Annotated in this window: 115 protein-coding genes and 2 tRNA genes (1 of these 117 running past the window's edge); 75 read left to right on the top strand and 42 right to left on the bottom strand. The window is 61.2% G+C overall.

The window, feature by feature from the left end; all coding sequences use genetic code 11:
* Positions 1–292: 292 nt before the first annotated feature.
* The 10 genes from AC1D17_RS13775 to rsmI form a co-directional block, all read right to left on the bottom strand.
* Complete coding sequence (locus AC1D17_RS13775) at positions 293–913, bottom strand: YdeI/OmpD-associated family protein (RefSeq protein WP_477566079.1); 621 nt, start codon at positions 911–913, stop codon at positions 293–295.
* A gap of 62 nt (positions 914–975) precedes the next feature.
* On the bottom strand, positions 976–1,188 hold the full coding sequence (locus tag AC1D17_RS13780) for a hypothetical protein (RefSeq protein WP_477565964.1): 213 nt from the start codon (positions 1,186–1,188) through the stop codon (positions 976–978).
* 43 nt (positions 1,189–1,231) lie between these two features.
* On the bottom strand, positions 1,232–1,663 hold the full coding sequence (locus tag AC1D17_RS13785; RefSeq protein ID WP_477565965.1) for an SRPBCC family protein: 432 nt from the start codon (positions 1,661–1,663) through the stop codon (positions 1,232–1,234).
* Positions 1,660–1,980 carry an ArsR/SmtB family transcription factor gene (locus AC1D17_RS13790; RefSeq protein WP_477565966.1) on the bottom strand — a complete coding sequence of 107 codons (321 nt, stop codon included), beginning with the start codon at positions 1,978–1,980 and terminating at the stop codon, positions 1,660–1,662. Before AC1D17_RS13790 ends, AC1D17_RS13785 begins: the two co-directional genes overlap by 4 nt.
* Before the next feature lie 102 nt (positions 1,981–2,082).
* Positions 2,083–3,198: a sn-glycerol-3-phosphate import ATP-binding protein UgpC gene (locus tag AC1D17_RS13795; protein ID WP_477565967.1), complete on the bottom strand. Its 1,116-nt coding sequence runs from the start codon at positions 3,196–3,198 to the stop codon at positions 2,083–2,085.
* Between the two features lie 13 nt (positions 3,199–3,211).
* Positions 3,212–4,054: a sn-glycerol-3-phosphate ABC transporter permease UgpE gene (gene ugpE, locus AC1D17_RS13800; RefSeq protein ID WP_477565968.1), complete on the bottom strand. Its 843-nt coding sequence runs from the start codon at positions 4,052–4,054 to the stop codon at positions 3,212–3,214.
* A 14-nt stretch (positions 4,055–4,068) separates the two neighbouring features.
* The gene (locus AC1D17_RS13805; protein WP_477565969.1) at positions 4,069–5,070 is read right to left on the bottom strand and encodes an ABC transporter permease subunit; all 1,002 of its coding nucleotides are present in this window, start codon (positions 5,068–5,070) and stop codon (positions 4,069–4,071) included.
* Positions 5,071–5,270: 200 nt separating this feature from the next.
* Positions 5,271–6,569: an extracellular solute-binding protein gene (locus AC1D17_RS13810; protein WP_477565970.1), complete on the bottom strand. Its 1,299-nt coding sequence runs from the start codon at positions 6,567–6,569 to the stop codon at positions 5,271–5,273.
* Positions 6,570–6,673: 104 nt separating this feature from the next.
* The gene (locus AC1D17_RS13815) at positions 6,674–7,042 is read right to left on the bottom strand and encodes a YraN family protein (protein ID WP_477565971.1); all 369 of its coding nucleotides are present in this window, start codon (positions 7,040–7,042) and stop codon (positions 6,674–6,676) included.
* Positions 7,032–7,961, bottom strand: coding sequence for a 16S rRNA (cytidine(1402)-2'-O)-methyltransferase (rsmI, locus tag AC1D17_RS13820; protein ID WP_477565972.1), 930 nt, complete (start codon positions 7,959–7,961; stop codon positions 7,032–7,034). The genes AC1D17_RS13815 and rsmI overlap by 11 nt, the downstream gene beginning before the upstream one ends.
* Positions 7,962–8,341: 380 nt before the next feature.
* Between rsmI and AC1D17_RS13825 the strand changes: the two genes are divergently transcribed.
* From AC1D17_RS13825 to pyrF, 6 genes are all read left to right on the top strand, one after another.
* On the top strand, positions 8,342–9,007 hold the full coding sequence (locus tag AC1D17_RS13825) for a hypothetical protein (protein ID WP_477565973.1): 666 nt from the start codon (positions 8,342–8,344) through the stop codon (positions 9,005–9,007).
* Positions 9,008–9,614: 607 nt separating this feature from the next.
* Positions 9,615–10,733, top strand: a complete 1,119-nt coding sequence (dnaN, locus tag AC1D17_RS13830; protein ID WP_477565974.1) for a DNA polymerase III subunit beta — start codon at positions 9,615–9,617, stop codon at positions 10,731–10,733.
* Between the two features lie 62 nt (positions 10,734–10,795).
* Positions 10,796–10,927, top strand: a complete 132-nt coding sequence (locus tag AC1D17_RS13835) for a hypothetical protein (RefSeq protein WP_477565975.1) — start codon at positions 10,796–10,798, stop codon at positions 10,925–10,927.
* A 177-nt stretch (positions 10,928–11,104) separates the two neighbouring features.
* The gene (pmtA, locus tag AC1D17_RS13840) at positions 11,105–11,701 is read left to right on the top strand and encodes a phospholipid N-methyltransferase PmtA (RefSeq protein ID WP_477565976.1); all 597 of its coding nucleotides are present in this window, start codon (positions 11,105–11,107) and stop codon (positions 11,699–11,701) included.
* Between the two features lie 9 nt (positions 11,702–11,710).
* Positions 11,711–12,301, top strand: a complete 591-nt coding sequence (locus AC1D17_RS13845; RefSeq protein ID WP_477565977.1) for a histidine phosphatase family protein — start codon at positions 11,711–11,713, stop codon at positions 12,299–12,301.
* A complete protein-coding gene (gene pyrF / locus AC1D17_RS13850; RefSeq protein ID WP_477565978.1) occupies positions 12,298–12,996 on the top strand; it encodes an orotidine-5'-phosphate decarboxylase in 699 nt (232 codons plus the stop codon). The genes AC1D17_RS13845 and pyrF overlap by 4 nt, the downstream gene beginning before the upstream one ends.
* Here pyrF and AC1D17_RS13855 read toward each other — a convergent pair whose 3' ends face one another.
* A complete protein-coding gene (locus AC1D17_RS13855; RefSeq protein WP_477565979.1) occupies positions 12,997–14,022 on the bottom strand; it encodes a right-handed parallel beta-helix repeat-containing protein in 1,026 nt (341 codons plus the stop codon). It abuts the gene before it with no gap.
* A 177-nt stretch (positions 14,023–14,199) separates the two neighbouring features.
* Here AC1D17_RS13855 and AC1D17_RS13860 point away from each other — a divergent pair, with 177 nt between their 5' ends.
* From AC1D17_RS13860 to AC1D17_RS13870, 3 genes are all read left to right on the top strand, one after another.
* On the top strand, positions 14,200–14,487 hold the full coding sequence (locus AC1D17_RS13860) for a DUF1330 domain-containing protein (RefSeq protein ID WP_477565980.1): 288 nt from the start codon (positions 14,200–14,202) through the stop codon (positions 14,485–14,487).
* Between the two features lie 121 nt (positions 14,488–14,608).
* Positions 14,609–15,589, top strand: coding sequence for a complex I NDUFA9 subunit family protein (locus AC1D17_RS13865; protein ID WP_477565981.1), 981 nt, complete (start codon positions 14,609–14,611; stop codon positions 15,587–15,589).
* Between the two features lie 250 nt (positions 15,590–15,839).
* The gene (locus AC1D17_RS13870; protein ID WP_264220845.1) at positions 15,840–16,004 is read left to right on the top strand and encodes a hypothetical protein; all 165 of its coding nucleotides are present in this window, start codon (positions 15,840–15,842) and stop codon (positions 16,002–16,004) included.
* Between the two features lie 120 nt (positions 16,005–16,124).
* Here the strand turns inward: AC1D17_RS13870 and AC1D17_RS13875 are convergent, their stop codons facing one another.
* On the bottom strand, positions 16,125–16,931 hold the full coding sequence (locus tag AC1D17_RS13875; RefSeq protein ID WP_477565982.1) for an undecaprenyl-diphosphate phosphatase: 807 nt from the start codon (positions 16,929–16,931) through the stop codon (positions 16,125–16,127).
* A gap of 179 nt (positions 16,932–17,110) precedes the next feature.
* On the opposite strand from AC1D17_RS13875, the gene AC1D17_RS13880 reads away from it, so the two are divergent.
* The 10 genes from AC1D17_RS13880 (at position 17,111) to AC1D17_RS13925 (ending at position 28,961) form a co-directional block, all read left to right on the top strand.
* Positions 17,111–17,803: a glutathione S-transferase family protein gene (locus AC1D17_RS13880; RefSeq protein WP_477565983.1), complete on the top strand. Its 693-nt coding sequence runs from the start codon at positions 17,111–17,113 to the stop codon at positions 17,801–17,803.
* A gap of 10 nt (positions 17,804–17,813) precedes the next feature.
* Positions 17,814–18,974, top strand: coding sequence for a tRNA epoxyqueuosine(34) reductase QueG (queG, locus tag AC1D17_RS13885; RefSeq protein ID WP_477565984.1), 1,161 nt, complete (start codon positions 17,814–17,816; stop codon positions 18,972–18,974).
* The gene (locus tag AC1D17_RS13890) at positions 18,974–19,846 is read left to right on the top strand and encodes an SDR family oxidoreductase (protein WP_477565985.1); all 873 of its coding nucleotides are present in this window, start codon (positions 18,974–18,976) and stop codon (positions 19,844–19,846) included. The genes queG and AC1D17_RS13890 overlap by 1 nt, the downstream gene beginning before the upstream one ends.
* A gap of 527 nt (positions 19,847–20,373) precedes the next feature.
* Positions 20,374–20,706 carry a septal ring lytic transglycosylase RlpA family protein gene (locus AC1D17_RS13895; protein WP_477565986.1) on the top strand — a complete coding sequence of 111 codons (333 nt, stop codon included), beginning with the start codon at positions 20,374–20,376 and terminating at the stop codon, positions 20,704–20,706.
* Between the two features lie 148 nt (positions 20,707–20,854).
* The gene (locus tag AC1D17_RS13900) at positions 20,855–22,144 is read left to right on the top strand and encodes an RsmB/NOP family class I SAM-dependent RNA methyltransferase (RefSeq protein ID WP_477565987.1); all 1,290 of its coding nucleotides are present in this window, start codon (positions 20,855–20,857) and stop codon (positions 22,142–22,144) included.
* A gap of 228 nt (positions 22,145–22,372) precedes the next feature.
* Positions 22,373–23,653: an imelysin family protein gene (locus AC1D17_RS13905; protein WP_477565988.1), complete on the top strand. Its 1,281-nt coding sequence runs from the start codon at positions 22,373–22,375 to the stop codon at positions 23,651–23,653.
* A 50-nt stretch (positions 23,654–23,703) separates the two neighbouring features.
* A complete protein-coding gene (locus AC1D17_RS13910; RefSeq protein ID WP_477565989.1) occupies positions 23,704–25,293 on the top strand; it encodes a di-heme oxidoreductase family protein in 1,590 nt (529 codons plus the stop codon).
* On the top strand, positions 25,293–26,420 hold the full coding sequence (locus AC1D17_RS13915; protein WP_477565990.1) for an imelysin family protein: 1,128 nt from the start codon (positions 25,293–25,295) through the stop codon (positions 26,418–26,420). Before AC1D17_RS13910 ends, AC1D17_RS13915 begins: the two co-directional genes overlap by 1 nt.
* 217 nt (positions 26,421–26,637) lie before the next feature.
* Positions 26,638–27,627, top strand: coding sequence for a magnesium transporter CorA family protein (locus tag AC1D17_RS13920; RefSeq protein ID WP_477565991.1), 990 nt, complete (start codon positions 26,638–26,640; stop codon positions 27,625–27,627).
* A gap of 227 nt (positions 27,628–27,854) precedes the next feature.
* Positions 27,855–28,961 carry a DUF1513 domain-containing protein gene (locus AC1D17_RS13925; RefSeq protein ID WP_477565992.1) on the top strand — a complete coding sequence of 369 codons (1,107 nt, stop codon included), beginning with the start codon at positions 27,855–27,857 and terminating at the stop codon, positions 28,959–28,961.
* An 18-nt stretch (positions 28,962–28,979) separates the two neighbouring features.
* Here AC1D17_RS13925 and AC1D17_RS13930 read toward each other — a convergent pair whose 3' ends face one another.
* Positions 28,980–29,546, bottom strand: a complete 567-nt coding sequence (locus AC1D17_RS13930) for an N-acetyltransferase family protein (protein WP_477565993.1) — start codon at positions 29,544–29,546, stop codon at positions 28,980–28,982.
* A 178-nt stretch (positions 29,547–29,724) separates the two neighbouring features.
* Between AC1D17_RS13930 and AC1D17_RS13935 the strand changes: the two genes are divergently transcribed.
* The 3 genes from AC1D17_RS13935 (at position 29,725) to guaA (ending at position 32,682) form a co-directional block, all read left to right on the top strand.
* A complete protein-coding gene (locus tag AC1D17_RS13935) occupies positions 29,725–30,111 on the top strand; it encodes a PaaI family thioesterase (RefSeq protein ID WP_234937238.1) in 387 nt (128 codons plus the stop codon).
* Complete coding sequence (locus AC1D17_RS13940; RefSeq protein WP_477565994.1) at positions 30,108–30,746, top strand: 5'-methylthioadenosine/S-adenosylhomocysteine nucleosidase; 639 nt, start codon at positions 30,108–30,110, stop codon at positions 30,744–30,746. Before AC1D17_RS13935 ends, AC1D17_RS13940 begins: the two co-directional genes overlap by 4 nt.
* Positions 30,747–31,119: 373 nt before the next feature.
* Complete coding sequence (gene guaA / locus AC1D17_RS13945) at positions 31,120–32,682, top strand: glutamine-hydrolyzing GMP synthase (RefSeq protein WP_477565995.1); 1,563 nt, start codon at positions 31,120–31,122, stop codon at positions 32,680–32,682.
* A 178-nt stretch (positions 32,683–32,860) separates the two neighbouring features.
* Here guaA and AC1D17_RS13950 read toward each other — a convergent pair whose 3' ends face one another.
* The 7 genes from AC1D17_RS13950 to AC1D17_RS13980 form a co-directional block, all read right to left on the bottom strand.
* On the bottom strand, positions 32,861–33,379 hold the full coding sequence (locus AC1D17_RS13950) for an SRPBCC family protein (RefSeq protein WP_477565996.1): 519 nt from the start codon (positions 33,377–33,379) through the stop codon (positions 32,861–32,863).
* Positions 33,360–33,722, bottom strand: coding sequence for an ArsR/SmtB family transcription factor (locus tag AC1D17_RS13955; RefSeq protein ID WP_477566080.1), 363 nt, complete (start codon positions 33,720–33,722; stop codon positions 33,360–33,362). Before AC1D17_RS13955 ends, AC1D17_RS13950 begins: the two co-directional genes overlap by 20 nt.
* A gap of 160 nt (positions 33,723–33,882) precedes the next feature.
* On the bottom strand, positions 33,883–34,530 hold the full coding sequence (locus AC1D17_RS13960; protein ID WP_477565997.1) for a glutathione S-transferase family protein: 648 nt from the start codon (positions 34,528–34,530) through the stop codon (positions 33,883–33,885).
* Entirely contained in the window at positions 34,527–34,967 is a 441-nt protein-coding gene (locus AC1D17_RS13965) for an SRPBCC family protein (RefSeq protein WP_477565998.1), read from the bottom strand. The genes AC1D17_RS13960 and AC1D17_RS13965 overlap by 4 nt, the downstream gene beginning before the upstream one ends.
* Positions 34,964–35,278, bottom strand: coding sequence for a metalloregulator ArsR/SmtB family transcription factor (locus AC1D17_RS13970; protein WP_477565999.1), 315 nt, complete (start codon positions 35,276–35,278; stop codon positions 34,964–34,966). The genes AC1D17_RS13965 and AC1D17_RS13970 overlap by 4 nt, the downstream gene beginning before the upstream one ends.
* A 120-nt stretch (positions 35,279–35,398) precedes the next feature.
* The gene (locus tag AC1D17_RS13975; protein ID WP_477566000.1) at positions 35,399–35,962 is read right to left on the bottom strand and encodes a methylated-DNA--[protein]-cysteine S-methyltransferase; all 564 of its coding nucleotides are present in this window, start codon (positions 35,960–35,962) and stop codon (positions 35,399–35,401) included.
* A gap of 61 nt (positions 35,963–36,023) precedes the next feature.
* Entirely contained in the window at positions 36,024–36,524 is a 501-nt protein-coding gene (locus AC1D17_RS13980) for a methylated-DNA--[protein]-cysteine S-methyltransferase (protein ID WP_477566001.1), read from the bottom strand.
* 226 nt (positions 36,525–36,750) lie between these two features.
* Between AC1D17_RS13980 and AC1D17_RS13985 the strand changes: the two genes are divergently transcribed.
* The 7 genes from AC1D17_RS13985 to ybaK all read left to right on the top strand — a co-directional run bounded on the left by AC1D17_RS13985 (position 36,751) and on the right by ybaK (position 41,322).
* The gene (locus AC1D17_RS13985; RefSeq protein WP_477566002.1) at positions 36,751–37,392 is read left to right on the top strand and encodes a 2'-5' RNA ligase family protein; all 642 of its coding nucleotides are present in this window, start codon (positions 36,751–36,753) and stop codon (positions 37,390–37,392) included.
* 174 nt (positions 37,393–37,566) lie between these two features.
* Positions 37,567–38,481 carry an alpha/beta fold hydrolase gene (locus AC1D17_RS13990; RefSeq protein WP_477566003.1) on the top strand — a complete coding sequence of 305 codons (915 nt, stop codon included), beginning with the start codon at positions 37,567–37,569 and terminating at the stop codon, positions 38,479–38,481.
* Positions 38,482–38,662: 181 nt separating this feature from the next.
* Positions 38,663–39,721 (top strand): M14 family metallopeptidase, encoded by a 1,059-nt coding sequence (locus AC1D17_RS13995; protein WP_477566004.1) that lies wholly within the window; start codon positions 38,663–38,665, stop codon positions 39,719–39,721.
* A 182-nt stretch (positions 39,722–39,903) separates the two neighbouring features.
* A complete protein-coding gene (locus tag AC1D17_RS14000; protein ID WP_477566005.1) occupies positions 39,904–40,248 on the top strand; it encodes an ArsC family reductase in 345 nt (114 codons plus the stop codon).
* A 41-nt stretch (positions 40,249–40,289) separates the two neighbouring features.
* Entirely contained in the window at positions 40,290–40,595 is a 306-nt protein-coding gene (locus tag AC1D17_RS14005) for a PIN domain-containing protein (RefSeq protein WP_477566081.1), read from the top strand.
* 1 nt (position 40,596) lies between these two features.
* On the top strand, positions 40,597–40,818 hold the full coding sequence (locus AC1D17_RS14010) for a toxin-antitoxin system HicB family antitoxin (RefSeq protein WP_264220819.1): 222 nt from the start codon (positions 40,597–40,599) through the stop codon (positions 40,816–40,818).
* A 30-nt stretch (positions 40,819–40,848) separates the two neighbouring features.
* On the top strand, positions 40,849–41,322 hold the full coding sequence (gene ybaK, locus AC1D17_RS14015) for a Cys-tRNA(Pro) deacylase (protein WP_477566006.1): 474 nt from the start codon (positions 40,849–40,851) through the stop codon (positions 41,320–41,322).
* A 2-nt stretch (positions 41,323–41,324) separates the two neighbouring features.
* On the opposite strand, the gene AC1D17_RS14020 is transcribed toward ybaK, so the two are convergent.
* Complete coding sequence (locus AC1D17_RS14020; RefSeq protein ID WP_477566007.1) at positions 41,325–41,780, bottom strand: MarR family winged helix-turn-helix transcriptional regulator; 456 nt, start codon at positions 41,778–41,780, stop codon at positions 41,325–41,327.
* A 78-nt stretch (positions 41,781–41,858) separates the two neighbouring features.
* On the opposite strand from AC1D17_RS14020, the gene AC1D17_RS14025 reads away from it, so the two are divergent.
* The 3 genes from AC1D17_RS14025 (at position 41,859) to AC1D17_RS14035 (ending at position 44,665) form a co-directional block, all read left to right on the top strand.
* Positions 41,859–42,548, top strand: a complete 690-nt coding sequence (locus AC1D17_RS14025) for a glutathione S-transferase family protein (RefSeq protein WP_477566008.1) — start codon at positions 41,859–41,861, stop codon at positions 42,546–42,548.
* 84 nt (positions 42,549–42,632) lie between these two features.
* Complete coding sequence (locus tag AC1D17_RS14030) at positions 42,633–43,886, top strand: aminopeptidase (protein ID WP_477566009.1); 1,254 nt, start codon at positions 42,633–42,635, stop codon at positions 43,884–43,886.
* Positions 43,883–44,665 (top strand): pyrroline-5-carboxylate reductase family protein, encoded by a 783-nt coding sequence (locus AC1D17_RS14035; protein WP_477566010.1) that lies wholly within the window; start codon positions 43,883–43,885, stop codon positions 44,663–44,665. Before AC1D17_RS14030 ends, AC1D17_RS14035 begins: the two co-directional genes overlap by 4 nt.
* Here the strand turns inward: AC1D17_RS14035 and AC1D17_RS14040 are convergent.
* Positions 44,655–45,554, bottom strand: a complete 900-nt coding sequence (locus tag AC1D17_RS14040) for an EamA family transporter (protein ID WP_477566011.1) — start codon at positions 45,552–45,554, stop codon at positions 44,655–44,657. The two genes, AC1D17_RS14035 and AC1D17_RS14040, sit on opposite strands and share 11 nt — an antisense overlap.
* Before the next feature lie 81 nt (positions 45,555–45,635).
* Between AC1D17_RS14040 and AC1D17_RS14045 the strand changes: the two genes are divergently transcribed.
* Positions 45,636–46,124, top strand: coding sequence for a MarR family winged helix-turn-helix transcriptional regulator (locus tag AC1D17_RS14045; RefSeq protein WP_477566012.1), 489 nt, complete (start codon positions 45,636–45,638; stop codon positions 46,122–46,124).
* Between the two features lie 108 nt (positions 46,125–46,232).
* On the opposite strand, the gene AC1D17_RS14050 is transcribed toward AC1D17_RS14045, so the two are convergent.
* The 3 genes from AC1D17_RS14050 to AC1D17_RS14060 all read right to left on the bottom strand — a co-directional run bounded on the left by AC1D17_RS14050 (position 46,233) and on the right by AC1D17_RS14060 (position 48,752).
* Complete coding sequence (locus AC1D17_RS14050; RefSeq protein WP_477566013.1) at positions 46,233–46,667, bottom strand: SRPBCC family protein; 435 nt, start codon at positions 46,665–46,667, stop codon at positions 46,233–46,235.
* Positions 46,654–46,995 (bottom strand): ArsR/SmtB family transcription factor, encoded by a 342-nt coding sequence (locus AC1D17_RS14055; protein ID WP_477566014.1) that lies wholly within the window; start codon positions 46,993–46,995, stop codon positions 46,654–46,656. Before AC1D17_RS14055 ends, AC1D17_RS14050 begins: the two co-directional genes overlap by 14 nt.
* Before the next feature lie 128 nt (positions 46,996–47,123).
* Positions 47,124–48,752 (bottom strand): MFS transporter, encoded by a 1,629-nt coding sequence (locus AC1D17_RS14060; protein WP_477566015.1) that lies wholly within the window; start codon positions 48,750–48,752, stop codon positions 47,124–47,126.
* 267 nt (positions 48,753–49,019) lie between these two features.
* On the opposite strand from AC1D17_RS14060, the gene rimP reads away from it, so the two are divergent.
* The 5 genes from rimP (at position 49,020) to AC1D17_RS14085 (ending at position 55,453) form a co-directional block, all read left to right on the top strand.
* Positions 49,020–49,637: a ribosome maturation factor RimP gene (gene rimP / locus AC1D17_RS14065; RefSeq protein ID WP_477566016.1), complete on the top strand. Its 618-nt coding sequence runs from the start codon at positions 49,020–49,022 to the stop codon at positions 49,635–49,637.
* Positions 49,638–49,695: 58 nt separating this feature from the next.
* Positions 49,696–51,303 (top strand): transcription termination factor NusA, encoded by a 1,608-nt coding sequence (nusA, locus tag AC1D17_RS14070; protein ID WP_264220935.1) that lies wholly within the window; start codon positions 49,696–49,698, stop codon positions 51,301–51,303.
* A gap of 32 nt (positions 51,304–51,335) precedes the next feature.
* Positions 51,336–52,022, top strand: a complete 687-nt coding sequence (locus AC1D17_RS14075) for an RNA-binding protein (RefSeq protein ID WP_477566017.1) — start codon at positions 51,336–51,338, stop codon at positions 52,020–52,022.
* Between the two features lie 104 nt (positions 52,023–52,126).
* Positions 52,127–54,829: a translation initiation factor IF-2 gene (gene infB / locus AC1D17_RS14080; RefSeq protein WP_477566018.1), complete on the top strand. Its 2,703-nt coding sequence runs from the start codon at positions 52,127–52,129 to the stop codon at positions 54,827–54,829.
* Positions 54,830–54,850: 21 nt separating this feature from the next.
* Positions 54,851–55,453 (top strand): YcxB family protein, encoded by a 603-nt coding sequence (locus tag AC1D17_RS14085; protein WP_477566019.1) that lies wholly within the window; start codon positions 54,851–54,853, stop codon positions 55,451–55,453.
* A gap of 36 nt (positions 55,454–55,489) precedes the next feature.
* Here AC1D17_RS14085 and AC1D17_RS14090 read toward each other — a convergent pair whose 3' ends face one another.
* Entirely contained in the window at positions 55,490–55,939 is a 450-nt protein-coding gene (locus tag AC1D17_RS14090; protein WP_477566020.1) for a DoxX family protein, read from the bottom strand.
* Between the two features lie 189 nt (positions 55,940–56,128).
* On the opposite strand from AC1D17_RS14090, the gene AC1D17_RS14095 reads away from it, so the two are divergent.
* Both AC1D17_RS14095 and AC1D17_RS14100 read left to right on the top strand, forming a co-directional pair.
* Positions 56,129–56,410, top strand: coding sequence for an Rdx family protein (locus AC1D17_RS14095; protein WP_477566021.1), 282 nt, complete (start codon positions 56,129–56,131; stop codon positions 56,408–56,410).
* Positions 56,411–56,413: 3 nt separating this feature from the next.
* Complete coding sequence (locus AC1D17_RS14100; protein WP_477566022.1) at positions 56,414–56,851, top strand: YqaA family protein; 438 nt, start codon at positions 56,414–56,416, stop codon at positions 56,849–56,851.
* A 57-nt stretch (positions 56,852–56,908) separates the two neighbouring features.
* Here AC1D17_RS14100 and AC1D17_RS14105 read toward each other — a convergent pair whose 3' ends face one another.
* Positions 56,909–57,316 carry a BA14K family protein gene (locus AC1D17_RS14105; protein WP_477566023.1) on the bottom strand — a complete coding sequence of 136 codons (408 nt, stop codon included), beginning with the start codon at positions 57,314–57,316 and terminating at the stop codon, positions 56,909–56,911.
* A 272-nt stretch (positions 57,317–57,588) separates the two neighbouring features.
* On the opposite strand from AC1D17_RS14105, the gene AC1D17_RS14110 reads away from it, so the two are divergent.
* The 3 genes from AC1D17_RS14110 to AC1D17_RS14120 all read left to right on the top strand — a co-directional run bounded on the left by AC1D17_RS14110 (position 57,589) and on the right by AC1D17_RS14120 (position 60,113).
* Positions 57,589–59,028, top strand: a complete 1,440-nt coding sequence (locus tag AC1D17_RS14110) for a phosphohexomutase domain-containing protein (protein WP_477566024.1) — start codon at positions 57,589–57,591, stop codon at positions 59,026–59,028.
* 116 nt (positions 59,029–59,144) lie between these two features.
* Positions 59,145–59,231 (top strand) — tRNA-Leu (locus tag AC1D17_RS14115).
* A 246-nt stretch (positions 59,232–59,477) separates the two neighbouring features.
* Entirely contained in the window at positions 59,478–60,113 is a 636-nt protein-coding gene (locus AC1D17_RS14120) for an RrF2 family transcriptional regulator (protein WP_477566025.1), read from the top strand.
* A 137-nt stretch (positions 60,114–60,250) separates the two neighbouring features.
* Here the strand turns inward: AC1D17_RS14120 and AC1D17_RS14125 are convergent, their stop codons facing one another.
* Positions 60,251–61,276: a porin gene (locus tag AC1D17_RS14125; protein ID WP_477566026.1), complete on the bottom strand. Its 1,026-nt coding sequence runs from the start codon at positions 61,274–61,276 to the stop codon at positions 60,251–60,253.
* A 665-nt stretch (positions 61,277–61,941) separates the two neighbouring features.
* On the opposite strand from AC1D17_RS14125, the gene AC1D17_RS14130 reads away from it, so the two are divergent.
* The 14 genes from AC1D17_RS14130 to AC1D17_RS14195 all read left to right on the top strand — a co-directional run bounded on the left by AC1D17_RS14130 (position 61,942) and on the right by AC1D17_RS14195 (position 78,412).
* Positions 61,942–63,111 (top strand): transporter substrate-binding protein, encoded by a 1,170-nt coding sequence (locus AC1D17_RS14130; protein WP_477566027.1) that lies wholly within the window; start codon positions 61,942–61,944, stop codon positions 63,109–63,111.
* Complete coding sequence (locus AC1D17_RS14135; protein WP_477566028.1) at positions 63,108–63,689, top strand: ANTAR domain-containing response regulator; 582 nt, start codon at positions 63,108–63,110, stop codon at positions 63,687–63,689. The genes AC1D17_RS14130 and AC1D17_RS14135 overlap by 4 nt, the downstream gene beginning before the upstream one ends.
* On the top strand, positions 63,689–64,537 hold the full coding sequence (locus tag AC1D17_RS14140; protein WP_477566029.1) for an ABC transporter permease: 849 nt from the start codon (positions 63,689–63,691) through the stop codon (positions 64,535–64,537). The genes AC1D17_RS14135 and AC1D17_RS14140 overlap by 1 nt, the downstream gene beginning before the upstream one ends.
* Before the next feature lies 1 nt (position 64,538).
* The gene (locus AC1D17_RS14145; protein ID WP_477566030.1) at positions 64,539–65,459 is read left to right on the top strand and encodes an ABC transporter permease; all 921 of its coding nucleotides are present in this window, start codon (positions 64,539–64,541) and stop codon (positions 65,457–65,459) included.
* A gap of 32 nt (positions 65,460–65,491) precedes the next feature.
* Positions 65,492–67,114, top strand: a complete 1,623-nt coding sequence (locus AC1D17_RS14150) for an ABC transporter substrate-binding protein (protein ID WP_477566031.1) — start codon at positions 65,492–65,494, stop codon at positions 67,112–67,114.
* A gap of 168 nt (positions 67,115–67,282) precedes the next feature.
* Positions 67,283–68,227: an acetamidase/formamidase family protein gene (locus tag AC1D17_RS14155; protein WP_477566032.1), complete on the top strand. Its 945-nt coding sequence runs from the start codon at positions 67,283–67,285 to the stop codon at positions 68,225–68,227.
* Entirely contained in the window at positions 68,224–69,906 is a 1,683-nt protein-coding gene (locus AC1D17_RS14160; protein ID WP_477566033.1) for an ABC transporter ATP-binding protein, read from the top strand. Before AC1D17_RS14155 ends, AC1D17_RS14160 begins: the two co-directional genes overlap by 4 nt.
* Before the next feature lie 186 nt (positions 69,907–70,092).
* Positions 70,093–71,625, top strand: a complete 1,533-nt coding sequence (locus AC1D17_RS14165) for an acyl-CoA carboxylase subunit beta (RefSeq protein WP_477566034.1) — start codon at positions 70,093–70,095, stop codon at positions 71,623–71,625.
* 236 nt (positions 71,626–71,861) lie between these two features.
* The gene (gene yghU, locus AC1D17_RS14170) at positions 71,862–72,779 is read left to right on the top strand and encodes a glutathione-dependent disulfide-bond oxidoreductase (protein ID WP_477566035.1); all 918 of its coding nucleotides are present in this window, start codon (positions 71,862–71,864) and stop codon (positions 72,777–72,779) included.
* Positions 72,780–72,789: 10 nt separating this feature from the next.
* A complete protein-coding gene (locus tag AC1D17_RS14175) occupies positions 72,790–73,167 on the top strand; it encodes a hypothetical protein (protein ID WP_477566036.1) in 378 nt (125 codons plus the stop codon).
* 199 nt (positions 73,168–73,366) lie between these two features.
* Entirely contained in the window at positions 73,367–75,388 is a 2,022-nt protein-coding gene (locus tag AC1D17_RS14180; protein ID WP_477566037.1) for an acetyl-CoA carboxylase biotin carboxylase subunit, read from the top strand.
* A gap of 205 nt (positions 75,389–75,593) precedes the next feature.
* Positions 75,594–77,735 (top strand): methylmalonyl-CoA mutase, encoded by a 2,142-nt coding sequence (gene scpA, locus AC1D17_RS14185; protein ID WP_477566038.1) that lies wholly within the window; start codon positions 75,594–75,596, stop codon positions 77,733–77,735.
* A gap of 166 nt (positions 77,736–77,901) precedes the next feature.
* Positions 77,902–78,090, top strand: a complete 189-nt coding sequence (locus tag AC1D17_RS14190) for a hypothetical protein (RefSeq protein WP_113246239.1) — start codon at positions 77,902–77,904, stop codon at positions 78,088–78,090.
* A gap of 115 nt (positions 78,091–78,205) precedes the next feature.
* Positions 78,206–78,412 (top strand): hypothetical protein, encoded by a 207-nt coding sequence (locus tag AC1D17_RS14195; protein ID WP_477566039.1) that lies wholly within the window; start codon positions 78,206–78,208, stop codon positions 78,410–78,412.
* A gap of 294 nt (positions 78,413–78,706) precedes the next feature.
* On the opposite strand, the gene AC1D17_RS14200 is transcribed toward AC1D17_RS14195, so the two are convergent.
* Both AC1D17_RS14200 and AC1D17_RS14205 read right to left on the bottom strand, forming a co-directional pair.
* Positions 78,707–79,738, bottom strand: coding sequence for a hydroxyacid dehydrogenase (locus AC1D17_RS14200; RefSeq protein WP_477566040.1), 1,032 nt, complete (start codon positions 79,736–79,738; stop codon positions 78,707–78,709).
* 99 nt (positions 79,739–79,837) lie between these two features.
* A complete protein-coding gene (locus AC1D17_RS14205) occupies positions 79,838–80,152 on the bottom strand; it encodes a hypothetical protein (protein ID WP_477566041.1) in 315 nt (104 codons plus the stop codon).
* A gap of 149 nt (positions 80,153–80,301) precedes the next feature.
* Between AC1D17_RS14205 and AC1D17_RS14210 the strand changes: the two genes are divergently transcribed.
* Together AC1D17_RS14210 and AC1D17_RS14215 are read left to right on the top strand one after the other, a co-directional pair.
* Positions 80,302–80,928 carry a ribonuclease D gene (locus AC1D17_RS14210; RefSeq protein WP_477566042.1) on the top strand — a complete coding sequence of 209 codons (627 nt, stop codon included), beginning with the start codon at positions 80,302–80,304 and terminating at the stop codon, positions 80,926–80,928.
* Between the two features lie 117 nt (positions 80,929–81,045).
* A complete protein-coding gene (locus AC1D17_RS14215) occupies positions 81,046–82,404 on the top strand; it encodes a hypothetical protein (RefSeq protein ID WP_477566043.1) in 1,359 nt (452 codons plus the stop codon).
* Between the two features lie 11 nt (positions 82,405–82,415).
* Here AC1D17_RS14215 and AC1D17_RS14220 read toward each other — a convergent pair whose 3' ends face one another.
* On the bottom strand, positions 82,416–82,751 hold the full coding sequence (locus AC1D17_RS14220; protein WP_477566044.1) for a DUF6665 family protein: 336 nt from the start codon (positions 82,749–82,751) through the stop codon (positions 82,416–82,418).
* Between the two features lie 113 nt (positions 82,752–82,864).
* Positions 82,865–84,247 (bottom strand): nicotinate phosphoribosyltransferase, encoded by a 1,383-nt coding sequence (locus AC1D17_RS14225; RefSeq protein ID WP_477566045.1) that lies wholly within the window; start codon positions 84,245–84,247, stop codon positions 82,865–82,867.
* Positions 84,248–84,616: 369 nt separating this feature from the next.
* On the opposite strand from AC1D17_RS14225, the gene AC1D17_RS14230 reads away from it, so the two are divergent.
* On the top strand, positions 84,617–86,464 hold the full coding sequence (locus tag AC1D17_RS14230) for a hypothetical protein (RefSeq protein WP_477566046.1): 1,848 nt from the start codon (positions 84,617–84,619) through the stop codon (positions 86,462–86,464).
* Positions 86,465–86,557: 93 nt separating this feature from the next.
* Here the strand turns inward: AC1D17_RS14230 and rpsA are convergent, their stop codons facing one another.
* Positions 86,558–88,261, bottom strand: a complete 1,704-nt coding sequence (rpsA, locus tag AC1D17_RS14235; RefSeq protein ID WP_037104019.1) for a 30S ribosomal protein S1 — start codon at positions 88,259–88,261, stop codon at positions 86,558–86,560.
* 118 nt (positions 88,262–88,379) lie between these two features.
* On the bottom strand, positions 88,380–89,012 hold the full coding sequence (gene cmk / locus AC1D17_RS14240) for a (d)CMP kinase (RefSeq protein WP_477566047.1): 633 nt from the start codon (positions 89,010–89,012) through the stop codon (positions 88,380–88,382).
* A gap of 308 nt (positions 89,013–89,320) precedes the next feature.
* Here cmk and AC1D17_RS14245 point away from each other — a divergent pair, with 308 nt between their 5' ends.
* The 4 genes from AC1D17_RS14245 to AC1D17_RS14260 all read left to right on the top strand — a co-directional run bounded on the left by AC1D17_RS14245 (position 89,321) and on the right by AC1D17_RS14260 (position 91,369).
* Complete coding sequence (locus AC1D17_RS14245) at positions 89,321–89,710, top strand: TIGR02300 family protein (RefSeq protein WP_477566048.1); 390 nt, start codon at positions 89,321–89,323, stop codon at positions 89,708–89,710.
* Between the two features lie 203 nt (positions 89,711–89,913).
* Positions 89,914–89,989 (top strand) — tRNA-Ala (locus tag AC1D17_RS14250).
* Positions 89,990–90,180: 191 nt separating this feature from the next.
* Positions 90,181–90,435, top strand: a complete 255-nt coding sequence (locus AC1D17_RS14255; protein ID WP_477566049.1) for a hypothetical protein — start codon at positions 90,181–90,183, stop codon at positions 90,433–90,435.
* Positions 90,436–90,589: 154 nt separating this feature from the next.
* Positions 90,590–91,369, top strand: a complete 780-nt coding sequence (locus AC1D17_RS14260; RefSeq protein WP_477566050.1) for an SDR family oxidoreductase — start codon at positions 90,590–90,592, stop codon at positions 91,367–91,369.
* 15 nt (positions 91,370–91,384) lie between these two features.
* Here AC1D17_RS14260 and AC1D17_RS14265 read toward each other — a convergent pair whose 3' ends face one another.
* From AC1D17_RS14265 to tauA, 3 genes are read right to left on the bottom strand one after another with little or no spacing between them, the layout of a single operon-like run.
* Positions 91,385–92,233: an ABC transporter permease subunit gene (locus AC1D17_RS14265; RefSeq protein WP_477566051.1), complete on the bottom strand. Its 849-nt coding sequence runs from the start codon at positions 92,231–92,233 to the stop codon at positions 91,385–91,387.
* The gene (locus AC1D17_RS14270) at positions 92,230–93,027 is read right to left on the bottom strand and encodes a taurine ABC transporter ATP-binding protein (protein ID WP_477566052.1); all 798 of its coding nucleotides are present in this window, start codon (positions 93,025–93,027) and stop codon (positions 92,230–92,232) included. Before AC1D17_RS14270 ends, AC1D17_RS14265 begins: the two co-directional genes overlap by 4 nt.
* Positions 93,028–93,085: 58 nt before the next feature.
* The gene (gene tauA / locus AC1D17_RS14275; protein WP_477566053.1) at positions 93,086–94,096 is read right to left on the bottom strand and encodes a taurine ABC transporter substrate-binding protein; all 1,011 of its coding nucleotides are present in this window, start codon (positions 94,094–94,096) and stop codon (positions 93,086–93,088) included.
* A gap of 219 nt (positions 94,097–94,315) precedes the next feature.
* Between tauA and AC1D17_RS14280 the strand changes: the two genes are divergently transcribed.
* Positions 94,316–95,683: an LLM class flavin-dependent oxidoreductase gene (locus AC1D17_RS14280; RefSeq protein WP_477566054.1), complete on the top strand. Its 1,368-nt coding sequence runs from the start codon at positions 94,316–94,318 to the stop codon at positions 95,681–95,683.
* A 4-nt stretch (positions 95,684–95,687) separates the two neighbouring features.
* On the opposite strand, the gene AC1D17_RS14285 is transcribed toward AC1D17_RS14280, so the two are convergent.
* The 3 genes from AC1D17_RS14285 to AC1D17_RS14295 all read right to left on the bottom strand — a co-directional run bounded on the left by AC1D17_RS14285 (position 95,688) and on the right by AC1D17_RS14295 (position 98,615).
* The gene (locus tag AC1D17_RS14285; RefSeq protein WP_477566055.1) at positions 95,688–96,341 is read right to left on the bottom strand and encodes a methionine ABC transporter permease; all 654 of its coding nucleotides are present in this window, start codon (positions 96,339–96,341) and stop codon (positions 95,688–95,690) included.
* Entirely contained in the window at positions 96,322–97,401 is a 1,080-nt protein-coding gene (locus AC1D17_RS14290) for a methionine ABC transporter ATP-binding protein (RefSeq protein WP_477566056.1), read from the bottom strand. Before AC1D17_RS14290 ends, AC1D17_RS14285 begins: the two co-directional genes overlap by 20 nt.
* Positions 97,402–97,781: 380 nt before the next feature.
* Positions 97,782–98,615, bottom strand: coding sequence for a MetQ/NlpA family lipoprotein (locus AC1D17_RS14295; RefSeq protein ID WP_477566057.1), 834 nt, complete (start codon positions 98,613–98,615; stop codon positions 97,782–97,784).
* Positions 98,616–98,885: 270 nt separating this feature from the next.
* Here AC1D17_RS14295 and AC1D17_RS14300 point away from each other — a divergent pair, with 270 nt between their 5' ends.
* The 4 genes from AC1D17_RS14300 (at position 98,886) to AC1D17_RS14315 (ending at position 102,607) form a co-directional block, all read left to right on the top strand.
* Positions 98,886–99,314: an OsmC family protein gene (locus tag AC1D17_RS14300; RefSeq protein WP_477566058.1), complete on the top strand. Its 429-nt coding sequence runs from the start codon at positions 98,886–98,888 to the stop codon at positions 99,312–99,314.
* A gap of 153 nt (positions 99,315–99,467) precedes the next feature.
* Complete coding sequence (locus AC1D17_RS14305) at positions 99,468–100,775, top strand: UDP-glucose dehydrogenase family protein (RefSeq protein ID WP_477566059.1); 1,308 nt, start codon at positions 99,468–99,470, stop codon at positions 100,773–100,775.
* Positions 100,776–100,818: 43 nt separating this feature from the next.
* Positions 100,819–101,850, top strand: coding sequence for an NAD-dependent epimerase (locus AC1D17_RS14310; RefSeq protein ID WP_477566060.1), 1,032 nt, complete (start codon positions 100,819–100,821; stop codon positions 101,848–101,850).
* Positions 101,831–102,607 (top strand): metallophosphoesterase, encoded by a 777-nt coding sequence (locus AC1D17_RS14315; protein ID WP_477566061.1) that lies wholly within the window; start codon positions 101,831–101,833, stop codon positions 102,605–102,607. The genes AC1D17_RS14310 and AC1D17_RS14315 overlap by 20 nt, the downstream gene beginning before the upstream one ends.
* 21 nt (positions 102,608–102,628) lie before the next feature.
* Here AC1D17_RS14315 and AC1D17_RS14320 read toward each other — a convergent pair whose 3' ends face one another.
* Positions 102,629–103,798 (bottom strand): fumarylacetoacetate hydrolase family protein, encoded by a 1,170-nt coding sequence (locus tag AC1D17_RS14320; RefSeq protein WP_477566062.1) that lies wholly within the window; start codon positions 103,796–103,798, stop codon positions 102,629–102,631.
* A gap of 255 nt (positions 103,799–104,053) precedes the next feature.
* On the opposite strand from AC1D17_RS14320, the gene AC1D17_RS14325 reads away from it, so the two are divergent.
* The 3 genes from AC1D17_RS14325 (at position 104,054) to AC1D17_RS14335 (ending at position 106,900) form a co-directional block, all read left to right on the top strand.
* Positions 104,054–105,238 (top strand): TMEM43 family protein, encoded by a 1,185-nt coding sequence (locus tag AC1D17_RS14325; protein WP_477566063.1) that lies wholly within the window; start codon positions 104,054–104,056, stop codon positions 105,236–105,238.
* A 142-nt stretch (positions 105,239–105,380) separates the two neighbouring features.
* Positions 105,381–106,169 carry a YdcF family protein gene (locus AC1D17_RS14330; protein ID WP_477566064.1) on the top strand — a complete coding sequence of 263 codons (789 nt, stop codon included), beginning with the start codon at positions 105,381–105,383 and terminating at the stop codon, positions 106,167–106,169.
* A 95-nt stretch (positions 106,170–106,264) separates the two neighbouring features.
* On the top strand, positions 106,265–106,900 hold the full coding sequence (locus tag AC1D17_RS14335) for a trimeric intracellular cation channel family protein (RefSeq protein ID WP_477566065.1): 636 nt from the start codon (positions 106,265–106,267) through the stop codon (positions 106,898–106,900).
* Positions 106,901–106,910: 10 nt separating this feature from the next.
* Here the strand turns inward: AC1D17_RS14335 and irrA are convergent, their stop codons facing one another.
* Positions 106,911–107,330, bottom strand: coding sequence for an iron response transcriptional regulator IrrA (gene irrA, locus AC1D17_RS14340; RefSeq protein WP_477566066.1), 420 nt, complete (start codon positions 107,328–107,330; stop codon positions 106,911–106,913).
* 320 nt (positions 107,331–107,650) lie between these two features.
* On the opposite strand from irrA, the gene fabA reads away from it, so the two are divergent.
* The 3 genes in view from fabA to fabI are tightly spaced (at most 47 nt apart) and all read left to right on the top strand, a layout consistent with a single transcriptional unit that may run on beyond the window.
* Positions 107,651–108,166, top strand: a complete 516-nt coding sequence (fabA, locus tag AC1D17_RS14345) for a 3-hydroxyacyl-[acyl-carrier-protein] dehydratase FabA (protein ID WP_477566067.1) — start codon at positions 107,651–107,653, stop codon at positions 108,164–108,166.
* Between the two features lie 47 nt (positions 108,167–108,213).
* Positions 108,214–109,437: a beta-ketoacyl-ACP synthase I gene (gene fabB, locus AC1D17_RS14350; protein WP_477566068.1), complete on the top strand. Its 1,224-nt coding sequence runs from the start codon at positions 108,214–108,216 to the stop codon at positions 109,435–109,437.
* Positions 109,438–109,441: 4 nt separating this feature from the next.
* Positions 109,442–110,051 carry the 5' portion of an enoyl-ACP reductase FabI gene (fabI, locus tag AC1D17_RS14355; protein WP_477566069.1) on the top strand. The gene runs 197 nt beyond the window's last position, so the window shows 610 of its 807 coding nt (coding positions 1–610); its start codon is at positions 109,442–109,444; its stop codon lies off the right edge, out of view.

Below are 110,051 nucleotides of genomic sequence, written 5' to 3' on the forward strand. Positions count from 1 at the left end.
GCCATTTTGCAGACGAGAGGGAAACCATTTTCTGCAGGCCCCAACGGCCGCGCCTGCGTTTCAAACACAGACCGAAGGCACCGGCCCCGCCTCGCCGGCAACGCTTTCCGGTGTGTCCGATGGCAGGACGGGATGAGTGTGGCACGGTTTTGAGGGGCGGGGATTTGCGGGGATGATTTTTTTGCGGCAGACGGTTCAAAGCCGACGGCTTAGAGCCTCATTTACCGTGCGAGGCTCCTGCGCCACGAGCGGGCGAGACCAGATCGGCCATGTTGAACGCTCAAAACAGCGATCATCGCTCCATGGCGCCTTTTCCGAGGATGATCTTCGGTCGAAATTTCTCAATGCGTGACGTTCGCGTTTCGGGCTTCTTGGTCGAGCTAAGATTGATCACATAGCTTTTCTGCCGCCCCGGCGTCAGGCTCCAAAAGGCCTCTGCAAGTTCGGGATCGGAGTCCAGGGCGTCAACGAGCTCGTCAGGCAGCTCGACTTCGCTCGCCTCTCTTGGCGGCTTGACGCCAGCCTCCGCATATTCCATCGCCTCCGCCAGGTAAGACCGGATAACGCCCTCCATCTTAGCCACTTCAGCACTGTCTACGAAACGGATCATGTCGGGATGTTGTGTGTTCGGACCTTGTTTGGCGAGGACGCCGCAGGGGTCTTTCATCAGTGCAGCGTTGAAAAAGGTTAAGCGGAAATCGCCGCGAAAGGCACCGAGGATGACGATGTTGCGTCCTTTATGCATGTAACAGGGGTGCCCCCATTTTACCGTCTCGACCAGTCCCGCATCGGCGCAGATTTGGCGCAGGTCGTTCAGGCCTTGCATCCATTGCCGCGTCGAACAGTCCGGTCCGGCAAAACGTTCGCAGCGCCCGCACCCCTTTGTAAAATAGTCCTCAATTGCCGTGATCATCATGGGTAGGAATTCTCTCGATTGATTACGTCAGGGGAAAGAAAGGAGCAGTTTGCGCCCGACTACGCTTTTGATCCACGCCACCTGGCCGCATAAGGCAAGACGAACATGTACAGACCGGTGAACATCAGCAGAAAGAGCGGTGGTAACGGCGCGTATACAACCCACGGCGGAGGCTCCCCCAGCGCCATGGCCACAAAGTTGGCAATGACGGGCACAACGAACAGGATCGACAGCCATCGGTGCGCCTGGCGAATCCACGCGTTCGAACTCATTGAAAACTCCTGTCGTTGTTGGTGTTAAAAGCTTCCTAGACTTTCAATCCGTTCCGGATAAAACCTGCTCCAGCTTTGCGAGAAACTGGGGCCAGCCTGCTTTGGCGCCACCATAGGCCTGCCGCTGATCTGGCCGAAATCCAGACTGCTCCATGCGCAGATGGGTTCCTGTCGCGATGGGGGTGAGTGTAAACGTCACGACGCTGTCCAGATCGAAGGCTGGATCATCGTGTTTGAAACTCCAAGTATAGGACAGCGTACTTTGCGGCTCGACGACGAGCACCTCGCAGTCCAAAACGCCACCCCACTCACCGCGAAGATTAAACCGGTGGCCGACGACAGGACTGAAGTCATTCTTCATCAGCCACTCCGAGATCAGATGCGGCTGGGTGAGGGCGCGCCAAAGCTTTTCCGGCGGATGCGCAATTTCGCGTTCCACGATGACGGTACGTGTTGCAACCGATGCTTCGCTCATTGATCCATCCTGTTCAGCAAATCTTCGAGCGCGTTGAACCGACCCTGCCAGAAGCCTGTCATCTGGTCAGTCCATTCGGTCAAGGGAGCAAGGGCATCGAGTTGCGCGCTGTAGTGGGTTTGGCGGCCTTCGTGGCGGTCGCTGACCAATCCGGCCCCTTTGAGGACGGCCAGATGCTTCGACACGCCTGGCTGCGAAATGCCAGCCTGAACCGTCAGGGCTGCGACAGTTTGATCACCGTCGCGGCACAACCCTTCGAAAATGGCGCGCCGCGTTGGGTCGGCAAGCGCTTTAAAAAGCGTGGTTTGATCTGGCATAATAATTCATAACTCGTTGGCTATTAATTGGATTAATAGCTCACGAGTTATGAATACGTCAAGTGTCTTTGGACGAAAAGTTGAGGTGACCGATTTCACCGCTCACCCGGCAGCCATCTCCAGCGTTTCCGCAGTTTCGCGTCGGCTGGCGGAAATGTCGAAAGGTTGCGCCAGGCGTTTGCCCGTATCGGCGTCGAAGAAATGCAGCCGCTCGGGCGCGATCGTCAGCGCCATCGTTTCACCGATGTCGATGTCCGGCGAAAGCGAGGCCGTCAGCTTCTTGCCGTCGACGGTGCCGTGAACGAGGCGCTGTGCGCCGAGTTCTTCGATATAGTCGACCTTCAGCGACAGCGCCTGTTCTTCCGCTGAAGCGATCCGCAGATCTTCTGCCCGGATGCCGACAGTGATCGGTCCGGGAAACGCAGGAGGACGGCCAAGGTCGAGCATCTGCGAACCGAAATGCAGCTGTGTGCCCTCGCGGGTGCCGCGCAGAAGGTTCATCGCCGGAGAGCCGATGAAGCTGGCGACAAAGGTGGAGGCGGGCGTGTGATAGACATCGAGCGGTCGGCCGATCTGCTCGATCTGGCCGCCGTTGAGCACCACCAGCCGGTCGGCCAGCGTCATGGCTTCCAGCTGGTCGTGGGTGACGTAAAGCGAGGTCGTGCCGAGACGCTTCTGTAGCTGCTTGATCTCGCCGCGCATGGAGACGCGGAGTTTCGCATCGAGGTTGGACAGCGGCTCGTCGAACAGGAAGGCGGCCGGCTTGCGCACGATGGCGCGGCCCATGGCGACGCGCTGGCGCTGGCCGCCGGAAAGCGCACGCGGCTTGCGGGTGAGGTACTGTTCGATCTCCAGCATGCGGGCGGCTTCCGCCACGCGCGCATCGATCTCGGCCTTCGGTGTGCCACGGTTCTTCAGGCCGTAGGCAAGGTTGTTGTAGACGGTCATGTGCGGATAGAGCGCGTAGTTCTGGAAAACCATGGCGATATCGCGCTCGGCAGGTTCGATATCGTTGATCACCCGGTCGCCAATTTCGACGGTGCCCTTGGAGATTGCCTCAAGGCCGGCGACCATGCGCAAAAGCGTGGACTTGCCGCAGCCGGAGGGACCGACGAGAACGATGAACTCGCCATCGGCGATGTCGATCGAGACGGATTTCACCGCCTCGACGCCGCCTGCGTAGATCTTCGAAACATTGGTGATGTTGATCGCCGCCATGGCTGCGTTTCCTCTACTTGTCGCTTTCGGTGAGGCCCTTGATGAACCAGCGCTGGAAGATCATGACGATCATCACCGGCGGCACCATGGCGAGGATCGCCAGGGCAAAGGCCTCGTTGTAATCGGGAATGTTGGAGCCGACCCAGACGAGCAGGATCTGCTTGATGCCGCGCACCAGCGTGAAGAAGCTCTCGTCGGTCGTCATCAGCGTCGGCCAGAGATACTGGTTCCAGCCATAGACGAACATGATGATGAAGATCGCCGCGATCATCGTCTTGGAGAGCGGCACGATAACGTCGATGAAGAACTTGAACGGCCCGGCACCGTCGATGCGGGCGGCTTCCAGGAGTTCGTCGGGGATCGATTTGAAGAACTGGCGGAAATAGAAGGTACCGGTGGCCGACGCCAGAAGCGGCACGATCAGGCCGGTATAGGTGTTGGTCAGCTTCAGCGTGTTCATCACCTCGTAGGACGGCAGAATGCGCACTTCGAGCGGCAGGAGCAGGGTGGTGAAGATCATCCAGAAGGTGATGGTGGCAAAGCGGAAGCGGAAATAGACCAGCGCATAGGCCGCCAGCATCGACAGGATGATCTTGCCGGCGGCAAAGCCGATGCCGAGGATCAGCGAATTCATCATCATCCGCAGGCCGGTAATCTTGCCGGTAAAGCCGCCTTCTCTGGTCAGCACGGTCGTGTAGGTGTCGATGAAATGGCCGCCGGGCAGGATCTGCAGGCCGTTGCGATGGATATCGGCGGCCTCGTGGCTCGAGGTCATCAGGGCAACGAGCAGCGGCCCGACCATGATGAAAACGCCGAAGAGCAGGATGAAATGGTCGAAGATTTTCGTGCGATGCATGGTCTCGCCCCCGCTCAATTGTAGTGGACGCGCCGCTCGATGAAGCGGAACTGGAAGATGGTGAGCACGAAGACGATGATCATCAGGATGACCGACTGGGCCGAGGAACCGCCGAGGTCATTGCCGCGGAAACCGTCCATATAGACCTTGTAGACCAGTGTGATCGGATTGTTGGCCGCCTTGTCCTTGACCATCACGTCGATGACGCCGAACGTGTCGAACAGCGCATAGGTCGTATTGATGATGAGCAGGAAGAACGCGGTTGGGGCGAGCAGCGGCAGAATGACGGTCCAGAAGCGGCGGAAACCAGACCGGCAATCCATCAGCGCCGCCTCGCGCACCGGGACCGGAATGCCCTGCAGGCCCGAGAGGAAGAAGATGAAATTGTAGGGGATCTGCTTCCAGACCGAGACGACGATCATCGCGAAAGCCGTATCGTTGTAATTCAGGCCCACCTGCATATTCCAGCCGAAGAAGGCAGCGACCTTTACCAGCGGGCCGATATGCTGATCAAACATCATCATGCCCATCAGGCCGGCGACCGGCGGGGCGATGGCGTAAACCCAGATCAGCAGCGTCTTGTAGGTGGCATTGCCGCGAATGACGCCATCGGCCTTGACGGCGAGCAGAAGGCCGATTGCCAGCGAAAAGAAGGTGACCAGCGCCGTGAAGATGGCGGTGAAACGGGCGATGCTCAGATATTCGCCGGATTTCAGGACGTCCGTATAATTGGCCATGCCGACGAAGGTCGAACCGAAACCGAAGGGGTCCTCAAGGTAGAAGGACGACTGGATCGCCTGAACCGAGGGCCAGTAGAAGAAGATGAAGATGATCGCCATCTGCGGCGCCAGGAAAAGATAGGGCAAAAGCGGCGAATTGAATTGCACGCGCTTGGCGGCCGTGTCTTCCGGTGGCTGGGCCGCCAGCTTGCGCAGGCCGAAGAGGTTCCGCAGCCCACTGTTGGCAGGGGCAGCGAGTGTTCCGGGCATTGCCGAGGGCAGTGGCGTGCTCTTCATGAACCGTCTTTCAAAAATTGATCTCTTTCGAGTGGAGAGCCTTGCTCCTCACCCTGGCCCTCTCCCCGCAGGCGGGGAGAGGGGATGACRGAGGSKGSCGCTGGTTCCTTCTCCCCGTTTCACGGGGAGAAGGTGACCGCCCTTCTTGTCAAACAGATAGGGCCGGATGAGGGGCTGTTGCCGCTCAGGTCGATTCGAGATCAACCAGCCGTCTTGGCAAAACGGGCGAGAAGTTCGTTGCCTTCCTTCTCGATCGTGTCGAAGGCGTCCTTGACCGAGACTTCGCCGGAGAAGATACGGCCGTATTCGCGTTCCATGATTTCGCGGATCTGCGGGTAGAAGCCGAGGCGGTAGCCCTTCGACCATTCACCGGCCGGCAGCATCAGCTGCTTGATGCCGACTTCGGCGGCCGGCTTTTCGTTGTAGTAGCCTTCCTTCTTGGCAAGCTCGTAGGCTGCCTTGGTGACGGCGACGTAACCGGTGGCCTGGTGGTAGAATTTCTGCACGTCCGGCGAGGTCAGGAACTGGAAGAAGTCGGCGACGCACTTGTTCTCTTCGTCCGACTTGCCGGACATGGCGAACAGGGCAGCGCCGCCGATGAACGACGAGGTGCCAGCGCCCTTGATCGAGCCCCAATAGGGCAGGAAGGTTGCCGAGAACGGCATCTGTGCCGTCTTCTGCAGGCCGCCGAACGAGCCCGAGGAGCCGATCCACAGCGCAGCCTTGTTTTCTTCGAACATCTTCTGGTTATCGTTCCAGCCGGCGCCGTAGAAGCCGAAGTAACCTTCGTCCTTCCAGGCCTTCAGCTTGTCGAACATCATGATGAGGTTCGGGTCGGTGACCTTCAGCTGGGTATCGGCAACGCTGTCGTAGCCGTTGTTGTTGGTGGCGAACTGGATGTTGTTGCGCGAGAAGAAGTTCTCGGTGAACTGCCAGGTCAGCTGCGACTGGACGAGCGGGATGTAACCGGCGGCCTTGAGCTTCGGAGCGGCTGCCTCGAATTCTTCCCAAGTCTTCGGGGCTTCGACGCCGGCCTTCTTCAGGGCTTCGTCGTTGATGTACATGATCGGTGCCGACGAGTTGAACGGCATGCCGACGAACTTGCCGTCGCTATCGGCGTAGAAGTAACGAACGCCGTCGATGAAGGCTTCGCGGTCGAACTTGTAGCCGGCATTGTTGATCAGGTCTTCAGCCGGGATGACGGCGCCCTTGGCGTTGATGATCGTTGCTGCACCGGCGTCGAAAACCTGCAGGATATTCGGCTGCTCGCCCGAGCGGAAAGCGGCGATACCGGAGGCGAGCGCTTCCTCATAGGTGCCCTTGGAAACCGGGGTCAGCGCGCAAGCGGTCTGCGATGCGTTGAACTTGGTGGCGACTTCGTTGATGACTTCGCCGTTGCGGCCAGCCATGCCGTGCCACCAGGTGATGTTGGTCGCGGCAAAGGAGGAGGTGGCGGAGAAGGCCAGCGCGAGGCCGGTCATCGTGAATTTCCTGATCATGGCAGTTCCTTTCACCAGGTTTAGGGTGAGGAACCGGCTAAAGCTCTTTCATGACGCCCGGATAACGCTTTTGTGTCGGAACGATTACAACTGTGCACAGCTGTTCAAAAGGCGCCGGGAAGATGGACAGGCCAGCGCCATGGCGTCACGGAGATTATGTCGTAGCGGATTGAAAGCGCCGCGGAATCCCTTTGTTTAGAGAGCCAGAGATCGCTTGCTGCACGGATACGGCGCTGTGCAAAATCGGAAACGGCAAAAACAGAATCATCAAGCGACCGGCGGGCTTTCACCTCGACGCAGGCGACCAGATTGCCCTTGCGTGCAATAATGTCGATTTCGCCCAACTTCGTCCGGTAGCGGAATGCAACGATGCGGTAGCCCTTGAGGAGGAGGGAAAGGGCCGCGCGATACTCCGCAAGCGAGCCGCGCCGGAGCGCCTTCAGTCTCTTCCGGTTCGCGGGCTCAGGTTTCATCCCGGTCTTTGAGCTCCAGCAGCCGGTCGTAGAGATCCTTGCGGTTGAGGCCGGTCTGTTTTGCGGCCTCGGTCGCCGCCTTGCCGGTCGGCATGTCCTTGACGAGCTTCAGCAGGATGGCATCGACATCGTCAGCCTCCGGTGCTGCCGGTGCATCGGGCGGACCGATAACCAGAACGATCTCGCCCTTGACGGTGGCCCCCTCGTCATAAAATGCCTTGAGCTCTGCCAGCGTGCCGCGGCGGAACTCCTCGAAGGTCTTGGTCAACTCGCGGCAGACCGATGCTCTGCGCTCGCCGCCCAGCACATCATGAGCCGCAACGATGGCGGCCGCGATCCTGTGCGGCGATTCRAAGAACATCAGCGTTGCGGGAACCTTGGCAAGCTCTGCAAACCTGTCGCGGCGGGCCTTGTCCTTGGAGGGCAGGAAGCCGGCAAACAGGAATGCATCGTTCGGAAGGCCCGAGCCGACGAGAGCCGCTAAGGGYGCAGAAGCCCCGGGAATGGGCACGACCCGATGGCCGGCCTCGATGGCGATCTGGCCGAGCCGGTAGCCTGGATCGGAGACCAGCGGCGTGCCGGCGTCGGAGACAAGGGCGACGGATTTGCCTTCGTCGAGTGCTGCCAGGAGCTTCGGGCCGACCTCGTTGGCATTGTATTCATGATAGGCATAGGGCCGGTTGACGATGCCGTAGCGGTCGAGCAGCACGCGGGTGACGCGCGTGTCCTCGCAGGCCAGCACATCGGCACCAGCCAGTGTTTCCAGGGCACGCAGGGTAATATCGGAGAGATTGCCGATCGGGGTGGCGACCAGATAGAGTGCCGGTTCCAGCGGCCGGGCGGGCACCGCGACATTGTGCAGGCGGTAGCTTTTCTGCCGCTCGCCCGCTCCGTTGCCGCCTTCTGCCCGATGTTCCACGATGTGTTCTTTCTGTTTGTTCTGACGCTTCTTATGGGCGAGCCGTGCGCAGGCGGCAAGTCCGGACTCTCCATCGTCCTTACTCCCCGCCTGCGGGGAGTGGGGTAGGGTGAGGGGCAAAGCCTCAAAACTCACAGATATCGCCGCACGTGGCCCCTCATCCGGCCTGTCGGCCCCCTTCTCCCCGCAAGCGGGGAGAAGGGGGATGCCGCGCTAACTGTCACTCCATTCTGTCAGCCGACCCGCTCGCCGGTGGCGTCGAGTACGAGCCCTTGAACAGGGGTGATGTTGTTGCGCATCGCCTGGTGCAATTTTAACGCTAGTGGCGACAAAAGAAATCGGGTAGCGCTGACAAGCGACCAAGTTCATGGGGGAAAGCAATGCGACGCGGCTTGTGTACTTTTGTCATGTGTATTTCAGCATTCTTTGCGGCCGGGAAGCAAACCATCGCTGCGGAAAATAAATTGGACGGCTACTCATACATGAGCCTTGAGGGAGAAAATGAATTTTATACCAGGGCGCCGGACGCGATAAAATTAGGAATGATCGGAGGCAATGACGCAAACCGCAACCACGCATTCTCAGCTCTGAACATCCTGGCGAGTTTTGCCGATACTCCCGTACATCCGTCACATGGGAGTACGGTCGATTTMGTTGGACTGTTTTTTGGCGACAACATAATTACAGGCAAAGATATAGATTTCTCTCAAATCCCGACCATTAGCCAAGATATTGAAACCGTTGAGCTTCTAAAAAAATCTTATCAGCCCGGCGTTGGGTGCGTCAGCTCTGCTTTGTATGACAAAGATGGAGCGTTTTTGCGGTCTGCAATAGTTGCGAATATGAACGTTGAGCAAAAAAAGCTGCTCGGCTGTGTATTGGATGTTGCGGCGCATATCTTTGGCATTTCCACCAGTCAGTCTGATCCCGGCCTTGCCATCGAAGATAAATTCGCAACGATCGGCAGAATGATCGGAGCACGGAATGAGTGCCTTCGGGCAGGAGACAATACCTTATCTTGTGCATACTCGAAGCTAGAGAAATGAGCTGCACCTTGGCTTGTCTGTAGGTGATCAAGCGAATGGCGGGCAAATTTCCAGCAGGGCTTGGGTTGTAAAAGTCAGTCCAAAAAGAACTGTCGCCCCCAGGACGATCAGGATTATTCCGGCGATTATGCGCTTCTTAAGCTCCATGGATCACCCCCTATTCATGTCGTAAGAGGGGCTAACAGGCCGCCACTTGAACTGAATGTTTGGAATGAGTTGCCGCCATCCGCTTGATGTTCCAGCATGGTTTCTTCCCCGTATCTTTATGGGCGAGAGCCGGGCGGGGGCAAAGGCCTTGCGCTCAGTCCTTACTTCTCTCGGTCGCGGGGAGAGGGTCAGGGGCAGCGGAACCTGCACCTCCCATCCGGCCTTTCGGCCACCTTCTCCCGGCAAGCGAGGAGAAGGGAGATGCGGCGTCCTTGGCGGTATATTGGGGACGACTGCGCGATCCCGTTGACAATCGTTCGGTCGTCCTAGCGATAGCGCTTGATTTCCGCGACCTCTTTCTGCCATTTTGCCCGTCCACATCTTTGCTGCCCCTGGGGCAGTCGAATACGTCAAGGCCGGGAAGCACGTTTCTGGCGATGGTTGAAAGCGGTAGCATCTCATGCGTATTACTCTCGAGCGGTCCAATCTCCTGAAGTCGCTGAACCACGTTCACCGCGTGGTCGAGCGCCGCAATACCATTCCGATCCTCTCGAACGTGCTTCTGCGCTCCGACGGTGCCAGCCTTGAAATGAAGGCAACCGACCTCGACCTCGAAATCACCGAAGCAACCCCGGCGCAGGTCGAGACGCCCGGTGCAACGACGGTGCCGGCGCATCTGCTCTACGATATCGTCCGCAAGCTGCCTGATGGTTCGGAAGTGGCGCTCGCCACCAATGCCGAAGGTACGGCAATGACCGTCCAGTCGGGCCGCTCGAAATTTTCGCTGCAATGCCTGCCGCAGTCGGACTTCCCGGACCTGACGGCCGGTGCCTTCACCCACACCTTCCGCATCAAGGCGACGGACCTGAAGATGTTGATCGATCGCACCCAGTTTGCGATCTCGACGGAAGAGACGCGCTATTACCTGAACGGCATCTATATCCACACGATCGAAAGCAAGGGCGAGCTGAAGCTGCGCGCCGTCGCCACCGATGGCCATCGTCTCGCCCGCGCCGATCTCGAAGCGCCGTCGGGCTCCGAAGGCATGCCGGGCATCATCATCCCGCGCAAGACCGTCAGCGAATTGCAGAAGCTGGTCGACAACCCGGATGTTGTCGTCACGGTTGAGGTTTCAGACGCGAAGATCCGCCTGACGATCGGCTCGATCATTATGACCTCGAAGCTGATCGACGGTACGTTTCCGGATTACCAGCGCGTCATTCCGGCCAACAACGACAAGGAACTGAAGATCGATTGCCAGTCCTTCGCCCAGGCCGTCGACCGCGTTTCGACCATTTCGTCCGAACGCGGCCGTGCCGTGAAGCTGGCGTTGTCGGACGGACAGCTGACGCTGACTGTCAACAACCCGGATTCGGGCAGCGCGACGGAAGAACTCGCTGTCGGCTATGACAGTGATCCGCTGGAAATCGGCTTCAATGCCAAATACCTGCTCGATATCACCGCCCAGCTGTCCGGCACCGATGCCGTCTTCATGCTCGCCGATGCCGGTTCGCCAACGCTGGTGCGCGACATGGCGGGCGACGACGCGCTCTACGTCTTGATGCCGATGCGGGTTTAGGCCCGTGTCGCGATAAGGTTCTCTGGGCACAAAATCGCCATCGGCTTGGATAAGATCAAGCCATGGGATTGTGGATTGCTGCGGGTCTAAGCCTTGGTGTCGTGCTCGGAACGCCAGTGTTTGGCGATGTTGCCATTGGTATGGGCTTTCGTGTTTCGAGCGGAATTGCCATGGCGATTTTGTTGCGGAAATGAAGGGCGGGCCGCGCCTTTCGGTTTGGTCGCAGTGCTTTTGCAATGATCTGTTAGCCTTTGCGATTTTTGGCGCTGAAAGGCTTGTATATGTCGCAAGTAGCGACACATACTTATTCGAGCGTAAGGCGGCCGGTGGGGCACAACCCGGGCGCAGACGACGTATTGGTGGAGATACGCATGAATTTTCGTCTGAAAGAACGGCTTGGCAAGAAATTCGATGAGGAAATCCGTTTCTTCAAAGGGTGGCGAAGCAATATGAGAGCCGTCGGTTCGATCGTGCCGACATCCGGAATAACCGCGCGGCGGATGGCAAGCGTCGTCAATCCGCACTCAGGTCTTCCCGTTCTCGAGCTTGGACCCGGCACCGGTGTCATCACCAAGGCGATCCTGCAGAAGGGCGTTCAGCCGGAAAACCTGGTGTCAGTCGAATTTTCCACCGATTTCTTCCAGCATCTGGTCAAGACCTACCCCGATGTCGATTTCATCAATGGCGACGCCTTCGATCTCGACAAGACGCTCGGCACACGCCGCGACCAGCAGTTTGACAGCGTCGTTTCCGCCGTGCCGCTTTTGAATTTTCCGATGCATATGCGCGTCTCGCTGATCGACGACCTCCTGTCGCGCATCCCCGTCGGCCGCCCGGTCATCCAGATTTCCTACGGTCCGCTGTCGCCTGTCGTCGCCATGCCGGATCGCTACCAGATCTCCCATTATGATTTCGTCGTTCGTAACATCCCGCCAGCGCAGCTCTGGGTCTATCGCAAGTCGCACTAAGGCCTGTTGATGTTCGCAGTTTACCTTTCGCATCCGCAAATCCGTCTCGACCCGGATGTGCCGGTACCGCGTTGGGGGTTATCCGAGATCGGCGCTGCGCGTGCTGAAAAGGCGGCGCAGTGCGGCTGGGCAAGGCAGCTTTGCCGCATCCTGTCCAGCGACGAGACCAAGGCGCTGGAAACCGCGGCGATCCTGGCGCAGGCGAGCGGTGTCGACGTCGAAGTTCTTGAGCATTCCGGTGAAAATGACCGCTCTGCCACCGGCTTTCTGGTGCCGGAGGAGTTCGAGACGGCAGCCAACTGGTTCTTCGCCAATCCGCAGCAGAGTTTCAACGGCTGGGAGCGGGCGGTCGATGCCCAGAAGCGCATTGTCGCGGCAGTCACTTCGGTGCTTGATCGGCATGATCCGGCAAAACCGATAGCCTTTGTCGGGCACGGCGGCGTCGGAACGCTGCTGAAATGTCATCTGGCCGGCCTACCCATTGCACGCAGCCACGACCAGATGGCGGGCGGTGGCTGCCTCTACGCATTTTCCCTTGCGGACCGTTCCCTTGCATGCGACTGGACCGCCATGGAACTCTGGCAAGGATGGCAACAATGACTGCGACCGCGCGCGACCGGCTGATCGTCGGCCTTGATATCCCAACCATCGGCGAGGCTGAAGCGATCGTCAAAGCGCTGGGCAACGACGTGCTTTTCTACAAGATCGGCTATCAACTGGCCTTTGCCGGCGGGCTGGAATTTGCCCGCGATCTGGCTGCAGACGGCAAGAAGATCTTCCTCGACATGAAACTGCTGGACATCGACAACACCGTTGCCAAGGGTGTCGAGAACATCGCCAAGATGGGCATGTCGATGCTGACGCTGCATGCTTATCCGAAGGCGATGCGGGCGGCTGTGGAAGCGGCAAGAGGCTCTGATCTCTGCCTGCTGGGCGTCACCGTGCTCACCTCGATGGACGAGCAGGACGTCATCGACGCCGGCTATGAATACGATCCGCATACGCTGGTGTTGCGCCGCGCCGAACAGGCCCGCGCCGCCGGCATGGGCGGCATCGTCTGCTCGGCCGAGGAATCCGCCGCTGTCCGCAAGATCGTCGGCCCCGGCATGGCAATCGTCACCCCGGGCATTCGTCCGGCCGGCAGCGACAAGGGCGACCAGAAGCGCGTGATGACACCGGCAGATGCCTTGCGCGCCGGCTCGAGCCATCTCGTCGTCGCCCGCCCGATCGTCAAGGCCGCCGATCCGCAGGCCGCGGCACTGGCTATTCTCGAAGAAATGAGCGGCGCGCTCTGATCAATTGCCGTTATCTTCGATCCTGTTGCTCGGATCGGAATTGCGAATGAGAAAGGCGCCGCCGCCGATCAGGCGGTTGCCCGTGACGGTGTTGAACTGCGCGAAATCCTTTGAGCTGAGGCTGCTGCCGAAGGGATGGGCGGGGTCGCGGAAGCAATAGCGCTGAGCGCCGTTGCGTGAGTTCAGCCAGACGGCCGGTTTGGCCATGAACGCCATCTGGTACTTGAACGTATTGCCGGAAATCGTGTTGTGCTGCGGTTTCTGATGGCGGATCGTCCCGCCTTCACCGCAGTTGCGATAGAGGAAGATGCCGCCGCCTGCGGGGTCATCGAAGACGTTTCCGCCGATCGTGTTTTTCGCCGAACCGTCGATGGCAATCTGCTCGCGACGGCTGGCCACGCTAAAGCGGTTTTCGAGGATTGCATTGCCTGCAGATTCGGCATCGAGATAGAGCGCCGGGCCATTGCTCCTTCCGGTCAGCGTGGATCTTTCCAGCCGGACCCCGGTGACACCTGGTCCGATATAGAGGGGCACTCTGCCATCCGCGACGAGGGTCAGCGCGGAAAGGAGGATTTGCGTGGGAGCCGATGCTTGAGCAAAGGCCGTATGGTCCGGGGTCAGCGAAGACAATTGAACGGCTTTTGCCTGGCCGTTGGTGCCCAGGCCCTGAAGGCGAAGCGCGCCCTTGATCAGGCAGTTGCGCACGGTGATACCAGACGGCGCGCTCCAGCCGCCGGTCTTGCCTTTGGTGGAGCGGATGAGCACCGTCGGCTTGCCGACGTTGATCGACCCGCGCGTGCCGTCGAGTGTTGCACCCTTGCAGTCAAGTGTCGTTCCGGATGCCCCGGCCCCGGAGAAGATCAGGCGTTTGGTGACGATATCGCCGGGTGACAAGGTCAGGTCGCAGCGGAGCTCGACGCTTGCATCCTGGTTTGTCGCCGTGGCCTTTACCGCGGCATAGACGTCAGCACCGCATTGCATGGGCTTGGCGAAGGACGTGCCCGGATGGAGGAAGAGTGCAAGCATTGCGCCGGATATCGTCGCAGTTTTATTGCAGGCTAACATGCTCGGCCTTCCAGATTCCGTTGGTTTTGAAGCTGTCGCACTCTCGTGAGAAGTCTCCCCTATCTTGACCGGCCAAATGATTTGACGGAAGAAGCTGAAGCGATATTTCCGGCTTGCGACGAATTGAGGGAGATTGCCATGGCCAAGGGTTACTGGATTGCGCGGGTCGATGTCCGCGATGCCGAGCATTACAAGGATTACGTGACGGCCGCAAAGCCGGCGTTCGAGAAATTCGGCGCCAATTTCCTGGCGCGTGGCGGCGCTTTCCAGCGTCTGGAGGGCGATGTTCGCGCCCGCAACGTGGTGATCGAGTTCCCGTCGCTGCAGGCGGCGATCGATTGCTACAATTCCCCGGAATATCAGATCGCCGCTGCAATCCGCCAGCAGGTCGCCGATGCTGAAATGGTCGTCGTCGAAGGCGTCTGACGCACCACAGCAACTGCGGCGGAAAGCGGCAGAAAAGCCTTGGTGATAAGCCTTCCCGTCGCCCGATGATTGGGCTATGTAGCTCATCTACGCCATACTGCAGATCAGGAGTGCCTGTGCCATGACCTTGTCCAATCTCCCGCCGCTCGTCACTGTTTTCGGCGGGTCCGGATTTGTCGGCCGTCATGTCGTGCGGGCCCTGGCCAAACGCGGCTTTCGCATTCGCGTCGCGGTTCGCCGCCCCGATCTCGCAGGTTTCCTGCAGCCCTTGGGCAATGTCGGGCAGATTTCCTTCGTTCAGGCCAACCTGCGCTACCGCAAATCGGTGGATGCTGCGGTTCATGGCTCCGATCACGTCGTCAACTGCGTCGGCATTCTGTTTGAGGCCGGGCGCAACACGTTCGATTCGGTCCAGGATTTTGGCGCCCGCGCGGTCGCCGAGGCCGCGCGCGGTGCCGGCGCGACATTGACGCATGTGTCGGCCATCGGCGCCGATGCCAATGCCGAATCGCTCTATGCCCGCAGCAAGGGCCGCGCGGAAAAGGCGATCCTGGAGACCGTTCCGGAAGCGGTGATCCTGCGGCCGTCGATCATCTTCGGACCGGAGGACGGTTTCTTCAACAAGTTTGCCGAAATGTCGCGCTTCTCGCCTGTCCTGCCGCTGGTCGGCGGCGGCAACACCGCATTCCAGCCGGTCTATGTCACAGACGTTGCCGAAGCGGTGGCCAAATCTGTCGAAGGCAAAGTGGCCAAGGGCCGGATCTATGAAATCGGCGGCCCGGACGTCCTGACTTTCAAGCACTGTCTCGAAATCCTCATGAAGACCATCGATCGCAAGCGCACCTTGTTGCCGATCCCCTTCGGCATAGCGTCCATGATCGGCTCCGTTGCGTCGATGGTGCCGTTCATCGCGCCGCCACTCACCGTCGATCAAGTCACCCTGCTGAAGCGCGATAATATTGTGTCGGCGAATGCGCAGACCGAAGGCCGCACGCTTGAGGCGTTTGGCATCGCGCCGACCTCGGTCGAAGCCGTGCTGCCGTCTTATGTGGTGCGCTACCGTCCGCAGGGCCAATATAGCCGGTCCGGCGGCGCCGCTTGACCGCACCCCGCGCGGGCTGAAAATGGATTGCAAGACAAACCGCCGGTACCTACCGGCGGTTTCTTTTTGATCGCCGCAGAATAAACCGTTGCAGTTCTGCCGCACTGAAAAAAGCGATTGATCTTTACCGTCGATTCAACATGTATCGATATTGATAACGACGGTTCCAGCACATACACAGCAGCCGCGCCTCATCGTTCGTTTCAGGAACAACCGGCGCCGTCACATCACCTTGAGAGGCACATTTTTTATGGGCAAGTCGATCGCGATTTTCTTTGCGTGCGCGGCACTTATCATCCTGGCTGGATCCTTCGCTGCGCCGAAGACGGTCGCCAGCAATCATAGCGGTTGCGCACCGGCTTATGGCGTCGATCCCTGCACGACCGCGTCGATCGGCACGCTGGCCGGCGAATAAGACTTTCCGCCTTCTGACAAGGCGGCACAGACTATGGCGGGGGCCAGGAGCCGCATGCAACCTCTTCAAGGAGGTGCATGCGGTTTTTTATTGGCTTAGAGCATGTGAGGATGAAGCGCTCTAGCCGAACAGCCAGAGGCCGATGAGGCCAGCGGTGCCGACGACGATGCGCCAGATGGCGAACGGCGCAAAGCCACGATTCGAGACGAAGTTCAAAAGCGACCGCACGACCAGCAGCGCGGATACGAAGGCGGCGATGAAGCCGACGGCAATCAGCGAGGCGTCATCGAAATTGAGCGCATCCCGGTTCTTGTAGAGATCCAGCGTGAAGGCACCGAGCATGGTCGGCATCGCCAGGAAGAACGAGAATTCCGCTGCGGAGCGCTTGTCGGTCCCCATCAGCAGCGCACCGGCGATCGTCGCGCCGGAGCGCGATGTGCCCGGGATCATCGCCAGGCACTGGAACAGGCCGATTTTGAAGGCCAGCGAGGGCGGATAATCCATGACATCCCGATAGACCGGTTTCAGAGGCATGCGATCGATCGCATAGAGAATGACGCCGCCGATAATCAACACGATGCAGATCAGCATCGGCGTTTCGAACAAAACGGTCTTGATGAAATCATGCGCGATGGCGCCGATCACAGCCGCCGGCAGGAAGGCGAGAAGGATCGACAGCACGAATTTCCTGGCCTTCGCGCTGGAGGGCAAGGCAAGGGCGATGGACAGAAGGCGCTGGAAATAGACCAGCAGAATGGCAAGGATCGCACCGAGCTGGATGAGCACTGCAAAGGTATTGCCGGGCGATTTGAAGCCGAGAAAATGCCCGGCGAGCAGGACGTGGGCGGTTGACGATACCGGAATGAATTCGGTCAGGCCTTCGATAAGGCCAAGGAAAAGCGCACTGATGATCGATTGATCGGCCATAGAATTAAGCATCCCTGAAGCATTGGAGGTTAGGGTCTGGGACCAACGACGGGCATTGGCTGATTCGCTTGTGTTTGCGCCAGCAAGTTCCTATAGCTTTTTCTAACGCTGCGTGGCCAGACGAAACCGCCGCGACAAAACCATCCCCTCCCAATCGAACTGACGAAACCCGATAGCTTATGCCGACACTTTATCACCACCCGATGTCCACATCCTCCCGGTTCGTCCGCCTGATCCTTTCGGAATACGGCTACCAGACGGAATTGGCGGAGGAGCAGCCCTGGGAGAAGCGGCGGGATTTCCTGACGCTCAATCCGGCCGGCACACTGCCGGTCTATGTCGACGACAGCATGCGCGCGCTCTGTGGGGCGACGGTGATTTCCGAATATCTCGATGAGACCAACGGCGTCCTGAAGCGGGATCGCCGCCTCCTGGCCGAGGACCCCTTCCAGCGCGCAGAGATCCGCAGGCTGGTCGAATGGTTCTTGCAGAAAATGGAAGCCGACGTGACGCGGCCGCTGGTGCGCGAGCGCATCTTCAAGCTGCAGATGACGCCTGATCAGGGCGGCGGCGCGCCGGACTCGAAAATCCTGCGCACATCGCGCTCGAATATCCGCCAGCATCTGAAATATCTGGGATGGCTTGCGGGCTCGCGCACCTACCTGGCCGGCGACCGCTTGTCCTATGCCGATCTGGCCGCCGCCGCTGCCGTCTCGGTGCTGGATTATCTCGGCGAAATCGACTGGTTGGAGGCACCCGCCGTGAAGGACTGGTACCAGCGCCTGAAATCACGGCCGTCCTTCCGTCCGATGCTTGCCGAGCGCGTCCGCGGGGTTACGCCCGTTTCTCACTACGCTGATCTGGACTTTTAAGGAGACGGCTGTGCCCGGCAATGCGCTCCTTGAGGAGAAGCATGACAAGAGGCGCCGGACGCTGACCAGCTTCCTGAAGGACGAGGCCCGCGACAAGGGGTTTGATGTCTGCCGGGTGACGCTTCCCGATTCCATTCCGCAAGCGCCGGAGCGACTCGCCGATTTCCTCGCGGAAGGATATCACGGCACGATGGACTGGATGGCCGAAACCGCCGTCCGCCGGGCCGATCCACGCGTGCTCTGGAGCGATGTGCGCTCTGTTGTGCTGTTCGGCATGAATTATGGGCCGGACGAGGACCCGCGCTCTATTCTCGACAAGCCTGCCCTCGGCGCCATCTCCGTCTATGCCCGCAACCGCGATTATCACGATGTCATCAAGGGCAAGCTGAAAGAGGTCGCGACCCGCTTTGCGGCAAGGGCGGGCGAGGACGTCAAGGTCTTCGTCGATACCGCGCCGGTGATGGAAAAGCCGCTCGCCGAGCAGGCGGGGCTCGGCTGGCAGGGCAAGCACACCAATCTCGTCAGCCGCGAATTCGGGTCCTGGCTTTTTCTCGGCAGCCTGTTCACCACGGCCGACCTTCTGGTCGACGCGCCGGAACAGGATCACTGCGGCTCCTGCCGCGCCTGTCTCGACGCCTGTCCGACCGATGCTTTCCCCGCACCTTACCGGATCGACGCACGCCGCTGCATTTCCTACCTGACGATCGAGCACAAGGGGCCGATCGATCCGTCCATTCGTCCCAAGATCGGCAACCGTATCTATGGCTGCGACGACTGTCTTGCGGCCTGCCCCTGGAACAAGTTTGCAGCCGCCGCCTCCGAGATGAAGCTGAAGGCGCGCGAGGATATGAAAGAGCCGCCGCTGTCGTTTCTGCTGACGCTCGACGATAGCGCGTTCCGCACGTTCTTTTCCGGCTCGCCGGTCAAGCGCATCGGCAGGGACCGGTTCGTGCGCAACTGTCTGATTGCCGCCGGCAATTCCGGTGAGGACGGTCTCGTCGATCTTTGTCTTTCCCTGTCGGCCGATCCCTCGGCGACCGTGCGGGGGATGGCGGTCTGGGCGCTTTCGCGGCTTATGACCGCTGGCGACTTCGCGAAATTTGCGGCAAGACAGGCCGGGGAGACCGATCCCGAGGTTCTCGCCGAATGGAAATTGGCAGGAGTGGTGTGATGCATGTTCTGGTTTTGGGCGCCGGGTTCTCCGGCTCGGCAATCGCCAAGGCTTTTTTACCCCTGGCGGTATCTGTGACGGGAACGACGCGATCGCAAGACAAGCTCGCCGGCCTGCACGCACTGGGCATCGATGCCCTCGTCTATGACGGCACGACGATTTCGCCGGAACTTGCCGCCGTCATGAAACGCGCGACGCATCTGGTCCAGTCGATTGCGCCGGGTCGCGATGGCGATCCCATGATGCGTCCCGGAGCGCCGTCACTGGCCGGGTTGATGCCGAACCTGAAATGGGCGGGCTATCTCTCGACGGTTGGCGTCTATGGCGACCATGGCGGCGCCTGGGTGGCGGAGGACGCGTCTCTGGAGCCGGTCTCCGCCCGTTCCGTCGAGCGCGTCGCCGCTGAACAGGCGTGGCTGGCCTTCGGCCAGGCCAGCAACATTCCCGTCGCGGTGCTGCGTCTCTCCGGCATCTATGGTCCGGGCCGCAATGCATTCTGCAATCTTGCCGCCGGAACCGCGCGCCGACTGATCAAGCCCAATCAGGTGTTCAACCGTATCCGTGTCGAGGATATTGCCGGCGCTACCGTCTTTCTCTCCGGGCGGTCGATTGGCGGCATCTACAATGTCACCGATCATGAACCGGCGCCGCCGCAGGATATCGTGGCAGAAGCTGCACGCCTGATGGGCGTCGACCCGCCTCCCGAAATGCCTTTCGAGACCGCCGAGCTCTCGCCGATGGCCCGCTCCTTTTATGGAGAGAACAAGCGCGTTTCCAATGCACGCCTGCGTGATCTCGGATTTGTCTTCCGCTTCCCCGACTATCGGATTTCGCTAGCGGAATTATGGGATGGCGGCCATTGGCGCGGATAATCTTCCAAGTAACGGATGTTCAGGGTAGTCTATGCTGTGTTTCTTATAGATGTGGTGAATTGTGGCCAAATATCGGCTCGGCAATGGCCATTTGGTCTATAAAAATGGCAAGAATATCTCCGTAGTGCTGCCAAAATCGTACACGCATAGAGGGAGTCTTGGATTCTCTAGCTTCGAAATTGGCTGGAATCGGCCAATTTCAAAAAATTGAATCCTTTTTATCAACCCCATAGATGTTCATGCCGATGTGAGTGGCCTCTGTCAGACTAACGCCTGAATACAAAGCATTTCTGCAGCTATGTGACAGAATTTCAAAATTTCGTAATTTTAATTTTTCGTAGATCGTCAATACTTCCTAATGCAAGGTTAAAGGTTGAAGCACTTTTTCGCCATTTTTCCCCCCGACAACCCAAGCCTTCGTAAGGTTTATCTAAATTTCAAGCGAAGGGGTCATCTTTTTGATCAGGATGAAATTAACATCTGCTGCTTTAGCGGCAGCTTTTGCCTTGGGGGCAACTCTTACATCGATGGCGCCAAGCCAAGCGGCAACAAGCCAGGTCAAAGCAGGCCAGGCCAAGGGCGGCAACTGCGGTGGTGCATCCTGGTACGCGCTTTCGTCGCGCACCGCATCCGGCGAGCGGATGAATGCCAAATATCTCACGGCCGCTCACCGCAATCTCAAGTTCGGCACCAAGGTCGCCGTCACCAACAAGCGCAACGGCAAGACTGTCGTCGTTCGCATCAACGATCGTGGCCCCTTCATTCGCGGCCGCGTGCTCGATCTCTCGAAGGCCGCCGCTTCCCATATCGGCATGATCAGCTCAGGCACTGCCAGCATCTGTTATCGCGTCGTCAGCTGACGAAAACACCCCTGTCCGGGATGTGTTCCGGCCGGGTTTGATTGAGACCACAGCCTCCCATCTGGTCAGCAATCGTCACGCGCAAGCGCCTCCCGGCTTGCTCTTGACGGCCATCACCGCTACCACGGCGGAAAATGGAGTTTGAACGATGCGACTGGGTGGCAGGCTCGCCGGAGCCATAGAGGTTCTTGCCGATATAGAAACGCGCAAGCGTCCCGTAGCCGACGCCCTCAAGGATTGGGGGCTGGCACACCGTTTCGCCGGGTCCGGCGATCGTGCCGCGATCGGCAACATCGTCTATGACGCGCTGCGCATGAAACTCTCGCATGCCTATCTGATGGATAGCGACAGCGCCACGGCGCTCGGGCATGCCGTCATGTTCCGCCAGTGGGGCGTTTCGCCCGATGAGCTGGCCGGCGAACTGGAGGGCGACAAGTTCGCCCCCGAGCCTCTGACGGCCGGGATGGTTGCCGCCTTTGCCAGCCGTAAGCTCGAAGATGCGCCACTCCATGTGCAGGGCGATATCCCGGAATGGGTTCAGCCGTCCTTTGAAGAAAATTTCGATGAAGACTGGCTTGAAGAAGCGCAGGCGCTAGCCGGCCGTCCGGCGCTCGATCTGCGTGTCAACACGTTGAAGGCAACGCGCGACAAGGTGTTGAAGGCACTCGATCGCAGCGGCGTCGAGCCGGCGGCGATTGCCCGGAATGGTATCCGGGTGAAGGCAGGCGAAGGCGCCTCGCGCCTCCCCAATGTTACGGCCGAAATCTCCTTCGAGAAGGGCTGGTTCGAGGTTCAGGACGAAGGCTCGCAGATTGTTGCCGACCTGGTCATGCCGAAGGAAGGCGATCAGATCCTGGACTATTGCGCCGGCGGCGGCGGCAAGACCTTGGCGATGGCGGCGGCCATGAACAACAAGGGCCAAATCCATGCCTACGATACCGACCGCAAGCGCCTCGCGCCGATCATCGAGCGCCTCAAGCGCGCGGGCACCCGCAATGTGCAGGTCCATGACCGGCTGGAAGGTTTGAAGCCGTTTGCCGGCAAGTTCGATCGCGTCCTGGTCGATGCGCCCTGCACCGGCACCGGTACCTGGCGCCGCCGCCCGGATACCAAATGGCGGCTGACGCAGAAGAACCTGGAGGAGCGGCTGGGCCAGCAGCAGGAAGCGCTTGCCGGTGCCTCATCCTTCGTGCGCCCCGGCGGTCACCTGATCTACGTCACCTGTTCGGTTCTGCCGGAGGAAAACGAGGCGCAGGTTTACGCGTTCTGCGAGGACAATCCGGAATTCGAAATCCTGTCCGCCGCTGACGCCTGGGCCGATCTGTTCGGCACCGACAAGAAGCAGCCCTGGTCAGCGGACATGAAGACGGTAACGCTGACGCCGGCCTCCACCGACACCGACGGGTTCTTTTTCTGCCTGATGGGCCGCAAGGGCTGAGTGCAGTGAAGAGGCTTCAGCCGGGTTCGCCGCTGCTCTTGCGGTGGCCTTTCTGTTGCCTCGCACATTGAAGGCATTCTAAACTATACACTTTGACACAAGTTTCGTTTTGGTTCATGAAAACCCGGCTGAACAGCCACGTCCATCCACTGGGCCGCGCGGCTTGCGCGACCGGTGCACCGGGTGAGGGGAACGCCGGATTCATCCGGAAAACTACCAGGAGAGGTCATGACCAAATCATTCCTTCGCAGCGCCGCACTGGCGCTCGCCACCGCAACCTCGGTGTTTGCGCTGCAGCCGGCGCAGGCTGCAACCGATGCCGCTGCCGTCGTCAAACATTATGCCGACGTGGCCCATGCCAAATTTTCGGATGCGCTCTCGACGGCCGAGGCGCTCGACAAGGCCGTTGATGCGCTGATCGCCACGCCGAGCGAAGCGACGCTGAAGGCGGCGCGCGAAGCCTGGCTTGCTGCCCGCAATCCCTACCAGGAAACCGAAGTCTATCGTTTCGGCAATCCGATCGTTGACGAGTGGGAAGGCAAGGTCAACGCCTGGCCGCTGGATGAAGGCCTGATCGACTATGTCGATCCAAGCTACGGTACGGAAAGCGACGAGAATTCGCTGTTCACCGCCAACGTCATCGCCAACAAGACGATCAAGATCGACGGCAAGGACGTGGACGCGACCAGCATCACCCCGGAATTCCTGTCAGGCACGCTGCAGGAAGCAGGCGGCGTCGAGGCGAATGTCGCCACCGGCTATCATGCCATCGAATTCCTGCTCTGGGGCCAGGATCTGAACGGCACCGGCCCGGGCGCCGGCAACCGCCCCTATACGGACTATGACGCCAAGGCCTGCACCAACGGCAATTGCGACCGCCGCGCCGCCTACCTGAAGGCTGCCAGCGACCTGCTCGTGTCCGATCTCAAGGAGATGGCCGCCAACTGGGCGCCGGACGGCGCTGCCACCAAAAATGTCGAAGCCGATGCCAAGGCCGGCATTGGCGCGATCCTGACCGGCATGGGTTCGCTCTCCTACGGCGAACTCGCCGGCGAGCGGATGAAGCTCGGCCTTTTGCTGCATGATCCGGAAGAGGAACACGATTGCTTCTCCGACAACACCTACAACTCGCATCTGCATGATGCGATCGGCATCCAGGCCGCCTATACCGGCGAGTACACCAGGGTCGACGGCACCAAGCTGACCGGTCCGTCGCTGTCCGAACTCGTTGCCGCCAAGGATCCGGCGCTCGACAAGGAAATGAAGGAAAAGCTGGCCACGACCGTCACGGCGATGCAGACTATGRCCAAGCGCGGCGACACGGTGGAAAAATACGACCAGATGATCGGCGAAGGCAACGCCGAGGGCAATGCCGCCGTTCAGGCCGCCATCGATGGCCTGGTTGCGCAGGCAAAGACGGTCGAGCGCGTCATTGCGTCGCTGGATCTCGGCGCAATCGAGCTTGAAGGTTCAGACAGCCTGGATAATCCTAACGCCGTCTTCCAATGAGAAAGCAAAGGCGGGCCGCCGCTTCCGGTGTGCGGCCCGGTTTCTTCTGAATGCGTGCTTGGCTCGTCCGACGCCTGATTTTGCCGTCTGCCGTTCTGTTGTTGACAGCGGCGGGCGGTTTTTCCGTTTTTGGCGGCAGTATCTTAGCCGGGGAGCCGGCATCAAAAACGGAAAGCCTTGCAGGAAAAATCCTGCTCTCCACCATCCGCGATGACCTGACCGACGCTGACCGGACGCGTGTCCAAACGGTCACCCGCCCCGCTACCGATTTTTCCAGGGCCGAAAAGTTCGAAGCCATGTCCGGCGGCGCAGGCACGTCCATCGCGTCCGTCAATCAGGATAGCCTTTCGCAGTTCTCGTCCAATATTACCTTTCAAGAAGAAGGAAGCTTCAAGCTCGGTAATGCGCTGTTTCGCAAACTCTGGGTCTCATCGCCCTCCTCGACGCAGGCATCGGACGGTCTTGGGCCACTCTACAATGCCCGCGCCTGCCAGACCTGCCATCTGAAGGACGGCCGCGGCCATCCACCAGAGGGATCAGCGGACGCGACGTCGATGTTCCTGCGGCTTGCCCGTGCGCCAAAAACCGATGCCGAGCGCGCGGCGATCGCTACGCATGAGGTGCTGAATTTCCCCGATCCCGTCTATGGCCAGCAATTGCAGGATAGCGCGGTGCCGGGCCTTGCCGCCGAAGGCCATATGCGGATCAGCTATACCGAAATCCCGGTGAAGCTTGCCGGCGGAGATATCGTCTCGTTGCGCAAGCCGCACTATTGGGTCGACAAGCCCGGTTATGGCGCGCTCGATCCGGCGACCAGCCTGTCGCCACGGGTGACGCAGGTGATGTCCGGGCTTGGTCTTGTCGAGGCTATCCATCCTGCCGATATCATCGCCAATGCCGATCCGGACGACGGAGATGGCGATGGCATCAGCGGCAAGATGGCCGTGGTTCGCGATCCGCAATCGCGCGATCTGGCGCTCGGCCGTTTCGGCTGGAAGGCGCAGAACGCAACGGTGCGTCAGCAGGCAGCCGATGCCCTGGCTGGCGACATCGGCATCTCGTCGCCTGATGCCCGGCGCAGCCATGGCGATTGCACGCCCGCCCAGACCGCCTGCCTGGCGATGGCAGACGGCGTGCAGGCGCGCCTTGGTGACACGGAAGCGCCGGATCCCGTCCTCGATCTCATCACCTTCTATTCCGAGAACCTGGCCGTGCCGGCGCGGCGCAAGGCGAGCTTTGCCGAAACGCTTGCCGGCAAGAAGGTGTTTTATCAAAGCGGCTGCGTTTCTTGCCATGTGCCGAAATTCGTCACGCGCCGCGATGCCGCCAACAAGGCGCACGCGTTCCAGCTGATCTGGCCCTATTCCGATTTTCTGCTGCATGACATGGGCGAAGGCCTTGCCGATGGTCAGCCGGTGGGCGTGGCGTCGGGCAGCGAATGGCGTACACCGCCGCTCTGGGGCATCGGCCTGACCAAGGTGGTGAGCGGGCACACGTTCTTTCTGCACGATGGCCGCGCCCGCAATCTGACGGAAGCGATCCTCTGGCATGGCGGTGAGGCAACAAAAGCCCGCGACCGGTTTGCCGCGCTGGAAAAAGCCGATAGACAAGCCCTGATTACTTTTCTGGAGTCCCTTTGATGCGTCACCGGCATATCCTGCTTCTCGGTCTTTGCCTTGCCTTCCTTTCGCTGCCGGCCATGGCGGAAGATGAAGAGGCGGCCGCGCCGCGCGCCGGATTGAACCTGGATGCCGTTCCCAGCGTCATGCAGAAGGCTGTCGATGATTTCATCCGTCCCGGCTACCGCGATCTGCTGGAGGGAACGGAAACGCTCGCTGAAGCCGCACACACGCTCTGCGAAAAGCCGTCGGCCGAGACACTGGGCGATGTGCAGATGAGCTTTGACGAGGTCGTCCAGCAATGGTCGGCAATCGAGATCGTTCGGGTGGGGCCGGTCATCGAAGCCAACCGTTTCGAGCGCTTCCTGTTTTTCCCGGATCGCAAGAGCACCGGCCTGAAACAGGTCCAGCGCATACTGGCAACGAATGACGAGACGGCCACCGCGGCGGAAACGCTGAAGGGCAAGAGCGTTGCGGCGCAGGGGCTCGGCGCGCTGGAATATGTGCTTTACGGCACCGGGGCCGACGTCCTGCCGGCGGAAAAGAACGGTTTCCGCTGCCGTTACGGCGCAGCCATCGCCGACAACCTGAAAGCCGTCGCCGGCGACCTTCATGCCGAGTGGGAAAAGCCCGATGGGATCCAGGCCGCCTGGAAAAATCCCGGTCCGGATAATCCTGTTTACCGCGACGGCAAGGAAGCAGCGACCGAACTGCTCGGCGTCCTCGTCCACGGTGTGGAAAGCATCCGGGACCAGCGGCTGCGGCCATTCTATGCGGGCATCATCAAGGGCGAGCCCGACAAGGGGCACCCGAAAATGGCGATCTACTGGCGCTCCGGCAATACGATGCCGGCGCTCTCGGCGAATTTTACCGCTCTGCAGACCCTGTTTGACGCTGCCGATATGCAGGCGCTCTTGCCGGACGGAAACGATGATGTGGTCAGCGCCGTGAACTATCTGCTGCAGGCCATCGTCGATGACCTCGACGAGATCGATTTGCCGATCGACGAGGCGATTGCCGATAGCGAACAGCGCGGCAGGCTGAACCGCATCTTGCAGAACACCAATGATGTCCTGCAGCGGCTCAATCTCGATTTCGGTGCAGCCATCGGACTCGGCGCTGGCTTCTCGTTTGCCGATGGGGATTGAGCCAAACCGACATATTTCCGCTGATAGCAAGCGGTTGACAACAAACGAACATTGGCGCAATGGATCGGCCGTGTTCCGCACGCGAACACGGCCAAACAAGGATCAACGGATCATGAACCCCGACAGTCGAAGTAGCGCTTCGATTCTCCCGATCGTCAGGCCCTGATAGCAAGGGGTTTCCGCTGGCGGTCGAAGACTTGCCAGATTGGAACCCTATATGCTGCGCATCTACACAAGCCAGAACAATCACCTTGCCCTGATCGAAGCCTCAACCGAACTGGGTGAAGCTACTCCGATCGTATGGTTCGATCTGTTCAATCCCGCCCAGGACGAAACCCGCATCGTCGAGCAGCATCTTGGCATCGAAATCCCGACGCGCGACGAAATGCAGGAAATCGAACTGTCCGATCGCCTGTATCAGGAGGACGGCGCCGAGTTCATGACCATGACGGCTGCAACCGAGCTTGACGGCGACAATCCGGTCAAGGTGCCCGTCACCTTCATCCTGAAGGGCAACACGCTGGTAACGGTCCGTCATGCCGACCCGAAGCCGTTTCATCTCTATGCAGCACGTATGCAGCGCCTGAACGGTGTTTCCTGCGAAAGCGGCGAGCTGGTCATGCTCGGGCTTCTGGAAGCGATGATCGACCGCACGGCTGACGCTTTGGAGCGAACCGGCAACGAAATCGACGGCATCTCGCGGGAGGTGTTTCGCAAGACCAATTCCAGCGCCACGAAAAAGACCCGCGACCTGCAGTCGCTGATCGAGCAGATCGGTCAGAAGGGGGATTTTCTCAGCGTCATCCGCGAAAGTCTCGTCAGTGTCGGGCGTCTGGTTGCCTATCATACGGCGCTGGATGGTATCGGCACGCGCAAGGCGATCAAGGAAAGCCGCCAGCGGATCAAGCTGATCCAGCGCGATGCCGCTTCGCTCGGTGACCACGCGCTGTTCCTGTCGAACAAGATCAATTTCCTGCTCGATGCGACGCTGGGGCTGATCAACCTGGAGCAGAACCAGATCATCAAGATTTTTTCGGTGGCCGCCGTCGTCTTCCTGCCGCCGACGCTGGTCGCCTCGATCTATGGCATGAACTTCGATGTCATGCCGGAGCTGAAATTCCAGTTCGGCTATCCGATGGCGCTGTTCATGATGGTGCTGTCGGCCTTCCTGCCGTTCCTCTATTTCAAGCGGCGGGGCTGGCTTTAATCGGGCAATTGCAGAATGTTGAGTTCGGTAAAAACCTCGCTCTCCGTCATGTCAGGCGTTGTGGCGGGATCCAGCACGCTCAGGTCAGTCCGCGAAAGATACTTTCACGCGACGGGCGTCGCATGGCTGGATTCCTGCGACATCCCTCGGGTCAAGCCCGAGGACAGGAATAGCGGAGGATGAGAAGCCAAACCGGTCAACGGCAACTCTATGCTGACGGAAATCTTATGGCGTATCGAAACAGCTCCAGGGAAGCGATCCTCACCGGCCGCCGCACCTTCCTTAAAATGGCCGGTGCTGCATGGGCGGCAACACTGGCGCCGCAAGCCGCCTTCGCCCTGTCGCTTACCGATGCCGTCTACGCCTCCGCCTTCAGGGCGCCCGATGGGTCCTATGGTGTGGCGACACTGACGGAGGAGGGGGCGATCATCGAGCGGGTGCCGCTGCCCGCCCGTGCGCATGGCATGACCTATTCGCCGGTTACCAACCGCGCCGTCGCCTTTGCCCGACGGCCGGGCACCTATGCGATGATTTTCGCACCGGATGGCAACATGGAGCCGGTCGTTATCACCTCCGTCGAAGGCCGGCACTTTTATGGCCACGGTTGCTTTTCAGCGGATGGACGTCTGCTTTATGCCACGGAGAACGATTTTGCAGGCAATCGCGGCATGATTGGCGTTTATGACGGCACCGGCAGCTTTTCCCGCGTCGGCGAGTTTCCCTCCTATGGCATCGGTCCGCACGACATGACCCTGTCGGGTGATGGCCACATGCTCGCCGTGGCCAATGGCGGTATCGAAACCCATCCGGATTTCGGCCGCACCAAGCTCAATCTCGACCATATGGAGCCATCGCTGGCGCTGATCGACACCGCCACCGGTGCGCTGATCGAGCGCCATGCCATGCCTGACAATCTGCGGCAGCTCTCGACCCGCCATGTCGATATCGATGCGGATGGCAAGGTCTGGTTCGCCTGCCAGTACGAGGGCGCCCGCAACGACCTGCCGCCGCTGGCCGGCTCGTTTGCGCGCGGTGAGGACATCCGCTTTCTTGAACTGCCGGAAGACGCGACGCTCGCGCTCGCCAATTATGTCGGCGCCATCGCGGTCAACCGGCGCGATGGGTTGATCGGGCTGGCGTCACCAAAGGGCGGAACGGCGGTCACGGTCGATGCGAAAACGGGAGCGGTGCTCAAGCAGGAGCGCCTTGCCGATGCAGCCGGGATTGCGCCAGCAGCGCACGGTTTCGTCGCATCGTCCTATTCGGGGCAGTTCGGCGGCACGCAGAGCAAAGTCGCCTGGGACCAGCATATCGTCAGGCTTGGAACGCTCTGATATCCGGCTGTCTGCGGCTCACGAGGGGCCGCCGGTGGTTCGGGCCAGCGCGGCGATATCGTCCCAGAGATAGGCGACTTGCTCGTAGCTCTGGTCGCCGAGCCCGATCCTGCCGGTTTCGACCGCCTTTGCGCCCAGCCGCTCGTAGAAGCCTCGATTGGGATTGCCGGCCAGCACCCAGGCGAAGAGCGATGTGGCACCTTGCCCGGCACAATGGACCGCCATCGAACGGACAAGCGCGCTGCCGATGCCCGCGCCCTGATATTCCGCCCGGACATAAAGCGCATAGAGTTCATGGATATGGGCGGGCAGGCGGCCGCGCGCCGGCCCGAAATTGGCAAAGCCGATGACGTCTCCTGCCGATGGCTCGGTGGCGACGAGATAGGAGACGCCCGGCTCGCCCATGCGCCGGGCGTGGCGCACGGCCTGCTCCTCGCGCGACAGCCCGTCGAGAAAGCCGTCCGCCAGCAATCCGCGAAAGGCCGAGCGCCAGGTATCGACCAGCACGCCGGCGATCATGAACAGGTCGTCGCCGGTACCGGGTCTGATTTCGAAGGGCTGATCCATGTGATCGATATGGGCCATGCGACCGATATGGGGATTGCGTGATGCGATTGTAAAGCGGGTTGTGGCTCCGCAGCGCCAATGAGGCTTGCCCTTGTTTTTCCGCCATGCGACTGTCCGTGCAACCGAACACAGACTATGAGAGTACACGGTGGAATTTCGCGAACGTATCCGCAACAGTTTCGGCAGGCAGGCCGCGATGGCGACCATCGGCGCGGAGTTGACGCGGGTGGAGCAGGGTTCGGTGGAGATCGAACTTCCGTTCGATGAGAAGCTGACGCAGCAGCATGGTTTCCTGCATGCGGGCATCATTTCGGCAGCGCTCGATGCGGCGGGCACCTATGCCGCCTATTCGGTGATCGATCCCGACGCCTCCATCCTCACCATCGAATTCAAGGTCAACCTGATGTCGCCGGGCCGCGGCGAACGCTTCCTGTTTCGCGGCGAAGTCACGAAACCCGGCACGACGATCATCGTTTCCGATGGCCGCGGCTACGCGATTTCGCAGGATGGTCCGGCCAAGCTGATCGCCTCGATGACCGGCACGATGATGGTGATCCGCGGACGCGAGGGAATTGAAGGATGAGTTTCGAACTGCAACAGGTGGCGGGCAAGACGCTGCTCTATGTCATGGCCGTCGATGCTGAATACGGCGTGCACCTGCGCGAGCGTATCTCTCCGCTGATGACGGGCGTCGGTCCGGTCGAGGCAGCCGTGACGCTGACACGCACGCTGGCCGAGCTGGCCGGTCGCGACAGCCTGCCCGATCTTGTCGTCTCGCTCGGCTCGGCCGGCTCGGCACGGCTGGAACAGGCCGAAGTTTATCAGGCGACCTCCGTCGCCTATCGTGACATGGATGCCTCGCCGCTCGGCTTTGAAAAGGGCGCGACGCCGTTTCTCGATCTGCCTGTCACCGTCGATCTGCCGTTGCGCATTCCTGGTGTCAAAACGGCAAGTCTCTCGACGGGCGCCAATATCGTCTCCGGCGCGACTTACGAAACCATAGCGGCCGACGTGGTCGAAATGGAAACCTTCGCGGTCCTTCGGGCCTGCCAATCGTTCGGTATTTCCCTGATTGGCCTGCGCGGCATTTCCGACGGCAAGGCTGAACTCAAGCACATTGGCGACTGGACCGAATATCTGCACGTGATCGATGAGAAGCTGGCGGCTGCGGTCGATGCACTGGAAAATGCCGTTAAAACCGGCGAAATCGCCCTCTGAGGCCGCAAAATTGTCCGGGTGCAATGTAATCGTTGCGCTTGGCGCCGCCTTTATTTAAAGGCTCGCCTTATACCAAGGATCGGTGATAGGAACCCATAGGATGGCACATACCGGCCTTTCGGCGAGGCGCGTTGCGAAGAGCGATGCATACGCATCGGTCGAGGGACGCAACGACGCCGAAAGGCCGGTATGTGCCACCTTCGGTCGGCTTCTCTTCGCTTCCGGYGGCGTCGAGGCTCTTGCACGATGCGAAAGCATCGTGCAAGAGCCTCTCCTTGCCCGAAACGAAGATCGAGCCGATCCTATGGGCTCCTATCATCGATCCTTGGTATTAGTTCCCCATTAGATAGTTCCAAGCCAGCGGAAGCGCGTCATGACAGCGACAGTCCATCCCGATACCGTTCTCATTGTCGATTTCGGCAGCCAGGTCACGCAGCTGATCGCTCGGCGCGTCCGCGAGACCGGCGTCTATTGCGAGATCGTGCCCTTCCAGTCGGCCGAGGAAGGCTTCAAACGGCTGAACCCGAAGGCGATCATCCTGTCCGGCAGCCCGGCCTCGACGCTCGACATCGGCTCGCCGCGGGCCCCGCAGATGGTGTTCGACAGCGGCCTGCCGGTTCTCGGCATCTGCTATGGCCAGCAGACCATGTGCGAACAGCTCGGCGGCAAGGTCGAGGCCGGTCATCACCGCGAATTCGGCCGCGCCTTCATCGAGATCGACAAGGAATGCGCGCTTTACGATGGCATCTGGACCGTCGGTTCCCGCCACCAGGTCTGGATGAGCCATGGCGACCGCGTCACCGCGATCCCGGCCGGCTTCGAAGTCGTTGCCACTTCGCCGAATGCGCCGTTTGCCTTCATCGCCAACGAGGCGAAGAAATTCTACGCCGTGCAGTTCCATCCGGAAGTCGTCCACACGCCCGACGGTGCCAAGCTTCTGGCCAATTTCGTCCACAAGATCGCCGGCCTCAAGGGTGACTGGTCGATGGCCGCCTACCGCGAAAAGGCCGTTGCCGAAATCCGCAAGCAGGTCGGCGACAAGCGCGTCATCTGCGGCCTGTCCGGCGGCGTGGACTCCTCCGTTGCGGCCCTGCTCATCCATGAAGCGGTCGGCGACCAGCTGACCTGCATCCTCGTCGACCACGGCCTGATGCGCAAGAACGAGGCGGCCGATGTCGTTGCCATGTTCAAGGAGCACTACAATCTGCATCTGGTGCATGTCGATGCGTCCGATATGTTCATCAATGCGCTGGAAGGCGAAAGCGACCCGGAAACCAAGCGCAAGACTATCGGCCGCCTATTCATCGACGTCTTCGAAGCGGAAGCCAAGAAGCTCGGCGGCGCCGAATTCCTCGCCCAGGGCACGCTCTATCCGGATGTGATCGAAAGCGTCTCGTTCACCGGCGGCCCGTCGGTCACCATCAAGTCGCACCACAATGTCGGCGGCCTGCCGGCCCGGATGAACATGTCCTTGGTCGAGCCGCTGCGCGAACTGTTCAAGGACGAAGTCCGCGTTCTTGGCAAGGAGCTCGGCCTGCCCGATAGCTTCATCGGCCGCCATCCCTTCCCGGGTCCGGGCCTTGCCATCCGCTGCCCGGGCGGCATCACCCGTGAAAAGCTCGAAATCCTGCGCGAGGCAGACGCCGTCTATCTCGACGAAATCCGCAAGGCCGGTCTCTACGACGCCATCTGGCAGGCCTTTGCCGTGCTGCTTCCCGTGCAGACCGTCGGCGTCATGGGCGACGGCCGCACCTACGAATTCGTCTGCGCCCTTCGCGCCGTCACATCCGTCGACGGCATGACCGCGGATTTCTATCACTACGACATGGATTTCCTCGGCCGCGCCGCCACCCGGATCATCAACGAAGTTCGCGGCATCAACCGCGTCGTCTATGATGTGACGAGCAAGCCGCCCGGCACGATCGAGTGGGAATAGCGCCGGACGGGGCAGTGGCGGAGTTCAGCGGCAATGTCCGCCGCCGTTCGACCGTCGTTTCAGTCCGTCTCTCGATTTCTGACGCTCTTCATTTCTGACCGTCAGGTAAGATCTGCGCCGCTTTGCAGAAATGCGGAGTAGTGAAGCGCCGGACCCCGCCCGCGAGAGGTCGACGACGTCATGACCCTCCCATGCTTGCGCACAGGGTGAGAAGAAGCTCGTCCAGCTGCTCAAACTGCTCGGGCATCCCACCTTCCATCCCGATGATGGCCTCGTCGAGCGCTTCCTTCGAGGGATAGAGTTCGTGCAGGACCAGCAGTGTCTTGTCGCCTTTTTCCTCGAAGGTCACCGTGGTCACGGCACCGTCATCGCTTTCCTCATTCGTCCAGACGAGGCGCGCGTTCGGTATCACTTCGATGTACTTGCCCAAAAATGCCATTGGCTCTGAGGGATCGTGGCCAAACTCGACGCGGTAGCTGCCTCCGGTACGAACATCCATCTCGCAGGAAAGCATGGGCACGCCTGTCGACTTCGGAGCCCACCACCGCATGAACAGCTCGGGTTTGGTCCAGGCCTCGAACACGATGCGCACCGGGCCGTCGAAGGTTCGCGTAACGACGAGCTCGCGCTCGGACTTCCGTTCGACCGTCGTGCGGTTATCCACGGGAGTGGATTCACTATCTCTTCGTTGGTCCATCGATTTTCTCCTTCCGTTTCAATTCCTCGACAACCTTGTCCAATTCATCGAAGCGTGCGCCCCAGAGCTGGCGGTAGCTCTCGATCCATGCCGCCTCTTCCTCCAGTCTGCGTCGGCCGAGCTTKCAGGTCCGCACGCGCCCGACCTTCTCCGTCGTGACGAGCCCCGCCTGCTCCAGGACACCGACGTGCTTCTTCATGCCCGTGAGGGTCATGTGGAACTTCTCGGCAAGCTCCGTGATCGAAGCGTCTGATCGTCCGAGCTGCTCCAGAACGCCGCGTCGGGTGGCGTCCGAGAGCGCGGCAAACGATGCGTCGAGACGGGGGCTGAAATACTGAACCATATGGTTCAGTATATAGCGCATGGATTGGCTGCATGCAAGGGGAGGCGCGGTCAGCCAGCCGCAGTCCTTACGGGACGCGTCCTGCGTTGATGAACATGGGGCCTGGCACGCGGCTAAAGAATGATCGCGCGCTGCCGGAACTGGGCTGCCTCAGAATATCTCAAGCTGCATCTGCCGCAGCAAAATGCGCCATCTGGTCGGCATGTGCCTTCACAAAGGACGGGCGGGCCGTTGCGCGGGCGACATAGTCGCGACAAGCGGGATGTGTCGCTAGTCCGTCAAACCGATCGACCAGCCGCAGCACGTCCGCCATCAGGATGTCGGCCACGGAAAAACGTCCGGCCAGCCATTCCCGTTCCGCCAGCACCGGCTCCAGGTGCTTGAGCCGGTGCTGGTGGAGGAAGCCATCAAAGAGCTTCCATACGGGCGTGTCGCCGGTGTTTCCGGAAAAGATGAACAGCGACCATGGCAGGCTGGCTGCCTCGACAGAGTTGAGCGCCGCGAACAGCCATTTCTTAACATCACTGCGACCATGCGGATCGGCAGGCATCAGCGCGTCACTGCGCTCGCCGAGATGAAGCAGGATCGCGCCGCTTTCGAAGATCGAGATGTCTCCATCGGTCAACCACGGCACCTGGCCGAAGGGCTGGTGGGCGAAATGCTCGGCATTCCGGTCGCCAAAGGGTACTCTCTCGACCCGGTAGGGCAGGCTTGCCTCCTCCAGGGCCCAGCGCACTCGGATGTCGCGCACATAGCCGCGCGGCATTTCGGGAACCCAATCGAAGGTCGTGAGAATGAGGTCGGTCATTCAGCAACTCCAAGAAAAACGGGTAGTTTGTCGAGGAGGCCGCTCCAGCCTTCCTCATGACTTTTACGCGCCTCTTCGTCGGGCAGACGTTCGTGGATCAAGGTCAGTTCGGTGCCGCCCTCAAACGGCAGCAACCGAAACGTGACCAGCGATTCCCGTTCCGGCATTCCCGGCCATTCCCAGGTGAAAACCAGCTTCTTCTCAGGAGCGAMTTCCCGATAAACTCCGGTGGGGTTGTGCACCTCGCCATTCAGCAGCTGGAACGCAACGCTGAAGCGGCCTCCGGGCCGGACGTCAGCCTCGGCGCGAAGCGTCGGCCCCGCATCCGGCCCCCACCACTGGATCATGAGTTCGGGCTGTGTGATCGCCGCCCAAACCTTGGCGGGCGATGCCTTTATTCTGCGCATGATGGTCACGCTCGGCAATATATCGGTCATCGCTTGTCATCCTCTTCCACGAGCGCAACAAGGCGATCGAGACTGGCCGTCCAGAGGCGTTCATAGCGTTTGAGCCACTCCATCGCCTCCTGCATCGGCCCGACCGAAAGGTTGACCGACACGGTGCGACCGGATTTTGTCCGCGTGATCAATCCTGCATCGGACAGGACATCCAGATGTTTCATCATTCCAGGAAGCTTCAGCGAAAACGGCCGGGCAAGCTCGCTCACAGAAAGTCCGGGCTCTTCCTTCAACCGCAGCAGAACGTGCCGCCGCGTGGGATCGGCGAGCGCGGCGAATGTGCGGTCCATAGCTGATGCTTGATACTTCACCATGTAGTGAAGTATTGCGCTTTTGGCTGGTGGAGTCAAACGCTGGGCGTTTTGCTGCGATATCTAAGAGCGATTATCCAGCCATCGCCTTGTTCTCATTCACAAAAGCAGCGATTGCTGCGCCGGCTCCGAGGCTGCGAGGCGAACGCCTTCCAGTTCCAGCATGTGCACCTTGGCCGTTGCGCCGCCGGGGGCGGAAAAGCCGCCGACCTTGCCGCCGGCGGCAAGCACCCGGTGGCACGGGATGATCAACGGTACCGGATTCCGGGCCATCGCCTGGCCGACATCGCGGGCGGCCTGCGGCCCGGCGCCAAGCGCCTTTGCCAGGCTGCCATAGGTGGTCGTGCTGCCCCAGCCGACGCGGCGAAGCGCCTGGTAGATCTGCCGGAAAAATTCGTCCTGGCCGTCGAGATCGAGCGTGACGCCGGAAAAATCGATGCTCTCGCCGTCGAAATAACGCCGGACCGCGACGATGATTTCGCTGATCGCCGGTGTCGGGGCACCGGGCTCCGCCCCGGGCACGCGGCGCCGCAGATTGCGTTCGGTCGCCTCGGCACTTCGTGTCGGCAACTGGAACCGCGTGACGCCGATATCGTTCCAGGCAATGCCGCAATAGCCGCCGGCCGTTGCGAAAACGTGATAGGTCTGTGCTCTCGTTGCCATTGTTCCGTTCCTTTCATTCCCCCCGCAAGAAAAGGGGGGGCAAAAAATGATCCGTCGTCGATCAAGCCGCCGCGTTGAGACGGCTGCTCTCAAGCGCCAGCAGGTATCGTTTGGCATCCAACCCGCCGGCAAAGCCGTGCAACTGGCCATCCGACCCGATGGCGCGGTGACAGGGCACGATAATCGACACCGGATTCCTGCCATTGGCTGCTCCCATGGCACGGCATGCCTTGGGATTGCCGATCTGCCGGGCAATGTCGGCATAGGTCCGGGTCTGACCGAAGGGGATCGCCAGGAGCGCATCCCAAACCTTCTTCTGGAACCCGGTACCCGCCATATCCAGGCTGACGGTGAAAACCGTCCGTTTGCCGGCAAAATATTCTCGCAGTTGCCGTTCTGTTTCCATCAGAACAGGGTGATTGGCGCTCTCCAACCTTTCTCCGAGCCGCACACGCGCGGGGGGGTTATCCTTCTCCCAAAGGATGGCGGCTAAACAGTCGCCGCGAGCGACAAGCTCAAGGTTGCCGACAGGCGAGGCGATGATTTTGTAAACGAAGATCATGGGATGACTTTCGCTCAGTTTTACGGCAATCGCCACCCGTTTCTTGGCGGCCGCATGCTCAGGCGCAGGGCTTATGCCAGGTGTTTGTCACAGCACCAAATTGGTGCGGCGGCCGTTGCGATCCATCATCGTTGGTGGGAATAAATTCATAATGTTCTTGTTTTGTTCTTGATCTCATGTTCGACTCGGGTATACTGGCGACATCCAAAAAGAGATGAGGTCTGCCATGCTTGGAAAAGCCGGGAATGAAGTCGTGCGCAGTGAACAGAAGTCGTTTTCATTCGGCCATGGCGGCGCAGGGCTCAAGCCCCGCCAGAGACATGCCGACGATCTTGGAAAGAGCAACCTGTTCCTTGCGATCGTACCTGAACGGGAGGTTGCATTGCAGGCGGCCGACATTGGCAGGGGCGTGGCTCAGCGCTTCGGCCTGTCGAAAAATCCGCGGCCGCATGAGCTGATGCATGTCTCGCTCAATGCCATCGGCAAATATCCGGATTTTCCGGACGATATCATCTTTGCCGTCTCGGCGGCGATGGCCACTGTGAAAGCCGTGCCGTTCGAGGTGGTGTTCGATCGCGCCATGTCCTTTGCCGGCACCGATGCGGTCGTGCTGGCCAACGCGGTGCGCAGCGAGGAAATGATGGACCTGCACGTGCAGCTCGCCAAGGAAATGTGGGCCGTGGGTCTGACCTTCACCTACAATCCGCGCTTCATGCCGCATATGACGGTCCTTTACGACGAAACGCCTGTTCCCGAGCATATGCTCGCCGAACCGATCAGATGGATCGCCCGCGAGTTCGTTCTCATTCGCAGTTTCGCCGGCAGGAGCGAGTATGAATATATCGATCGCTGGCCGCTGCTGGATTGACGCTTCCTTCGCGGCTCGTAGCCTGCAGCGATGCAGGCTGCGAGCGTGTCCTGATTGTTCGCATTTTCCGAACGGAAGTTCCGGATCCGGGCGGCTAGTCCAACCCTGCATCGAATGCGATGTTGTTTGCACCAGACAGCCGCCCCGGCTTGTTGCAATGTAGGGAAGACCTCCATGCTCCGTTCGTTGATCGCAAGTGCCGTTATCGCCTTCGCCACTCCCGCCCTTGCCAGCGGCGTTCCGCAATATCCTGTGGAATTCACCACGCAGGAAATCGCCACCAACGGCACGACGCTACACGTCCGGGTCGGTGGCAAGGGGCCGGCTGTGGTCTTGTTGCATGGTTATGGCGAAACCGGCGACATGTGGGTGCCCCTCGCGGCCAATCTTGTCCGCGATCACACGGTCATCGTGCCCGACCTGCGCGGCATGGGGCTCTCGGCCAAGCCCGGCAAAGGTTACGACAAGAAGACGCAAGGCCAGGATATAGCCGGTGTGCTGAAGGCGCTGAAGGTGGAAAAGACCGACGTTGTCGCCCACGATATCGGCAATATGGTGGGTTATGCCTTGGTTGCCCAGTATCCGCAGCAAGTCTCCAAGTTTGTGCTGATGGATGCGCCGATCCCGGGCGTCGGACCATGGGAAGATATCCTCAAGCAACCACTGCTCTGGCACTTCCGCTTTGGCGGTCCTGACATGGAGCGCCTTGTCGCTGGCCGCGAGCGCATCTATCTGGATCGCTTCTGGAACGAATTCTCCGCCGATCCGCAAAAGTGGGACGAGGCCTCGCGGCAACATTACGCCGCTCTCTATGCCCAGCCCGGTGCCATGCACGCTGGCTTTGCCCAGTTCGCAGCCTTCGATCAGGATGCTATCGACAACAAGGCGCTTTTGGCCAAGGGCAAGCTTACCATGCCGGTTCTTGCCATTGGTGGTGAAAAGTCCTTCGGCCCGACGATGGCAGTGGTTGCCCGTGCGGCTGCCGGCAATGTCACGGAGGTCGTGATCCCCGCATCCGGCCACTGGCTGATGGAAGAACAGCCTGAAGCGACCGTCACCGCGATCCGGTCCTTCCTCGACAAGAACTGACCTTCTTGTCGCTGCGAAATCGCCTTGCATTCGACCGGCGTGTGGCTTGTCCACGCGCCGGTTGCGTTTCTGCGTTTGCGACCGTTGCGGTGCCGTGAGGCGGACAAACCGCAATTTTTGGCACCTTGCGCCCACCGGCCCAAACCCGCATAAGCGCCGAAAACCGCAGGGAGGCACGGTCATGGATATTTCTGAAATCGTCATCAAAGGGGATACGCCGGGCGTCGAATGGCGGCTGCCGGTCATCCGGTTCAAGGGCAGCGACGACAAGGCGCCCAAAGTCTACATTCAGGCAGCGCTGCATGCCAACGAGCTTCCGGGAACCGCGCTTTTGCATTTCCTGTGTGAACGGTTGCGCCAGGCGGATGCCGATGGCGCGATCCTGAGCGATATCACCATCGTCCCGCAGGCCAATCTGATCGGCACGGCGCAATCGCATTTCGGCGACCTGCAGGGGCGCTTCGATCTCGGCTCGCGCACCAATTTCAATCGCGAGTTCCCGCTGATCCCGCTTGGTGAACGCCAGACGCTGGTCGACGATCTCGAGCGCTACCCGGCGGTCGAGCAGCTGAAGCGGCAGTTGCTGCATATGGCGCTGGGTGCCGATCTGATGCTCGATCTGCATTGCGACGATGAGTCCGTTCAATATACCTATGTCGACGAGGCTTTCTGGCCTGAGGCTGCCGATCTGGCATCGGCGCTTGATATGGAAGCCGTGTTTCTCGCCGATGGCGAAAGCAGCGCTTTCGAGGAGGCTGTCGGTTATGCCTGGAAGTACGAAACTGCTGAAAAGGCAAAGCGGCTGCCGGGCCGGCTCGCAGTAACGGTCGAGCTTCGCGGCACGCGCGATGTCTATCCGGATATGGCGCGCAAGGATGCCGATGGGCTATGGCGCTTCCTCGCCAGCCGCGGCGCCGTCTACGGCACCGTAGCGCCCCTTCAGCCGTACGCGGGCAAGGTGACGCCGCTCGACAATATCGAGATGATCCGGGCGCCTCAGGCCGGTGCGGTGCTGTTCCACCGCGGCGTTGGCGATACAGTCGCTGCCGGGGATCTGCTGGCCACGATCATCACCGCGCCGGGCATCGAGGGCGGCACGCTCGATATCCATGCCTCGCAGGCAGGCCTGGTCGCCACACGCACCTCGCAGCGCTTCGCCCGCCGCAGGGACAACCTGATGAAAATCGCCTGTGACGAGCGGACAAAGGCGGAGCGCAAACCGGGCGCGCTTGAGGCCTGAGCCACCGCCCTTGGCTTCACGCGGCTTGCAGGCAAAATCCCGCCCTCCAAGCTTGAGGTGGAATAAAGCGGACAATCGCCGCGTTGCCGGCGGTTGTCATGTCCCGTTATGACTTGAACTTGCCGCACTTTCTCCAAGAGAACGCGCGCACAGCACCAAGGACCGGCAAAAAGGCATTGAGCATGAGCGTGACCATCTACGGCATCAAGAATTGCGACACGATGAAGAAGGCGCGGACCTGGCTGGAAAGCCATGGCGTCGCCTATGATTTTCACGATTACAAGGCATCCGGTGTCCCGCGCGAAGCGCTTCAGCGCTGGACCGCAGCCCTCGGCTGGGAGACCGTTCTGAACCGCGCCGGTACGACGTTTCGAGCATTGCCGGACGCCGCCAAGCAGGATCTCAACGAAGACAAGGCAATCTCCCTGATGCTCGCCCAGCCTTCGATGATCAAGCGGCCGGTGCTCGATTATGATGGAAAACTGATCGCCGGGTTCAAGCCGGAGGTATATGAGGCCGCATTCTAAAAAAGATTTCGGCTCGAAAACTGATAGCTTAGGGCAATTCTCTGTTTGCCGAATATGAGGATGTCTGCGCGAGAGAAGACCTGTTTGCTGGCCGGTTCCTTTCGCCCCCTGAGCGAGCAGAGTTGCTGGATGCATTCTTGTCCTGTTGTCTCTGGGTGCCAATCTATTATCTCTGGCGCCCTAATCTCAAAGATGAGGGCGACAATCATTTGGTCGAATTGGCGATTGGTGGTGGCGCGGCGGTCATCGTGACGGCCAATAAACGGGACTTTTCGCGTGCCGAACTCCTGTTTCCGCAACTGGCCATCCAGACGGCGGGCGAACTGGTGGCAGAAAGGGAATTTTGAGATGAGCACATTGACGATAAGGCTGCCGAACGATCAGCATGAGCGTTTGAAGGCGCTGGCGACTGCGCGCGGAACAAGCCTCAACAAGCTTTTCGAAGAGTTTTCCACCAAGGCGATCGCCGAATTCGATTCTGAAACGCGCTTCCGGCTAAGGGCGGAGCGCGGTAATAAAGAGCGGGGCCTTGAACTCCTTGACCAGCTTGATCGCGATCACCAACGCTGAGATCCATCTCGCTTAAATTGACGGAAGACCATGTCGAAAAGCACCCGCGCGACGCTTGCGCTTGCCAAGGCCGGAGCGGCCTTCACCGTTCATACCTATGACTACGACCCCTTGGCCGACCGGATCGGCATGGCGGCAGCCGAGGCGCTGGGCGAGGAGCCGCGCCGCGTGTTGAAGACGCTGATGGCGGAAGTGGACGGCAAGCCGGTCTGTGTCGTCGTGCCGTCTGATCGCGAAGTCAGCATGAAGAAGCTGGCGGCGGCCTTTCACGGCAAGTCGGCCAATATGATGAAGCCGGCCGAGGCCGAGCGGCTGACCGGCTATCACGTCGGCGGCATCAGCCCGTTCGGGCAGAAGAAGCAGGTGCCGGCGGTGATCGAGGAGGCAGCGCTTGCCGAGCCGCTGGTCTATATCAATGGCGGCCAGCGCGGACTGCAGGTGCGGCTGGCGCCTGACGATGCACGCAAGGCGTTGAACGCCGTGGCGGCCCCCCTGATCGCCTGACCTCAGGCCAGTTTCGACAGGAGGCCAGCGAGTTGCGCCGCATCGGCTTCCGGCAGTTTTGCGCCGACATGCCGCGCGATCGATCTGCCATAGACCTCCCACATGGTTTCGCGCAGGCCGCGCCCTTTTTCGGTCATCACCACCCAGCGGCCGCGGCCGTCATCGTCGAAGGTGTGGCGCTCGACAAGGCCTTCCCTTTCCAGCCGGTCGATCAGGCGGGAAAGATTGTACTGTGCCAGCAGGGTCCGCTCCTCGATTTCGAACGGCCGCAGCCGTCCGTCCCTGGCGCGCGCCAACTCCCAGAGCACGTCATACCAGCCAAACGGCGGCATCCCGGCATCCTTGAAGTCGCGCTCGATGGCGCCGAGGACGCGTTGCTGCGCCCGCATCAAATTGATCCAGGCCTGTGTGACATCGGCGCTGGGCTTTTGGTCCGCATGGGGTGCTTTCAGAGACATAAATGCATTTACATCTACCTTGACGTAATTGGCAAATGATAATATATGCAAGTGCATCTAATAAACTGGAGCCTCGTCATGCACTCGAAAGTCCTTACCCTCATCAGTCACCATCTCTGCCCCTATGTTCAGCGCGCCTCGATCGTCCTGTCGGAAAAGGGCGTCGCCTTCGAGCGGACCTATATCGATCTTGCCGCAAAGCCCGATTGGTTCCTGCGTATCTCGCCGCTCGGCAAGGTGCCGCTGCTGGCTGTCCCGCGCGGCCGCGCCGATGCGATCCTGTTTGAAAGCGCCGTGATCTGCGAATATCTCGAGGAAACCCAAGGCGGCCCGGCGCTCCATCCTGCAGATCCGTTGTCGCGCGCCCGGCATCGCGGCTGGATGGAATTCGGTTCCTCCATCCTTGCCGATCTCTGGGGCTACGAGACGACGAAGGATGCGGCGGAGTTCGAGGTCAAGCGCCAGGTGCTGAAGGCCAAGTTCGCGACGCTTGAGCGGGAGCTTGGAGACGGGCCGTATTTCGCCGGCGCCCAGTTCAGCATGGTCGATGCCGTCTTTGCGCCGGTGTTCCGCTATTTCGAGCTGTTCGAGGCGCTGGTGCCAAGCGGCATCTTCGATGGGTTGCCGCGCGTCAATCTCTGGCGCCAGGCACTCGCCGTGCGGCCGAGTGTTGTGAACGCGGTCACAGCGGATTATCCCGAACGGCTGATCGCATTCCTGCAGCGTCATGGCGCCTATCTCTTGACGCAAAGCAAGATCGCGGCCTGACCGGCGGCCGTCGCAAAAGCCTTCTGTTTTGGTCCGAACCGCATTACACCAGTGGTTCGGAAAAACCAGCCAGCAGGATATGCGATGACCTTCCATTCCACCGCCCATCAAGCCGTCGATCCCGTCAAACTCGACAAGCTCGCCGAAGTCGCCATCAAGGTGGGGCTTCGGCTTGAGCGCGGGCAGGATCTCTTGATCACGGCGCCGATTGCGGCGCTGCCGCTGGTGCGGCTGATCACCAAGCATGCCTATATCGCCGGGGCCGGTCTGGTGACGACGTTCTATTCCGACGAGGAAACGACGCTCGCCCGCTACGCCCATGCTCCGGATGAAAGCTTCGACAAGGCCAGCGGCTGGCTCTACGACGGCATGGCCAAGGCCTTTAGCAACAATACCGCACGCCTTGCCATATCCGGCGATAACCCGATGATGCTGGCGGCGCAGGATCCCGCAAAGGTGGCGCGCGCCAACAAGGCGATGTCGATGGCCTACAAGCCGGCGCTTGAGAAAATCTCCAATTTCGACATCAACTGGAACATCGTTTCCTATCCCAACCCCGCCTGGGCGAAGCAGATGTTCCCGGACGATGCCGAACAGGTCGCTGTCGAAAAGCTCGCAAACGCGATCTTTGCAGCCTCCCGCGTCGATGTCGCCGACCCGATCGCCGCCTGGGGCGAACACAACGCCAATCTTGCCAAGCGTTCCGCATGGCTGAACGGCGAGCGTTTTTCCGCTCTGCATTTTACCGGCCCGGGCACGGACCTGACGGTCGGGCTCGCCGATGGTCACGAGTGGCATGGCGGCGCCTCGACGGCGAAGAACGGCATCACCTGCAATCCCAACATCCCGACCGAGGAAGTCTTCACCACGCCGCATGCGCTGCGCGTCGAAGGCCATGTATCGAGCACCAAGCCGCTGTCGCATCAGGGCACACTGATTGACAATATCCAGGTCCGCTTTGAAGGCGGCCGCATCGTCGAGGCCAAGGCGACGAAAGGCGAAGAGGTGCTGAACAAGGTCCTGGATACGGACGAGGGCGCGCGGCGTCTCGGCGAAGTGGCGCTGGTGCCGCATTCCTCGCCGATCTCGGCCAGCGGCGTCCTGTTCTACAACACGCTGTTCGATGAAAATGCTTCCTGCCATATCGCGCTTGGCCAGTGCTATTCGAAATGCTTCCTCGATGGCGCATCGCTCACCCCGGAACAGATCACGGCGCAGGGCGGCAATTCCAGCCTGATCCATATCGACTGGATGATCGGTTCCGGCAAAGTCGATATCGATGGTATCCGCTCGGATGGCGCCAAGGTTCCGGTGATGCGCAAGGGCGAGTGGGCTTGACCACTGTCGGGATCATCGGCGGTACCGGCTGGCTGGGCGGGGCCTTGCTTCGCCCGGTGCTTTCCAGCGGTTTCGTCGCTCCCGCCGATCTCATCGTGTCGTCGCGTCGCGGCACGACGGCAGGGTTCGCGGCTTGGCCGGATATCCGGTTCACCACCGATAACCAGGCGCTTGCGGCGCAGTCGGACATCGTCATTTTGTCGGTTCGGCCGGAAGACCTGGGTGCGCTGACGCTTGATCTGTCGGGCAAGCTGGTCATTTCGGTGATGGCGCGCGTGTCCGCCGCAGCGCTTCTCGCCCGCTTCAAAAGCGAGCGCATCGTCCGCGCCATGCCGAATGCCTGCGCCGAGCAGCGGCTGTCCTACACGCCGTGGTGTTCAACGGCAGGCACAACCGATGCGGATGCGGCTTTTACCGACGGGTTTTTCGCTTGTTCCGGCAAGACGACCAGACTTTCGACGGAAAGCGAACTGGATTATTTTACCGCCCTGACCGGTTCCGGCCCCGCCTTCATCGCCGCCTTTGCCGATGCGATGATCCGCGACGCGATCGAAAACGGCGTGGCGCCGGATGTTGCGGATGCTGCTGTCCGCCAGCTTTTCCTCGGGGCAGGCACATGGTTGGCCGGCACTTCGCAAACACCGGCCGATACCGTTCGGATATTCACCGACTATGGCGGAACCACCGCCGCCGGTCTGACGGCGATGCTGTCAGCCGACATTGCAGGGCCGATCTCCAAGGGGCTGGCGGCTGCGCGGGACAAGGCGGCTAATGGCTGACGGCAGTCGCGAGGGCCGCCGCAGGACGCGGCGCCATCTGCGCCCGTTGTCCAAGCCACACGCTCACCAGCACAGCGGCCATGCCGGTCATCTGCAGCGGCGTCAGGTTCTGGCCGAGAGCGCCCCATCCGAGCAGCGTTGCCACCAGCGGGCTGAGGAAGCCGAGCGACGCGACGGCCGCCGGTTCAAGCTTGGCGAGGCCGCGAAACCACAATAGGTAGGTGAAGGCGGCACCGATCAGTCCCAGCCAGGCGATACCAAGCACATTGGCCATCGTCGGCACCGGCAAGGCCGGCTCGAACAGGAGGGCAGCCGGCAGCAGCAACAGGCCACCGGCGGTCAGTTGCCACGCGGTAAAGGTCAGGCTCGTAACAGGCGGCGCCCAGTGGCGCGTCAGCACCGTCCCGAACGCCATGGACACCGCGCCGGCCAGCCCGGCGACAATGCCTATGGGGTCGAGAGCCGCTCCGGGTGTCAGCACCAGCAGTCCAACGCCTGCCATGCCGACAATGCCTGCAACAACGGCCATCGTTTTAACCGGCGTGCCGATCAGCAACCGCGCCAGCATGACGACGATCAGCGGCTGGATGGCGCCGACGGTCGCCGCGACACCGCCGGGCAGGCGGTAGGCCGAGACAAACAGCATTGCCCAGAAGAACGAGAAGTTGAGCGCGCCGAGGATGAAACTGCGCGCCCACCAGATACCCTGTGGCAACTGCCGGACAATCAGCAGCAGGATGAGGCCTGCCGGCAGGGCGCGCAGCATGGCAACGGTCAACGGATAACCGTGCGGCAGGAATTCGGTGGTGACCAGATAGGTGCTGCCCCAGATGGCGGGCGCGATGGCGGTCAGGCCGATGTCGGTAAGGGAAGAGGATTTTATCTTCATTTGAAGTATCTCGATTTCAAGATAAAACCACGATAGCAGTGATTATCTTGACGTCAAGATGAATTTTGCCTACCACAAACCATGGATGAAGATCATGTCGATAGAATTCTGACGCAGTGGCGTAAGGAGCGGCCGGACCTCGACGTCGAGCCGATGGGCCTTCTTGGGCGGCTGGCGCGGTTGTCGACCTATCTCGGCCGCGAGGTCGAGAAGACGTTCCTGGAGCTCGGCCTGTCGGCGGCGAGCTTCGATGTGCTGGCGACTTTGCGGCGGTCCGGCAAGCCCTACCGCTTGTCTCCGGGAGATCTCCTGGCAACGATGATGGTCACCTCGGGCACCATGACCAATCGCATCGACCAGCTGGAAAAAGCAGGCCTCGTCGAACGGTTGACCAATCCGGAAGATCGCCGCAGCGTGCTGATCGCCTTAAAGCCGGAGGGGCTCGATCTGGTGGAGCGGGCCGTCACCGCCCACGTCGCCAACCAGCGCCGCCTGGTGGCGCTGCTTGATCCGGACGAGAGGGCGGCGCTGGACAAGATCGCCAGAAAATATCTGGCGGCGTTCGAATAAGGCTGAGGGTATTTCCGCCCTTTCCGAATCCAGCGTGCACGACAATGGCCTCATCGGGGGGCGGGCTGATGCGCCGCCCCACAAGCATCACCCGATCCTCAAGCCAGGTCAGGCGGCTGCGAGGATTGTTTCGAGAAGATTCAGGATCGCGGTCCAGCCCTCTTCGTGGCCGTGGCGCGCCTCCTCGGATTTGAACTTCACCTGCTTCAAGGTGATTTCCGTCGTGCCGGCATCGACTTCGGCAAGATCGATGGTGACGACGCTGTCGTCGAGCGAGTACGGCGACTCCCAGGTAAAGGCAAGGCGCGAGAAGGGGGCGATCTCGAGATAGGTGCCGGCGTGCGGGATCTCCTTGTCGGGCGTCATCATGACGATCGAAAAGCGGCCACCCTTCACCGGGTCGTTCTTGACTTTGGTCGGCTCGGAACTCCCGAAAGGCGGTGCCATGAACTTCGCCAGCATCGCCGGCGAAAGCCAGGCGTTGAAGACCTTTTCGCGCGGCGCCGCGATTTTGCGGTTCACTGTCAGCTCAAGTTCCTTCATTTTCTCCGTCCTTTGAAACGAGTAGATTTTCCAGCGCCGCAAGACGCAGTTCCCAGATAGACTTCAATTGCGCGAACCAGGTCTCGGTCACCTTCAATGGTTCGAGTTCGGCTGCGATGAAATGCTCGCGGCCCAAAGTCCGGCGGGTGACAAGTCCGGCTTCCTCCAGCACCTTGATGTGCTTGGAGACGGAATTCAGCGACATGTCGAAATGGGCGGCAAGCGCCGTCACTCTGAGTGCTCCCTCCTGAACAAGCAGCGTCAGGATGCGTCGCCGGGTCGTATCGCCGGCAGCCTTGAGAACGCGCGACAGATCATCTTCGTCCATTTATTCACCTTAGCGGTTGAATATATAAGAATACACTCGATAGTCAACCACATGGATGAACATTTTTGAACATGCAAGGCTGGCCGTCCCCGGAAACTTTTGCGGGCGCAGGCCTCGCAAGTCCCCCTTCAGTGCATGTCCATCTGTTGCTTGTAGCGCTCGTAGTCATAGGGAAGGATGGTCTGGCGTTCGATCATCCGGTGGACGCGGGGCGCGGCATCGCCGCGATGCAGCGCCGTCAGCCTGTCGCCGATCTCGGCATCGGCCTGCGTGCGGCGCTGGTTGTGGCGGACATATTCCACCCAGGTCGGCACATGATAGGTCTCGGTCCACACCGTCGGGTTTTCCAGATCGCGCATCAGGCCCCATTGCCCCGCTCCATCCCTGATCCGGATGCGGCGGCGCTCTGCCATCGCGGTGAGGAAGTCCGGCACATCGTCATCGGCGATCTCGTAGTCGATCATCACGACGATCGGGCCGCTGCGCGGCTTCAGATCGAGTTTCAGCAACGGTTCGGAAAAGCGGTTGAGCGGATCGAGATTGAGCGACTGGAATTCCGGCAACGGCAGTCTCAACCCGATGGCCGCGCCGGCAATCATCAGAAGCGCCGAGACGATCAGGGCGCTGGCCGGACCGTGGGTTTCGGCCAGCTGCCCCCACATCCAGCTGCCCGCGGCGATGCCGCCAAATGTGGTCGTCTGGTAGAGCGACAAGGCCCGGCCAACCACCCAGCGCGGCGTCGAAAGCTGCACGGTCGTGTTGAACAGCGACAGCGCCAGCACCCAGCCTGCCCCCGACAGGAGGAGCGCAAGACTGGTCAGCCAGCCATAGGGGCTGAGTGCGGTGATCAGGGTGCTGACGGCAAAACCGGCAAAGGCGATGCGGACGACCCATTCGCTGGACATCCGCTCGCGCAGCCGTGCGCTCAAGAGCGCGCCCCCGATGGCGCCAAGTCCGAAGGCGCCGAGCATGATGCCATAGGTGAGCGGCCCGCCGGCGACCAGATCGCGGGCAACCAGCGGCAGAAGGGCAAGGATGGCGCTGGCGGAGAGACCGAAGACGAAGCCGCGAACCAGCACCTTGCCGATATTCGGCGACATGGCGACGTATCGCAGCCCGGCGGAAATGGCCCGGCCCATCGATTCGCGCGGCAGCGCCGACAGCGCCACCTCCCGGCGCCAGCGCACCAGCGCGTAGAGAATAGCGAAATAGCTGAGCGTATTGGCAGCAAAGGCGGCAGCGGCCCCTGCTGCTGCAACGATCACGCCGCCGATGGCCGGACCGATGCTACGGGTGATGTTGAAACCCATGCTGTTCAGCGCGACCGCCGCGGGCACCACCTCGCGCGGCACCATGTCCCCGACCGAAGCCTGCCAGGACGGATTGTTCAACGCCGTGCCGCAGCCGATCAGGAAGGTGAAGAACAAAAGCAGCCAGGGCGAGATAAGGCCGAAATAGGTACACAGCGTCAAAAGGGCCGAGACGAAGAGCATGAAACACTGGGCGACCAGCATGATGCGGCGGCGGTCGAAATTATCGGCAAGCGCGCCGGAAACAAGCGAAAACAGCATGATCGGCAGCGCGGTCGAGGCCTGCACCAGCGCCACCATGTTCACCGAATCCGTAATTGCGGTCATCATCCAGGCGGCGCCGACGGCCTGGATCAGCCCGCCGAAATTGGAGGCGAGGCTTGCAACCCAGATAACGCGGAAGGTGTCGTGCTTGAACGGCGCCAGTGGCGATAGTCGATGCGGCAAAGCGCTTTCCCACCCTGTCTGTATTTGAATCGTCTTTGTGATGCCCAATCTAGGCGAGATAACCGGCCGGGCAAGCAAAAGCGCTGACCTTGGCATGATTTTGCCGCTTCGGCGGCCGCAACCGGGTTTTGTCGGCCGGGCGACGGGATATCTTGCATTTGCGGATAATCGAGCGTATATGAGCCTCAAATTCTTGATCGGTTGATGAAGAGTGGGCCCGTCAGGACCCGCTCTTTTTTATTACCCGATGTTTTGGGAGAACCTCGTTTGTCCGATACGACAACGGCAGAAAACGCACAGGAACCGCGCCTCGTCACCGAGACCGGCATCGACCGGCGCATCGCCGACATCATCGAACCCGTCCTTATTCCGATGGGCTACCAGCTGGTACGCGTTCGCCTCTCGTCACAGAACGGCGCGACGCTGCAGATCATGGCCGAGCGCCTCGACGGCACGATGACCGTGGAAGATTGCGAAGCGATCTCGACGGCAATCTCGCCGGTGCTCGATGTGGAAGATCCGGTCGAGAAGGCGTATCATCTGGAAGTATCGTCGCCGGGCATCGACCGCCCGATGGTGCGCAAGTCGGATTTCAGCCGCTGGGCCGGTCATCTGATCAAGTGCGAAACGTCGATCCTGGTCGATAACCGCAAGCGTTTCCGCGGCAAGATCGTATCCGCCGACGACGAAGGCTTTACGATCGAGCGCGATCAGCCGGCTTACGGCGAGGAGCCGCGCGTGGTCATCCCCTTCACGGCGCTGGCCGAGGGCAGGCTGATCCTGACGGACGACCTGATCCGCGATGCGCTGACAGCAGACAAGAAGGCGAAGGCAGCGCAAGCCGCCAACGAAAACTTCGAAGACGAAGATTCGCCGATCAATTGAGTTCATGGGCGCGGGACGCTTCGATGCGAGGCCCCGGCAATCAGACGGAGACTTTAATATGGCAGTGAGTGCTAACCGGCTCGAACTTCTGCAGATCGCGGATGCCGTCGCGCGCGAAAAAGTGATCGACCGCGAAATCGTTCTGGCCGCCATGGCCGATGCGATCCAGAAGGCCGCCCGCTCGCGCTACGGTTCGGAGAGCAACATCCGCGCCGACATCAATTCCAAGACCGGCGAAATCCGGCTTCAGCGTCTGCTCGAAGTCGTCGAGGTTGCCGAGGACTACTCGACGCAGATTCCATTGGAGCTTGCCCGCGACCGCAATCCGGACGCCATTCTCGGCGACTTCATTGCCGACCCGCTGCCGCCGATGGATTTTGGCCGCATCGCCGCTCAGTCGGCCAAGCAGGTCATCGTCCAGAAGGTGCGTGAAGCCGAGCGTGACCGCCAGTTCGACGAATTCAAGGATCGTATCGGCGAAATCGTCAACGGCACGGTCAAGCGCGTCGAATACGGCAATGTCATCGTCGATCTCGGCCGTGGCGAAGGCATCATCCGCCGCGACGAGATGATCCCGCGCGAAAACATGCGCTACGGCGACCGCGTCCGCTCATATGTCTACGACGTGCGCCGCGAACAGCGTGGCCCGCAGATTTTCCTGTCGCGTACCCATCCGCAGTTCATGGTGAAGCTGTTCACCATGGAAGTTCCGGAAATCTACGACGGCATCATCCAGATCCGCTCGGTTGCCCGCGATCCGGGCTCGCGCGCCAAGATCGCCGTGATCTCGAACGACTCGTCGATCGATCCGGTCGGCGCCTGCGTCGGTATGCGCGGTTCGCGCGTTCAGGCCGTTGTCGGCGAATTGCAGGGCGAAAAAATCGATATCATTCCGTGGTCGCAGGATCCGGCATCGTTCATCGTCAATGCGCTGCAGCCGGCTGAAGTCTCCAAGGTCGTTCTCGACGAAGATGCAGAGCGCATCGAAGTCGTGGTTCCCGACGAGCAGCTGTCGCTCGCCATCGGCCGCCGCGGCCAGAACGTTCGTCTCGCTTCGCAGCTGACCGGCTGGGATATCGACATCATGACGGAAGCCGAAGAATCCGAGCGCCGCCAGAAGGAATTCAATGAACGCACCGCGCTGTTCATGGAAGCCCTCGACGTCGACGAGATGGTCGGCCAGGTTCTGGCATCGGAGGGCTTTGCCGCCGTTGAGGAACTTGCCTATGTCGAACTCGACGAAATCGCCTCGATCGAAGGCTTCGACGAGGATACGGCCAGCGAACTGCAGACCCGCGCCCGCGAATATCTCGAGCGCCTGGAAGCCGAAATGGACGCCAAGCGCGTTGCCCTCGGCGTCTCCGACGAGCTGCGCTCGATCAACGGCATGACCGGCCAGATGCTGGTTGCGCTCGGCGAAGACGGCATCAAAACGATGGAAGACTTTGCAGGCTGCGCCGCCGACGACCTCGTCGGCTGGTCGGAACGCAAGGACGGCGAGACGAAGAAGTTTGAGGGCCTGTTCTCCAAGCTCGAAGTCTCCCGCGTCGATGCGGAACGCATGGTCCTTCAGGCGCGTCTTGCCGCCGGCTGGATCACGGAAGAAGATCTGGCGCGCGAAGAAGAAGCGCTCGAAGTCGTGGAAGGCGCGGAACAGGACGCCTGACAAGGTGTTGCTGACCGTGATCCGGGCTGCTGATGCTGCTTGAAGACAAAGATCCTCTCGAGGACATTGATGGTGAAGCAGTGAACGGCCGTATGTGTATCGTGACACGGCAGAGCGGAACGCCGGAAACGCTGATCCGCTTTGTTGCAGGCCCGGATGGCCGGGTGGTGCCCGACCTGAAGAAGCAGCTGCCGGGCCGCGGCTGCTGGGTGAGCGCGGAACGGGCAATCGTCGAGAAGGCGATTGCCAAGAAGCTGTTTGCCCGCGGACTGAAGCGGGCGGATGTGACTGCCGGACCGGAGCTTGCCGACGAAGTCGACCGGCTCCTGTCCCTGCAGCTCGCAGGCATGATGAACCTGGCGCGCAAGGCCGCGCAGTTCATCAGCGGCGCCTCGAAAGTCGAGCAGGCCGTCCGCGGGCTGGCGGCCCTCGCTACCTTTCATGCGGTGGATGCCGCAGCGGACGGTGTGCGCAAGATAGACCAGGCGCGCAAGGCGATGAGCTTTGTCGTCGACGACGGACAGGAAATACCCTCCTTTCGCTTCTTCACCGAAGCGGAAATGGAAGGGCTTTTGGGCCAGAATGCTTTTATCCATGCTTGCGCGCTTGCAGGGCAGGCGGGTGAGGGTGTAGTGAAGCGCGCAAACATGCTCGAACGATATCGGGGAACCGTCCCTGCTCGAGCCGTTGGCGCCGAATCTGGCTTGCCGACACAATGACGCGGGTCACCGGCGCAKGCCGGAAAAACCGCGATTGCAAAACAGAAATTGAACGGCGGGGTCTGGTGATACGCATCCGGCCCTGATCTTAGGAACGGAACGGAATGACCGACAACAACGACGACAAGACATTCGGCGGAGCCAAGAAGACGCTGACCCTGAAGCCTTCCGGGGTTAGTCAGGGAACTGTTCGCCAGGACATGGGTCGCGGCCGGACGAAGGCAGTCGTGGTCGAGACGCGCAAGCGGCGGCCGCATCGGCCGGAAGACGAAAAGCCGGTCGTTCCGATTGCAACGCCTGCTCCCGCAGCCCGCGTCGTAGAGCCGCAACGCCCGGCCCCGGTACAGCAGCAACAGCCTGCGCGCCCTGCGCCGCAGCAACAGCAGCCGCGCCAGCAGGACAATCGCCAGGACAACAACAATCGCCCGCGGGTCGGTGTGGTTCTCAACCAGCTGTCGGCTGGTGAGATCGACGCCCGCCGCCGTGCGCTGGCCGAAGCCCAGATCCGCGATGCCGAAGACGCCAAGCGCCGCGCCGCCGATGAGGCACGCCGCCAGGCCGAAGAAGCAGAGCGCCTGAAGGCCGAACAGGCTGAAGCAGCCCGTCTCGCCGCCGAAGAGGCGGCCCGCACCCCTGCGGAACGCGAAGCCGAGAAGGCAGCAGTCGAGGCAGCCAAGGCCGCCGAAGCCGAGGCAGCAGCCGTCGCCGCCCGCAAGGCCGAAGACCAGGCGCGTGCCCAGGCGGCAAAGCCTGCAACGACACCGTCAACAGTGACCCCGGCACTCGGCGTCCGCCGCAAGACGGAAGGCGAAGAGGAAGAGGCCCGTCCGAACCGTGGCGCCACCACGCCGGTCCGCGGCAAGGTCGTTCGTCCCGAGCCTGCCAAGGCCCCCGCCCGTCCGAAGACGGAAGAGGAACGCCGCAAGGGCAAGCTGACGCTGACGGCCGCTCTCGACGACGACGGCAGTCCGCGCGGCCGCTCGATGGCCGCCATGCGCCGCCGGCAGGAGAAGTTCCGCCGCAGCCAGATGCAGGAAACCCGCGAAAAGGTCATGCGCGAAGTGATCCTTCCGGAAACCATCACCATTCAGGAATTGTCGCAGCGTATGGCCGAACGGGCCGTCGACGTCATCAAGTACCTGATGAAGGAAGGCCAGATGATGAAGCCGGGCGACGTCATCGACGCCGACCTTGCAGAACTCATCGCCGGCGAATTCGGTCATACCGTCAAGCGCGTTTCGGAATCCGACGTCGAAGAAGGCCTGTTCAGCGCCAAGGACGATGGCGATATGCGGCCGCGTCCTCCGATCGTTACCATCATGGGTCACGTCGACCACGGCAAGACCTCGCTGCTCGACGCCATCCGCAAGACCCATGTCGTATCGGGCGAAGCCGGTGGCATCACCCAGCATATCGGCGCCTATCAGGTCGAGCAGAACGGCAACAAGATCACCTTCATCGACACCCCCGGTCACGCCGCCTTCACCGCGATGCGTGCCCGTGGCGCCCAGGCGACCGACATTGCGATCCTCGTGGTTGCGGCCGACGACAGCGTCATGCCGCAGACGATCGAATCCATCAGCCACGCAAAGGCTGCCGGCGTTCCGATTATCGTGGCGATCAACAAGATCGACAAGCACGAAGCCGATCCGCAGAAGGTGCGCAACCAGCTGCTGCAGCACGAGGTGTTCGTGGAAACCATGGGCGGTGAAGTGCTGGACGTCGAAGTCTCGGCCAAGACCGGCCTTGGTCTCGACAAGCTGCTCGAAGCCATCCTGCTGCAGGCCGAAATTCTCGACCTGCGCGCCGATCCGGACCGCACGGCAGAAGGTACCGTCGTCGAAGCCCAGCTCGATCGCGGCCGTGGCGCGGTTGCCACCGTTCTGGTTCACAAGGGCACGCTGAAGCCTGGCCAGATCATCGTTGCCGGCGACCAGTGGGGCCGCGTGCGCGCTCTCGTCAACGACAAGGGCGAACACGTCAAGGAAGCGCCTCCGTCGATGCCGGTCGAAATTCTCGGTCTTTCCGGAACGCCGCAGGCGGGCGACAAGTTCGCCGTCGTCGAGAACGAAAGCCGTGCCCGCGAAATCTCGGAATATCGTCAGCGCCTGACCCGCGACAAGGCCGTTGCCCGTGCATCCGGACAGCGCGGCTCTCTCGAGCAGATGATGATGACGCTGCAGAACACCGGCCTCAAGGAATTCCCGCTGGTCATCAAGGGCGACGTGCAGGGCTCGATCGAAGCCATTGCCGGCGCACTTGACAAGCTGGGAACCGACGAGGTGCGTGCCCGCATCGTGCACTCGGGCGCCGGTGGCATCACCGAGTCCGACATTTCGCTGGCGGAAGCCTCGAACGCGGCCATCATCGGCTTCAACGTTCGTGCCAACGCCCAGGCCCGCACGGCCGCCGAACGCGCCGGCATTGAGATCCGCTACTACAACATCATCTACGACCTGGTGGATGACGTGAAGGCAGCGATGTCGGGTCTGCTCTCGCCGGAACGCCGCGAAACCTTCCTCGGCAATGCCGAAATCCTGGAAGTGTTCAACATCACCAAGACCGGCAAGGTCGCGGGTTGCCGCGTCATCGAAGGCAAGGTCGAACGTGGGGCAGGCGTCCGTCTGGTGCGCGACAACGTCGTCATCCACGAAGGCAAGCTCAAGACCCTCAAGCGCTTCAAGGACGAAGTCTCGGAAGTGCCGATGGGCCAGGAATGCGGCATGGCCTTCGAGAACTACGAGGACATCCGCGCCGGCGACACGATCGAGTGCTTCCGCGTCGAGCACATCACCCGCACGCTGTAAAAAGCCTCGATGGACTTTCCGTTGGAAAAATTGCTGTCCGCTACAAGAGCGGGCGGCAATTGGCGTTTGGAATTTCGCGCCAACAGAATGGAAGCGCTTGTCGCCACCGAAGTCGTCCGGGAAATATCCGCAGAGAAGGGCCGAGATTATTTGGTTCGATTTTCCGCCTGTATTCGCAATTCATCTCTGTACTTTAGATATTTTCTGCTTCTCTGCTTCGCATCGTTAATGACGATGCTGGTCCTTTATTCCGTCTTCCCAGGGATCGGGAAGGAAAACTTCCTTCTCCGCCTGGGAACGTTTGTGCTGATCGCTGTCATCGCGCATTTCATCCTGAAAATTTACTTCAAGATTTACTTTCGACGTTTTGGCAAAGGGAGCGATGTCACATGCGACATCGATTTTCAGTCCCTGACCCACCATGGCGGGGGACGGAGGATCGAGATACCATGGCAAGAGGTTACGGAATTCCGGGAGACAGAAAACTACTTCATGATCTTTGCAGGCGCAAAGGCACAAATCGCCTTACCGAAACGAGTTTTTGGCAGTGAAAAAAAGCTCCTGAAATTCAGGATGTTCTGCGGGCAAGCGCTGGAAAATGCGCAAGGTAAATATGCAGAATAGAGCTGCGGCGCTGAAGCCGCAGCTCTGGATGCGCTCTCAAATCTGTTTGCCGATCTTGGCATCGACGGACTGGGAGTTTGATCCGCGAATGGCAAAGAAGAAGAAGATCGCAGCCCACAGGATCGATTTCTCGGCGCCGGCGAGCCCTTCGCCCGTGACGATGCCGTGGAAATAGACCGTGACAAGCAGGACGATCATGGCGGCAAAGGATGCCGGCCGGGTGAACAGGCCGATCGTGATCAGAATGCCGCCGAAGAATTCGGTTGCCGACAGCAGCGGCGACCAGAAAACGCCGGGATAGAATCCCAAGCTCTCGACCATGCCGATTGCCCCGAAGGGATTGATGATCTTGCCATAGCCATGGGTGACGAGCAGAACGCCGGCAACCACGCGCAACAGTGTTTCGGCCGTCGTATCGAGCGGCAGGTAAAACCGCTGTAAGGCCGGCAGCATGGCTGGCGGCCGGGTCGAAGTAAGGTCAGTCATGTTGTCTCCTCTTGATTTTTTGCAACGCAACATTTTCTTGCTGCGAAAACTGCGGCTATCAAGTGAGACCCCGCCGCAATATGGTAAATTCAATTAACGATTTCGTGAGGCATTCTTGATCGCTCCCTGTTGCGGCCTAATCCGTCGGTGGATAACGTCCATCAGGACGACATCGCCACGGAAGCCGACATGACAGAAAAACCGCGCATCGCCATCCTCTACTGCACCCAGTGCAACTGGCTGCTTCGCGCCGCCTGGATGGCCCAGGAACTGCTCTCCACCTTTGGCGACAGCCTTGGCGAAGTGGCGCTCATTCCCGGCACCGGCGGCAATTTCGAGATCCATGCCGGCGAAACGCTGATCTGGGAACGCAAGCGCGATGGCGGCTTTCCGGGCCCAAAGGAATTGAAACAGCGGGTCCGCGATGTCATCGAACCCGGGCGCGATCTCGGTCATACCGACCGGACCTGATCATTGATCGCAGGTCTGCTTTTCGGCGTTTTCAGCGCAGCGTTCCTGTCTGCCACGTTGCTCGTTGGCGTGTCGGAGGCGGCATTGATCTTTGCCGCCGGACAACCGGGCGCGCAGCTCATGGCGCTTTTTCTGGCCGCGACAGCAGGCAACGTGCTTGGGGCGGTCGTCAATTTCGCGCTCGGCCGCTTTTTCCTGCGCTTCGAGAACCGCCGCTGGTTTCCCGTCAGTCCGATCAACAGGAAGCGAGCCGAGGCACTGTTTGGCCGCTATGGCCGGCCCGTGCTGCTTTTGTCCTGGCTGCCGGTGATCGGCGATCCGCTGACGCTGGCGGCGGGGCTGTTGCGCACCCCGTTTCCCGCCTTCCTCCTCTACGTGACGATCGGCAAGGCGGCGCGCTATGCCGTATTGCTCTGGGCATGGGATGCCGTTGCCGCCTGATGTACTTCAAACAAAAACGGCGGGGAAATCCCCGCCGTCGATCGGATGAAACCCAAGTCAGCGATAGGGCGAATAGCAGACCTTGTAGACGCCGCCATAGCTGAGAAACCGGTTGGTCGCCGGATTGTAGGAGCGGTATCGCGACACGCACCAGTTCACATGCGAGCCGGCATAGCCGCGGCGGATATAACGGTCACGGTAGATCGGCCGTGGCTCGATGTAGACATTGAGGCCGGGACGGTAATAAGGGCGGTAATAGGGCTGATAGTAGGGCCGGTAATACGGGCGGTAGCCGGCATAGGGCCGATAGTTGCGATATCCATAGCCGGGCCGGTAGCGATAGCCGTCTCCACGATACTCCGGAACGCCGCGGCGATGATCGACGGTCTGGATATCCGTCTGGCGGACGATTTTCACGTCCGGCGCAGCCAAGGGAACGGCCAGTGCGGATGCCAAAGGTGCCATGATGGAAGCTGCGCTCAACACGCAACCAATAACGAAATTTCGAAATCCCGCCATTTTGTTTTCTCACTTCTCCCAAAAGGGTTTACTCGGGTGGTGTCCCTGTTTGCTATAACGGCCAGTTTTCTTATTTTATTCGTGTTTTCGTCTATGGTCCGACTGCATCCTGGCGTCATTCGGGCGGCGAGCCCCTTCCAAACTGGCAGAATGCGGCAATATTCCGGTCAAGTCACTCAGCCGGTTATCAAAATCCTGTCAACCAGACGGAGGATAGATTGAGTTTGAAATTCGGCACCAGCGGCCTGCGCGGCTTTTCCGCCGACTTGAACGGCCCTGCCGCTGCGATCTATGCGACAGCCTTTGCGCACTATCTCATGTCGTCCGGCCAGGCAAACCCCGGCGACCCCATTCTTCTCGGCCGCGACTTTCGCGCCTCCAGCCCGGACATTTCCGCCATCTGCGCCGGCGCCTTGACGCGGGCGGGTCTGACCGTTCTGGACTGTGGCACAGTGCCGACCCCGGCGCTGGCGCTCTATGGCCTGGAAAAGCGCGCTGCCGCGTTGATGATCACCGGTTCGCACATCCCCGCCGACCGCAATGGCATTAAATTCTATCGGCCCGATGGCGAGATCGCCAAGGCCGATGAGGAGGCGATCAGCGCCCTGGCAGCCGAACTCATGGCCAAACCGGCCGGCATCGACGCGACGCCAGGAGGGGCTGACGACCATTCCGGACCGGCCATCACGCTTTTTCTAGCCCGCAACAGCGCAATCCTGCCAGCCGGTGCATTGTCCGGCCTGACGGTCGGCGTCTATCAGCACAGCACGGTGGCCCGCGACCTGTTCATCGAGGTGCTGGCCCACTACGGCGCTGATGTCGTGGCGCTTGGCCGCTCCGTCGATTTCATTCCGGTCGATACCGAAGCGGTCTCGCAGGCGACAATCGACCGGCTCAAGGCCTGGACGGCCAAGCATAAACTCGACGCGATCGTCTCTGCCGACGGCGACGGCGACCGCCCGCTCGTCAGCGATGAAACCGGCCAGCCGTTGCGCGGCGACCTTTTGGGGCTGATCGCAGCGCAGTTTGTCGGCGCGTCGGTCGCCGTGACGCCCGTCACCTCCAATTCAGGCCTGGAACGCCAGCCGGGTCTTTCCATCCTGCGCACCGGTGTCGGCTCGCCCTTTGTCATCGAAGCCATGCTGGAGGCTGTCGGCAATGGCCAGGCCGGCGTCGTCGGCTTCGAGGCCAATGGTGGCACCTTGACCGCCACGGACTTCACCCTCAACGGCGCCACGCTTAAAGCCCTGCCAACGCGCGACAGCTTCCTGCCGGTGCTGGCGGTGCTCTTGCTTGCCGCCCGCGGCCACAAGCCTCTCTCGGCGCTTGCGGCAGGCTTCGCGCTACCGGTGGCGCTGAGCGACCGGATCGAGAATTTTCCGCTGGAAACCAGCGCCGCATTGATGCGCCATCTCCGGTCCGGCATGGCCAATCTGGCGAACTTTCTTGCCCCCCTCGGAAAGCCGGAATCGGTCAGCGATATCGACGGATTGCGGGTAACGCTCACGGATCGCAGCATCGTTCACTTGCGTCCGTCGGGCAACGCGCCGGAAATGCGCTGCTATGCCGAAGCGGAAACCGCCGACCAGGCAAAGCGGGTCCTGAAACAGGGGCTGGAGTGCATCCGCGCCTTTGGACGGCATCATGGCTCCCGATGAAAGCCACGGAAAATCATTGCTCTTCAACGGTTTGCTCAACTTTCCCTGACATTTTCAAGAAAACTTCAAAAACCCTGTTGACACAAAAGCGTCAGCCCCGTACATCCCCGTCCGTCGCCCAGATGGCGGAATTGGTAGACGCGCCAGCTTCAGGTGCTGGTACTCGAAAGGGTGTGGAGGTTCGAGTCCTCTTCTGGGCACCAATTTCATATTCAGAACTGTTCAAAGCAGTTCTGAAGTTCAAAAAAGCCCGGTTCGCCGGGCTTTTTTCGTTTTGGGCGTTCGGTGTTGTTCGGACCCTTCCGATTGCCAATGCAGCGTTGACCGCATCGGCAAACATGGCGGCGCCGGCGCGGATCCGTCGGGGTAAATACAAATTTCGCTGAGGCAGCCTCAATATGAGGAGTAGCCCTATTGAAATAGCCTTTTCCAAACTCTATCTGTCCATCATGTCCGGCTTCCGATGTGAAATCGGGACGGAACCTCTCGGAACGATTGGCGATCCAATCCAGCGGGCGAGTATTATTGAAGACGATGCCTCTGGCGCCAAACCGCTGGAGAGTTTTACTTTGTCCGCACGAACCGTCTGGTTTTTTCCAAAGCGGGCATTAGTATGTGCTTCCATGATGGACACACGTTTCTCTTCGGCGCTGCAAATCATTATTACGGTCGCCGTCAACGAAAAGAACAACACACGCTCGACGAGCGATGCGCTGGCAGCGAAGCTCGATGCCAAGCCCAGTCTTGTGCGCAAACTGGTTGCGCCGTTGATGCACAAGAACATCCTTGTGTCGTCCGAAGGATATCAGGGCGGTTATAGGCTTGGGCGGCCCGCCAACGCGATTTACCTGAGCGAGATTTACCTTGCGGTCATGCCCGACAAGAAAATCTGGGGCACGCGTGAGGACATTCCGGCCGAATGCTTCATCTCGAGCAATATGAATGAATGGTCGGCAAAACTCAGCAAGGAAGCGGAGCAGGCGCTGCTTGGCCTGCTCGGCGAAAAATCCGTTGAAGACGCCATTTCGGAACTTGTGACCATCGATGGCGGAAAATGTCCGCTGGGAAGGACGCTTGCGTCCTGAAGGCAAGCCCTTCCGGCCGTTTGGGACGGCCGGAGGGAGCCGGACCGTCCCCGCCACTGATCGGAGGTCAGTCAAATCCGTGACGAACCGGTGGCTAGCCGGGCCTTTGCGCGGCTAGCCGGATATCGAACGGCGATTTAGAAATCGCGCTGCAGACGCACGAAGCCGAATACTTCGTCGTCACCATCGTCTTCATCGTGATACTGAACGCTCACCTTGGTCTTGAGACCATCCGTAATCTTGTAGTCGACGGTCACGCCGCCGGTCCAGGCATCACCACCACCGAAGCCGTTGCCATCGCTGCTAAGGTCGATATTGCTGAAGTACTGAACGCCGGGCGTGATTGCGAACTTGTCGTTGACCTTCAGTTCGTACTGAGCGCCGACCGTCCATTCGGACTCTTCGTAGTAGTAGTTGGCGCCAGTTGCGTAGGCACCGTAGATGCCGAGCTGGCCCGGTCCGAGATCGGCATAGACGATCGCGCGGATAGCGCCTTCTTCGGTGTCGGTGTCATAACCACCGAGCAGGTAACCGGTGACAACGCCGACTGTACCCGAAACCTGGCCGGTGACGCCAACGTTGTTGGGTGCTTCGCCCGGCTTGGTGTCGTAGCTGTCTTCCAGCTCTTCCACTGCGATGCCAGCCTTGAACGCGTCGGTCTCGTACTGGTAGCGGATGGCGTTGTGGCGGGTTTCGTTGCTGGCGATCAGGTCGGTTTCGCCGCTCAAGTCGTCATCCCACCAGCTGTACTGCATGCCGACGCGCAAGCCCGCGATGTCGATGTAACCCTGGTCGAGGAACGTGTTGCTGCTCGACGAACCGGAAGGATTCCGGGCGTTTGTACGCAGGGCGACAAGGCTCGTCAGCGTGCCGAATTCGGTGTCGTTCTTTGCCTCGAACTCGAGCTGTGCGCGGGTAAAGGTATTCCAGTCGGACGTACCCGACTGATCACGGCCGAAGTCGGTCTGGAAGCGGATGTAACCGCCGATCTTCAGGCAGGTTTCCGTTCCCGGGATGTAGAAGTAGCCGGTGCCGAACGCGTCGCAGACGCGGACGTATTCCATCGGCTCGGGTTCAGCGGCAACAATGGCGTCGGCGGCAAATGCACCGCTTGCCGTGCTCAACGCCGCAGCGGACGCAAAAAGAAAAGCCTTCATAGTCATTTCGGATCCAATCAAGTTTCGACTGGGCAAAGGTTTGTGGCTGAAATATCAGCGTCCCCCGACCCCAAATATCGATTCAAGCCCCAATGGCAGCGGCCGAAACCGCACGCCGAGATTACATAGGCAAAGAACTGTAACAATAAAAATTACAGTCATAATCCGTCACAAATGAAGGTTGGAATTTTGAGTGTTGCCGAAACGCAACGGCTTGAAATGCGGGATCGTGAGTACCCTCACTACCTTGCGTAGGCGTCCCGGCCGCCGAATACACCACACAGGGTGTGACCGGTAACATTTCCGCCCTGCAGTTAGGGATGGTTCCGCCAAACCGCAAGTCGTGCGGGCTGACAATTCGGCAAGGAACGTCAAATTGCCGCAACTCATGCTTGATTCCTGCGGAAATGCCCGGCGCGGTGAGGGAATTGAAAATTTGGGCATGGGGGCAGGCTGCATGCGAAGCACATGACGAATCACGGCCCACCATTGATGGCCATTGCCGATGCCGTGAATCGCGCTTGACACGGAAGCGATGCCCGTACTTTAATCATGCCAACGGATTAAGCATTTCCTTGACATGACCTTTAGGTCGACGGGCAGTTTGGCCCCACGATGCTCCCATCACCGATGGGCTTCGCATCGTGGGGCTTTTGGTTTTTGGCGGATTGATGAAAAACACGGTACGAATCGGCATTCTCTATTCGACGACGGGCCCCTATGGCGGGATGGGCCTCGACGGGCGCGATGGCGCGGAACTTGCGATCGAGGACGCGCGCGGCGCGGCGCACGGGGCCGCCATCGAGCCTGTCTTCATCGACCCGCATGCCGATATCGCCGCCTATCTCGAAGGCGCCCGGTCGATGCTGCGCGACCACGGCTGCCGCCACATTATCGGCACCATCACCTCGCTTGCCCGCAAGGAAGTCATCCCGCTCGTGGAAAAGCATGACGGCCTGCTCTGGTACATGTGCCCGTATGAGGGCTTCGAAGCCAACGACAATGTCATCTATACCGGCGGCTGCCCCAACCAGCATCTCCTGCCACTGTTCGACTACCTGATCCCGCGTTTCGGCTGCCGTCCCTACCTGATCGGCGCCAATTATGTCTGGGGCTGGGAGATGAACCGGCTTGCCCGCGAACTGATCGAGGATGCAGGTGGCGAGGTCCTGGGCGAGCGCTATCTGCCGCTGGAAGAGACCGCGGTCGAGCGTATCGTACAGGACATCGAACAGCGCCGGCCAAGCTTCATCCTCAATAACCTCGTCGGTCCGTCGAGCTATGCCTTTCTCGCAGCCATCCGCGCTCTGGGCGCCCGCGATCCGGCTTTCCGTCCGGAAAACTGCCCGGTCGTCAGTTGCGACCTGCAGGAATGCGAGATCCCAGATATCGGCCTTGGCGTCGCGACGGGCCAGCTCTGCGCTGCCGCCTATTTCGATACGGTCGCCACGCCGGAGAACATCGCCTTCAAGGCGCAGGTGGCAGCCCGTTTCGGACCCGGCCGGCGCATCTCCAGTGTCTTCGCCAGTGCCTATGCGTCGGTCAAGCTTTGCGTCGAGGCCATTATCGCAGCCGGGACGGACGATCCGGCGGCCGTATCGCGCCTGGTGTCGGCCGCGCCGCTTCCAACCGTTCTCGGACCGATCCTGATCAATCCCGACACCCGCCATGCCGCCCTTCCTTTCCATCTCGGCCGGATCAATGACGAAGGCGGCTTCGATATCATCGCCTCTCAGCCGGCGATCGCCGCCGACCCTTATCTCACCGGCCGCCGGACGCGCTTGCCGGCGCAGCTGGGGCCGGCGCAGTTGAGGCCGGCCCAGTCGAGGATCGTGTCATGAGGGAGACGCCGAATTTCACCGGCTGGCGCGCCACGATCCTGCACCGGGAAGACAACACCACCGAACGCCTGACACGCCAGCTGAAGCTCATCGGCTTTCAGGTGACGGTGCAGTGGCAACCGCTCAATGCGAGCGACCTGCCGGATATCATCCTGGTCGATGCCGACCAGGGCTGGGACGGTCTTTTGCCTTGGACTGGCGAGAATGCGCCGCGGCCGCTGGTGGCGCTGCTCGGCTCGGAAGCGCCGGGCCGGATTGCCTGGGCGATGGAACAGGGCGTCGGCGCAATCATCGCAAAACCGCTGGCCTCCTCTGCCGTCTACCCGGCCCTGGTCATGGCGCTCGGTATCCACCGCGAACGCAAGGCCGTGATCGACAAGATGAAGCATCTGGAAGAGCGCGTGCGCCTGCGGCCGCTGGTCCATGCCGCCGTCGAGCGCATCATTGCGGAGCGCAAGGTCGATGAGGAGCTCGCCTACACGATCCTGCGCAATTGCGCGATGCAGCGCCGGATGCCGATGGAGCAGGTCGCAGCCTCCATTCTCGGCGGCGCCGAGCCCATGCCGGAGGCCGGTTGATGCGCATCCTGAAAAGTATGGTGCGTCAGCCGTCGGCGCTGTTCGGCCTGGCGATCGTCGCCCTGGTCATCTTCATGGCGGTCGCCGCACCCTTGATCGCCCCCTATAACCCCGACGAACAGATGTTTGACGGCCTGACGCTGGAAGGCGCACCGATGCCGCCCAGCGCCCAGTTCCTGCTCGGCACCGACACGCTCGGCCGCGACCTGTTCTCGCGCCTTCTCTACGGTGCCCGCACCTCGCTCATTATCGGCCTCGTTGCCAACGGCATCGCAGTGGCGATCGGTCTTTTGATCGGTATCCTGTCGGGCTACATGCGCGGCCTCGTCGGCAATGCGCTGATGCGCTTCACCGATCTGATGATGGCGTTTCCGGCCCTGCTTCTGGCCATCGTGCTGGCAGCACTCTTGCGCCCAAGCCTGTGGATCGTCGCCATGGTGATCGCGCTGGTCAACTGGGTGCAGGTCGCCCGCATCGTCTATACCGAAACCCGCGGCCTTGTAGAGCGCGACTTCATCCTCGCCGAGCGCTCGCTGGGTGCCGGCCACTTCCGGATCCTGTTTCATCACATCCTGCCGCATCTGATGCCGACGGCGATCGTCTGGGGCACACTCGGCATTGCCACGACGGTGCTTCTGGAAGCGACCCTGTCGTTCCTCGGTATCGGCGTGCAACCGCCGACACCCTCGTGGGGCAACATCATTTTCGAAAGCCAGAGCTATTTCCAGGCAGCCCCGTGGCTGGTGTTCATCCCCGGCGCCGTTATCCTTTTGACTGCGCTCTCCTTCAACCTGGTCGGCGATGCGCTGCGCGATATTCTCGACCCGACCCAGCGCGGGAGGGGGTGAGATGGCCTTTCTGATCCTGCGGCGTCTCGTCCAGACGGCGCTGATCCTGTTCGGCGTCGCGGCAATCACCTTTCTTTTGCTCTACGCCTTGCCCGCCGATCCCGCCCGGATGATCGCCGGCCGCAGCGCCACGGCGCAGACGGTTGCCAATATCCGCCATGAACTCGGCCTCGACCAGCCGCTGCTGGCGCAATTCTGGAACTACCTGAGCGGCCTTGCCGGGGGCAATCTCGGCCGCTCCTATGCGCAGAAGACCGATGTCGGTGCGCTCATTGCGGCGCGGCTGCCGGCAACGCTGATCCTGATGGCGGCCGGTATTTTCGTCGAGGTGATACTCGGCCTGCTGCTCGGCGTCATCGCCGCCGTGCGCCGTGGCGGCCCTGTCGATCGCTTCGTGATGATGGCATCCTTCGTCGGCGTCTCGGCACCGCAGTTCGTCGCGGCCCTGCTGCTGCTCTACGTCTTTGCCGTCACGCTCGCCTGGTTCCCGATGAGCGGCTTCGGCACGTTTGCCCATGTCGTGCTGCCGGCCACCACGCTCGGCATTCTCGGTGCCGGCTGGTATGCGCGCATGGTCCGTTCGGCGATGATCGATGTGCTCAACCAGGATTATGTCCGCACTGCCCGCGCCAAGGGCCTGTCGTCCGCCCGCATCGTCTTTCGTCATGCGCTGCCGAATGCGCTTTTGCCGATCGTCGCGATGATCGGCATCGATATCGGCCAGTTCATGAGCGGCGTGGTGGTGGTCGAGGCCGTCTATGGCTGGCCAGGCATCGGCCAGCTTGCCTGGCAGGCGATCCAGCAGGTGGATATCCCGATCATCATGGGGGTGACGCTGGTTTCGGCGCTGGCCATCGTGCTCGGCAATCTCGTCGCCGATCTGATCGCGCCACTCATCGATCCACGCATTCGTGCGCGCTAGTCCAAATCAGCAACCAAAAGGGGAACTCAAAAATGTTCAAACGCTGGCTTCGAAACTCGACGATCGCGATGGCACTCGCCGTCACTCCGCTTAACGCCTTCGCGCAGGACGCCATCAGGCAGGGCGGCGATATCGTCATCACCTACAAGGACGACATTGCCACGCTCGATCCGGCCATCGGCTATGACTGGGTCAACTGGTCGATGATCAAGAGCCTCTATTCGCGGCTGATGGACTATACGCCCGGCACGCCGGATCTGATTCCGTCGCTAGCGGAAAGTTTTACGGTCTCGCATGACGGCCTTACCTATACGTTCAAGCTGCGCAAGGGCGTGAAATTCACCAATGGTCGCGAACTGGTCGCCTCCGACGTAAAGTATTCGATCGAGCGCGCCGTCGATCCGAAGACGCAGGGACCGGGCGCCGGCTTCTTCGGCGCCATCAAGGGTTTCGATGCCGTCACCGGCGGCACCTCGGCGACGCTGGAAGGCATTGCGACTCCAGACGATTCGACGGTCATCTTCACCCTGTCGCGTCCCGATGCCACCTTCTTGCACGTGCTCGCCATCAACTTCGCCTCCGTCGTGCCGAAGGAAGCCGTCGAGGCAGCGGGCGGCGATTTCGGCAAGAACCCCGTCGGCTCGGGCACATTCGTGCTGAAGGAATGGACCGTCGGCCAGCGTCTCGTGTTCGAGCGCAACCCGGATTATTTCGTCAAAGACATGCCGCATATCGACAAATTCACCGTTGAAGTCGGCCAGGAGCCGCTGGTGGCGCTCTTGCGCCTGCAGAAGGGCGAAGTTGATATTGCCGGTGACGGCGTTCCGCCGGCAAAGTTCCTGGAGATCAAGAACTCGCCCGAGGGTGCCGAAATCATCGTCGATGGCGCGCAGCTGCACACCGGCTACATCACGCTCAACACCAAGGTTAAGCCGTTCGACAATGTGAAGGTGCGCCAGGCGCTCAACATGGCCATCAACAAAGAGCGCATCACCCGCATCTTGAACGGCCGCGCCACTGCCGCAAACCAGCCGCTGCCGCCGCTGATGCCGGGCTACGACAAGACCTTCGCCGGTTATGCCTTCGACGTCGAAAAGGCCAAGGCGCTGCTTGCCGAAGCTGGCTTCCCCGATGGTTTCGAGACGATCCTCTACTCGACCAACACCGATCCCCAGCCGCGCATCGCCCAGGCGATCCAGCAGGATCTGGCTGCTGTCGGCGTCAAGGCCGAGGTTCGCGCGCTGGCCCAAGCCAACGTCATTGCAGCCGGCGGTACCGAAGGCGAAGCGCCGATGATCTGGTCGGGCGGCATGGCCTGGATCGCCGACTTCCCGGATCCGTCCAATTTCTACGGCCCGATCCTCGGTTGCTCCGGCGCGGTTCAGGGCGGCTGGAACTGGTCGTGGTATTGCAACAAGGATCTCGATGCCCGCGCAATCGCCGCCGATTCGATGTCGGACCCGGCCAAGGCTGCCGAGCGTCAAGCCGAATGGGGCAAGATCTTCACCGATATCATGGCCGACGCGCCGTGGATTCCGCTCACCAACGAACGCCGCGTCGTCGCCAAATCGCCGCGCATGGGCGGCGCAGGCGACATCTACGTCGATCCGACCCGCGTCATCAACTACGACGCGATCTTCGTGAAGGACGAATAGGCGCCGGGCCTGAAATGCCCCTCATCCGACCCTTCGGGCCACCTTCTCCCCGTGAACGGGAGAAGGACAAGCGAAAACTCCGAACCAGTGCCCTCTCTCCGACTGCGGGAGAGGGTTACGGTGAGGGGCAAAGCCCCATGCTGAAAAATCCAATTCCGAGGAAACACCATGTGCGTCGCCTGCACCCATACCATTCACCGCACCCAGCATAATTTCGGCTGGAACAAGGATTTCGAACCGGCTGTCATCGCCAAGCCGGGTGAGACGATCCATTTCGAATGCCTGGACTCCTCCGGTGGCCAGCTGGGTGCCGGCTCGACACTCGAAACCCTGGCGGCGCTCGACTTCGACAAGATCAATCCTGTCACCGGCCCGGTCTACGTCGAAGGCGCCAAACCCGGCGATGCCTTGAAGGTGACGATCCGCCGTTTCATCCCGTCCGGCGTCGGCTGGACCGCCAACATTCCGGGATTCGGCCTGCTTGCAGACCAGTTCAAGGAGCCGGCCCTGCACATGTGGTCCTACGATCCGCACAGCATGGCGCCGTCGCTCTACGGTCCCGGCGGCAAGGTACCGTTAAAGCCCTTTGCCGGAACGATCGGTGTTGCGCCGGCTGAACCCGGCCTGCATTCCGTCGTGCCGCCGCGCCGGGTCGGCGGCAATCTCGATATCCGCGACCTGACATCGGGCGTGACGCTCTATCTGCCGGTCGAAGTCGACGGCGCGCTATTCTCGATCGGCGACACCCATGCCGCCCAGGGCGACGGCGAAGTCTGCGGCACCGCCATCGAAAGCCAGATGGAAGTCGAGGCGACAATCGAGCTGGTCAAGGACGCGCGGCTGCAAAGCCCGCGCTTCACCACCACCGAGCCCGTTACCCGCCATCTCGACGGCATGGGCTATGAGGTCACGACCGGCATCGGCCCTGACCTGATGACCGGAGCCCGCGAGGCGCTGATGAGGATGATCGACCTGCTCGGGTCAGAGCACGGCATGAACCCCGTCGACGCCTACCTGCTCTGCTCGGTCTGCGGCGATCTCAGGATCAGCGAAATCGTCGACATGCCCAATTGGGTCGTCTCCTTCTACTTCCCGAGGATCGTGTTCGCGTGACATCTCCCTCTCCCGTTTCCCCATCCGTCCTCGCCATCGACAAGCTCTGCGTTGACGCACGCACGCCGGAAGGCAGGCGCCGCGTTCTCGACGATGTCAGCTTCGACCTGAAGCTCGGCGAAACGCTGTGCATCGCCGGTGAAAGCGGCTCGGGCAAATCGGTAACGTCGCTTGCCATCATGGGCCTTCTGCCGAAGGCGTCGCTACAGGTCGCTTCCGGCAGTATTGCGCTGGAAGGTCGCGAGCTTTCCCGCCTGTCCAACAGTGCCATGCGCAGTGTGCGCGGCGGCGACGTCGCCATGGTATTCCAGGAGCCGATGACCTCGCTCAACCCGGTGATGTCGATCGGGGCGCAATTGACCGAGGCCATTCGCGAGCATCAGGGATCGGAAGGTGGTAGCGCCGAGGCGGTGGCCCTTCGCATGCTGGACGCCGTCCACATGACGGAACCGGCCAGGCGGCTGAAACAATACCCGCACGAGCTTTCCGGCGGCATGCGCCAGCGCGTGATGATCGCCATGGCGCTCTCCTGCCGGCCGAAGGTGCTGATCGCCGACGAACCGACGACGGCGCTCGACGTGACGGTGCAGGCGCAGATCCTCAAGCTGATGGACGAACTGAAGCGCGAATTCAGCGCCTCGATCATCCTGATTACCCACGATATGGGCGTCGTCGCGCAGATGGCCGACCGCGTCGTCATCATGCAAGCCGGCCGCATCATAGAGCAGGGCAACGCTTTACCGATCTTCAATGCCCCGGCACAACGCTATACTCAGGAATTGCTGGCAGCCGTGCCGCGGCTCGGTGCTCATGCCGGCACCGATGGCCCGCCGCGCATCGGCGCGGCTGCGACGGACGCACCGCCGCTCACGCACGCCCCGGTCCTCACCGTGCGCGGATTGGACGTCACCTATGGCAAACCGGCGGGCTGGCTCTCTGGCGGGAAGCCGTCAGCTTCCGCCGTCAGCGATGTTTCTTTCGACATCCTGCCTGGCCAGACGCTTGGCCTCGTCGGCGAAAGCGGCTCGGGCAAATCCACCACCGGCAGGGCCGTTCTCGGCCTGATTCCCTTCACCGGCGACGTCGTCATCGGCGGCCAGGCGATCGGTGGCCTTAGCCAGCGCCAGATGCGGCCGGTGCGGCGCAGCGCCCAGATGATCTTTCAGGATCCCTATGCTTCGCTCGATCCGAGGATGGCGATCGGTGCCGCGATTGCCGAGCCGCTGATCATCCATGGCCTTGCCAACAAGGGCGAGCGCGACGACCGCGTCGCCAAGCTGCTGCGCCAGGTCGGCCTGCAGCCGGATGCTGCCAGCCGTTACCCGCACGAGTTTTCCGGCGGCCAGCGCCAGCGCATCTGCATCGCCCGGGCGCTAACGCTCGGACCGAAACTGATCGTCGCCGATGAAAGCGTCGCCGCACTCGATGTCTCGGTGCGCGCCCGCGTGCTCGACCTGATGCTGGAGCTGCAGGAGACGATGGGGCTCGCCTATCTCTTGATCTCGCACGACATGGCGGTGATCGAGCGCATGTCGCACAATGTCGCGGTCATGCGCTCTGGACGCATCGTCGAAATGGGATCGCGGCGGTCGGTCTTCGAAAACCCGCAGGATGCCTATACCCAGGCACTGATGGCGGCGGTGCCGATCCCCGACCCGGCGTTGCGCAACGTGGCGTGAGAGGCTGGTGCCGGTCACCCGGAAGCACGACATCGAGGGCCGGGCGCCGATCCGGCGGGACGAGGGAGATTGGCGGTCCCTGTCCGCGGCTCCTCCTTTTGTCTAAGGATGATGCGCTTGCGCGATCGGTGATTTCCTTCGACCTTGTTTCCGGCTAAGCAGGAGACAAAGACGATGGGAGGAAGCATGCGCAATATCATCGAAACCGTGGAGGCGCGCCGCATCGAGGCTCGTCTCGGCGGCGGCCAGCGCCGCATTGACGCCCAGCATGCCAAGGGCAAGCTGACGGCGCGCGAGCGCATCGAGGTGCTGCTCGACGGGGGTTCCTTCGAAGAATACGACATGTATGTCACCCACCGCGCCGTCGATTTCGGCATGGCGGAACAGAAGGTGGCGGGCGACGGCGTTGTCACCGGCTGGGGTACGATCAACGGCCGCCAGGTCTATGTCTTTTCCCAGGATTTCACCGTTCTCGGCGGCTCGCTGTCGGAAACCCATGCCCAGAAAATCTGCAAGATCATGGACATGGCCGTGCGCAACGGCGCGCCCGTCATCGGCCTCAACGATTCGGGCGGCGCCCGTATCCAGGAAGGCGTCGCGTCGCTCGCCGGCTATGCCGAAGTGTTCCGCCGCAACGCCGAGGCCTCCGGCGTTATCCCGCAGATCTCCGTCATCATGGGCCCCTGCGCCGGCGGTGCTGTCTATTCGCCTGCGATGACCGACTTCATCTTCATGGTCCGCGACTCGTCCTACATGTTTGTCACCGGCCCGGACGTGGTGAAGACCGTCACCAACGAGATCGTCACGGCCGAAGAACTCGGCGGCGCCGGCACCCATACGAGGAAATCCTCGGTTGCCGATGCGGCCTATGAAAACGACATCGAGACTTTGGAGCAGGTCCGCCTGCTGTTCGATTTCCTGCCCCTCAACAATCGCGAGAAGCCGCCCGTCCGGCCGTTCCACGACGATCCGGCCCGCCTTGAGAACCGTCTCGACACGCTGATCCCGGATAGTTCTGCCAAGCCCTACGACATGAAGGAACTCATTCATGCGATCGCCGACGAGGGCGATTTCTTCGAGCTTCAGGAAGCCTTTGCCCGCAACATCATCACCGGCTTCATCCGGCTCGAGGGCCAGACCGTCGGCGTTGTCGCCAACCAGCCGATGGTGCTGGCAGGCTGCCTCGATATCGACAGTTCGCGAAAAGCTGCCCGCTTCGTCCGCTTCTGCGACGCTTTCTCGATACCGCTCCTGACCCTGGTCGATGTCCCCGGCTTCCTGCCCGGCGTCGCTCAGGAATATGGCGGCGTCATCAAGCACGGCGCCAAGCTCTTGTTTGCCTATAGCCAGGCGACCGTGCCGATGGTGACGCTGATCACCCGAAAAGCCTATGGCGGCGCCTATGACGTCATGGCCTCCAAGCATATCGGCGCCGACATCAACTATGCTTGGCCGACCGCCGAAATCGCTGTGATGGGTGCCAAGGGCGCCACCGAAATCCTCTACCGCTCCGAACTTGGCGACCCCGACAAGATCGCCGCCCGGACCAAGGAATACGAGGAACGCTTCGCCACCCCTTTCGTCGCCGCCGAACGCGGCTTCATCGACGAAGTGATCATGCCGCATTCGTCACGTCGCCGCATCGCGCGGGCGTTTGCCTCATTGAGGAACAAGCGCAAGGAACAGCCGTGGCGCAAGCACGATACGATTCCGTTGTGAAACGTCACATGCGTCACAAACCACAGTCGTCATCCTCGGGCTTGACCCGAGGATCCATAGCACCAAACTCGTCGTCGCTCTGGGATGGATCCGGGTCAAGCCCGAGGATGACGGAGAAACAAAATACGCCTTGGGCGGAAAGTGACTGTCTGCACTAGCGAAATCCATTGCTCGTTTCCCATATGCCTGCTGTGCTCTCCTCTCAAGCACATCGCCCACTATCAAGGACCGCCCTCATGACCGAAAAATCCCCCGCCGATAATTTTCCCGCGGGTTACGAACTTCCCAAAGTCTGGACCTGGGACAAGGGCAATGGTGGTACTTTCGCCAACATCAACCGGCCGATCGCCGGACCGACGCAGGACAAGGTCCTGCCGGTCGGAAAACATCCGCTGCAGCTCTATTCGCTGGGCACTCCGAATGGCGTCAAGGTCACGATCATGCTGGAGGAGCTTTTGGCGGCGGGGCACGAAGGTGCCGAGTACGACGCGTGGCTGATCAGGATCGGCGATGGCGACCAGTTCGGCTCGGGCTTCGTCGATGTCAATCCGAACTCGAAGATCCCGGCGCTGATGGACCATGCCCCCATGGGCGGCGGCGCGCCCGTTCGCGTCTTCGAATCCGCCTCCATCCTGCTGTATCTCGCGGAAAAATTCGGCGCCTTCCTGCCGGCTGATCTTCGCGCCCGCACCGAGACGATGAACTGGCTGTTCTGGCAGATGGGCTCGGCCCCATTCCTCGGCGGCGGCTTTGRCCATTTCTATGCCTATGCGCCGATGCATATCAAATACGCCATCGACCGCTACGCCATGGAAGTGAAGCGCCAGTTCGACGTGCTCGACCGGCATCTGGCCAACAACCAGTTCCTGTCGGGTGCGCACTACACCATCGCCGACATGGCCACCTGGCCCTGGTACGGCAGTCTGGCGCTCGGCCAGGCCTACGGCGATGCCGGCACCTTCCTCGACGTTCAGAGCTACAGACACGTCCAGCGCTGGACGGCCGAGATTGCCGCCCGCCCGGCGGTCAAACGCGGCCGCATGGTCAACCGGACGTCCGGCGATCCGTCCGAACAGCTGCATGAACGCCACGACGCCTTAGACTTCGAAACGAAGACGCAGGACAAGATCGCCCAAGATGGCGCAAAGGCCTAAGGAGACCCAGATGGCCAAGCGGCCCGAGATGACAAAACACAGGGGCTTTCCCTCTGGCCTGCCGGGCCACGGCCATCATTTCACCATCCGGCGGGCGAACGAGAAGGGCGTCACGCCGCTCAAGGCGTTGCAGCGCCTTGCCCGCCCGAATTCGATCGAACAGAAGGTCGACGCCGCCTTCCTGCACGCGCTCTGGCACCATTTTGGAATCGAGCCGTTCGAACGCGGCAATCTCGATGCCGGCAGGCTCAATCTTTTGTTCGGCCGCGAAGTCGTGCCGGCCGAAGAGCCGTTCGACCCGGCGTCGTATGAAGCGTTGCTGCGGATCGATGAGCGGGTTGGGCGCAAGAATTTCCCGGAAGCTTTCGAAGACGTGTTCGAGGTGTGAGTAACCATGTTTCAGAATGCCGTCATCCTCGCTGCCGCCACGCACCGCCCTCTGTCACTTCGTGGCATCTCCCCCTTTGAGGGGGAGATGTTCGCCAGGGAAGAGGGGGGTAATCTCCGGCACATCATAGGTCGTCACCACCTTCCCCTGCGCCGGGTGCGGATGATTGCGTCACATGCTCAGGGAGCGGCCCAATAACATGATCAAAAAAATCCTCATCGCCAATCGCGGCGAAATCGCCTGCCGGGTCATCAAGACAGCAAAGAAGATGGGCATCGCCACCGTCGCCGTCTATTCCGATGCGGATGCCGATGCGCTGCATGTAAAGATGGCCGACGAGGCCGTGCACATCGGCCCGTCGCCGTCGAACCAATCCTATATCGTCATCGACAAGATCCTCGACGCGATCCAAAAGACCGGCGCCGACGCGGTGCATCCGGGCTATGGCTTCCTGTCGGAAAACGCCGCCTTCGCTGAGGCGCTTGAGAAGGCCGGTGTCGCCTTCATCGGTCCGCCGGTGGGCGCTATTTCAGCGATGGGCGACAAGATCACCTCGAAGAAGCTGGCGGCCGAGGCCGGCGTCTCCACCGTGCCCGGCCATATGGGCCTGATTGCCGATGCCGCCGAGGCGGTGAAGATTTCCGCAGGGATCGGCTATCCGGTGATGATCAAGGCGTCCGCCGGCGGCGGCGGCAAGGGCATGCGCATCGCCTGGAACGACCAGGAAGCGCGCGAAGGTTTCCAGTCCTCGAAGAGCGAGGCGAAGAACTCGTTCGGCGACGACCGCATCTTCATCGAGAAATTCGTCACCCAGCCGCGCCATATCGAAATCCAGGTGCTCGGCGATAAACACGGTACCGTGCTCTATCTCGGCGAGCGCGAATGCTCGATCCAGCGGCGCAACCAGAAGGTCATCGAGGAAGCCCCGTCGCCGTTCCTCGACGAGCAGACCCGCCGCGCCATGGGCGAGCAGGCCGTGGCGCTGGCAAAGGCCGTTGGCTACTATTCGGCCGGCACCGTCGAGTTCATCGTCGATGGCAGCAGAAATTTCTACTTCCTCGAGATGAACACCCGCCTGCAGGTGGAACATCCGGTCACCGAACTGATCACCGGCATCGACCTGGTCGAGCAGATGATCCGCGTCGCCTCTGGCGAAAAACTGTCCCTCGGACAGGATGACGTCAAGCTGAACGGCTGGGCGATCGAAAGCCGGCTCTATGCCGAGGATCCCTATCGCAACTTCCTGCCCTCGATCGGCCGCCTGTCGCGCTACCGGCCGCCGGTGGAAGGCATCACGTCCGGCGGCACGGTCGTGCGCAACGATACCGGCGTCTTCGAGGGCGGCGAGATTTCCATGTATTACGATCCGATGGTCGCCAAGCTCTGCACCTGGGCGCCTGAAAAGGGGGGGGCACCCGCCCGTCTGACCGCCATCGACGCGATGAGCGCGGCACTCGACGATTTCGAGGTCGAGGGCATCGGTCATAACCTGCCTTTCCTTTCGGCGGTCATGCAGCACGAGCGGTTCCGCTCCGGCAAGATCACCACGGCCTTCATCGCCGAGGAATTCCCGGACGGCTTCCACGGTGTCGAGCCGGATGCAGCCTCCGCACGGAAACTGGCGGCGGTCGCCACGCTCGTGCATCAGGCGTTGCAGGACCGCGCCGTACAGATCTCCGGCACCATCGGCAATCATCGCCGGGTGATCGGCAAGGACTGGGTCGTGACCTTTGCCGGCCAGGAGCTTCCTTTGACGCTCGATGCGTCCGCCGATGGCGTCTATGTCCGGCTTGCCGATGGCAGCGTGTTTGCCGCCGCCGGCGACTGGACGCCGGGCCGCAGCCACGCCACCTTCAATGTCGACGGCACGGCGATGGGCGTGAAGATCGATCTTTCCGGCACCGGCATCCGGCTGCGCTGGCGCGGCATGGACGTCACCGCTCATGTGCGCAGCCCGCGCGTTGCCGAACTTGCCAGGCTGATGCCGAAGAAGCTGCCGCCGGACACCTCCAAAATGCTGCTCTGCCCGATGCCCGGCGTCATCACCGCCGTCACCGTTGCGCAAGGCGAGACAGTGGAAGCCGGCCAGGCATTGGCGACGGTCGAGGCGATGAAGATGGAGAATATTTTGCGCGCCGAACGGCGAGGCGTGGTGAAGAGGATTGCTGTCACCGCCGGTGCAAGTCTGGCCGTGGATGAGCTGATCATGGAGTTCGAATAGGGCCGGCACCTGGGATGGGAAGCCAAATCATTGACACATTTTGGCCGCTTGAATTTCCCCCGACCATACAATCCATGTCATCATCGTTTCCGTTCCGCCATCGGATACGCTGCCAGGCGTGGCAGTGAGGCGGGCCCGGCGCTGCGTACCGACTGTCCCCCTCAAGGCGAGGGTATACGTCCGATCGATCCAAGGAGACCTTCCCATGCCCGATAACAAAACCCTCGCCGATTGGGCCACCCTTGCCGAACGCGAGCTCAAATCCCCGCCCGAGGCGCTGACCTGGCAGACACCAGAGGGCATTGCCGTCAAGCCGCTCTATACGGAGGCCGATCTGGAAGCCGCCGGTCATCTCGGCTCGCTGCCGGGCCTTGCACCGTTCACCCGTGGCCCGCGTGCCACCATGTATGCCGGGCGCCCCTGGACGATCCGGCAATATGCCGGCTTCTCCACCGCCGAGGCTTCGAATGCCTTCTACCGCAAGGCGCTGGCGGCCGGTCAGCAGGGCGTCTCCGTCGCCTTCGATCTCGCCACTCATCGCGGCTATGACAGTGACCATCCGCGCGTCGTCGGCGATGTCGGCAAGGCCGGCGTGGCGATCGACAGCGTCGAGGACATGAAGATCCTGTTCGACGGCATTCCGCTCGAAAAGATCTCGGTGTCGATGACCATGAACGGCGCGGTCATCCCGATCCTTGCCTCCTTCATCGTTGCCGGCGAGGAACAGGGCGTGCCGCGATCCCAGCTTTCCGGCACGATCCAGAACGACATCCTCAAGGAGTTCATGGTCCGCAACACCTATATCTATCCGCCCGAGCCCTCGATGCGGATCGTTGCCGACATCATCGACTATACCGCCCGCGAGATGCCGAAATTCAATTCCATCTCGATCTCCGGCTATCACATGCAGGAGGCCGGCGCGACGCTTGTGCAGGAGCTCGCCTTTACGCTGGCCGACGGCCGCGAATATGTCCGCGCGGCCATCGCCAAGGGATTGAACGTCGATGAGTTCGCCGGCCGCCTGTCGTTCTTCTTCGCCATCGGCATGAACTTCTTCATGGAGGCTGCCAAGCTGCGCGCCGCCCGGCTGCTGTGGACCCGGATCATGGAAGGCTTTCATCCGAAGAAACAGTCCTCGCTGATGCTCAGAACCCATTGCCAGACATCGGGCGTCTCGCTGCAGGAACAGGATCCGTATAACAACATCATCCGCACCGCGTTCGAGGCAATGTCGGCCGTGCTCGGCGGCACCCAGTCGCTGCACACCAATTCCTTCGACGAGGCGATCGCGCTGCCGACGGAATTCTCCTCGCGTATCGCCCGCAACACCCAGCTGATCCTGCAGCATGAGACGGGCGTGACGAAGGTCGTCGATCCGCTGGCCGGCTCCTACTATGTCGAGAGCCTGACGGCGGAACTGGCGCAAAAGGCCTGGGCGCTGATGGAGGAGGTCGAGGCGCTGGGCGGCATGACCAAAGCGGTGGCCGATGGCCTGCCCAAACGCCTGATCGAGGAGGCGGCAACCCGCCGTCAGGCCGCCGTCGACAAGGGCGATGAGGTCATCGTCGGCGTCAACAAATACCGGCTCGAAACCGAAGACGACCTCGATATTCTCGACATCGACAATGCCGCCGTCCGTACCGCCCAGATCAGCCGCATCGAGGAGACGCGCAGACGTCGCAATACGGCCGACGTGACGGCCGCGCTCAAAGCCCTGACGGAGGTCGCCCGTACCGGCAACGGCAATATCCTCGAAGCGGCCGTCACCGCCGCCCGCGCCCGCGCCACCGTCGGCGAAATCTCCGATGCGATGCGCGCCGTTTTCGGCGATCACAGCGCCGTTCCCGAAGTGGTCAGCGATATCTATGGCCATGCCTACAAGGACGAGCCGGAACTGGCGACGCTGTCCGCCCGGCTTTCCGATTTTACCCGCGCGATCGGCCGCAGGCCGAAGATCATGGTGGCGAAACTCGGCCAGGACGGCCATGACCGCGGCGCCAAGATCATCGCCTCGGCCTTTGGCGATATCGGTTTTGACGTGCTGGCCGGGCCGCTGTTCCAGACGCCTGACGAAGCGGCCGAGCTGGCAGTGACCGCAAAGGTGCACGTCATCGGCATGTCGTCGCTTGCCGCCGGCCACAAGACGCTGGCACCGCAGCTTGTCGAGGCGCTGAAGGCCAAGGGCGCAGGCGATGTGATTGTCGTCGTCGGCGGCGTCGTGCCGCGCCAGGATTATCAATTCCTGCTCGACCACGGCGTCGCCGCCGTCTTCGGCCCCGGCACCAATGTCATGGAGGCCGGCCGCGCCGTTCTCGACCTTCTGGAGGGCCGGCTGCGCAATGCGTGAGGCGGTGTTTCACCCTCATTAATCATCGCTGAAAAGTTCTGCTTCCGAATTCCAGGAAATGCCGCATTCTGTTCACGTGCTCAGCTGATTCGCCTCATGTGCCGGCGTCAAGGCCGGATTGAGAGCCGAACGACAACGCTAAATGATTTGGCCGGGGGGCAGCGCAATGCAGAAGCGCGACGACGTCGAAAACTGGGCAGTTTACAGAGCACAACAAATTCTGATGCGCGAGGGCATGGACCTTGCATTGTCGGCGCGCGACTTCGACAGCGGCGCGATCAGGGCCAAGGGCAAGCTCCTTGCCATGGCCATCGCCGCCTCCCTGGTCGAAGCGTCCGCGGCCAGGGCGGATTAAGCCGCAGCTGTCAGACACGGCCGGTCACCCCTAAAATTTGGGAATTGTCGGCAATCCCCAAGCCGCTACACTATCGTCCCATATTGGGTGTGTTTTCGAACGATAGGGTACAGTCATGCCGTTTCTGTCGAACATGGCCCTGAACCAGAGTGAAATCGAAGTGGTGTGCGGCGCGCTCGAGGAATGGTGCGCGGAAACACGCGTGGTGCTCAACAGCGATCATGGCCGCGATGCCGCCATCGTGATGCTCGGTCTCTACAAGTCCGGCCACGAAACCAAGAGTTCGATCCTGGAAGCGATGCGCAGGGTCAGCGCCGGGTGAGCCTGGCTGCTTGTATGACGCATCGCCTTGCCATGGATTGAGGCGATGCGACCGGCTCCCCGTCTCCCGCCGGGGAGACGTGCCGAGCGTAAGCGAGGCGATGAGGGGGCGGTTCGGCAAATTCTGATGTCCATGGCTTCGCCCTCATCCGGCGCCCGGCGGGAAGGGGAGGGGCCAATCCATGTGCACAAATTCCCCCGCCTCGCCAAACTGCGGTAGATGCCCCTCACAGGGCGGTCCGGCTTGTCCGGCCCGTGTTCCTTGAAAGGGACTGCTGGCTGCCGCTGGCGACCGTCAGTTGACCGTGACTGGCTTGGAGCGCATGCGCGAGACCGTTTCGCGCTCGGCCCGCTTGCAGCGCATCGGTGGCAGGTTACGGTCCATCAGGTCCATGTCTTCCAGCACCATGTCGCCCATCTTCTTGAAGGCGCTGTCGAGCGCTCCGGCCCGGTGAGCGGAGCGCAGGAAGCCCTTGAGGGTGCGGACGGGATGATCGAGCGGCAGCGGCTCGTCGGGATAGACGTCGCTGGCCGCCACGATATGGCCACTTGCGACCGCCGCTATCAGCGCGTCGAAGTCAACGACATTGGCGCGGCTGAGCAGGATGAAGGCGGCCCCCGGACGCATGCTGGCAAAGGCATCCGCGCCGAGGAAATGCTGGTTCTCGCTGGTCACCGCCGCGACAACAAAAATGAAATCGCTTTGCGTCAGCACCTCCTTGAGGCTCGACGGCCTGACGCCATTGTCGATCAGGATCGAGGCAGGCATCCAGGGGTCGTAGACGCGGGTATTGGTGCGGAAACCGGAGAGCACACGGTTCAGCGCCCTGCCGAGATCGCCGAAACCGATGATGCCGACATCGGCGCCCGACAAGAGCCGCGCCCGGGCATTGCCCTCACCGCCCCAGAGCTCACGGCCCTCACGGAAATCGACATCCGCATCCACGATGCCGCGGGCGATGTTCAGCGCCATCGCCAGCCCCATCTCGGCGACCGGCTCGGCAAACACCTGACCCGTCGTCACCACATGGATGCCGCGGGAAAACAGCACCTCATAGGGCATATTGTTGATCAGGTTGCTTTCGACATTGAGGATGCAGCGAAGTTCTGGCATGCGCGCCAGCGTCGCAGCGCTCAAAGGCGGCTGGCCGATAATATAGCGGGCCTCCTTCAGAATATTGTCACCGAGCCCCGCTATGTCTTCGGCACTCGCTTCAACGATGCGGTATCTGGCCTTCAGCTGCGCAAGCGCCGCCGGCGTGAAGATCAGATCGAGCGTGCGCGGCTCCGGCGCGCAGATGACCAGAGGCGGTTGCGTCTCAGGCATGATATCGTCTCCCTGCCCAGGCATGGGAAAAGCCCGGTCGTTGCGGCAAGTTGTATTGATGATCCGGCAATTTGCAAGAAATCGTGTCGGCAGGTCGGCCTAATAATTCAGACCGCGCAACTGCCGTTCGATCGAGCGCGGCGAACGTGGAGACTGAAACACCGGACCGTCGCCTTTGCGGCAGTTGTTCACGGTCTGGTAGCGCGGTCCGTAGGTCGGATGCCCCTCGATCTCGATGACGGATTGCTCGCAGAAAATCCGCTTGGCGTCCTCCGCTTCCTCCGGCGGCTTCACACCCGGCAGGTCGTTATAGGCCTGGGCAAACTGCACCGGTGCCAGCGTCGGTGACGCTGCGTTCGCAGGAAAAACGGAGGCGRCCAATGCCATGGAGATGAGGAGGGTTTGCGCGATCAACAGGTGCGTTCCATAGTGTTTGCCCGGTCAAGACGGGATAACCCGCATGTCCGGGCGCAAGGAGACGGTATCGTTTCCAGTGAAGTTGCGCTATAGCCCAACAGCTTGAACGAAGCACGACACCCTGTCCGGCTGATGTGGGGATTTCCATGGCAAATACAATACGGTTTCACCAAGGCGACATCTCAGCGGCAGACGCCGCGCGCTACAAAGGCGCCATCGCTGTCGATACCGAAACGCTTGGCCTGATACCGCGCCGGGACCGGCTCTGCGTCGTCCAGCTGTCACCGGGTGACGGCACCGCCGATGTGATCCAGATCGCCAAGGGCCAGACGCAGGCGCCAAACCTCACCGCCATGCTTGAAGACCCGACCCGCCAGAAAATCTTCCATTTCGGCCGCTTCGATATCGCCGTGCTGTTTCACACATTCGGCGTGACCACGACGCCGGTCTTCTGCACCAAGATCGCCTCTCGGCTGACCCGCACCTATACCGACCGGCACGGACTGAAGGACAATCTGAAGGAACTGCTCGAGGTCGATATTTCCAAGCAGCAGCAGTCCTCCGACTGGGCCGCTGAAAAGCTCTCGCCGGCGCAGCTGGAATATGCCGCGTCCGACGTCCTGCATCTGCATGCCCTGCGCGACAAGTTGACCGCCCGCCTGATCCGCGATGGCCGCGCCGACCACGCCGACGCCTGCTTCGCCTTCCTGCCCACCCGCTCCAAACTCGACCTGATCGGCTGGGAAGATACGGACATTTTCGCGCACAGCTGATGCGGCCGGCGCATAGATACGCCCCAATATAACCACGGCGAAATTAGGTTAATCGGGAATTAATGGTTGCCGGTTACCGTCAACGGCATCCCACGTTGCAGACCGCGCGGAGCAGCCATGATTACCCCCCTTCAGGCGAGTGCCGGAACAGTCAGTACCACGCTGATGCAGTCGATGATCGACCAGGCGGAGGAGAAGCGCGTCGAAGACGAAAAGAAGGCGCGCAAGGAAACGAAGGAAGACGATATCCTCAAGGCGAGGATTTCGGCGAGCAAGAGCCACGCGGCGCTGAACGACAAGGTCAACGCCCATTTCTTCGGCGCCCTGAAAAGCGACGACAATCCGATGGCGGAGCTGATTTCGCGGTTTCTCCACGTTCTGGGCCTGACGCGCGACGAGGGTGAATCCGATACCGATTTCGGTACCCGTGTCGAGGATACGCTGACGCTGGTCTCGATGATCGGCAAGAAGGAAGCCAATCTTTCCACCACCCCATCGACTTCCTGGCAGGCGCAGGAGGTGACGCTGGCCCGGTTCCGGGTCTCCGTCGATGACGTCGACGCTGTGTTGAACGGCACGGCCGAACAGCCATCAGAGATGGCGAATATGGCGGCCCGCTTCGTGACCCGCTACGGGCTGACGCAGAATGAGGACGAGAGCGACAACGATTACAGCAAGCGCATCGGCGAGACGATGGCCAGTGTGCGCAAGTCGATGCCGGCCAGCATCGAGGCGCTTGAAACAAAGACCGGCCTGCGGGATCTGGGCCTGACCGCGGCCCAGGTGGTGGATGCCATCAAGAATCCCTACGGAAGTCAGGCGAAGATCATCCAGGAAGTCCTCGACGATACCGCACGCACCGATGGGACCTCAACTGAGGATGCGCAGATCGCGATCCAGCGGCTGGAAGACATCGCCGATCCGAAATCCCTCGAGGAGCTGAAGCTCGAGCGGACGGATCAACCGGACCCGACCCGCGTCGAGAATGCCGAAACGCGCAAGGAGCGCGACGAGGATATTCGCAAGCTCGAAGCGGGCGACAAACTTGAGGACGTCAAGGAGGTCCAGGACACGATCAAAAAGATCAATGATGTCATCCGCGACGCATCCGGCGAAACGGGCAGCCCGGCGACTGAAGGCACATCCGCTACAGAAGTCGTCACATCCGGCGATCTGTTGCTGACCTTGGCTGCGGGCGCCGAAATGGCGGAGATAGAAGAAAAGGCGGAAAGCACGACTGCCAGCGGCACGGCCGGCCGGACCGACCCGATCGATACGCAAGCCGGAACCGACGCGTCCGAGGAGGCCAGGCAAGAGGCCGATATGGCCGTTCTCCTCGCCCGTGCGGGCCCCGCAGACGCAGGAGCGCCGGAGGGAGCGGATGCGGCGGTAAGCGGCATTCTGCCCGTCAGCCTGGACGAAAACGGAATCTACGAAATTCTCAAACGCCAGACCGAAGGGACGCAGGCCGCCTGATGCGGGCTTGCTCAGGTTTTAGGTCTGATGATGCCGAGGCGCGCCATCACTTCTTTCGGGATCCCATAGCGCTGGACGGCATCGCGGTTTGAGCGCAGGCCGCAGATTTCGCGCTGGATGAAGAACGCCCAGACGGCGTCGGCGGCATCGTTGAGCAACTGCTCGCGCCGCTCCGGTGCCGTGTGAGGATCGCTGAGCACACTCAATGCCGCGATTGCCTTTTCCACCTTCAACCCGTGCCGGCCGAGCGCATCCGCCCGCTCCGACATCAGTTCGTATTCGAGCAGGTTGAGGCCACTGTTCCTGGTAAAGGACGGGGACAAGGATTGGGGCGGACGAACCGTCATCTTGAGGCTCCGAAGTCGTCAGCAGCTACAGCGGCCTTTGCGCATCATGAATGACGCGCGGCGCTATAGGATGGGACGGCAACGGCCGTCAGGCAACAGATTTCGGGAAAAAACTATTTTGCCCGTGCGCGAATGTCCTCGAAGCTCCATTCCCGCAGCAGATCGCCGTTCTTCCAGACCGTTTCCAGATGATTGTGGCGGTCCTTGAGTTCGTCGAGACGCGCCGCCTCAAGACCGCCAAGACCACTGATGACCGCCTGCCGGCCCGCTTTCGACGCCTTGACGTTCATGGTGGCGGGGCGCTTGAAGACATCGTGCCATTTGCCCGCGTCGTCCAGCCGGGCATTGGTCTTCATGGCGAAGGAATAGGTATCGCGGTTGACCTTCTGCAACAGGCCGCCGCCCATGCCGAAGGCGWTGTTCTCGGCTGAAAAGCCGAACGCCTCCAGCCGGCCGAGGATCTGGCTGATATCGGCATTGGAAATGCCATCGCCCTGGATGACCCGGACGGACTTGTCGAGCACCCTGTAACCCTTGCCGTTCAGTGTCGAGCCGAAATGGTAGTCGAGCTGCTTGATCACATGCACAGGCGTCTCGATCGGATCGCCGCTGTCGGGCCGGATGACCACCGTGCCGCCGCTCGCCCTGACCTTTTCACGCAACTGCTCGCCCCAGATTTCCGAGACCGCGTAATTGATATCGTAGCTATCCGACACGACGGCGAACATGCCGCCGCCGGCAAAGCGATCGATCATGTTGGCATAGGCTTCCGCTTCCCGCTCGACGCCCCAGGCCGTCATCGTCGAGTGTTCGGAGGCGGGGATCGAGAAACCGGCCATTTCGGCACCATAGTAGCGCCGGGCATAGAGGACGCCAGTCATGGTATCGGTGCCCATGAAATTGACGAGATGGGCTGCCCCGCCGATGCCGGCCTGCTCCAGCGCGCCGACCCCGCGCGCGCCAAAATCGTGCAGGCGGAAGGGCAGGGCGGCGTCCGGATCGTCGCAGGTTTTCTCCAGGATCGGCCGGATGATCTGCTTGATCTTGCGGGCATTGCTGGCGACCGATGACGGATACCAGACGCCCCGCAGCAGCGCGGTCTCGATATAGGATGTCAGCCAGTAGCTATCGGGATCGGTATTGACCACCTCTACCATCGGTACGCCGCGGCGCAGCAGGGTGCCCTCCGGCAGAGCCTGGATCTCCAGCGGCAGATAGCCGCCGAACTGGTCGACGATGCGCATCCAGCCGGCGCGGTTGAATGGCAGGCCATGGGCAAGAACGATCGCCTCGGCCTCGTCGATATCGGCGCGGGTTACCGGCTTGCCGAGATACTCCTTCAGGAACATCTGCAGGCCGAAGAACAGCACATCGGCCTGATCCGGATGTCCGCGCGTCTCGATATAGGCGGAAATTGCCCGCGTGCCGGGCGGGTACTGCAGAAAATGGCTGAACTTATAGCTGTCGGTGTTGAGGATCAGATTGGTCAGGTTCATCGCATTCCCCCCGAAAGCAATTCCGTGCTCGCCGCACAGTGGGCGGCGGCGCAGCGCAAAGATGTACGCGAGCGGCGAAAGGGCGGCAAGGGCCAAGGGGCGCCGTCCCATCCCCGATATAGCGCCTCCGGTATGGTTAATATTCTGTCAATCATTCCGTCCTAAAATGGAAGCACACAATGCTCGGCCACCCGTGGCTCCGAAGCAGCCGACGCAGTCTGGTTTGGCCGTACATGAGCCGTCGGGCATGCGCATGAAGCGCCAGCATCCCATGACACACGCCTGGAGCCTTCCGGCTCTGCAGCCGCCATGCCGAGACAGATCTGGCCGTATGGCCTCAACCCCAACTTGACGGAGATTGCGATGCTGATGCCCATTCTCACAGTCAAAACACCCGTCGCTGCGGCGCAGGCGGCGGTCCTCGTCGAAGCCGTCACGCCGAGGGAGCGGACGCTTCCTGTAACCATGCCTGGACGGATTTCGGGAAACCAGTCGGAAGTGGTTCTCAAAATCCTGGAGACGCTGAACCGGCATCTGCTTGAAAGCGAACCTCTGCCGAAAGACGCGCTGATCCGCCTGCTCGACACGCTGGCGAAAATCCTGAAATTTCCGCCGCTGCCGCAGGAGACCCTGCGTGATTTCAGCAAGCGGCTGGCCGTCTTCCTCGAAACGCTGCCGCCTGCAGCGCGCCTGGCGCTGGAAAAACAGCTTGGGCAGCGCAACCTGGCGATATCCATCCGGATTCTGACCGAGGCGCTGAAGATGCCCTCGATCGTCAATATGCCGCGCTTGCCGGACGGGGGGATGGTGCCGCTGACGCTGCCTCGCGACGGTAGCAGCCAGGCGGATGGCAAACCGCTGCAAACACAGACTCCGCCGCAGAAACAGACACCCGTACCGGGCCGGCAAGCGCCGATACCCGCCTCGCAAACGATCGTGGCCAGTCCTGCCGTCATTTCCGAGCCGGGCCTGTTGCAGGCTGCGCTGAAAAAGGCTTTCGGTGACGATGAGACGCCCCCCGCTGTCATCGCCTTCGAGGAAAGCCTCGACAACGAAGGCCCGTCAGGCACACTGCGCGCAGATCAGCCGGCAAAGGCCCAGACGGCACGGGGCAGTGGCAGTGCTCCTGCCAGCGGGCAGCCGCAGCAGCCCAGCAGAGCAAACTCCGAATCGATCCCGCTGCTGCGCGCCGCCGCCGCCTTTCTTGCAGCCGATCCGGAGGCCCTGTCCCTGGTCGCCGCAATCGCCTCTGGGGATATGGATGGCCGGCTGAAGGCAAAGCTGGCAGAAGAACTGGGGCTTGACCTTTCCGAGCCAATGGAAACCCCGGAGCAACCGGAACATTCAGCCGGTACAAACAGGCCTGGCTCCGGGATCGAGGACGACGCTTTCCGCACATTGGAAGCGGAGCCGGATGGGCCGGCAAATACAGGCACATCGTCCGCTAAGCCGACCGCTACGCGCGTTCTCCAAGATGTCGATGGTTTCAAGGGGCACGATCTCGGCGAGTGGGAACTGGAGATCGTACCCGAAAACCGGTTCCTTGCCGGCACCGATGAGACCCCCTCGCCGTTGGCCGAAGCGGAGATGGATCGTCCGGAAAAGAGCCTTGCCCAGACGCTGAAAGCCCTGGTCGAAGCCAGCCTGCCTTTGCCCGGTTCAGTCCCGGACGGATCCGATACGCTGTTTGCAACGCTTGCCGGCGAAACAGCCGACATGGGCGCCGAAATCCTGTTTGCCCAGCTGGAAGCCGCCGGCAATGCCGAAATGCAGCCCGACACTTCCTTGCTCACCGGCGATACCGGCGATCAGATGGAAATGGCCGGGCTCGAACACAACAGCTGGAGCGCGATGCTGGAAGGGACTGAGGATAAACCAGGAAACCGGCCAGCGCCCATGCATGCCGCGACGATGGAAGAGACTGCACGCGAGGCCCTGACGCCCCGGTTGCCGGATGCAGGCATCTCCCGGGACGCAATTCCCTTCGCGATGATCCCCTACCTGCCGGCAAAGGCGCAGGAGACGCCAAGCATCGAGGCGGAGGAGGAGCAACCCGCCTTCTCCGGCGGAGATGGCGAGGATGAAGGCCAAAACCGCGAAGAGCGCGGCGAGCAGGAAGACGACACCACCGCCGTGCCGCGGACGGACCTGGAAGACGAGGAAAGCGAGGCCGCAGACGCCTATGACCTCTACCGCCGCATGGGCGGGTACGGCTGAGCCCATTCGCTCGCAGAAACAGCTTCAGAACAGACCACGAAAAAGCCCGCGGAAATTGCTTTCCGCGGGCTTCGTTATTCAGACGGCTAAGGCTTATTCGCCCGAGCGGTTCTTCAGGGCTGCGCCCAGGATGTCGCCGAGCGAAGCGCCCGAGTCGGACGAACCGAACTGTGCGACGGCTTCCTTCTCTTCAGCGATTTCCAGAGCCTTGATCGACAGCATGACCTTGCGGTCCTTCTTGGAGAAGTTGGTGACGCGGGCGTCGACAACCTGACCAACGGAGAAACGCTCCGGACGCTGTTCGTCGCGGTCACGCGACAGATCGGCACGGCGGATGAACGAGGTGAGGTCTTCGTGGTTGACGAGCTTCACTTCGATGCCACCGTCGTTGACGGCCAGAACTTCGCACGAAACAACGGCGTTCTTGCGCAGGTCGCCGGAAGCAGCGGCGTCGCCGACTGCATCCTTGCCGAGCTGCTTGATGCCGAGCGAGATGCGTTCCTTTTCGACGTCTACATCGAGAACGACGGCCTTGACCATGTCGCCCTTGTTGTATTCCTCGATGACCTGCTCGCCCGGACGGTTCCAGTCGAGATCCGACAGGTGCACCATGCCGTCGACGTCGCCGTCGAGACCGATGAACAGGCCGAATTCGGTCTTGTTCTTGACTTCGCCTTCAACTTCCGTGCCAGCCGGATGGCTGTGCGCGAATGCCTGCCACGGGTTCTCGAGCGTCTGCTTGAGGCCGAGCGAGATGCGGCGCTTGGTCGGGTCGACTTCGAGAACGACAACGTCGACTTCCTGCGTCGTGGACAGGATCTTGCCGGGGTGAACGTTCTTCTTGGTCCAGGACATTTCGGAGATGTGGATCAGGCCTTCGATGCCCGGCTCCAGCTCTACGAATGCACCGTAGTCGGTGATGTTGGTGACGGTACCGGAGATCTTCTTGCCGACCGGGTACTTGGCACCGATGCCATCCCACGGATCCGACTCGAGCTGCTTCATGCCGAGCGAGATGCGGTGGGTTTCCTGGTTGATGCGGATGATCTGAACCTTGACCTGCTGGCCGATGTTCAGGATCTCCGACGGATGGTTGACGCGGCGCCATGCCATGTCGGTGACGTGCAGCAGGCCGTCGATGCCGCCGAGGTCAACGAACGCACCGTAATCGGTGATGTTCTTGACGACGCCGTCAACAACCTGGCCTTCTTCGAGGTTCTGGACGATTTCCGAACGCTGTTCAGCACGCGACTCTTCGAGAACCGTGCGGCGCGACACGACGATGTTGCCACGGCGCTTGTCCATCTTGAGGATTTCGAAGGGCTGCGGGTTGTGCATCAGCGGGGTAACGTCGCGGATCGGACGGATGTCGACCTGGGAGCGCGGAAGGAAGGCAACGGCACCATCCAGATCGACGGTGAAACCACCCTTGACCTGGTTGAAGATGACGCCTTCGACGCGTTCGCCGGCTTCGAACTTGACTTCGAGGCGGACCCAGCTCTCTTCGCGGCGAGCCTTTTCGCGCGACAGAACAGCTTCGCCCATCGCATTTTCGATGCGCTCGACGTAAACTTCGACTTCATCGCCGACCTTCAGCGTGCCGTCCTTGGCCTTCGCGCCGAATTCCTTCAGGGCGATGCGGCCTTCGACCTTGAGGCCGACGTCAACGATTGCGACGTCCTTCTCGATGGCCGTTACAATACCCTTGGTGACGTAGCCTTCGGCAAGATCCTGCGTAGCAAAGGATTCCTGCAGCAGCGCGGCAAAATCGTCGCGGGTGGGGTTAGCTTGAGACATGAATACTCCTGGTGTGCCACAGATGGGGCACAGGCGCCGGGGGTTAGCGTTGACAGGTCCGAAAACCATCCGCTCCAATCATGAAGGAGCAAATCCGGCGCGGGGATGGTGGTTCGGACTATTGCTTCAATGCGGCGTCAACAAGCGTCTTCGCCGTTAAGAATGCGGCCTCTATACTCATTTCGGACGTATCTAGCAAGTGTGCATCGGAGGCCGGGCGCAACGGGCTGTCGGCCCGTCCCATGTCGCGCTCGTCGCGCTTGACGATATCGGCCAGAACCTCCAGGAAATCGGTCGGAATGCCGTTGCCGACGATCTCGTCGAAGCGGCGGCGGGCGCGTACCTCGGCCGATGCCGTCACATAGAGCTTGACCGCCGCATCCGGGCAGACGACGGTTCCGATATCGCGGCCATCCAGCACCGTTCCGGGCTCACGCAGCGAAAAGGCGCGCTGCGTCTCGACCAAAGCCTGGCGCACCAGCGGCATGACGGCGATCTTGGACGCCGCCTCGCCGATCGAATGTGCCGACAGCACGCCACGATCGAGCCCGGCAAGCTCCACGTCGCGCGCCATCTGCTCGGCAATCAGCTCGTCGTCCAAGGGCAGGCCCGCGTCCAGCAACGCCTTGGCGGTGGCGCGGTAGGTCAACCCGGTATCCAGATGATGGAAGCCGTATTCCTCGGCGATACGGCGCGACAGGGTTCCCTTGCCGGCCGCAGCCGGGCCGTCGATGGCGATGATGAAAGTCATTTTACTACCTGAAAGTGGATATGATCGTCGTGGTGCTCAAAACCGTTCCGCGCACGGCAGCTCGATATTTCGGACGTCCCTGCTCACTCGTCAATAAACAAGCTTGCAATCGTCCGATGAGCCGTGCGTAACATCAAGTTGCGGAATGGTCATCCCGCCGGTCAAAGAAAAGCAGCGCAGGCGTCCCGACAAGTTAATCTTTGACAGATGAGGCCAAGACCATTATGGGGACCGGCTAATTCATTTCATCTTCAACGCCGGTATTCCGGCAAATGCCGGTGACACCGGCCATTCAAGAGGCTTTGACTGTGGCAAAAGCGGAACTTGGAACAAAGCGTATCGATCCGGAAACAGGCCGTAAGTTCTACGACCTGAACAAGGACCCGATCGTTTCTCCCTATAGCGGCAAATCCTATCCCCTGTCCTTCTTCGAGGAGACATCGGTCGCCAAGGTCATGGAAAAGGCCGCCGAGGAGGACGAGGTTCAGGAAGTCGACGCCGAGAACACCGAAGTCGAACTGGTCTCGCTCGAGGATGCCGACAGCGAAGCAGCCGGCGGCGACGACATTCCGGATCTGGGCGACGATGACGTCGAAATCGAAGGCGACGACGACGACACCTTCCTCGAAGCCGACGAAGACGACGAGGACGGCCTGTCCGACCTGATCGGCGTGTCGGACGACGACGACGAGGTCTAAACCTCACAGATTTCAAACAATTGGCGTCCGCGCGGGGTTTTCAACCATCATGCGGACGCAAGGCTTGGGGCTCACTGAATAAAAACTTCGCCCTTTGTCTTTTTCGGCTTGCCATCTGCAAAAAGCAGAAGTATGAAGCCGCCAACCGACCGGACAAACAGTTCGGAAGGCCTTCCCGGAACCGGCTCTGCCGGACCCAAGATGGGGCTATAGCTCAGCTGGGAGAGCGCTTGCATGGCATGCAAGAGGTCAGCGGTTCGATCCCGCTTAGCTCCACCAAATTTTTTCCAGTATATCGCGATGACTAGGGAAGCTGTGGCTCCTGCATAACGTTGTCGATGCTTGCCAAGCACTCTTGTCGGCTTTCCGCCACGTTTTCAGTCTGGCTGTTGGGGCTTCCGCCTTATGCCGGTTGCAGAATCAACTGGCCGCGCGATAAAGTTTGCCAGGGACCAGCAGGGGGCATGTACATGGCTGATACACAACTTCAACAAGGGCCTTCGACGTGGCGCATCGTTCTCGCTGCCATATTGGACTTCCTCACCGCATTTTTTGTATTGGGCTACCTGATTGCTTCGACCTTCGGCGGGAGAACTGAGGAAGGCTTCAATCTCCAGGGCGGCACAGCACTGTTGATGATGGCTCTCATCGTTGCCTATTTCGTGGTCTTCAATAAGTTCCTTGGCGGTACGATCTGGAAACGTATTCTGCGGGCGCAGCGCTGAACAACGACTGCCATTGCCCATGGCCGCTCGCACTCCCAACGATGGCCAGGCTCCATTTCGGACAATTTTAGCGTATCTCCACGCCCATTGACTATGCTCGCCCGAGCCTATCCAACATTGCCTTTGGCAAAGTAAGGGCAGTGAGGAGCAGATCATGGATCTCGGCATCAAAGGCAAACGGGCACTCGTTCTCGGCGGCAGCAAGGGGTTGGGGCGAGGCATCGCCGAAGCGCTGGCGGCCGAGGGCGCCAGCGTTGCCCTGACAGGGCGCGACCAGACGAAGGCGGCGCAGAGTGCTGCGCAAATCGGTGATTCGGCCCGGGGACTTGCGCTCGATCTTGCAAACCCCGGTGCCATCGATCCGTTTCTCGACCGGCTTGCCGCCGATTTTGGTGGTATCGATATCCTGGTGCTGAACGGCGGCGGGCCGCCGCCGAGCCTTGCGGCGGAGATAGACCCCGCATTATGGCGTGCCCAGTTCGACACGATGGTGCTGGCCGGCATGCGCATCACCAACAGGCTCTTGCCATCCATGCGGCAGAACGGCTGGGGGCGCATCATGGCGGTGGCCTCAACCAGCATTCGCGAGCCCATCCCCGGCCTGACCGCTTCCAACGCCCTGCGCAGCGCCGTTGCCGGCTGGCTGAAGACGCTTGCGGGCGAAGTGGCGGCGGAGGGCATTACCGTCAACATGCTTCTGCCCGGCCGGCTGGCGACGGACCGGACGCTGAGCTTTGACCGGATGGATGCGGAGAGTGAAGGATTGAGCATCGAGACCGTGGCTGCGCGCAGCCAGTCGGACATCCCGATCGGCCGCTATGGGACGCCGGCGGAGTTCGGCGCAGCGGCGGCCTTTCTTGCCAGCCGCCAGGCCGGCTACATTACCGGCGTCGCGTTGCCGGTCGACGGCGGGCTCAGCCGCTCGATGGTGTAGGCTGAAGGCCGCTCCTCAGCGATGCGCGGCCCAGGGCACGAACCAGCGTTCCAGGAGCCGCGCCAGAATTTCCAAAAGGAAAGCGATTGCGGCGATGACGACGATGCCTGCAATCACGATGTCGGTGACGAGGAACTGCGCGGCCGACTGGATCATGAAGCCGAGGCCGCGGCTTGCGGCCACCAGTTCGGCCGCCACCAGCGTCGACCAGCCGGCGCCGAGCGCGATGCGGGTTCCCGTCAGGATCGAGGGAATGGCGCTGGGCAGGATCACCTGCAGGAGGATTTGCAGGCGGGTCGCACCGAACGATCTGGCAGCGTTGATGAAATCGGCGGGTGCCGATTTGACCCCGGCTGCGGTCGACAGGATGATCGGCGGCAGCATGGCGAGCGAGATGACGGTGATCTTCGAAGCCTCGCCGATGCCGATCCAGATGATGATCAGCGGCAGATAGGCAAGCGGCGGCAGCGGCCGCAGGAACTCGACGATGGGATCGAGAATGCCCTTGCCGATGCGGCTGGTGCCAATCGCGAGGCCTGCCGGGATGCCGATGACGATCGAGGCTGCGAGAGCGGCAAAAATACGCAGCAGGCTGGCGAACGTATGTTGTGCCAGCGTCGAATCGACGAAGCCGTTGACTGCAACGCCATGGATCGCTTTCAACACTGTCCATGGCGACGGCAGGAAGAGCGGCGACACCACCCCATAGGCCGAAGCGAGGCTCCAGGCGGCGATGATGACGGCGACCGTTGCCAGTGAAATCGGCAGGGTTCCGAAGCTACGCTTGGGCTGTTGCGCTTCGACGGCGACATCCACGGGCGCTGTAGGCGCGGCGGGTACGATCGTGCCGATGTTGATGGTCATGCCGCATCCTCCTCGGCGTCCGCGTGAATAAGGCCGGTCAGGCCATCGTGAAGGCGCCGGTATTCCGGTGTGTTCTTGATTTCCGGCAGGGATTTGCCGGCAAGCAATTGCCGGCCGAAACTGGCCGGGATATCGGCGACGATGCGGCCGGGATCGGGCGCCAGCACGATGACGCGGGTGGCGAGCAGGATGGCTTCCTCGATACTGTGGGTGATCAGGAGTGCCCCAGTCTTGCTGTCCGACCAGACCTTGAGCAGGAATTGCTGCAGGCGGGCGCGGGTCAGCGCATCGAGTGCGCCGAGCGGCTCGTCGAGCAGCAGAAAGCGCGGTTCGGACGCCAGGGCGCGGGCGATGCCGACACGCTGGCGCATGCCGCCGGAGAGCTCCCAGATATTCTTGGCGCCGGCGTTCTCCAGACCGACCTTTGCCAGCAGTTCATCAGCACGAAGCCGCCGTTCGCGCTTGGCTGCACCGCGCAGCTTGAGCGGAAAGGCGACATTGTCGCGGGCGTTAAGCCAGGGGAAGAGCGCATCGTCCTGGAAGACGACGGCGCGATCGGCTTCGGGGCCGGCTATTTCCACGCCATCCACCGATATGCGGCCGGATGTCGGCTTGAGGAAACCTGCTGCGAGATTGAGAAGACTGGTCTTGCCGGAGCCGGACCGGCCGATGACGGCGATGAATTCATCGGACGCAAGATGCAGCGTCACGCCATCAAGCACCAGCCGTGTCTGACGGCTGTCGCGATCGGCCGGAAACGCCAGAGAGACGGATTGCAGCGACAGGACGCTCATGATCACACCGAGGGTTTGAGGCGCTGGAATCCTTCGGATTCCAGCGCCTTTTTTTATTTTAGAGACCGGCCTTGGCGGCTTCGACAACCCAGCGCGACGAAACGTAGGGCGCGTAGTCGGGAAGGACCGCTGGAATCTTGCCCTGTTCCAGCAAGAAGGCTGAGGTTTCGGCCACGGCCTTCACTGTTCCGCCGCCGAGCAGATCGGCACCGGCCTGCTCTTCGAGCGTCGGGAAGTGGTAGCCCTTCAGGAGAGCCGGAACCTCCTCGGTTTTCGCGCCGGTGAGCTTGGCGATCTTCTCGGCTTCCGGCGATGCGGCGTTCCAGCTGTCCGGGTTGGCGCGATAGGAGGCGTAGGCCTTGCCGGTCACCTGAACGAAGCCGGTGACGATTTCCGGATGTTCTTCGGCAAATTTCTTGCTGACGATCCAGGCATCGAAGGTCGGGCCGCCCCATTCGGCGACATCCGCCGAGGTGGCAAGCACGCTGCCGGTTTTCTTAAGCTCCGACAGGACCGGATCCCAGACATAGGCGCCATCGATGTCGCCGCGTTCCCAGGCGGCTGCGATTTCCGGCGGCCGCAGGTTGAGGATCTCGACCGATTTCGGATCGACCTTCCAGTGTTTCAGCGCCGTCAGCAGGCTGTAATGGGCGGTGGAAACGAAGGGAGTGGCGATCTTCTTGCCGGCAAGGCCTTCGGGCTTGTCGATGCCCTTGACGGCCAGTGCCTCGGCTTCCGAGATCAGGCCGACGACGAAGATCGTCTCGATCGGAATTTCGCGGCTGGCGGCGGCGGCGAGCGGCGACGAGCCGACATAGCCGATATCGAGCGAACCCGAGGCGATCGCGGTGATCACATCGGCACCGCTGTCGAATTTCTGCCAGTTGATCTTGGCCCCCGTCACCTTTTCATAGGTGCCGTCGGCCTGCGGCACCCGTGACGGCTCGACGATCGGCTGGTAGCCGATATTGACGTTGACGTCGGCGGCATAGGAAAAATTGCTGTGCGTTGCAAAGGCGAGAACGGCCAAGGTGGCGGTTCCCAAAAGGCGGCGGCGGTTGATTGTCATGTCCCTCTCCCGGCAAATGGTTCAATGGCATTCCGCGCCGAAGGCTCCGGTGGAATGTTGCTTAATCATTGTAAAATTCATAGAATTTATAGAGATAAAAAATTCCTAGATTTACCATTCTTTCGTAATGAAATTCTAAAATGAAGACGGACCTGGGTCTTTTCGCCGGAGCGGTGCAAAAAGACAAAAAGGCAGGGTCGAAAGGGTGAGGACGGCAGGATGAAGACAATGCAGATTTACGCCTTCGACATGAATTGCGCCGGGCACATCAATCACGGCCTGTGGACACATCCGCGCGACCAGTCGGCCCGCTATACCGACCTCGACTACTGGACGGACCTGGCCGTCACCGCCGAGCGCGGCAAGCTGGACGGGCTGTTCCTGGCGGATGTCGTCGGGGTCTACGATGTCTACAGGGGCAGCCCGGCCCCGGCGATTGAAAGTGGCGCGCAGATACCGGTCAACGATCCGCTCATTCCGATTTCAGCGATGGCGCATGTCACGAGGCATCTGGGCTTCGGCGTCACCGTCAACACGACCTACGAGCCGCCGTTCCTGCTGGCGCGGCGCATGTCGACGCTCGATCACCTGACCAAGGGGCGCATCGGCTGGAACATTGTTACCGGCTATCTCGACAGCGCTGCCCGCAGCATGGGAATGGAACGCCAGCCGGATCATGACGCCCGCTACGATGCGGCGGAAGAGTATCTCGAAGTTCTCTACAAGCTTTGGGAAGGCAGCTGGGACGACGATGCGGTGCTGCGCGACAAGACGGGCCGGATGTTTGCCGACCCATCCAAGGTGCGGACCGTGCGGCATGACGGGCGTTACCACAAGATGGAGGGCATCCATCTCAGCGAACCCTCGCCACAGCGAACGCCGCTCTTGTTTCAGGCCGGGGCTTCGGTGCGTGGCCAGGATTTTGCCGGCAAACACGCGGAATGCGTTTTCATTGCCAGTGCGACACCGCAAGCCGCCAAACCGATCGTCGACAGCTTGCGCCGGAAAGCGGAGGCGTTCGACCGTGGGAGCGATGCCTTGCGCATCCTTAATCTTTTGACCGTCGTTACTGGGCGGACCGAGAAGGAAGCGCTGGACAAGCTGGAGGATTATCGCCGTTACGCCAGCATCGAAGCTTCACTGGCGCATTATTCCAGCTCCATCGGCATCGATCTTTCCAAATACGAGCTGGACGAACCGATCGTTGAGCTGACGACCAATGCCAACCAGTCGGCACTGGCAGCGATCACCAGGCAGGCAGCCAAGCCAGTGACGGTTCGGCAGATCACCGACCAGATGGTGCTCGGTAGCCGGATGAAGCCGGTGGCCGGATCACCGGAGCAGATTGCCGATCATCTGCAGATGTGGGTCGAAGAGGCCGGCATCGACGGCTTCAACCTTGCCCGCACGGTGGCGCCGGAAAGCTTGACGGACTTCGTCGATCTGGTCGTGCCGGTGCTGCAGGAACGTGGGCTGTTCAAGGCGGACTACGCGCCGGGACCCTTGCGGCAAAAACTGTTCGGCGGCGAAAATGGAAGACTGACCGCCTCCCATCCCGCCGCCGCGTTCAGGCATAAAAGAGCTTAGCCGGCTATTTGTGGTCCAGCCTGGCGACAAGGCGGTCGCCAAGCCACTGGATGCCGCAGACCAGAATGATCAGCACGATGACCACGGCAATCATCACCGTCGTCTCGAAACGTTGGTAGCCGTAACGGATGGCGAGATCGCCGAGACCGCCGGCCCCGATGGCGCCCGCCATGGCCGAAGCGCCGACCAGGGTGACCAGCGTGACCGTGAAACCGGCAATGATGCCGGGCAATGCTTCAGGCACCAGCACTTCGCGGATGATCGTCCAGCGATTGCCGCCCATGGCGCGCACGGCATCGATCAGACCGCGATCGACCTCACGCAGCGACACCTCGGCGATGCGGGCATAATACGGCGTCGCGGCAATCGCCAGCGGCACGATGGCCGCCCAGGTGCCGAGCGCCGTGCCGACAATCAGCCGCGTCAACGGGATCAGCGCGACGAGCAGGATAATGAAGGGCACGGAGCGGAAGCCGTTGACGATGGCGCCGAGCACGCCGTTCAGCCAGGGCTTTTCGGCAATGCCGCCGCGGCTGGTGGCAACCAGCGCCAGACCGAGCGGCAGGCCGGCGGCCAGCGAGATGATGCCGGATGCACCGGTCATCAGGATGGTTTCCCACAGCGAGCGGAAAAGCAGTTCAAGCATGATCGGTGTCATAACCAAGCACCTCCACCCGCGCGCCGCGGGCTTTTAGGAAATTCCGGACCTTTTCCGGCACCGCAGCGTCATGCGCGGGAACGGCAATGAAGAACCGCGCTACCGGCTGGTTCTGGATGTGATCGATCCCGCCATGGACAAGCCGGAAGGATTGCGGCAGCGCCTGCGAGAGATCGGCAAACAGCGCGCCCTGTGCGGCCGGCCCGGCCATGTCGATGCTGAGGATCTGTTCGGCCCCGGACACAGGCGACAGCCGAGCGGCGATATAATCAGGCAGTTGCGGGCGGATGCCGCTGAGCAGACTCTGGGTGATCGGCGCTTGCGGATCGGCGAACACTGACCAGACCTGCCCCTCCTCGACGATGCGCCCGGCATCGATAACAGCGACGCGATCGGCGACGCTGCGCACCACTTCCATCTCGTGGGTGATGAGCAGAATGGTCAGCCCGAGCTTGCGATTGATGTCCTTCAGGAGAACAAGGATCGAGCGGGTGGTTTCCGGATCGAGCGCCGATGTGGCTTCGTCAGACAACAGCAGCGCCGGACGGGCGGCAAGAGCGCGGGCGATGCCGACGCGCTGCTTCTGCCCGCCGGAGAGCGACGACGGATAGGCCTTGGCCTTGTCGGCGAGCCCGACGAGATCGAGCAATTCGGCCGCACGCTTCAGGCGCTCGGCTTTGCCCAAGCCTTCGATCTTCAGCGGCAGCGCCACATTTTCCTCGACGGTCTTTGCCGACAGAAGATTGAAATGCTGGAAGATCATGCCGATGCGGCGGCGCAGCGGCTGCAGGTCCTTTTCCGTCAGCCCGGTGATATCGCGGCCTTCGATATGGATTTCACCGCTATCGGCCTGTTCCAGTCCGTTCAGGCACCGGATCAGCGTCGACTTGCCGGCACCGCTGCGGCCGATAATGCCGAGGATTTCGCCCTTGCGCACCGTCAGCGACACCCCGTCCAGAGCGGGCGTCGTGCCAAAGCGGCGCTTGACGCCGGTCAGCCGAACGACCTCGCCGGCCGTAGCCGGCGGCGCGGCCGTTGGCGCGGAAACTACAGAATTCATGCCTTGTCCTTCGTTTGGTTCTCGGCGCCTCTAGAATACCAAGTCTCGATGATAGAGGCCTATAGGATGGCCCATGGCTGATCTCTGGCTAGGCGCGGTGCGCAGCGCGATGCTGCCGCATCGGGCAAGCGCCGCAACAACGCCAGAGATCAGCCATGGGCCACCTTCGGCAGGCTTCTCGGCTTTTCTGGCGGCGTCGAGATCCTTGACCGATGCATGGGCATCGCTCCGCGGACCTCTCCTAGCCAGAAAATCCGATCGAGCCTGTCCTATAGGTCTCTATCATCGAGACTTGGTATAACGCCCAAGGCGGCCCTGGCAAACAAATGCCAGAGCCGCCCGGTTTCGCGTACCCCTTCGCTCAAAGGTACGAAAATGGATCAATAGGCGCTGATGCCGGTGCCCTTGTAGACCTTGTCGAACTCGGCCTTGACGGCGTCGTTCTGGTAGGAGGAGACCAGTGTCTTCACCCATGCTTCGTTCTCGGTGCCTGTCTTGACAGCGATGAAGTTGCGGTATGGGTTGTCGTCGATCGGCTCCTGGGCGATACGGTCCGCTGCCGACAGGCCGCTCTTGAGGGCCCAATCGGTGTTGACGACGGCGGCATCGAGGTCTTCGATCGCGCGGCCGACAACGCCGGCATCCAGTTCCTTGATTTCGACCTTCTTCGGATTTTCAACGATATCGGCGATCGTCGCCAGGATACCGGTGCCGTCCTTGAGCTTGATGATGCCTTCGTTCTGCAGGACGCGCAGCGCCCGGCCTTCGTTCGACGGATCGTTCGGTACGCCGATCACAGCACCTTCCGGCAGCTCGGCGACGGTCTTGAACTTCTTGGTATAGAGGCCGATCGGCCAGACGCCGGTATAACCGACCTTGACGATGTGGTAGCCGTGCTGCTGGATCTGGTTGTCGAGATAGGGCTGATGCTGGAAGGCATTGGCATCGACTTCGCCGCGCTCCAGCGCTTCGTTCGGCTGGGTATAATCATTGAAAACAACGGTTTCGATCGTCAGGCCCTGCTTGGCGGCTTCCGTCGTGACGACGCGCCAGACATCCTCGTCCTCGCCGCTGATGATGCCGACCTTGATCGACTTGTCTTCGGCAAGGCTTGCGGACGGCGCGGCAAAGCCGGCGATCGCAGCGGCGGAAACGGCGAGGGCGGCGAGCGCTGCACGGCGCGAGAAGGTATGGAGAATAGTCTTTTTGGTCATTGTCTGTCCCGTCCTGTCAAATGAGGCGAAGCCCCGGTGTGGGAGAGTTATCGCAAAATCATCCGGGCCGGGCGAAGCACGAACGCCTCTTATCGGCGGATGCTCGGGAAAACTCTTGCACGGGCCCGGCGATTTGCGGACACAAATTTCTATAAAAAACGTAGACTAATTTATCCGGCCGGTTTCGGCCCTATCGCCGAAAGCCGACATTGCGTCCACACGCGAAAAATTCCATGTCTGGATGAGGTGGACAGACAGGAGGCGGACGGCATGGCGGAATTGAAGACGAAATTGCGGCCAACGGGAGCAAGTGCGGTTCTCGGCCGGCATGGTTTTCCCCAGGTCACATCTGCGACCGGCGGCGAAATCCAGATTGTCACCGGACCGTCGCAACCCGGTTTCAACCCGATCGACCTGCTTTACGCGTCGCTATCGGCGTGCCTTGCGATGAGCGCCAGGATTGCCGCAGGCCAGATGGGCCTGCTTGACCGGCTGAGCGAAATCCGTGCCGAGGTCACCGGCGAGAAGTCCAGCGAAGGCCTGTCGCGGGTGGTGAGGTTCAATGCCGTCTTGACGATCCGGGGAGACATCCACGCCGAAGCGCGGCATGCGATTGCAAAGGCGGCGGAAGAGGAAATCTGCACCGTCAGCAATACGCTTCGCGGCGGGGCGGATTTTTCGCTGGCCGTTCTGGAGTAGGATGCCGCGATCGCGAATTCTGCTTCCCCTGATGAGAAGGGGCAAAGCCGCGCCATCTACCATTGGCAAGGCGCGCATGTTTGACTATGGATTGCCGCTATAGGCGCATCTGAAGCCGCGATGCGCCTGCGCGATGTCATTCTGGAGTGTGCCATGAAAATCACGATGATCGGTGCCGGTTATGTCGGACTTGTCTCCGGCGTTTGTTTTGCCGATTTCGGCCATGACGTTGTCTGCATCGACAAGGACGCGGGCAAGATCGAGGCATTGCTTGCCGGCCGCATCCCGATCTTCGAGCCCGGGCTCGAACAGCTGGTTGCCGACAATGTCAAGGATGGACGGCTGAGCTTCACCACCGATCTCGCCACCAGCGTCTCGCAGAGCGACGTGATCTTCATCGCCGTCGGCACGCCGTCGCGCCGCGGCGATGGCCATGCCGACCTGTCCTATGTCTACGATGCCGCCCGCGAAATCGCCGCCCATGTCACCGGCTTTACCGTGATCGTCACCAAGTCGACCGTGCCGGTCGGCACCGGCGACGAGGTCGAGCGGATCATGCGCGAAACCAATCCGAATGCGGACATCGCCGTCGTCTCCAATCCGGAATTTTTGCGCGAGGGTGCTGCGATCGACGATTTCAAGCGGCCCGACCGCATCGTCATCGGCCTTGACGACGAACGCGCCCGCACTGTCATGACCGAGGTCTACCGGCCGCTCTATCTCAACCAGTCGCCGCTGCTGTTCACCACGCGGCGCACCTCCGAGCTGATCAAATATGCCGGCAACGCCTTCCTTGCCATGAAGATCACCTTCATCAACGAGATGGCGGACCTGTGCGAAAAGGTCGGCGCCAATGTGCAGGAAGTCGCCCGCGGCATCGGCCTTGACGGCCGTATCGGTGGAAAGTTCCTACATGCCGGTCCAGGCTATGGCGGCTCGTGCTTTCCGAAGGATACGCTGGCCCTGGTCAAGACCGCGCAGGATCATGACAGCCCGGTGCGGCTGATCGAGACCGTCGTCTCGGTCAACGACAACCGCAAGCGGGCGATGGGCCGCAAGGTCATTGCCGCCGCCGGCGGCGACGTGCGCGGCAAGAAGGTCGCCGTGCTTGGCCTCACCTTCAAGCCGAACACCGACGACATGCGCGACAGCCCGGCCATTGCCATCATCCAGGCGCTGACCGATGCCGGCGCCATCGTTACCGGCTACGATCCGGAGGGCATGGAGAATGCAAAACACGTGATCGACGGCATCGCCTATGCCGGCAATCCCTACGAGGCGGCGGAAGGCGCAGACGCCCTGGTGATCGTTACCGAATGGAACGAGTTCCGGGCGCTCAATCTCGAGCGCCTGAAGGTGCTGATGAAAACGCCGCTGCTCGTCGATCTCAGGAACATCTATCAGTCCGGCGAAGTGACGAAACACGGCTTCCGCTACACAAGCGTCGGCCGCCCTCACTAGGCAACGGCAGGCGCAGAACGACAAAAGACAGGAGGGAGCCGGCATGCGCTATCTGATCACGGGAACGGCAGGGTTCATCGGGTTCCATCTGGCCAAGCGGCTGCTTGACGATGGCCACTTCGTCACCGGCTTCGATGGCATGACGCCCTACTACGATGTCCGCCTGAAGGAACGGCGCCATGCGATCCTGGCGCGGTCCAACGGCTTCCGCCCCGTGATCGGCATGTTGGAAGACAGGTCAGCGCTGGAACAGGCCGCCGAGATCGGCGAACCCGACGTCATCGTCCATCTGGCAGCCCAGGCGGGGGTGCGTTACAGCCTTGAGAATCCCAAGGCCTATGTCGATTCCAACCTGATCGGCTCCTGGAACATTCTGGAACTGGCCAAGGCGATCCAGCCCAAGCATCTGCTGCTTGCCTCCACTTCCTCGATCTATGGCGCCAACGAGAAAATTCCGTTTGCCGAGACCGACCGGGCCGACGAGCCGATGACGCTCTATGCCGCCACCAAGAAGTCCGGCGAACTGATGGCGCACAGCTATGCCCATCTCTACGGCGTGCCGACAACGGCCTTCCGCTTCTTCACGGTCTACGGTCCCTGGGGCCGCCCGGACATGGCGCTGTTCAAATTCGTCGATTGCATCCTCAACGGCCGGCCGATCGAGATCTACGGCGAAGGCCGCATGAGCCGCGACTTCACCTATATCGACGATCTCGTCGAAGGCATCGTCCGGCTGATGGGCGTTGTGCCGGCGAAGGACAATCGCGTCGAGGAGATCGATACGCTGTCGCATCACGCGCCGTTCCGGGTCGTCAACATCGGTGGCGGGCAGCCGGTCGAACTGATGCGCTTCGTCGAAACGGTCGAAGCCGCCGTCGGCCGCCCGGCGATCCGCACCATGCTGCCGATGCAGCAGGGCGATGTTCCAAGAACCTTCGCCGCGCCGGATCTCTTGAGCAACCTCACCGGCTTCACGCCGTCCATTTCGGTGGAAGAAGGCGTGCGACGTTTCGTCGAATGGTATCGCGCCGAGATGGTGGCGACGGGGGCGCCCGATGATCCGCGACATCCTTGATTTCCTGCGCGGCGGCGCTCAAGCGCCATTGCCCGGACAAAGGCGGAAGCTCTTTTTCGACAGAGCCCCGGACCACATCTACGCCGTCGGCGATGTGCACGGCTATGATGATACGCTGGGCCGGCTGGAAGACCTGATCGTCGCGGACAGCCGTAGGCGCAACGGCACCAAATGGCTGGTCATGCTCGGCGATTACGTCGACCGTGGACCGAAATCGTCCGCCGTGCTGACCCGGCTGACAACCCGGCCTCTAGTTGGCATCCGCCGCGTCTGCCTCGCCGGCAACCATGAGGCAGTCATGCTCGATTTTCTGGGCAATCCCTCCGACGATCACCACTGGCTGAAACTGGGCGGGATGGAGACACTGTCTTCCTACGGGATGCACAGGCTTCCGGCCGGGCGCGAGGCGCAGAAAAAGCTGTTGCGATCTCTCATCCCCGTCGCCCATGTCGCCTTCCTCGAATCGCTGCCGTCGATGCTGCAGGTGCCGGGCTACTGCTTTGTTCATGCGGGTTTGAGAAAGGGCGTTGCGCCCGCCGACCAGAGGGACGCGGACCTGTTGTGGCTGCGCCCGGCGGCTTCCGACACGAACGCCGCTGCCAACGGCTTTGTTACGGTCCATGGGCATACGCCGGTGGCACGGGTGGAGATCGGCGCTGGCCGCATCAACGTCGATACGGGCATCTACATGACCGGCGTCTTGTCCGCAGTGCGGCTTTCCCGCCGCGACCCGCCGGAGATCATCCAGAGCCGCTGAGCGCGCCCGTCGGGGGGCGCATCAGAGCAAGCCGCGCCCTGCCAGATTGCGCATCAGCGCCGAGACGCCGAACGTCCAGGGCGGGCATTCCGTCGAGAGACGCACGGTGTTGGTCAACGATCCCAGTTCCGCATTCGAGATCGTCACGACGTCGCCGTTCTTGTGGGTAAAACTCTGCCCAGGCGCATCGCGGTCTTCGACGGGGGCGAACAATGTGCCCATGAACAGCATGAAGCCGTCCGGATATTGATGATGGCGGCCAATGGTCTGGGAAACCAGATCGAGCGGGTCACGGCTGATTTCCCGCATCGTGCTTGCCCCCTTCAGGACAAATCCGTCTGGGCCGCTGATCGTCAGCGAAAGGTCGGCGCTGCGCACATCGTCGATCGAATAGGTGCCGTCGAACAGGCGGATGAACGGGCCGATGGAAGACGAGGCATTGTTGTCCTTGGCCTTGCCGAGCAGCAGTGCCGAGCGGCCCTCGACGTCGCGCAGGTTGACGTCGTTGCCGAGCGTCGCTCCCTTGACCCGGCCCTGGCTATCGACGGCGAGCACGATCTCCGGCTCGGGATTGTTCCATTTTGATATCGGATGCAGCCCGACCGACGCGCCCCAACCGACCGACGCCAAAACCTGCGCCTTGGAAAACACTTCCGCGTCCGGGCCGATGCCGACTTCCAGATATTGCGACCAGACGCCCACCTCGATCAGGGCCGCCTTCACCTTGGCCGCTTCCGGCGAACCGGCCTTCAGATCGCGCAGGCTGTCACCGATGATGGCGGTAACGCGATGGCGCATCGTTTCAGCCAGAGCAGGGTTGCCTGCGGCCTTTTCCTCGATGACCCGCTCGATCATTGAGCGGGCGAACGTGACGCCGCAGGCCTTGACCGCCTGCAGGTCGCACGGAGCGAGCAGATGGAGACCTGAGGGATCGCCCGCGGCTTCCACCGAGGCAGCCGTGATGGCCTCGAGGGTAGACAGGCGCTCGCCCTCACGGCTGGAAAGAAACCCAATGGGGTCGTCGAGTTCCAGCAGGTCACGCATCGTCGGCACCTCTTTCGACGTGATGTCGAACAGATCGCCGCCACGCACGATCACCAGCGCCGGACCCGCCACATCAGGCCGCCAGACCCGTCCAACGAACGTTCCCGTTTCAAACACCTCGTTGACCACCTTTTTGACCGATGTCATGCCATGCCTCCCGCACCGAAATACCACGGCCGCAAGATACAAGCCGCCGCATCGCGGACAAGGGACGAAATGGAAAAGCAACGCTGCTTGCAGGGAAAGAATGCCGCGAAAACTTTGCGAATACCCCAAAGAGTGTTCACCGCACGGTCCGATCGCTATATTTAAATTTAGTGATTTGCTGATAACACCTGTTTCAGCGAACAAGCGTGTCAAACCAACTTTGGCCAGTTTGGCACCTGCAGAGGGACGAGGGGCATGAGCTTTACGGAAACAACAACAACCTCGTGGTTTTCACGACTGAAAAGCGGCCTTGCCGGGCTGGTGATCGGCCCTATCCTCGTGATCGGAATGATCTGGCTATTGTCCTGGAACGAAGGCCGTTCCGTCCAGACCTATCGCGCGCTGGTGGAAGGGGCCGGCATCGTCGTTTCGATCGAGAGCGGCGCCGCGGACCCGGCCAATGAAGGCAAGCTCGTCCATGTTTCCGGCCCGGTCAAGCCGGACGGGACGCCCGAGGATCCGGTGCTCGGGGTCTCGGCAGAGGGCGCCGCCGGCCTCAACCGCCAGGTCGAGATGTACCAGTGGATCGAGGACAGCAAGAGCGAAACCCAGAAGACGCTCGGTGGCGGCGAGGAAACCGTCACCACCTACAGCTACAAAAAGGAATGGCGCCCGCGCCCTGTCGATTCCTCCGATTTCAAGCAGAGCGACCAGCACCAGAACCCCGATATGCCGATTGCGGGTGATCGCTTCACGGTGGCGACGGCAACGCTCGGCGCCTTTACGGTCGATGGCAAGACCGTTGCAAATCTCGGCACCGAAAGCCCGGTCAAGCTCTCCCCCGAGGTCATCGGCCAGGTGACGGCCGCGATCGGTTCCGACAAGCCGGTCAATGCCAATGGGACGACGATCTACGTTTCGCAGAACCGGCAGAACCCGGCTATCGGCGACCTGCGCATCAGCTTCAGCCGCGAGGACATTTCCGAAGCCAGCTTCGTCGGCGCGCAGAAGGGCGTGAACGTCACGGGCTACAAGGCTTCCAACGGCCGCGAACTGTTCCTGAGCGCCGCCGGCAATGTCGATGCAACGCAGATGTTCGATGCCGCCCAGAGCGAGAACACGCTGATCACCTGGCTCGTGCGCGGGGGTGGGATGCTCGGCATGTTTATCGGCTTTGCCATGTTCCTGTCCATTCTTGGCATCATTGCCGACGTCATTCCGTTCGTCGGCTCGATCGTCGGTTTCGGCACCTCGGTCATCGCCGTCATCCTGACGCTTCTTCTTGGACCTCTGGTCATCGCCATCGCCTGGATCGCCTACCGGCCGGTTCTTGCCATCGCCATCATCGCCGCCGGCATCCTGCTTGCCGCCGGACTGATCTATTTCAGGCGCAACAAGACGGCCGCCGTTCAAGCGCCACCGACGCTCGGCAGGGCCTGACAATCCGCCCTAAAAGGCCCGTGGCGGGTGAACTGCCGTGGGCCTTTCTCTGTCTCCATTTGGCGGCATTGGCCAATACCGGCTTTGGCTGCTACCCTTGCCTTCCCAATCGCACGCCTTGGAAGAGACGGTAGCAGGCCTCATGTTTCTCGCATCAAAACTGTTCTGGCTGCTTGCCCAGCCTCTATCGCTGGTCTTCCTTCTCCTGGTGCTGAGCTTCTTCCTTGCCGCCGCCGGCTTCCGCCGGCTGTACCGGTTCCTGTCCGGACTTGCGGCCGCCCTGCTTTTCCTGACCCTGTTTACCAGCACCGGTGCCGTCGTGCTCCAGGGCCTGGAAAACCGTATCCCGAGGCCCGCCACCCTGCCTGCCGGGCTTTCCTGCATCATCATTCTTGGCGGATCCTTCGAGAACGAGGTGATTGCCAAGCGGGGCGGCATGGAGTTCAACCAGGCAGCGGACAGGTTTGTCGAAGGCCTGAAGCTCGCCCAGGCGCATCCGGCGGCGCGCATCCTGGTCTCGGGCGGCGACGGCTCGTTCAGCGGACGATATGATGGCGACGCGCGGACATCAGAAACCTTCTTCTCGGCCTTTGGCGTCGCTCCCGAACGGCTGATCCGCGAAGACCGGTCGCGCACCACCTTCGAAAACGCGGCCAATACAAAACAATTGCTTGAGGCGAACGGACTGTCGAACTGCGCCCTCATTACGTCGGCCTTCCACATGCCGCGATCCGTCGGGCTGTTCCGCAAGCTCGGCATCGCCGTGACGCCATGGCCGGTGGACTACCGCACCAGCGGCGAGTTGACCCTCGGCCTGGATTTCAGCCAGCCCGCCTTGAACGCACAGCTGACGACAACCGCGATGCGTGAATGGACCGGCCTGATCGCCTATTTTATCGGCGGCCGCACACATGTTCTCTTTCCGCAATAGCGAACGGTGCCGCTTTAACACCTGCCGTTGACGTAGCAGCGCCATTGTGGTCCTTCTCGATTTTTTAGGGCTCGATTTTCTGGCCGGGGGGAATAATGCCGATCCTGGAAATTCTCGATTATGCCGGGGTGGCAGTTTTCGCGGCGACCGGCGCCCTGGCCGCCTCGCGCAAACAACTGGATGTCATCGGCTATATTTTCCTGGCTTCCGTCACCGGCATCGGCGGCGGCACCTTGCGCGACGTCATTCTCGGCGCGACGCCGGTCTTCTGGGTCACCAATCCGATCTATCTTCTGGTCTGCGGCTGCATGGGCCTTTTAGTGTTCTTTTCGGCTCACCTGATGGAATCCCGTTACAAATTCCTGGTCTGGCTCGATGCCATCGGGCTCTCGGCCTATAGTGTCATGGGAGCTGCCAAGGGGCTGGCTGCAACGGAATCACCCATCGTTGCCCTTGTCACCGGCATGCTGACGGCAACATTCGGCGGCATCCTGCGCGACCTGCTTGCAGGCGAACCATCGGTCCTCTTGCGCCCGGAAATCTATGTTACCGCCGCACTTGCCGGCTCGGCCGTGTTCACGGCGGCGACCTGGCTTGGCGCATCTGTGTTGATCGCATCGAGCCTCGGCGTCGCAACCGCCCTTGCGGTGCGCGGCGGAGCGCTGAAATATGGGTGGACACTGCCGACCGGCGACGCAAGGCCCGGACGTCATCCTGATGATATAATGTAGAGGAAGGGTATTAACCGCGTTTGCGGCGCAGGCGGATCACCACATCGACATGGGCGATTTCCATGCCTTCGGGCGGCTCCGGCAGATTGCCGATCGTCAGGCTGTTCACCGGAATATCGAGCACCTCGTTATGGCCTTCGACGAAAAAATGGTGATGGTCGGAGACATTGGTGTCGAAATAGGTCTTGGCGCTTTCGACAGCCAGAACGCGGATGATGCCGGCTTCGGTGAATTGATGCAGCGTGTTGTAGACAGTGGCCAGCGACACCGGAACGCCGGCGGTAACCGCTTCCTCGTGCAGTTCCTCCACCGTCAGATGACGGTCGCCCTTGGCGAAGATCAAGTCGGCAAGCGCCATGCGCTGGCGCGTCGGCCTGAGGCCGGAGCGGCGCAGGCGTTCTTCCGAACAAATCTCGATGGCAGTCGTCATACGGACGGATCCAGATTTTCAAGCTATTGCAGAACACACTTCCAGAGCCGATATAACTTTTGCTGAGAATGCTTTCAATAGTAAGCGGGCTCCCTCAAGGCATCAGGACGTTAAAAACCGCCTGATTCTTGGGGCAAAAGCCAATTATCTCTGGCTGTTGCAGCGCCCATCATGTATGCGACGGCGGAAATAGGCCTTGTGCTTGGCCGGAGAGGAACATGCGAAACGACGATGTCCGGTCATGCCGGAGCTTCAAATCGCGACGATCTTGCTCTAAACCAAGTCAACGAAAAACGGACGCAGCGGGGAAACCACAGTTCATGACGACCAGACAATCCAGCTTCAATTATGAAGAGATCCTGACCTGCGGTCGCGGCGAACTGTTTGGCCCGGGCAATGCCCAGCTTCCCTTGCCGCCGATGCTGATGGTTCACCGCATCACCGACATTTCCGAAACCGGCGGCGCATTCGACAAGGGGTACATCCGTGCCGAATATGACGTCCGTCCGGATGACTGGTACTTCCCCTGCCATTTCCAGGGCAATCCGATCATGCCGGGCTGCCTTGGCCTTGACGGCATGTGGCAGCTCACGGGCTTTTTCCTCGGCTGGCTTGGCGAACCCGGCCGCGGCATGGCGCTTTCCACCGGCGAAGTGAAATTCAAGGGCATGATCCGACCGGAAACCAAGCTTCTCGAATATGGCATCGACTTCAAGCGCGTCATGCGTGGCCGCCTTGTGTTGGGCACGGCCGACGGCTGGCTGAAGGCCGATGGCGAAACCATCTATCAGGCGACCGACCTTCGTGTCGGTCTGTCCAAGGAAAAAACGGCCTGAACCGCGGCGAAAGCCGCCTCAGAGGCAAATAAGAAGAGGTCATCGACATGAGACGGGTTGTTGTTACGGGTCTGGGCATCGTTTCCTCGATCGGAAACGATGCGCAGGAAGTCACCACGTCGCTGCGTGAAGCAAAGTCCGGCATTTCGTTTTCGAACGATTTTGCCGAACACGGCTTCAAATGCCAGGTCTGGGGCGCGCCCAACCTCGATACGACCGAGCTCGTCGATCGCCGCGCCGCACGGTTCCTGTCGCAGGGCGGTGCGTGGAACCACGTTGCGATGAAGCAGGCGATCGCCGATTCCGGCCTTGAAGACAAGGATATCGGCGGCAATGAGCGCACCGGCATCATCATGRGTTCGGGCGGTCCGTCCACCCGCACGCTGATCGACGCGGCTGAAATCACGCTGAAGAACAACAGCCCCAAGCGCATCGGACCGTTCGCCGTGCCGAAGGCGATGTCGTCCACGGCATCGGCAACGCTGGCCACCTGGTTCAAGATTCACGGCGTCAACTATTCGATCTCGTCGGCCTGCTCGACCTCGGCGCACTGCATCGGCAATGCCATGGAAATGATCCAGTGGGGCAAGCAGGACGTGATGTTCGCCGGCGGTCACGAAGACCTCGACTGGACCATGTCGAACCTGTTCGACGCCATGGGCGCCATGTCCTCGAAATACAACGACACACCCTCAACCGCGTCGCGCGCCTATGACGTTTCGCGCGACGGTTTCGTCATCGCCGGTGGTGCCGGCGTTCTGGTTCTGGAAGAGCTGGAACACGCCAAGGCCCGCGGTGCCAAGATTTACGCCGAAATCACCGGTTACGGCGCCACCTCCGACGGCTACGACATGGTTGCCCCATCGGGCGAAGGCGCCATTCGCTGCATGCGCCAGGCGCTGGCGACGGTGAAGGGCGAAGTCGATTACATCAACACGCACGGCACCTCGACGCCGGTTGGCGACTCGAAGGAAATCGGCGCGATCCGCGAAGTTTTTGGCAACAAGATCCCGCATATCCAGTCGACCAAGTCGCTCACCGGCCATTCGCTCGGTGCTGCAGGCGTCCAGGAATCGATCTACGGGCTATTGATGATGCAGGCCGGTTTCATCGGCGAGAGCGCCCATATCACCGAACTCGACCCGGAATTCGACGGCGTGCCGATCGTGCGCAAGCGCATCGACAATGCCAAGCTCGATACCGTTCTGTCGAACTCCTTCGGTTTCGGCGGAACCAACGCCACGCTCGTTTTCCAGCGCCACAACGGATAAATCGATGACCGGTATCATGAACGGAAAGCGCGGCCTTATCATGGGGGTCGCCAACAGCCACTCCATCGCCTGGGGCATCGCACAGGCGGTTGCCGCCGAAGGCGCCGAGCTTGCTTTTACCTATCAGGGCGAAGCACTCGGCAAGCGCGTCAAGCCGCTGGCCGCCGAGCTGAATTCCGACCTGGTCATTCCCTGCGACGTGGAAGACATCGCCTCCGTCGATAGCGCCATTGCGACGATCAAGGAAAAATGGGGCAAGCTCGACTTCATCGTGCACGCCATCGGCTTTTCCGACAAGAACGAGCTGAAGGGTCTCTACGCCGATACGACGCGCGACAACTTCAGCCGCACCATGGTGATCTCCTGCTTCTCCTTTACCGAGATCGCCAAGCGCGCTGCCGAACTGATGACCGACGGCGGCACGATGCTGACGCTGACCTATGGCGGCTCCACGCGCGTCATGCCCAACTACAACGTCATGGGCGTTGCCAAGGCAGCTCTTGAGGCTTCCGTGCGCTATCTCGCCGCCGACTACGGCGCGCGCGGCATTCGCGTCAACGCGATTTCGGCCGGCCCGATCCGCACGCTCGCCGGTGCCGGTATTTCCGATGCGC

It is taken from the genome of Pararhizobium sp. P1_E7, from assembly GCF_056405855.1.

What these genes read in the sequence shown, in the direction of transcription:
- AC1D17_RS14330 (WP_477566064.1), top strand. Translation starts at nt 105,381, where the DNA reads ATGTTTCTCGCATCAAAACTGTTCTGGCTGCTTGCCCAGCCTCTATCG.
- AC1D17_RS14220 (WP_477566044.1), bottom strand. Translation starts at nt 82,751, where the DNA reads ATGACGGTTCGTCCGCCCCAATCCTTGTCCCCGTCCTTTACCAGGAAC.
- AC1D17_RS14145 (WP_477566030.1), top strand. Translation starts at nt 64,539, where the DNA reads ATGGCCTTTCTGATCCTGCGGCGTCTCGTCCAGACGGCGCTGATCCTG.
- AC1D17_RS13975 (WP_477566000.1), bottom strand. Translation starts at nt 35,962, where the DNA reads ATGGCAACGAGAGCACAGACCTATCACGTTTTCGCAACGGCCGGCGGC.
- AC1D17_RS14265 (WP_477566051.1), bottom strand. Translation starts at nt 92,233, where the DNA reads ATGACCATCAACATCGGCACGATCGTACCCGCCGCGCCTACAGCGCCC.
- AC1D17_RS13805 (WP_477565969.1), bottom strand. Translation starts at nt 5,070, where the DNA reads ATGAAGAGCACGCCACTGCCCTCGGCAATGCCCGGAACACTCGCTGCC.
- AC1D17_RS14280 (WP_477566054.1), top strand. Translation starts at nt 94,316, where the DNA reads ATGAAGACAATGCAGATTTACGCCTTCGACATGAATTGCGCCGGGCAC.
- AC1D17_RS14000 (WP_477566005.1), top strand. Translation starts at nt 39,904, where the DNA reads ATGAGCGTGACCATCTACGGCATCAAGAATTGCGACACGATGAAGAAG.
- AC1D17_RS13995 (WP_477566004.1), top strand. Translation starts at nt 38,663, where the DNA reads ATGGATATTTCTGAAATCGTCATCAAAGGGGATACGCCGGGCGTCGAA.
- AC1D17_RS13925 (WP_477565992.1), top strand. Translation starts at nt 27,855, where the DNA reads ATGGCGTATCGAAACAGCTCCAGGGAAGCGATCCTCACCGGCCGCCGC.
- AC1D17_RS14300 (WP_477566058.1), top strand. Translation starts at nt 98,886, where the DNA reads ATGGCGGAATTGAAGACGAAATTGCGGCCAACGGGAGCAAGTGCGGTT.
- AC1D17_RS14105 (WP_477566023.1), bottom strand. Translation starts at nt 57,316, where the DNA reads ATGGCACCTTTGGCATCCGCACTGGCCGTTCCCTTGGCTGCGCCGGAC.
- rpsA (WP_037104019.1), bottom strand. Translation starts at nt 88,261, where the DNA reads ATGTCTCAAGCTAACCCCACCCGCGACGATTTTGCCGCGCTGCTGCAG.
- irrA (WP_477566066.1), bottom strand. Translation starts at nt 107,330, where the DNA reads ATGACGACTGCCATCGAGATTTGTTCGGAAGAACGCCTGCGCCGCTCC.
- infB (WP_477566018.1), top strand. Translation starts at nt 52,127, where the DNA reads ATGACCGACAACAACGACGACAAGACATTCGGCGGAGCCAAGAAGACG.
- AC1D17_RS13795 (WP_477565967.1), bottom strand. Translation starts at nt 3,198, where the DNA reads ATGGCGGCGATCAACATCACCAATGTTTCGAAGATCTACGCAGGCGGC.
- dnaN (WP_477565974.1), top strand. Translation starts at nt 9,615, where the DNA reads ATGCGTATTACTCTCGAGCGGTCCAATCTCCTGAAGTCGCTGAACCAC.
- AC1D17_RS14030 (WP_477566009.1), top strand. Translation starts at nt 42,633, where the DNA reads ATGACCTTCCATTCCACCGCCCATCAAGCCGTCGATCCCGTCAAACTC.
- AC1D17_RS13915 (WP_477565990.1), top strand. Translation starts at nt 25,293, where the DNA reads ATGCGTCACCGGCATATCCTGCTTCTCGGTCTTTGCCTTGCCTTCCTT.
- AC1D17_RS14120 (WP_477566025.1), top strand. Translation starts at nt 59,478, where the DNA reads ATGTCCGGCTTCCGATGTGAAATCGGGACGGAACCTCTCGGAACGATT.
- AC1D17_RS14180 (WP_477566037.1), top strand. Translation starts at nt 73,367, where the DNA reads ATGATCAAAAAAATCCTCATCGCCAATCGCGGCGAAATCGCCTGCCGG.
- pyrF (WP_477565978.1), top strand. Translation starts at nt 12,298, where the DNA reads ATGACTGCGACCGCGCGCGACCGGCTGATCGTCGGCCTTGATATCCCA.
- AC1D17_RS13985 (WP_477566002.1), top strand. Translation starts at nt 36,751, where the DNA reads ATGCTTGGAAAAGCCGGGAATGAAGTCGTGCGCAGTGAACAGAAGTCG.
- AC1D17_RS13880 (WP_477565983.1), top strand. Translation starts at nt 17,111, where the DNA reads ATGCCGACACTTTATCACCACCCGATGTCCACATCCTCCCGGTTCGTC.
- AC1D17_RS14320 (WP_477566062.1), bottom strand. Translation starts at nt 103,798, where the DNA reads ATGACATCGGTCAAAAAGGTGGTCAACGAGGTGTTTGAAACGGGAACG.
- nusA (WP_264220935.1), top strand. Translation starts at nt 49,696, where the DNA reads ATGGCAGTGAGTGCTAACCGGCTCGAACTTCTGCAGATCGCGGATGCC.
- AC1D17_RS13970 (WP_477565999.1), bottom strand. Translation starts at nt 35,278, where the DNA reads ATGGACCGCACATTCGCCGCGCTCGCCGATCCCACGCGGCGGCACGTT.
- AC1D17_RS14270 (WP_477566052.1), bottom strand. Translation starts at nt 93,027, where the DNA reads ATGAGCGTCCTGTCGCTGCAATCCGTCTCTCTGGCGTTTCCGGCCGAT.
- AC1D17_RS14135 (WP_477566028.1), top strand. Translation starts at nt 63,108, where the DNA reads ATGAGGGAGACGCCGAATTTCACCGGCTGGCGCGCCACGATCCTGCAC.
- AC1D17_RS14050 (WP_477566013.1), bottom strand. Translation starts at nt 46,667, where the DNA reads ATGAAGGAACTTGAGCTGACAGTGAACCGCAAAATCGCGGCGCCGCGC.
- AC1D17_RS14075 (WP_477566017.1), top strand. Translation starts at nt 51,336, where the DNA reads ATGCTGCTTGAAGACAAAGATCCTCTCGAGGACATTGATGGTGAAGCA.
- AC1D17_RS13930 (WP_477565993.1), bottom strand. Translation starts at nt 29,546, where the DNA reads ATGGCCCATATCGATCACATGGATCAGCCCTTCGAAATCAGACCCGGT.
- AC1D17_RS13790 (WP_477565966.1), bottom strand. Translation starts at nt 1,980, where the DNA reads ATGCCAGATCAAACCACGCTTTTTAAAGCGCTTGCCGACCCAACGCGG.
- AC1D17_RS14165 (WP_477566034.1), top strand. Translation starts at nt 70,093, where the DNA reads ATGCGCAATATCATCGAAACCGTGGAGGCGCGCCGCATCGAGGCTCGT.
- AC1D17_RS13860 (WP_477565980.1), top strand. Translation starts at nt 14,200, where the DNA reads ATGGCCAAGGGTTACTGGATTGCGCGGGTCGATGTCCGCGATGCCGAG.
- AC1D17_RS14335 (WP_477566065.1), top strand. Translation starts at nt 106,265, where the DNA reads ATGCCGATCCTGGAAATTCTCGATTATGCCGGGGTGGCAGTTTTCGCG.
- AC1D17_RS14020 (WP_477566007.1), bottom strand. Translation starts at nt 41,780, where the DNA reads ATGTCTCTGAAAGCACCCCATGCGGACCAAAAGCCCAGCGCCGATGTC.
- AC1D17_RS13810 (WP_477565970.1), bottom strand. Translation starts at nt 6,569, where the DNA reads ATGATCAGGAAATTCACGATGACCGGCCTCGCGCTGGCCTTCTCCGCC.
- AC1D17_RS13855 (WP_477565979.1), bottom strand. Translation starts at nt 14,022, where the DNA reads ATGCTTGCACTCTTCCTCCATCCGGGCACGTCCTTCGCCAAGCCCATG.
- AC1D17_RS14090 (WP_477566020.1), bottom strand. Translation starts at nt 55,939, where the DNA reads ATGACTGACCTTACTTCGACCCGGCCGCCAGCCATGCTGCCGGCCTTA.
- ugpE (WP_477565968.1), bottom strand. Translation starts at nt 4,054, where the DNA reads ATGCATCGCACGAAAATCTTCGACCATTTCATCCTGCTCTTCGGCGTT.
- AC1D17_RS13865 (WP_477565981.1), top strand. Translation starts at nt 14,609, where the DNA reads ATGACCTTGTCCAATCTCCCGCCGCTCGTCACTGTTTTCGGCGGGTCC.
- AC1D17_RS14305 (WP_477566059.1), top strand. Translation starts at nt 99,468, where the DNA reads ATGAAAATCACGATGATCGGTGCCGGTTATGTCGGACTTGTCTCCGGC.
- scpA (WP_477566038.1), top strand. Translation starts at nt 75,594, where the DNA reads ATGCCCGATAACAAAACCCTCGCCGATTGGGCCACCCTTGCCGAACGC.
- ybaK (WP_477566006.1), top strand. Translation starts at nt 40,849, where the DNA reads ATGTCGAAAAGCACCCGCGCGACGCTTGCGCTTGCCAAGGCCGGAGCG.
- tauA (WP_477566053.1), bottom strand. Translation starts at nt 94,096, where the DNA reads ATGACAATCAACCGCCGCCGCCTTTTGGGAACCGCCACCTTGGCCGTT.
- AC1D17_RS13960 (WP_477565997.1), bottom strand. Translation starts at nt 34,530, where the DNA reads ATGACCGACCTCATTCTCACGACCTTCGATTGGGTTCCCGAAATGCCG.
- AC1D17_RS13890 (WP_477565985.1), top strand. Translation starts at nt 18,974, where the DNA reads ATGCATGTTCTGGTTTTGGGCGCCGGGTTCTCCGGCTCGGCAATCGCC.
- AC1D17_RS13875 (WP_477565982.1), bottom strand. Translation starts at nt 16,931, where the DNA reads ATGGCCGATCAATCGATCATCAGTGCGCTTTTCCTTGGCCTTATCGAA.
- AC1D17_RS13920 (WP_477565991.1), top strand. Translation starts at nt 26,638, where the DNA reads ATGCTGCGCATCTACACAAGCCAGAACAATCACCTTGCCCTGATCGAA.
- fabA (WP_477566067.1), top strand. Translation starts at nt 107,651, where the DNA reads ATGACGACCAGACAATCCAGCTTCAATTATGAAGAGATCCTGACCTGC.
- AC1D17_RS14285 (WP_477566055.1), bottom strand. Translation starts at nt 96,341, where the DNA reads ATGACACCGATCATGCTTGAACTGCTTTTCCGCTCGCTGTGGGAAACC.
- AC1D17_RS13940 (WP_477565994.1), top strand. Translation starts at nt 30,108, where the DNA reads ATGAGTTTCGAACTGCAACAGGTGGCGGGCAAGACGCTGCTCTATGTC.
- AC1D17_RS14010 (WP_264220819.1), top strand. Translation starts at nt 40,597, where the DNA reads ATGAGCACATTGACGATAAGGCTGCCGAACGATCAGCATGAGCGTTTG.
- AC1D17_RS14140 (WP_477566029.1), top strand. Translation starts at nt 63,689, where the DNA reads ATGCGCATCCTGAAAAGTATGGTGCGTCAGCCGTCGGCGCTGTTCGGC.
- AC1D17_RS14025 (WP_477566008.1), top strand. Translation starts at nt 41,859, where the DNA reads ATGCACTCGAAAGTCCTTACCCTCATCAGTCACCATCTCTGCCCCTAT.
- AC1D17_RS14195 (WP_477566039.1), top strand. Translation starts at nt 78,206, where the DNA reads ATGCCGTTTCTGTCGAACATGGCCCTGAACCAGAGTGAAATCGAAGTG.
- AC1D17_RS14190 (WP_113246239.1), top strand. Translation starts at nt 77,902, where the DNA reads ATGCAGAAGCGCGACGACGTCGAAAACTGGGCAGTTTACAGAGCACAA.
- AC1D17_RS13910 (WP_477565989.1), top strand. Translation starts at nt 23,704, where the DNA reads ATGCGTGCTTGGCTCGTCCGACGCCTGATTTTGCCGTCTGCCGTTCTG.
- AC1D17_RS14215 (WP_477566043.1), top strand. Translation starts at nt 81,046, where the DNA reads ATGATTACCCCCCTTCAGGCGAGTGCCGGAACAGTCAGTACCACGCTG.
- AC1D17_RS13870 (WP_264220845.1), top strand. Translation starts at nt 15,840, where the DNA reads ATGGGCAAGTCGATCGCGATTTTCTTTGCGTGCGCGGCACTTATCATC.
- AC1D17_RS14150 (WP_477566031.1), top strand. Translation starts at nt 65,492, where the DNA reads ATGTTCAAACGCTGGCTTCGAAACTCGACGATCGCGATGGCACTCGCC.
- AC1D17_RS14260 (WP_477566050.1), top strand. Translation starts at nt 90,590, where the DNA reads ATGGATCTCGGCATCAAAGGCAAACGGGCACTCGTTCTCGGCGGCAGC.
- AC1D17_RS13815 (WP_477565971.1), bottom strand. Translation starts at nt 7,042, where the DNA reads ATGAAACCTGAGCCCGCGAACCGGAAGAGACTGAAGGCGCTCCGGCGC.
- AC1D17_RS14045 (WP_477566012.1), top strand. Translation starts at nt 45,636, where the DNA reads ATGGATGAAGATCATGTCGATAGAATTCTGACGCAGTGGCGTAAGGAG.
- cmk (WP_477566047.1), bottom strand. Translation starts at nt 89,012, where the DNA reads ATGACTTTCATCATCGCCATCGACGGCCCGGCTGCGGCCGGCAAGGGA.
- AC1D17_RS13785 (WP_477565965.1), bottom strand. Translation starts at nt 1,663, where the DNA reads ATGAGCGAAGCATCGGTTGCAACACGTACCGTCATCGTGGAACGCGAA.
- pmtA (WP_477565976.1), top strand. Translation starts at nt 11,105, where the DNA reads ATGAATTTTCGTCTGAAAGAACGGCTTGGCAAGAAATTCGATGAGGAA.
- AC1D17_RS14200 (WP_477566040.1), bottom strand. Translation starts at nt 79,738, where the DNA reads ATGCCTGAGACGCAACCGCCTCTGGTCATCTGCGCGCCGGAGCCGCGC.
- AC1D17_RS14315 (WP_477566061.1), top strand. Translation starts at nt 101,831, where the DNA reads ATGATCCGCGACATCCTTGATTTCCTGCGCGGCGGCGCTCAAGCGCCA.
- guaA (WP_477565995.1), top strand. Translation starts at nt 31,120, where the DNA reads ATGACAGCGACAGTCCATCCCGATACCGTTCTCATTGTCGATTTCGGC.
- AC1D17_RS14175 (WP_477566036.1), top strand. Translation starts at nt 72,790, where the DNA reads ATGGCCAAGCGGCCCGAGATGACAAAACACAGGGGCTTTCCCTCTGGC.
- AC1D17_RS13980 (WP_477566001.1), bottom strand. Translation starts at nt 36,524, where the DNA reads ATGATCTTCGTTTACAAAATCATCGCCTCGCCTGTCGGCAACCTTGAG.
- AC1D17_RS14130 (WP_477566027.1), top strand. Translation starts at nt 61,942, where the DNA reads ATGAAAAACACGGTACGAATCGGCATTCTCTATTCGACGACGGGCCCC.
- AC1D17_RS14095 (WP_477566021.1), top strand. Translation starts at nt 56,129, where the DNA reads ATGACAGAAAAACCGCGCATCGCCATCCTCTACTGCACCCAGTGCAAC.
- AC1D17_RS13900 (WP_477565987.1), top strand. Translation starts at nt 20,855, where the DNA reads ATGCGACTGGGTGGCAGGCTCGCCGGAGCCATAGAGGTTCTTGCCGAT.
- AC1D17_RS14255 (WP_477566049.1), top strand. Translation starts at nt 90,181, where the DNA reads ATGGCTGATACACAACTTCAACAAGGGCCTTCGACGTGGCGCATCGTT.
- AC1D17_RS13775 (WP_477566079.1), bottom strand. Translation starts at nt 913, where the DNA reads ATGATCACGGCAATTGAGGACTATTTTACAAAGGGGTGCGGGCGCTGC.
- AC1D17_RS14155 (WP_477566032.1), top strand. Translation starts at nt 67,283, where the DNA reads ATGTGCGTCGCCTGCACCCATACCATTCACCGCACCCAGCATAATTTC.
- AC1D17_RS13835 (WP_477565975.1), top strand. Translation starts at nt 10,796, where the DNA reads ATGGGATTGTGGATTGCTGCGGGTCTAAGCCTTGGTGTCGTGCTCGGA.
- AC1D17_RS14310 (WP_477566060.1), top strand. Translation starts at nt 100,819, where the DNA reads ATGCGCTATCTGATCACGGGAACGGCAGGGTTCATCGGGTTCCATCTG.
- AC1D17_RS13935 (WP_234937238.1), top strand. Translation starts at nt 29,725, where the DNA reads ATGGCGACCATCGGCGCGGAGTTGACGCGGGTGGAGCAGGGTTCGGTG.
- AC1D17_RS14230 (WP_477566046.1), top strand. Translation starts at nt 84,617, where the DNA reads ATGCCCATTCTCACAGTCAAAACACCCGTCGCTGCGGCGCAGGCGGCG.
- AC1D17_RS14295 (WP_477566057.1), bottom strand. Translation starts at nt 98,615, where the DNA reads ATGACCAAAAAGACTATTCTCCATACCTTCTCGCGCCGTGCAGCGCTC.
- AC1D17_RS14125 (WP_477566026.1), bottom strand. Translation starts at nt 61,276, where the DNA reads ATGACTATGAAGGCTTTTCTTTTTGCGTCCGCTGCGGCGTTGAGCACG.
- AC1D17_RS13895 (WP_477565986.1), top strand. Translation starts at nt 20,374, where the DNA reads ATGGCGCCAAGCCAAGCGGCAACAAGCCAGGTCAAAGCAGGCCAGGCC.
- AC1D17_RS14040 (WP_477566011.1), bottom strand. Translation starts at nt 45,554, where the DNA reads ATGAAGATAAAATCCTCTTCCCTTACCGACATCGGCCTGACCGCCATC.
- AC1D17_RS13990 (WP_477566003.1), top strand. Translation starts at nt 37,567, where the DNA reads ATGCTCCGTTCGTTGATCGCAAGTGCCGTTATCGCCTTCGCCACTCCC.
- AC1D17_RS14055 (WP_477566014.1), bottom strand. Translation starts at nt 46,995, where the DNA reads ATGGACGAAGATGATCTGTCGCGCGTTCTCAAGGCTGCCGGCGATACG.
- AC1D17_RS14325 (WP_477566063.1), top strand. Translation starts at nt 104,054, where the DNA reads ATGAGCTTTACGGAAACAACAACAACCTCGTGGTTTTCACGACTGAAA.
- AC1D17_RS13780 (WP_477565964.1), bottom strand. Translation starts at nt 1,188, where the DNA reads ATGAGTTCGAACGCGTGGATTCGCCAGGCGCACCGATGGCTGTCGATC.
- AC1D17_RS13950 (WP_477565996.1), bottom strand. Translation starts at nt 33,379, where the DNA reads ATGGACCAACGAAGAGATAGTGAATCCACTCCCGTGGATAACCGCACG.
- AC1D17_RS14210 (WP_477566042.1), top strand. Translation starts at nt 80,302, where the DNA reads ATGGCAAATACAATACGGTTTCACCAAGGCGACATCTCAGCGGCAGAC.
- AC1D17_RS13845 (WP_477565977.1), top strand. Translation starts at nt 11,711, where the DNA reads ATGTTCGCAGTTTACCTTTCGCATCCGCAAATCCGTCTCGACCCGGAT.
- AC1D17_RS14290 (WP_477566056.1), bottom strand. Translation starts at nt 97,401, where the DNA reads ATGAATTCTGTAGTTTCCGCGCCAACGGCCGCGCCGCCGGCTACGGCC.